Source organism: Staphylococcus caeli, assembly GCF_051413795.1.
Taxonomy (GTDB): Bacteria; Bacillota; Bacilli; order Staphylococcales; family Staphylococcaceae; genus Staphylococcus; species Staphylococcus caeli_A.
Genome location: NZ_JBOIRQ010000001.1, coordinates 115,343 through 230,685, shown reverse-complemented (window position 1 = coordinate 230,685; position 115,343 = coordinate 115,343). Strand labels below are relative to the sequence as shown.

At 33.2% G+C, this 115,343-nt stretch carries 118 protein-coding genes, 1 other RNA gene, 1 riboswitch and 3 other annotated features (2 of these 123 running past the window's edge); of the genes, 6 read left to right on the top strand and 113 right to left on the bottom strand.

The features are described 5' to 3' along the window. The 11 genes from ACSULM_RS01095 to ACSULM_RS01045 form a co-directional block, all read right to left on the bottom strand. On the bottom strand, positions 1 to 205 hold the 5' end (the start) of the coding sequence (locus ACSULM_RS01095; RefSeq protein WP_436853978.1) for a Fur family transcriptional regulator. The gene continues 209 nt to the left of window position 1, outside the view; 205 of the gene's 414 nt are visible here — the first part of the coding sequence; its start codon is at positions 203 to 205; the stop codon falls past the left edge of the window. Continuing rightward, positions 183 to 1,055 carry a metal ABC transporter permease gene (locus ACSULM_RS01090; RefSeq protein ID WP_436859890.1) on the bottom strand — a complete coding sequence of 291 codons (873 nt, stop codon included), beginning with the start codon at positions 1,053 to 1,055 and terminating at the stop codon, positions 183 to 185. Before ACSULM_RS01090 ends, ACSULM_RS01095 begins: the two co-directional genes overlap by 23 nt. Next, a complete protein-coding gene (locus ACSULM_RS01085; protein WP_436859888.1) occupies positions 1,052 to 1,825 on the bottom strand; it encodes a metal ABC transporter ATP-binding protein in 774 nt (257 codons plus the stop codon). The genes ACSULM_RS01090 and ACSULM_RS01085 overlap by 4 nt, the downstream gene beginning before the upstream one ends. Before the next feature lie 133 nt (positions 1,826 to 1,958). Next, entirely contained in the window at positions 1,959 to 2,849 is an 891-nt protein-coding gene (locus ACSULM_RS01080) for a deoxyribonuclease IV (protein WP_436854244.1), read from the bottom strand. A gap of 9 nt (positions 2,850 to 2,858) precedes the next feature. Beyond that, positions 2,859 to 4,199 carry a DEAD/DEAH box helicase gene (locus tag ACSULM_RS01075; protein ID WP_436859887.1) on the bottom strand — a complete coding sequence of 447 codons (1,341 nt, stop codon included), beginning with the start codon at positions 4,197 to 4,199 and terminating at the stop codon, positions 2,859 to 2,861. A gap of 134 nt (positions 4,200 to 4,333) precedes the next feature. Further along, positions 4,334 to 5,437, bottom strand: a complete 1,104-nt coding sequence (locus ACSULM_RS01070) for a Nif3-like dinuclear metal center hexameric protein (protein ID WP_436859886.1) — start codon at positions 5,435 to 5,437, stop codon at positions 4,334 to 4,336. Beyond that, positions 5,438 to 6,115 carry a tRNA (adenine(22)-N(1))-methyltransferase gene (locus ACSULM_RS01065; protein WP_436859885.1) on the bottom strand — a complete coding sequence of 226 codons (678 nt, stop codon included), beginning with the start codon at positions 6,113 to 6,115 and terminating at the stop codon, positions 5,438 to 5,440. It lies immediately after the preceding gene. Positions 6,116 to 6,262: 147 nt separating this feature from the next. Next, complete coding sequence (rpoD, locus tag ACSULM_RS01060) at positions 6,263 to 7,369, bottom strand: RNA polymerase sigma factor RpoD (protein ID WP_069995972.1); 1,107 nt, start codon at positions 7,367 to 7,369, stop codon at positions 6,263 to 6,265. 131 nt (positions 7,370 to 7,500) lie between these two features. Continuing rightward, a complete protein-coding gene (gene dnaG / locus ACSULM_RS01055) occupies positions 7,501 to 9,285 on the bottom strand; it encodes a DNA primase (RefSeq protein WP_436859884.1) in 1,785 nt (594 codons plus the stop codon). Positions 9,286 to 9,331: 46 nt separating this feature from the next. Then, positions 9,332 to 10,153, bottom strand: a complete 822-nt coding sequence (locus tag ACSULM_RS01050; RefSeq protein WP_436853986.1) for a pyruvate, water dikinase regulatory protein — start codon at positions 10,151 to 10,153, stop codon at positions 9,332 to 9,334. Positions 10,154 to 10,168: 15 nt separating this feature from the next. Next, positions 10,169 to 10,813, bottom strand: a complete 645-nt coding sequence (locus tag ACSULM_RS01045; protein WP_436853987.1) for a helix-turn-helix transcriptional regulator — start codon at positions 10,811 to 10,813, stop codon at positions 10,169 to 10,171. 324 nt (positions 10,814 to 11,137) lie between these two features. Here ACSULM_RS01045 and ACSULM_RS01040 point away from each other — a divergent pair, with 324 nt between their 5' ends. Further along, complete coding sequence (locus ACSULM_RS01040; protein ID WP_436853988.1) at positions 11,138 to 12,529, top strand: glycine--tRNA ligase; 1,392 nt, start codon at positions 11,138 to 11,140, stop codon at positions 12,527 to 12,529. Positions 12,530 to 12,696: 167 nt separating this feature from the next. Here ACSULM_RS01040 and recO read toward each other — a convergent pair whose 3' ends face one another. The 18 genes from recO to lepA all read right to left on the bottom strand — a co-directional run bounded on the left by recO (position 12,697) and on the right by lepA (position 29,725). Further along, positions 12,697 to 13,455, bottom strand: coding sequence for a DNA repair protein RecO (gene recO / locus ACSULM_RS01035; protein ID WP_436859883.1), 759 nt, complete (start codon positions 13,453 to 13,455; stop codon positions 12,697 to 12,699). A gap of 27 nt (positions 13,456 to 13,482) precedes the next feature. Next, positions 13,483 to 14,382, bottom strand: coding sequence for a GTPase Era (era, locus tag ACSULM_RS01030; protein ID WP_436853990.1), 900 nt, complete (start codon positions 14,380 to 14,382; stop codon positions 13,483 to 13,485). After that, positions 14,382 to 14,786: a cytidine deaminase gene (gene cdd / locus ACSULM_RS01025; RefSeq protein ID WP_436859882.1), complete on the bottom strand. Its 405-nt coding sequence runs from the start codon at positions 14,784 to 14,786 to the stop codon at positions 14,382 to 14,384. Before cdd ends, era begins: the two co-directional genes overlap by 1 nt. Positions 14,787 to 14,889: 103 nt before the next feature. Continuing rightward, complete coding sequence (locus tag ACSULM_RS01020; RefSeq protein WP_436859881.1) at positions 14,890 to 15,228, bottom strand: diacylglycerol kinase family protein; 339 nt, start codon at positions 15,226 to 15,228, stop codon at positions 14,890 to 14,892. Between the two features lie 8 nt (positions 15,229 to 15,236). Further along, positions 15,237 to 15,698, bottom strand: coding sequence for an rRNA maturation RNase YbeY (gene ybeY, locus ACSULM_RS01015; RefSeq protein ID WP_436859880.1), 462 nt, complete (start codon positions 15,696 to 15,698; stop codon positions 15,237 to 15,239). Then, a complete protein-coding gene (locus tag ACSULM_RS01010; RefSeq protein ID WP_436859879.1) occupies positions 15,699 to 16,646 on the bottom strand; it encodes a PhoH family protein in 948 nt (315 codons plus the stop codon). It lies immediately after the preceding gene. A 354-nt stretch (positions 16,647 to 17,000) separates the two neighbouring features. After that, positions 17,001 to 17,678, bottom strand: a complete 678-nt coding sequence (locus ACSULM_RS01005) for a hypothetical protein (RefSeq protein ID WP_436859878.1) — start codon at positions 17,676 to 17,678, stop codon at positions 17,001 to 17,003. A gap of 14 nt (positions 17,679 to 17,692) precedes the next feature. Next, positions 17,693 to 18,676, bottom strand: coding sequence for a flotillin-like protein FloA (gene floA / locus ACSULM_RS01000; protein ID WP_436853995.1), 984 nt, complete (start codon positions 18,674 to 18,676; stop codon positions 17,693 to 17,695). 12 nt (positions 18,677 to 18,688) lie between these two features. Further along, positions 18,689 to 19,399, bottom strand: a complete 711-nt coding sequence (locus ACSULM_RS00995; protein WP_436859877.1) for an NfeD family protein — start codon at positions 19,397 to 19,399, stop codon at positions 18,689 to 18,691. A gap of 288 nt (positions 19,400 to 19,687) precedes the next feature. After that, positions 19,688 to 19,864 (bottom strand): 30S ribosomal protein S21, encoded by a 177-nt coding sequence (gene rpsU / locus ACSULM_RS00990; protein ID WP_002483157.1) that lies wholly within the window; start codon positions 19,862 to 19,864, stop codon positions 19,688 to 19,690. Between the two features lie 147 nt (positions 19,865 to 20,011). Beyond that, positions 20,012 to 20,767 (bottom strand): 16S rRNA (uracil(1498)-N(3))-methyltransferase, encoded by a 756-nt coding sequence (locus ACSULM_RS00985; protein WP_436859876.1) that lies wholly within the window; start codon positions 20,765 to 20,767, stop codon positions 20,012 to 20,014. Between the two features lies 1 nt (position 20,768). Further along, positions 20,769 to 21,707 (bottom strand): 50S ribosomal protein L11 methyltransferase, encoded by a 939-nt coding sequence (prmA, locus tag ACSULM_RS00980; RefSeq protein WP_436859875.1) that lies wholly within the window; start codon positions 21,705 to 21,707, stop codon positions 20,769 to 20,771. A 3-nt stretch (positions 21,708 to 21,710) separates the two neighbouring features. Continuing rightward, on the bottom strand, positions 21,711 to 22,847 hold the full coding sequence (gene dnaJ / locus ACSULM_RS00975) for a molecular chaperone DnaJ (RefSeq protein ID WP_436853998.1): 1,137 nt from the start codon (positions 22,845 to 22,847) through the stop codon (positions 21,711 to 21,713). 145 nt (positions 22,848 to 22,992) lie between these two features. Next, entirely contained in the window at positions 22,993 to 24,831 is a 1,839-nt protein-coding gene (gene dnaK, locus ACSULM_RS00970) for a molecular chaperone DnaK (RefSeq protein ID WP_436859874.1), read from the bottom strand. Between the two features lie 54 nt (positions 24,832 to 24,885). Further along, entirely contained in the window at positions 24,886 to 25,506 is a 621-nt protein-coding gene (gene grpE, locus ACSULM_RS00965) for a nucleotide exchange factor GrpE (protein WP_436854000.1), read from the bottom strand. A gap of 26 nt (positions 25,507 to 25,532) precedes the next feature. Beyond that, positions 25,533 to 26,513 carry a heat-inducible transcriptional repressor HrcA gene (hrcA, locus tag ACSULM_RS00960; RefSeq protein ID WP_436854001.1) on the bottom strand — a complete coding sequence of 327 codons (981 nt, stop codon included), beginning with the start codon at positions 26,511 to 26,513 and terminating at the stop codon, positions 25,533 to 25,535. A 99-nt stretch (positions 26,514 to 26,612) separates the two neighbouring features. After that, positions 26,613 to 27,737 (bottom strand): radical SAM family heme chaperone HemW, encoded by a 1,125-nt coding sequence (gene hemW / locus ACSULM_RS00955; protein WP_436859873.1) that lies wholly within the window; start codon positions 27,735 to 27,737, stop codon positions 26,613 to 26,615. Positions 27,738 to 27,901: 164 nt separating this feature from the next. Then, on the bottom strand, positions 27,902 to 29,725 hold the full coding sequence (gene lepA, locus ACSULM_RS00950; RefSeq protein WP_436859872.1) for a translation elongation factor 4: 1,824 nt from the start codon (positions 29,723 to 29,725) through the stop codon (positions 27,902 to 27,904). Between the two features lie 319 nt (positions 29,726 to 30,044). Here lepA and rpsT point away from each other — a divergent pair, with 319 nt between their 5' ends. Then, entirely contained in the window at positions 30,045 to 30,296 is a 252-nt protein-coding gene (gene rpsT / locus ACSULM_RS00945) for a 30S ribosomal protein S20 (RefSeq protein WP_436859871.1), read from the top strand. Positions 30,297 to 30,529: 233 nt separating this feature from the next. Here rpsT and holA read toward each other — a convergent pair whose 3' ends face one another. The 33 genes from holA to sal all read right to left on the bottom strand — a co-directional run bounded on the left by holA (position 30,530) and on the right by sal (position 62,358). Continuing rightward, positions 30,530 to 31,504 carry a DNA polymerase III subunit delta gene (holA, locus tag ACSULM_RS00940; RefSeq protein ID WP_436859870.1) on the bottom strand — a complete coding sequence of 325 codons (975 nt, stop codon included), beginning with the start codon at positions 31,502 to 31,504 and terminating at the stop codon, positions 30,530 to 30,532. Positions 31,505 to 31,579: 75 nt separating this feature from the next. After that, positions 31,580 to 33,667 carry a DNA internalization-related competence protein ComEC/Rec2 gene (locus ACSULM_RS00935; protein WP_436859869.1) on the bottom strand — a complete coding sequence of 696 codons (2,088 nt, stop codon included), beginning with the start codon at positions 33,665 to 33,667 and terminating at the stop codon, positions 31,580 to 31,582. 118 nt (positions 33,668 to 33,785) lie between these two features. Continuing rightward, entirely contained in the window at positions 33,786 to 34,247 is a 462-nt protein-coding gene (locus ACSULM_RS00930; RefSeq protein ID WP_436854007.1) for a ComE operon protein 2, read from the bottom strand. 82 nt (positions 34,248 to 34,329) lie between these two features. After that, positions 34,330 to 35,028, bottom strand: coding sequence for a helix-hairpin-helix domain-containing protein (locus tag ACSULM_RS00925; RefSeq protein ID WP_436859868.1), 699 nt, complete (start codon positions 35,026 to 35,028; stop codon positions 34,330 to 34,332). A 49-nt stretch (positions 35,029 to 35,077) separates the two neighbouring features. Next, entirely contained in the window at positions 35,078 to 35,794 is a 717-nt protein-coding gene (locus ACSULM_RS00920; protein ID WP_436859867.1) for a class I SAM-dependent DNA methyltransferase, read from the bottom strand. Position 35,795: 1 nt separating this feature from the next. Further along, positions 35,796 to 36,149: a ribosome silencing factor gene (gene rsfS / locus ACSULM_RS00915; protein WP_436854010.1), complete on the bottom strand. Its 354-nt coding sequence runs from the start codon at positions 36,147 to 36,149 to the stop codon at positions 35,796 to 35,798. Continuing rightward, a complete protein-coding gene (yqeK, locus tag ACSULM_RS00910; protein WP_436859866.1) occupies positions 36,150 to 36,734 on the bottom strand; it encodes a bis(5'-nucleosyl)-tetraphosphatase (symmetrical) YqeK in 585 nt (194 codons plus the stop codon). After that, the gene (gene nadD, locus ACSULM_RS00905; protein WP_436859865.1) at positions 36,724 to 37,296 is read right to left on the bottom strand and encodes a nicotinate (nicotinamide) nucleotide adenylyltransferase; all 573 of its coding nucleotides are present in this window, start codon (positions 37,294 to 37,296) and stop codon (positions 36,724 to 36,726) included. Before nadD ends, yqeK begins: the two co-directional genes overlap by 11 nt. Further along, positions 37,296 to 37,586 carry a ribosome assembly RNA-binding protein YhbY gene (yhbY, locus tag ACSULM_RS00900; protein WP_436859864.1) on the bottom strand — a complete coding sequence of 97 codons (291 nt, stop codon included), beginning with the start codon at positions 37,584 to 37,586 and terminating at the stop codon, positions 37,296 to 37,298. Before yhbY ends, nadD begins: the two co-directional genes overlap by 1 nt. A gap of 12 nt (positions 37,587 to 37,598) precedes the next feature. Next, positions 37,599 to 38,396 carry a shikimate dehydrogenase gene (gene aroE / locus ACSULM_RS00895; protein ID WP_436859863.1) on the bottom strand — a complete coding sequence of 266 codons (798 nt, stop codon included), beginning with the start codon at positions 38,394 to 38,396 and terminating at the stop codon, positions 37,599 to 37,601. 12 nt (positions 38,397 to 38,408) lie between these two features. Next, on the bottom strand, positions 38,409 to 39,515 hold the full coding sequence (gene yqeH / locus ACSULM_RS00890) for a ribosome biogenesis GTPase YqeH (protein WP_436859862.1): 1,107 nt from the start codon (positions 39,513 to 39,515) through the stop codon (positions 38,409 to 38,411). After that, a complete protein-coding gene (locus ACSULM_RS00885) occupies positions 39,516 to 40,043 on the bottom strand; it encodes a YqeG family HAD IIIA-type phosphatase (protein WP_436859861.1) in 528 nt (175 codons plus the stop codon). It abuts the gene before it with no gap. Positions 40,044 to 40,058: 15 nt separating this feature from the next. Further along, a complete protein-coding gene (locus ACSULM_RS00880; protein ID WP_436859860.1) occupies positions 40,059 to 40,745 on the bottom strand; it encodes a 5'-methylthioadenosine/adenosylhomocysteine nucleosidase in 687 nt (228 codons plus the stop codon). Positions 40,746 to 40,940: 195 nt separating this feature from the next. Next, positions 40,941 to 42,173, bottom strand: a complete 1,233-nt coding sequence (locus tag ACSULM_RS00875; RefSeq protein ID WP_436854017.1) for an NRAMP family divalent metal transporter — start codon at positions 42,171 to 42,173, stop codon at positions 40,941 to 40,943. Positions 42,174 to 42,177: 4 nt separating this feature from the next. Continuing rightward, complete coding sequence (gene pxpA, locus ACSULM_RS00870) at positions 42,178 to 42,936, bottom strand: 5-oxoprolinase subunit PxpA (protein WP_436854018.1); 759 nt, start codon at positions 42,934 to 42,936, stop codon at positions 42,178 to 42,180. Further along, on the bottom strand, positions 42,937 to 44,295 hold the full coding sequence (locus tag ACSULM_RS00865; RefSeq protein ID WP_436859859.1) for an acetyl-CoA carboxylase biotin carboxylase subunit: 1,359 nt from the start codon (positions 44,293 to 44,295) through the stop codon (positions 42,937 to 42,939). Between the two features lie 21 nt (positions 44,296 to 44,316). Next, on the bottom strand, positions 44,317 to 44,763 hold the full coding sequence (locus tag ACSULM_RS00860; protein ID WP_436859858.1) for an acetyl-CoA carboxylase biotin carboxyl carrier protein: 447 nt from the start codon (positions 44,761 to 44,763) through the stop codon (positions 44,317 to 44,319). Beyond that, positions 44,763 to 45,764, bottom strand: a complete 1,002-nt coding sequence (locus ACSULM_RS00855; protein WP_436859857.1) for a biotin-dependent carboxyltransferase family protein — start codon at positions 45,762 to 45,764, stop codon at positions 44,763 to 44,765. Before ACSULM_RS00855 ends, ACSULM_RS00860 begins: the two co-directional genes overlap by 1 nt. Continuing rightward, positions 45,754 to 46,488, bottom strand: a complete 735-nt coding sequence (pxpB, locus tag ACSULM_RS00850) for a 5-oxoprolinase subunit PxpB (RefSeq protein WP_436859856.1) — start codon at positions 46,486 to 46,488, stop codon at positions 45,754 to 45,756. Before pxpB ends, ACSULM_RS00855 begins: the two co-directional genes overlap by 11 nt. Before the next feature lie 288 nt (positions 46,489 to 46,776). Then, a complete protein-coding gene (gene greA, locus ACSULM_RS00845; protein ID WP_436859855.1) occupies positions 46,777 to 47,253 on the bottom strand; it encodes a transcription elongation factor GreA in 477 nt (158 codons plus the stop codon). A 27-nt stretch (positions 47,254 to 47,280) separates the two neighbouring features. Continuing rightward, entirely contained in the window at positions 47,281 to 47,904 is a 624-nt protein-coding gene (gene udk / locus ACSULM_RS00840; protein ID WP_069996464.1) for a uridine kinase, read from the bottom strand. Beyond that, positions 47,904 to 49,172, bottom strand: coding sequence for a peptidase U32 family protein (locus ACSULM_RS00835; RefSeq protein WP_436859854.1), 1,269 nt, complete (start codon positions 49,170 to 49,172; stop codon positions 47,904 to 47,906). Before ACSULM_RS00835 ends, udk begins: the two co-directional genes overlap by 1 nt. 13 nt (positions 49,173 to 49,185) lie before the next feature. Continuing rightward, entirely contained in the window at positions 49,186 to 50,109 is a 924-nt protein-coding gene (locus tag ACSULM_RS00830) for a peptidase U32 family protein (RefSeq protein ID WP_436859853.1), read from the bottom strand. Further along, positions 50,109 to 50,747, bottom strand: a complete 639-nt coding sequence (locus ACSULM_RS00825; RefSeq protein WP_436859852.1) for an O-methyltransferase — start codon at positions 50,745 to 50,747, stop codon at positions 50,109 to 50,111. Before ACSULM_RS00825 ends, ACSULM_RS00830 begins: the two co-directional genes overlap by 1 nt. Positions 50,748 to 51,136: 389 nt before the next feature. Then, the gene (locus tag ACSULM_RS00820; protein WP_069996460.1) at positions 51,137 to 51,457 is read right to left on the bottom strand and encodes a DUF1292 domain-containing protein; all 321 of its coding nucleotides are present in this window, start codon (positions 51,455 to 51,457) and stop codon (positions 51,137 to 51,139) included. A 16-nt stretch (positions 51,458 to 51,473) separates the two neighbouring features. Continuing rightward, complete coding sequence (gene ruvX / locus ACSULM_RS00815) at positions 51,474 to 51,902, bottom strand: Holliday junction resolvase RuvX (protein ID WP_436854029.1); 429 nt, start codon at positions 51,900 to 51,902, stop codon at positions 51,474 to 51,476. Between the two features lie 3 nt (positions 51,903 to 51,905). Further along, complete coding sequence (locus tag ACSULM_RS00810; protein ID WP_436854030.1) at positions 51,906 to 52,166, bottom strand: IreB family regulatory phosphoprotein; 261 nt, start codon at positions 52,164 to 52,166, stop codon at positions 51,906 to 51,908. Positions 52,167 to 52,233: 67 nt separating this feature from the next. Beyond that, positions 52,234 to 54,864 carry an alanine--tRNA ligase gene (gene alaS, locus ACSULM_RS00805; protein WP_436859851.1) on the bottom strand — a complete coding sequence of 877 codons (2,631 nt, stop codon included), beginning with the start codon at positions 54,862 to 54,864 and terminating at the stop codon, positions 52,234 to 52,236. 349 nt (positions 54,865 to 55,213) lie between these two features. Continuing rightward, entirely contained in the window at positions 55,214 to 57,607 is a 2,394-nt protein-coding gene (gene recD2 / locus ACSULM_RS00800; RefSeq protein WP_436859850.1) for an SF1B family DNA helicase RecD2, read from the bottom strand. Between the two features lie 3 nt (positions 57,608 to 57,610). After that, entirely contained in the window at positions 57,611 to 58,276 is a 666-nt protein-coding gene (locus ACSULM_RS00795; RefSeq protein WP_436859849.1) for a tetratricopeptide repeat protein, read from the bottom strand. A gap of 135 nt (positions 58,277 to 58,411) precedes the next feature. Continuing rightward, entirely contained in the window at positions 58,412 to 59,524 is a 1,113-nt protein-coding gene (mnmA, locus tag ACSULM_RS00790) for a tRNA 2-thiouridine(34) synthase MnmA (protein ID WP_436859848.1), read from the bottom strand. Further along, entirely contained in the window at positions 59,524 to 60,666 is a 1,143-nt protein-coding gene (locus tag ACSULM_RS00785; protein ID WP_436859847.1) for a cysteine desulfurase family protein, read from the bottom strand. Before ACSULM_RS00785 ends, mnmA begins: the two co-directional genes overlap by 1 nt. A 60-nt stretch (positions 60,667 to 60,726) precedes the next feature. Beyond that, on the bottom strand, positions 60,727 to 62,358 hold the full coding sequence (gene sal, locus ACSULM_RS00780) for a Sal family ABC-F type ribosomal protection protein (RefSeq protein WP_436859846.1): 1,632 nt from the start codon (positions 62,356 to 62,358) through the stop codon (positions 60,727 to 60,729). A gap of 300 nt (positions 62,359 to 62,658) precedes the next feature. Here sal and ACSULM_RS00775 point away from each other — a divergent pair, with 300 nt between their 5' ends. After that, entirely contained in the window at positions 62,659 to 63,657 is a 999-nt protein-coding gene (locus ACSULM_RS00775; protein ID WP_436859845.1) for an LLM class flavin-dependent oxidoreductase, read from the top strand. Between the two features lie 138 nt (positions 63,658 to 63,795). Here ACSULM_RS00775 and ACSULM_RS00770 read toward each other — a convergent pair whose 3' ends face one another. The 3 genes from ACSULM_RS00770 to cymR all read right to left on the bottom strand — a co-directional run bounded on the left by ACSULM_RS00770 (position 63,796) and on the right by cymR (position 64,728). Beyond that, the gene (locus ACSULM_RS00770; RefSeq protein ID WP_436854039.1) at positions 63,796 to 63,960 is read right to left on the bottom strand and encodes a hypothetical protein; all 165 of its coding nucleotides are present in this window, start codon (positions 63,958 to 63,960) and stop codon (positions 63,796 to 63,798) included. 39 nt (positions 63,961 to 63,999) lie between these two features. Continuing rightward, a complete protein-coding gene (locus tag ACSULM_RS00765) occupies positions 64,000 to 64,182 on the bottom strand; it encodes a CsbD family protein (RefSeq protein WP_002483111.1) in 183 nt (60 codons plus the stop codon). Positions 64,183 to 64,308: 126 nt separating this feature from the next. Then, the gene (cymR, locus tag ACSULM_RS00760) at positions 64,309 to 64,728 is read right to left on the bottom strand and encodes a cysteine metabolism transcriptional regulator CymR (RefSeq protein WP_436854040.1); all 420 of its coding nucleotides are present in this window, start codon (positions 64,726 to 64,728) and stop codon (positions 64,309 to 64,311) included. An 86-nt stretch (positions 64,729 to 64,814) separates the two neighbouring features. Here cymR and ACSULM_RS00755 point away from each other — a divergent pair, with 86 nt between their 5' ends. Further along, entirely contained in the window at positions 64,815 to 66,092 is a 1,278-nt protein-coding gene (locus ACSULM_RS00755) for a replication-associated recombination protein A (protein ID WP_436859844.1), read from the top strand. A gap of 111 nt (positions 66,093 to 66,203) precedes the next feature. On the opposite strand, the gene ACSULM_RS00750 is transcribed toward ACSULM_RS00755, so the two are convergent. The 24 genes from ACSULM_RS00750 to ACSULM_RS00635 all read right to left on the bottom strand — a co-directional run bounded on the left by ACSULM_RS00750 (position 66,204) and on the right by ACSULM_RS00635 (position 89,622). Continuing rightward, the gene (locus tag ACSULM_RS00750; RefSeq protein WP_436859843.1) at positions 66,204 to 66,974 is read right to left on the bottom strand and encodes a tRNA threonylcarbamoyladenosine dehydratase; all 771 of its coding nucleotides are present in this window, start codon (positions 66,972 to 66,974) and stop codon (positions 66,204 to 66,206) included. Positions 66,975 to 67,113: 139 nt separating this feature from the next. Then, positions 67,114 to 67,304, bottom strand: a non-coding RNA gene (gene ssrS / locus ACSULM_RS00745) — 6S RNA. Between the two features lie 63 nt (positions 67,305 to 67,367). Further along, entirely contained in the window at positions 67,368 to 69,134 is a 1,767-nt protein-coding gene (gene aspS / locus ACSULM_RS00740) for an aspartate--tRNA ligase (protein ID WP_436859842.1), read from the bottom strand. A gap of 14 nt (positions 69,135 to 69,148) precedes the next feature. Beyond that, complete coding sequence (gene hisS, locus ACSULM_RS00735; protein WP_436859841.1) at positions 69,149 to 70,411, bottom strand: histidine--tRNA ligase; 1,263 nt, start codon at positions 70,409 to 70,411, stop codon at positions 69,149 to 69,151. Positions 70,412 to 70,736: 325 nt separating this feature from the next. Continuing rightward, the gene (locus ACSULM_RS00730; protein ID WP_436859840.1) at positions 70,737 to 71,612 is read right to left on the bottom strand and encodes an N-acetylmuramoyl-L-alanine amidase; all 876 of its coding nucleotides are present in this window, start codon (positions 71,610 to 71,612) and stop codon (positions 70,737 to 70,739) included. Beyond that, a complete protein-coding gene (dtd, locus tag ACSULM_RS00725) occupies positions 71,609 to 72,061 on the bottom strand; it encodes a D-aminoacyl-tRNA deacylase (RefSeq protein WP_436859839.1) in 453 nt (150 codons plus the stop codon). The genes ACSULM_RS00730 and dtd overlap by 4 nt, the downstream gene beginning before the upstream one ends. A gap of 12 nt (positions 72,062 to 72,073) precedes the next feature. Beyond that, positions 72,074 to 74,263, bottom strand: a complete 2,190-nt coding sequence (locus ACSULM_RS00720) for a RelA/SpoT family protein (RefSeq protein WP_436854047.1) — start codon at positions 74,261 to 74,263, stop codon at positions 72,074 to 72,076. Between the two features lie 297 nt (positions 74,264 to 74,560). Then, complete coding sequence (locus ACSULM_RS00715) at positions 74,561 to 75,079, bottom strand: adenine phosphoribosyltransferase (protein ID WP_436859838.1); 519 nt, start codon at positions 75,077 to 75,079, stop codon at positions 74,561 to 74,563. 12 nt (positions 75,080 to 75,091) lie between these two features. Continuing rightward, positions 75,092 to 77,371, bottom strand: a complete 2,280-nt coding sequence (recJ, locus tag ACSULM_RS00710) for a single-stranded-DNA-specific exonuclease RecJ (RefSeq protein ID WP_436859837.1) — start codon at positions 77,369 to 77,371, stop codon at positions 75,092 to 75,094. Between the two features lie 167 nt (positions 77,372 to 77,538). Continuing rightward, positions 77,539 to 79,815: a protein translocase subunit SecDF gene (secDF, locus tag ACSULM_RS00705; protein ID WP_436859836.1), complete on the bottom strand. Its 2,277-nt coding sequence runs from the start codon at positions 79,813 to 79,815 to the stop codon at positions 77,539 to 77,541. 313 nt (positions 79,816 to 80,128) lie between these two features. After that, on the bottom strand, positions 80,129 to 80,389 hold the full coding sequence (gene yajC, locus ACSULM_RS00700) for a preprotein translocase subunit YajC (protein WP_436859835.1): 261 nt from the start codon (positions 80,387 to 80,389) through the stop codon (positions 80,129 to 80,131). Positions 80,390 to 80,407: 18 nt separating this feature from the next. Then, a complete protein-coding gene (gene tgt, locus ACSULM_RS00695) occupies positions 80,408 to 81,547 on the bottom strand; it encodes a tRNA guanosine(34) transglycosylase Tgt (protein WP_436854050.1) in 1,140 nt (379 codons plus the stop codon). Positions 81,548 to 81,567: 20 nt separating this feature from the next. Continuing rightward, positions 81,568 to 82,593, bottom strand: coding sequence for a tRNA preQ1(34) S-adenosylmethionine ribosyltransferase-isomerase QueA (gene queA / locus ACSULM_RS00690; RefSeq protein ID WP_436859834.1), 1,026 nt, complete (start codon positions 82,591 to 82,593; stop codon positions 81,568 to 81,570). Positions 82,594 to 82,595: 2 nt separating this feature from the next. Then, positions 82,596 to 83,600 (bottom strand): Holliday junction branch migration DNA helicase RuvB, encoded by a 1,005-nt coding sequence (gene ruvB / locus ACSULM_RS00685; RefSeq protein WP_436854052.1) that lies wholly within the window; start codon positions 83,598 to 83,600, stop codon positions 82,596 to 82,598. 35 nt (positions 83,601 to 83,635) lie between these two features. Beyond that, a complete protein-coding gene (gene ruvA / locus ACSULM_RS00680) occupies positions 83,636 to 84,238 on the bottom strand; it encodes a Holliday junction branch migration protein RuvA (RefSeq protein WP_436854053.1) in 603 nt (200 codons plus the stop codon). Between the two features lie 12 nt (positions 84,239 to 84,250). Then, complete coding sequence (locus ACSULM_RS00675; protein WP_436854054.1) at positions 84,251 to 84,706, bottom strand: ACT domain-containing protein; 456 nt, start codon at positions 84,704 to 84,706, stop codon at positions 84,251 to 84,253. Positions 84,707 to 84,717: 11 nt separating this feature from the next. Then, a complete protein-coding gene (gene obgE / locus ACSULM_RS00670) occupies positions 84,718 to 86,013 on the bottom strand; it encodes a GTPase ObgE (RefSeq protein ID WP_436859833.1) in 1,296 nt (431 codons plus the stop codon). Between the two features lie 130 nt (positions 86,014 to 86,143). Next, positions 86,144 to 86,428 (bottom strand): 50S ribosomal protein L27, encoded by a 285-nt coding sequence (gene rpmA / locus ACSULM_RS00665; protein ID WP_069996290.1) that lies wholly within the window; start codon positions 86,426 to 86,428, stop codon positions 86,144 to 86,146. A gap of 12 nt (positions 86,429 to 86,440) precedes the next feature. Then, positions 86,441 to 86,761, bottom strand: a complete 321-nt coding sequence (locus ACSULM_RS00660; protein WP_436854057.1) for a ribosomal-processing cysteine protease Prp — start codon at positions 86,759 to 86,761, stop codon at positions 86,441 to 86,443. Positions 86,762 to 86,763: 2 nt separating this feature from the next. Next, a complete protein-coding gene (gene rplU, locus ACSULM_RS00655; protein ID WP_011302944.1) occupies positions 86,764 to 87,072 on the bottom strand; it encodes a 50S ribosomal protein L21 in 309 nt (102 codons plus the stop codon). Positions 87,073 to 87,084: 12 nt separating this feature from the next. After that, positions 87,085 to 87,158, bottom strand: a sequence feature (ribosomal protein L21 leader region). Between the two features lie 29 nt (positions 87,159 to 87,187). After that, entirely contained in the window at positions 87,188 to 87,712 is a 525-nt protein-coding gene (gene mreD, locus ACSULM_RS00650) for a rod shape-determining protein MreD (RefSeq protein WP_436859832.1), read from the bottom strand. Continuing rightward, complete coding sequence (mreC, locus tag ACSULM_RS00645; protein ID WP_436859831.1) at positions 87,709 to 88,551, bottom strand: rod shape-determining protein MreC; 843 nt, start codon at positions 88,549 to 88,551, stop codon at positions 87,709 to 87,711. Before mreC ends, mreD begins: the two co-directional genes overlap by 4 nt. Positions 88,552 to 88,937: 386 nt before the next feature. Continuing rightward, positions 88,938 to 89,093: a hypothetical protein gene (locus tag ACSULM_RS00640; protein WP_436859830.1), complete on the bottom strand. Its 156-nt coding sequence runs from the start codon at positions 89,091 to 89,093 to the stop codon at positions 88,938 to 88,940. Between the two features lie 70 nt (positions 89,094 to 89,163). Next, positions 89,164 to 89,622, bottom strand: coding sequence for a DUF4930 family protein (locus ACSULM_RS00635; protein WP_436859829.1), 459 nt, complete (start codon positions 89,620 to 89,622; stop codon positions 89,164 to 89,166). 146 nt (positions 89,623 to 89,768) lie between these two features. Between ACSULM_RS00635 and ACSULM_RS00630 the strand changes: the two genes are divergently transcribed. Continuing rightward, the gene (locus ACSULM_RS00630; protein WP_436854061.1) at positions 89,769 to 89,948 is read left to right on the top strand and encodes a hypothetical protein; all 180 of its coding nucleotides are present in this window, start codon (positions 89,769 to 89,771) and stop codon (positions 89,946 to 89,948) included. A 99-nt stretch (positions 89,949 to 90,047) separates the two neighbouring features. Here the strand turns inward: ACSULM_RS00630 and ACSULM_RS00625 are convergent, their stop codons facing one another. The 7 genes from ACSULM_RS00625 to ACSULM_RS00595 form a co-directional block, all read right to left on the bottom strand. Further along, positions 90,048 to 90,329, bottom strand: coding sequence for a hypothetical protein (locus ACSULM_RS00625; protein ID WP_436859828.1), 282 nt, complete (start codon positions 90,327 to 90,329; stop codon positions 90,048 to 90,050). Positions 90,330 to 90,403: 74 nt separating this feature from the next. Then, positions 90,404 to 91,102 (bottom strand): RadC family protein, encoded by a 699-nt coding sequence (gene radC, locus ACSULM_RS00620; protein ID WP_436859827.1) that lies wholly within the window; start codon positions 91,100 to 91,102, stop codon positions 90,404 to 90,406. Then, a complete protein-coding gene (locus ACSULM_RS00615; RefSeq protein ID WP_436860000.1) occupies positions 91,099 to 91,824 on the bottom strand; it encodes a prepilin peptidase in 726 nt (241 codons plus the stop codon). Before ACSULM_RS00615 ends, radC begins: the two co-directional genes overlap by 4 nt. A gap of 153 nt (positions 91,825 to 91,977) precedes the next feature. Further along, positions 91,978 to 92,214 carry a hypothetical protein gene (locus tag ACSULM_RS00610; protein WP_436859999.1) on the bottom strand — a complete coding sequence of 79 codons (237 nt, stop codon included), beginning with the start codon at positions 92,212 to 92,214 and terminating at the stop codon, positions 91,978 to 91,980. Between the two features lie 173 nt (positions 92,215 to 92,387). Next, entirely contained in the window at positions 92,388 to 93,206 is an 819-nt protein-coding gene (locus ACSULM_RS00605; RefSeq protein ID WP_436859826.1) for a squalene/phytoene synthase family protein, read from the bottom strand. Between the two features lie 168 nt (positions 93,207 to 93,374). After that, positions 93,375 to 94,640, bottom strand: a complete 1,266-nt coding sequence (locus ACSULM_RS00600) for a bifunctional folylpolyglutamate synthase/dihydrofolate synthase (protein WP_436859825.1) — start codon at positions 94,638 to 94,640, stop codon at positions 93,375 to 93,377. An 11-nt stretch (positions 94,641 to 94,651) separates the two neighbouring features. Next, a complete protein-coding gene (locus ACSULM_RS00595; RefSeq protein WP_436859824.1) occupies positions 94,652 to 97,282 on the bottom strand; it encodes a valine--tRNA ligase in 2,631 nt (876 codons plus the stop codon). Between the two features lie 42 nt (positions 97,283 to 97,324). Then, positions 97,325 to 97,565, bottom strand: a binding site (T-box leader). Positions 97,566 to 97,623: 58 nt separating this feature from the next. On the opposite strand from ACSULM_RS00595, the gene ACSULM_RS00590 reads away from it, so the two are divergent. Next, positions 97,624 to 98,187: a DNA-3-methyladenine glycosylase I gene (locus ACSULM_RS00590; protein ID WP_436859823.1), complete on the top strand. Its 564-nt coding sequence runs from the start codon at positions 97,624 to 97,626 to the stop codon at positions 98,185 to 98,187. Between the two features lie 84 nt (positions 98,188 to 98,271). Here ACSULM_RS00590 and ACSULM_RS00585 read toward each other — a convergent pair whose 3' ends face one another. The 17 genes from ACSULM_RS00585 to thrS form a co-directional block, all read right to left on the bottom strand. Further along, positions 98,272 to 99,351, bottom strand: coding sequence for an AbrB family transcriptional regulator (locus tag ACSULM_RS00585; protein ID WP_436859822.1), 1,080 nt, complete (start codon positions 99,349 to 99,351; stop codon positions 98,272 to 98,274). A 174-nt stretch (positions 99,352 to 99,525) separates the two neighbouring features. Further along, the gene (hemL, locus tag ACSULM_RS00580) at positions 99,526 to 100,809 is read right to left on the bottom strand and encodes a glutamate-1-semialdehyde 2,1-aminomutase (protein ID WP_436859821.1); all 1,284 of its coding nucleotides are present in this window, start codon (positions 100,807 to 100,809) and stop codon (positions 99,526 to 99,528) included. Between the two features lie 12 nt (positions 100,810 to 100,821). Continuing rightward, complete coding sequence (gene hemB, locus ACSULM_RS00575) at positions 100,822 to 101,799, bottom strand: porphobilinogen synthase (protein ID WP_436859820.1); 978 nt, start codon at positions 101,797 to 101,799, stop codon at positions 100,822 to 100,824. After that, entirely contained in the window at positions 101,789 to 102,475 is a 687-nt protein-coding gene (locus ACSULM_RS00570; RefSeq protein WP_436859819.1) for a uroporphyrinogen-III synthase, read from the bottom strand. Before ACSULM_RS00570 ends, hemB begins: the two co-directional genes overlap by 11 nt. A gap of 17 nt (positions 102,476 to 102,492) precedes the next feature. Further along, positions 102,493 to 103,422 (bottom strand): hydroxymethylbilane synthase, encoded by a 930-nt coding sequence (hemC, locus tag ACSULM_RS00565; protein ID WP_436859818.1) that lies wholly within the window; start codon positions 103,420 to 103,422, stop codon positions 102,493 to 102,495. Between the two features lie 50 nt (positions 103,423 to 103,472). Next, on the bottom strand, positions 103,473 to 104,309 hold the full coding sequence (gene ccsA, locus ACSULM_RS00560; protein WP_436859817.1) for a cytochrome c biogenesis protein CcsA: 837 nt from the start codon (positions 104,307 to 104,309) through the stop codon (positions 103,473 to 103,475). A gap of 21 nt (positions 104,310 to 104,330) precedes the next feature. Beyond that, entirely contained in the window at positions 104,331 to 105,662 is a 1,332-nt protein-coding gene (gene hemA, locus ACSULM_RS00555; protein WP_436859816.1) for a glutamyl-tRNA reductase, read from the bottom strand. A 173-nt stretch (positions 105,663 to 105,835) separates the two neighbouring features. Beyond that, a complete protein-coding gene (yihA, locus tag ACSULM_RS00550; protein ID WP_436854075.1) occupies positions 105,836 to 106,423 on the bottom strand; it encodes a ribosome biogenesis GTP-binding protein YihA/YsxC in 588 nt (195 codons plus the stop codon). Between the two features lie 225 nt (positions 106,424 to 106,648). Beyond that, a complete protein-coding gene (gene clpX, locus ACSULM_RS00545; protein WP_436859815.1) occupies positions 106,649 to 107,911 on the bottom strand; it encodes an ATP-dependent Clp protease ATP-binding subunit ClpX in 1,263 nt (420 codons plus the stop codon). A 186-nt stretch (positions 107,912 to 108,097) separates the two neighbouring features. After that, positions 108,098 to 109,408: a trigger factor gene (tig, locus tag ACSULM_RS00540; RefSeq protein WP_436854077.1), complete on the bottom strand. Its 1,311-nt coding sequence runs from the start codon at positions 109,406 to 109,408 to the stop codon at positions 108,098 to 108,100. Between the two features lie 166 nt (positions 109,409 to 109,574). After that, a complete protein-coding gene (locus ACSULM_RS00535; RefSeq protein ID WP_436859814.1) occupies positions 109,575 to 110,498 on the bottom strand; it encodes a hypothetical protein in 924 nt (307 codons plus the stop codon). A gap of 12 nt (positions 110,499 to 110,510) precedes the next feature. Next, positions 110,511 to 111,122 (bottom strand): NUDIX domain-containing protein, encoded by a 612-nt coding sequence (locus tag ACSULM_RS00530; protein ID WP_436854079.1) that lies wholly within the window; start codon positions 111,120 to 111,122, stop codon positions 110,511 to 110,513. A gap of 513 nt (positions 111,123 to 111,635) precedes the next feature. After that, complete coding sequence (gene rplT, locus ACSULM_RS00525) at positions 111,636 to 111,992, bottom strand: 50S ribosomal protein L20 (RefSeq protein WP_069995134.1); 357 nt, start codon at positions 111,990 to 111,992, stop codon at positions 111,636 to 111,638. Between the two features lie 61 nt (positions 111,993 to 112,053). Then, positions 112,054 to 112,254 carry a 50S ribosomal protein L35 gene (rpmI, locus tag ACSULM_RS00520; protein ID WP_069995133.1) on the bottom strand — a complete coding sequence of 67 codons (201 nt, stop codon included), beginning with the start codon at positions 112,252 to 112,254 and terminating at the stop codon, positions 112,054 to 112,056. Positions 112,255 to 112,281: 27 nt separating this feature from the next. Beyond that, positions 112,282 to 112,809, bottom strand: coding sequence for a translation initiation factor IF-3 (infC, locus tag ACSULM_RS00515; RefSeq protein WP_081333072.1), 528 nt, complete (start codon positions 112,807 to 112,809; stop codon positions 112,282 to 112,284). Positions 112,810 to 112,830: 21 nt separating this feature from the next. After that, positions 112,831 to 112,961, bottom strand: a sequence feature (ribosomal protein L20 leader region). A gap of 58 nt (positions 112,962 to 113,019) precedes the next feature. Next, entirely contained in the window at positions 113,020 to 114,507 is a 1,488-nt protein-coding gene (locus ACSULM_RS00510) for an amino acid permease (protein ID WP_436859813.1), read from the bottom strand. A gap of 216 nt (positions 114,508 to 114,723) precedes the next feature. Then, a riboswitch (Lysine riboswitch) is annotated at positions 114,724 to 114,896 on the bottom strand. 63 nt (positions 114,897 to 114,959) lie between these two features. Continuing rightward, positions 114,960 to 115,343: the 3' portion of a threonine--tRNA ligase gene (gene thrS, locus ACSULM_RS00505; RefSeq protein ID WP_436859812.1), read on the bottom strand. The gene runs 1,554 nt beyond the window's last position; the window shows 384 of its 1,938 coding nt (coding positions 1,555–1,938); its start codon lies off the right edge, out of view — the gene reads right to left on this strand; the stop codon is at positions 114,960 to 114,962.

Sequence of the window (115,343 nt, the reverse complement as noted above, 5' to 3'; positions counted from 1 at the left end):
CAATGCCTAGTTCTTTAAATAAATGTAAATTTCTATAAATTGTATCGAATGAAATGCCGGGGTAGTTTTCGTCCATCTTTTGCTGTATCATTTTTGCGTTAATATATTTATCTTCTGATACGAAAAAATCTATCATATCACGTCTTTTATTTGTGTATTTATGGCCATGTTCTTTAATAATATTAATTGCTTCTTCCGTTTTCATTTTTAGCCGCTCCTTTTATCGCACCCGTTTTGAGTTTTTGAAATAACATTGTCACTGCTAGTATGAGTACAAGTAATACCACAATTACCCCACCTGGAGAAATATTTATATAAAATGCTAATATTAGTCCTCCAATGACTGATAATTCTCCAATTAATACACTTAAAATGATTAATTGTTTGAAACCTTTTGTTAATCTCATAGAAATAGCTACTGGTAAAGTGATTAACGCACTTACTAATAAAATTCCTACGACACGCATAGATGCAGATATAACCATAGCCACGATGATTATAAAGAGAAATTGTATCCATTTTGGTATGCCAATAACTTTACTATATTCATCATCAAACGATAATATAAATAATTCTTTATAAAATGAAAGAATGAATGCAAGTACAATTACGACAATTGCAATAATTGTCATTAAGTCACTTAATGTTACTGCACTAATAGAACCAAATAACAGGCCAACGATTTCTTGGTTAAACCCATCTGCAAGAGAGATAAAAATCGCACTTAGTGCAATACCAGCACTCATTATAATCGGAATCGCAATTTCCTGATAGTTGCTATATGACGTTCTCAGATATTCAATGAGTAATGCCCCAATAATTGCAAATAGAATACCAAACCACATAGGATTAATAAAAGTAAGTGCTGGAATAATCGTTATGACGAACATACCAAATGATATACCGCCAAGTGTGACGTGACTTAATGCATCGGCAATTAAAGATAATCGTCTAACTACGATAAAAGCACCAATGAGTGGTGCAATAAATCCAATTAAGATGCCACTTAACATCGAATATCGCATAAAGTCAAAATTTAATAAGGCTTCAATCATGATGAACAGCACTCCCTACTATGTTGATGATCTACGAATTGTATTGGGTGTCCATAAATTTTAGAAATTTCTACTTCATCAAGTGATTTAAAATCTTCTGTTGTACCATGGAAGTGTAAATGCTTATTTAAACAAGCAACTTCTGTAGCTGTATCTGCTACAACACCGATATCATGTGTAACTAAAATAATAGTGACTCCGTCATTTTTAAGTGTTTCTAATGTTTCATAAAATTCACTGACATGCTTTGCGTCAATACCATTTGTTGGTTCATCTAATATGAGTACAGATGGATTACTAATTAATGCTCGAGCTATCAAAACACGTTGTTGTTGTCCACCTGATAATTCAGCAATATTTTTATTAATCAAATGTTCAATATTTAAACGTTTTAAAACAGAGACGACTTGTTGCTCATCGCTTTTATTAAACCATTGAAATAATCTTTTTCGTTTAGTCAGCCCACTAATTACAATTTCTTTAACACTAGCAGGAAAACCAGCTTTAAATGCTTGTGCTTTTTGTGAGACATAACTAATTTTTAACAAAGATTGTTTGCCATTGTAATCAATACCATCGACAAACATTTGACCTTTTTGAATGGGAAGTAAACCTAGGATAATTTTTAATAAGGTTGATTTCCCAGCGCCATTTGGTCCAACAATAGCTACAAATTCACCTCTATTAATTTTTATGTTTATATTTTCAAGGACTTGCTTGTTATCAAAATAATAATCTATATTTTTTAATTCGAATACTGGCGTAGACATGTTTTCACCTCGTTCTATACTATACAACGTGCAAAGCTCAATGTAAATAGTAATGTTTACGACTTATACAAAAAATCAGGCTAAGACATCGCATAATGTCTCAACCTGATTCGCAGTTTCAGTAATTTTAATATTATTGATTTAAGATTTTAGTTTTTAAATCTGCATCAAATTGTTGTGCTTTTAACATTTCAATTTCTAACTTATAAGGCGGTTTCTTATTCTTTTTGTCTTCTCCTACATATGGTGTTTCCAAAATTTTTGGAATATCTTTAAATGTATCATGATGCACAATGTAATTAAGTGCATCGAACCCGATATAGCCAAAGCCTATATTTTCATGTCTATCTTTGTGTGCGCCTATATCATTTTTACTATCGTTGACATGCACAACTTTTATTCGATCAACACCAATGATTTTATCAAATTCATTCAATACACCATCGAAATCTTCTTTAACATTATAACCAGCATCATGTGTATGGCAAGTATCAAAACATACAGACAAGCGTTCGTTATGATTTACACCATCAATGATACGAGCAATTTCTTCAAAATTTCTACCGATTTCTGAGCCTTTTCCAGCCATAGTTTCTAATGCGATTCTAACATTATTATCATTAGTCAGAACTTCATTTAAACCTTCGATTATTTTTTGTATACCCGCATCTGTACCTTCACCAACGTGTGAACCAGGATGTAATACAATATCTTTAGCTCCAAGCGCTTGCGTACGCTCAATTTCACTTTGTAAGAATTCTACACCTAATTCAAATACATGTGGTTTTACTGTATTTGCAATATTTATGATATAAGGTGCGTGTACTACGATATTAGACAATCCATTTGCTTTCATAACTTCATGTCCTTGCTCGATGTTTAATTCTTCGATAGGTTTTCTTCGCGTATTTTGAGGCGCACCCGTATAAATCATAAATGTTGATTCACCGAATTTTGCTGCTTCTTCTGCGGATCCTTCTAACATCTTTTTACCATTCATTGATACATGTGACCCAAGTAACATAATTTCCACCTATCCTTTTCTATTTTTTCTGTCTTGCCTACTCTTTTGCTTGCTGTATTGTTTACGTTCTTTACGTTTTAAGTCATCTAAATCACGTTTGAATTTCTTTTTATAACCAGGTTTAACTTTTTTCTTATTCGTTTTTACTTTATATTTTAATTGATTTGTTAAATGGTCATCTTTATTTTTACGTGATTGGCGCATATTATGAGCTTTTATCGGTTTCAATTCGTTACCTTTGATGTCAACATTTTCAAATTTATAACCACGTTGTTCAATCAAAGCGATATTATGCTCTTCGTCAGGACTATACAATGTAATTGCTACACCTTTATACTGACCACGACCTGTACGTCCAACACGATGTGTAAAGAAGTCAATATCATTTGGCACGTCAAAATTAATAACATGACTGACACCGTCAATATCAATACCACGAGATGCTAAATCACTGGCAATAACAAATTGAAATTCTAAGTTTCTAATACGTTTCATTTGTTGCTTACGTTCTCTAGGTGTTAAACCACCGTGGATCATACCCAGTTTTAGACCAGCAGCATTTAATTGTTTTGCCAATTCATCAGCACTATCTCTACTATTACAGAATATGATACACAGATATGGGTTTAATATATCTATTAATTTTAAAGTTTTTTCAATTTTTGCTTCACCTTTTGTAGGTATCAAATAAAACTCAATATTTTTCTTGTTTTTTTCAGTATTTTCAATTTCAACAAACTCTGGATTCTCTAAATATTTATTTAAAAATGGGTGTAAAGATTTAGGAATTGTCGCACTAAATACTGCAATATGAGCATCTTCTTCTAATCTTGTTGCTACATGATCCACTTCATCGATTAAACCTAAATCAATCATTAAATCAGCTTCATCAATTACCAAATAAGACGCTAAGTGTACATGTAAATCCCCATGTTTAGCCAAATCATTGATTCGTGTAGGTGTACCTATGATGAGTTGTGGTTGATTCTTAGCACGGTTACGGTCTTTTTCTATATCTGTACCACCGATAAACAGTTTCACAGAAACGCCTTCTTTAAAACGTGTTAAGTGTGTTGCAACATCGAATAGTTGTTGTGCAAGTTCGCGTGTAGGTGCCACAACTATTGCTTGTGGTTCTTTATAGTCAACATCAATTAAATTTAATAATGGTAATAAAAAGGCATGTGATTTACCAGTACCTGTTTGCGACTGACCTATTAAATTTACTTGTTTTATAATTTTAGGTATAACACGAGTTTGAATTTCAGTTGGTTGATTAAAATTCAAATCTTTTATAGCTTCAATTAGACTTGGTTCTAAATTAAATTTTTCAAATGGGTGATTTGCCATGTCTTGGCCTCCTTAAATCTTCATCTTATCTATTATAAAGCATTGTCTTATAATTTTGAACTAAATTATTTACATAAATGTTTTTATTTACGTGTAATAACTCGAATCTACAAATCGTAAATTCGAGTTAGCAATTATAAATATTCAAATGGGTCAGTATTAATTTGCGAGGCATAAATATTAAATTCAACTGCACTATCTTGTAACCATTCATTTAAAAGCGTTGCTAATCCTTCACGCATAACGTATTCACTATAGTGATTGATATCCAATAAATTAATACCAGCAACTTTAGCATCCAATGCATCGTGATGTTTAATATCGCCTGTTACAAATATATCTGCACCTTTTTGTTTAGCATTATATTCAAATCCAATACCTGAACCACCGATGATGGCAACAGTTTTGATGGTGTCAGACAAATCTCCACTAAATCGTACACTAGGCATCGCTAATTTAGTTTTAACATGTGCTATAAAATCTTCCACGCTTAGAGCTGTTTCTAGTTGACCAATCATACCTAATCCATAATCAGCCTGTTTTTCAAGTGAAATAATATCATAAACTGGTGTTTCATATGGATGATATTTTTCGATTAATTGTTGAGCTAGCTGTTTCTGATTTTTATCAATCATAAATTCAAGTTTATATTCTTCAACATTGGCGATGTGATTTAATTGTCCAATATGTGGATTAGCGCCTTCAACCGGTTTAAATTGACCTTGTCCGGCACTTTCAAAGAAACAATACTGATAATCGCCTTCTTGAGCTAAACCTGCTCCGCTCAATTGTTCTTTAAATTCAGTTATATTTTCTTTAGGAATAAATACTTGAACTTTATAATAACTTGTTGTTTCAGGATTTAATATAGACTGATTTTTTAATCCTAACTTATGCGCTAACATAGCATTTACACCTTTAGGATACACATCTAAGTTCGTATGCAATGCAATCAAATTAATGTCATTTTTAATCAATTTTCGTAATATTGCACCATACCCCTCTTGCTCAATGATTTGTTTTATACCTTTAAATATGAGTGGATGATGACAAATTATCGTATTACATTTTTTATTGAGTGCATCTTCAACAACTTCATTTGTACAATCTAGAGCAGTTAATATACCTGTAATTTCTGCAGCTTCATTGCCAATCAACAGGCCAACGTTATCCCATGACTCTGCAGTATTTAACGGTGCATGTATATCTATGATTTTAAGCAATTGTTCAATTTTCATTTAAATCACTCCATCTATTAAATGAATTTCATTATTAATTTCTGCTAAACGGTCTTGATGTGTTTCTGAATTAAGATTTTGTTTAATATTATTCAATGCTTCAAGTTCCCGACTCCATTTTTTATAAAATAGTTCTGTTTTATTTTGAAGTAACTTAGGACCAAATTTGATTTCTTGCTCAGTCATGGATGTGTTTTTATTATCAAAATCTGCAACTATAATTTCATAAATATGTCCTTTTTCTTCTAAAATTTCTTCAGCAATAATTGAATAATTTAATTTCGATAAAAGCCTTCTAATTGCACTTGATTGAATATTACTTTGTAGTATAAGCCTTGGTTTATTTTCTAATTTTGAAGCACCTGCTTCTAATATTTTAGCAATCAGTGGCCCACCCATCCCGCATATCGTTATAGTTGAAATATTATCATTCGATTGTATGACTGATAATCCATCACCCAATCTCACTTGTATTTTATCATTTAATTGATATGCTTTCACATTTCTTAATGATGCTTCATATGGTCCTTTAATAACTTCACCAGCAATCGCAGTTTGAGTTAATCCGTGTTCTATCGAATAAATAGGTAAGTATGCATGATCGGAACCAATGTCAGCTAAACAATTACCTTTTATATATGTGCTCACTCTTTTTAATCTTTGTTTTAATGGAATCATATAGGCGCTCCTTATTTAAATATGTAAAAAGGCTGGGACACAGTTACTTGTCTCAGCCTCAAACGTTATATTGGCAGAAGCAGTTTAAATTGAAAGTTTGCTTACTTGCACATTTTCATTTTGCATTTACTTTGCCTTCTCTAAAGATTAATCCATAAAGTCTTTTAATCGTTTACTTCTGCTTGGATGTCTTAATTTTCTTAAGGCCTTCGCTTCGATTTGACGAATACGTTCTCTTGTAACACCGAATACTTTACCTACTTCTTCTAATGTACGTGTACGACCATCATCTAATCCAAAACGCAAGCGTAATACATTCTCTTCACGATCAGTTAATGTGTCTAACACATCTTCTAACTGCTCTTTTAGTAACTCATAAGCAGCATGATCAGAAGGGCTTTGAGCTTCTTGGTCTTCAATAAAGTCACCTAAATGACTATCATCTTCTTCACCAATAGGTGTCTCTAATGATACTGGTTCTTGAGCAATTTTTAAAATTTCTCTCACTTTTTCAGGTGGTAAATCCATTTCTTCACCAATTTCTTCTGGAGCAGGATCACGGCCTAAATCTTGTAATAATTGTCTTTGAACACGTATTAATTTATTAATTGTTTCGACCATGTGTACTGGGATACGGATTGTACGTGCTTGGTCAGCGATTGCACGTGTGATCGCTTGACGAATCCACCACGTAGCATATGTGGAGAACTTAAACCCTTTATTAAAGTCGAATTTTTCAACAGCTTTAATTAAACCCATATTTCCCTCTTGAATAAGGTCAAGGAAAAGCATGCCGCGTCCTACATATCTCTTCGCAATACTTACAACGAGACGTAGATTGGCTTCTGCTAAACGAGATTTAGCAACTTCATCACCTTGTTCAATTCTTTTCGCCAACTCAATTTCTTCTTGCGCATTTAATAAGTTCACACGTCCAATTTCTTTTAAATACATACGGACTGGGTCATTTATTTTTACGCCTGGAGGAGCACTTAAATCATTTAGATTTAATTTCGAATCTTTATCTGAGCTATCTTTTTCATTAACTAGACTAATATCATTATCTGTTAATTGGTCAAATAGCTCATCCATTTGATCAGAATCCATTTCGAAATTTTGCAGTTTTTCTGCAATTTCTTCATGGCTAAGGTGTCCTTCTTTTTTACCTTTTTCAATTAATTGTTTTTTTACATCCTCTAAAGTTAGAGATGGATCAATAGTTTGTTTTTTAACTTTAACTTTATTTCCAGACATGAAAAGGCCTCCCGAATATAATATCAACTTGATATCAAAATATTTTATAGATAAAATTAGTGAAATCTACTCAAAATATTTACTTACTATACATTTAGCAATCCAATAACTATATAGCTAATTCATATACTTCAATTCATTCTATTTTTATTGTGATTTACAATTTTTTCTAAATAATATTTTTGCAGTTCTAAATCACCTAGTCTAGCTGCTTCACGCAACTTATGATTAAGTGATTCAATCGTTTCTTCATTTCTATTAGCAATAACTGTGTTAATATAGTCATCCATCTCATATTCATAAGGTTCTTCATTTATCATATAGTTATCTAATGATATAAATGCTTCTTTAATTTCATTGGAATCGATGTACTGCAACACATCACTAATTATGAATGTATCATTTTCAGAGTAAAACTCGTGTAAAATATTAAATATACGCTTAAAATATTGATTTGTAAAGTCTTCTGATTGAAGTAACTTATGATAATTTAAGAATACGTCTTTATCATTCATAAAATGTTTTAATAATGCGCGTTCCGCTTTCTCATGTTTACTTAAGTTATTAAACTGAGGCACAGATGGCATATGATAATCTTGTGTTTGATAAAAGTCTTGTTGATATCCTACTTCATTATTTAGACTATCCATGCTAACTTTAAACAATTCCGATACTTCTTGCAATATCTTTTTACGTAAAATTGATGATTTCATATAAGATATGTCATTTGTAATTTCATTCAAATAACGTTCATATGCTAAATCATTATTTTCTATCTCATCTTGATGCGTGTGTACTTTGTATATAACAAATGATTTTTTTTCATGTTCTACATAATAATTAAAGGCCTCAGCACCGTGTTTGCCTATATATTCATCTGGATCCATATCTTTTGGAAGTTGTACAACGAATACATTAAACCCTTGTTGTAAAAGTGCTTGGCCTGATTTCAATGTAGCCTCAGTCCCAGCAAAGTCGCCATCAAACATCAGTGTGACGTTTGATGTTAATTTTTTCATAAAAGCAATATGTTCATTTGATATTTGTGTCCCCATACTTGCTACGACTTGTTTCAAACCTGCATGATCGGCTTTGATAACATCCATAAAACCTTCCAGCAAGATAATCTCATCATTTTTTCTTATTGCTTTTCGGGCATGATTTACATTATATAGTAATCTACGTTTTTGGAAAATGGGCGTTTCAGGGCTATTTAAATATTTGGGTTCTTGATTTTTATATGTTCTTCCTGAATAACCGACCGTTCTCCCTTGGGCATTCATTAATGGAAACATCACGCGATCTCTAAAACGGTCATAATAACTAAAATTTTCTTCATTGCGCGACAATAGCCCCGCTTCATACGCTAATTGAATATCATATCCTTTTTTCTGTAAGAAATCATGACAAAAATGCGCATTATTGGGTGCATAACCTATCTTTCTTGAATCAATTAAATCATCAGTAAAACCACGCGCTTTTAAATAATTTAATGCTTCTTCACCTTCAACGGTCTTTTTCAAGGCATAGTGATAATATTCTTGCATTAATTCATGCATTTCTATCATTTGTAAATCTTCTGAAGCTACTTGTGGTCCATTTTCTTGGCTATTATCGCTGTACCCAGTATCAACTTGGATATTGACCCGTTCACCAAGTTCTTTCACCGCTTCAGTAAAAGAAATATCTTTAATTTCTTGCGTGAATTGAAACACATTGCCACCCTTTTTACAACCAAAACAATGGCAAATTTGCTTATCTTCTGAAACAGTAAAAGAAGGCGTTTTTTCATCATGAAAAGGACACAAACCAATATAATTGCGTCCTCTTTTTTCCAACTTCACATACTCACTTACCAAATCGAGTATGTCTGTTTTATCTTTTATTTCATTTATTGTAGCTTGTTCAATCCTCAAAATTATCACCTATTAAACATTAGTTATATTATTATAGTTGCTTTTATTAATTTTTAAAACTATTTTGCTCAATAAGGCTAATAATGTCGTTTGCAGTTTCTTCGATCGCTTTATCTGACACATCAATGACTGGACATTTTATTTTATCTACTAATTCATGGAAATAGTTCAATTCTTCAGCAATACGTTGTTCAGTTGCATATCTTGCACTATCACCTAAGCCTAATTGTTTCAATCTTTCCTTACGAATTTTATTTAACTTGTCTTCACTTATTTTTAAAGCAATACATTTTGATGGGTCAATATTAAATAAATCATCGGGTGGTGTTACTTCAGGTACAATTGGAATGTTCATTACCTTATAACTCTTATGAGCTAGATACTGGGATAATGGTGTTTTAGATGTTCTGGAAATTCCTAATAAAACGATATCTGCTTTAGATAGACCTTTAGGATCTTTACCATCATCATATTTTACGGCAAATTCTATTGCATCAATTTTTTTGAAATAAGCTTCATCCAATTGATGTACTAACCCAGGTTCAAAATAAGGCTGTTCATCAATTTTATCTAGTAATATATTCATTAATGGTCCCATTATATCAACAGATTTTATTTTGAATTCTGTTAACTTAGCTTCCATATACTTCCTGATTTCAGGTTTTACTAATGTATAAACAACAATGGCATCTGTATCTTTGGCAACTGAAATAACCTCATCTACATTTTCAAGTGCTTCTATATAAGGATATCTATTAATTTCACTATCACATTCATTTGGATTGAATTGTGAAATACATGCTCTTGCCACAAGCTCAGCTGTTTCGCCGACTGAGTCAGATGCGACGATTATTCTAATATTTTCCATATAATTAATCCCATCCTATTCATTTAATAATGATACAAAAATCTTTGTGATAGTAGTTTTGGATATACGGCCTTTAACTTCATATTTACCATTTTCTTTTTGGACAACAATTGGTAATGAGTCTATTTCTTTTTCTATCATGAGGTTGGCAGCAATCATTACTCTTTCACTTTCAAGAACAAAACTTAAATTCGGCATACGGGTCATGATAATGTTTACGGGCATTGTATGTATGTCATCGCCAATCATTGAGGCTCTTAACAAATCTTTTCGAGAACAGACACCTATGAAATCGCCATTTTCATTGATTACAAACAATGTACTCACATCTTCTAAAAATATTGTGCAAATTGCATCGTAAACAGACATCTCACTTTTAACTACGACAGGATGTGATGAGTAGTCCTTGACGACATATTGTTTCAGCTCATCCTCTATTATTTTATTCTTGGGCTTTCCAGAATAGTAGTAGCCAACTCTTGGACGAGCTTCCAAAATACCAGACATCGTTAATATTGCTAAATCCGGTCTTAAAGTTGCTCTAGTTAAACTAAGGTGATCAGCTATATGCTCACCCGTAATAGGTCCATTATTTTTTACAATTTCAACAATTTGTTGTTGCCTTTTACTTAGTTCGATAACACTCACCCCTCTTTTCATTCTTCTTAATTATACATTGAATTTTAAATTGCTACAAATACATATATTTACTTGCTTATCAACATTCAATCTATTAAAATTATATCTAAAGCGAGTTAAGGATAGTGAAAGCTTAACATGTATGAATGGCTAAAACTAAATGATTGTTAAAAGCGAGTGTACACACTAATTTGGGTGGAACCGCGGGTTATTTTCAATTCAGTAAACTAACACATATTTTAAATATGTGATTAAAAATGATTAACTCGTCCCAAGATATAGATTAAGTTTTTTGGCTTTTTCTATGTCTTGGGACGTTTTTATGTTAAAAGGAGTGTATTTTAGATGGCAAAAGATATGGAAACTATTGTTTCGCTAGCGAAGCATAGAGGATTTGTATTCCCTGGTAGTGATATTTATGGTGGTTTATCAAATACGTGGGATTATGGTCCATTAGGTGTTGAATTAAAAAATAATGTTAAAAAAGCTTGGTGGCAAAAATTTATTACTCAATCACCATATAATGTTGGTATTGATGCTGCAATTTTAATGAATCCTAAAACTTGGGAAGCATCAGGCCACTTGGGCAACTTTAACGATCCAATGATTGATAATAAGGATAGTAAAATTCGCTATCGTGCTGATAAAATCATCGAAGATTATATGTTAAATGAAAAAGGCGATGAAAATTTCGTCGCTGATGGTTTAAGCTTTGATGAAATGAAACGTATTATTGATGAAGAAGGTATCGTGTGTCCAGTAAGTGGTACAGCAAATTGGACAGATATTCGTCAGTTCAACTTAATGTTCAAAACATTCCAAGGTGTTACTGAAGACTCTACAAACGAAATCTTCTTACGTCCTGAAACAGCACAAGGTATTTTTGTGAACTATAAAAATGTACAACGTACAATGCGTAAGAAATTACCATTTGGTATTGGTCAGGTAGGTAAATCATTCCGTAACGAAATTACACCTGGTAACTTTATTTTCAGAACACGTGAATTTGAACAAATGGAATTAGAATTTTTCTGTAAACCTGGTGAAGAAATCGAATGGCAAAATTACTGGAAAACGTTTGCTAGCCAATGGCTTAAAGACTTAAATTTAAGTGAAGCTAATACGCGTTTACGTGATCATGATGATGATGAATTATCACACTACTCAAATGCGACTACAGATATCGAATATCGTTTCCCATTTGGTTGGGGAGAGCTTTGGGGTATTGCAAGCCGTACAGACTTCGACTTGAAAAAGCATAGTGAACATTCAGGCGAAGATTTCCAATACCATGATCAAGAATCAGGCGAAAAATACATTCCTTACTGTATTGAGCCTTCATTAGGTGCTGATCGTGTGACATTAGCTTTCTTATGTGATGCTTATGACGAAGAAGGTGTAGAAGGAAGTAAAGATTCACGAACAGTTCTACATTTCCACCCTGCTTTAGCACCATATAAAGCTGCTGTTTTACCATTAAGTAAAAAATTATCTGGCGATGCTATTAAAGTATTTGAAGAATTAAGCGCTGATTTCTCAATAGATTTTGATGAATCTCAATCTATTGGTAAACGTTACCGCCGTCAAGATGAAATTGGTACGCCGTACTGTATCACTTTTGATTTCGATTCTTTAGAAGATGAGAAAGTAACGGTACGTGATAGAGATACAATGGAACAAATCCGTATGCCAATTTCAGAATTAAAAGCATTCTTAGCCGAAAAAACTAAATTTTAATTATTGATTTGAACATCATCACTAATAACTTATATGCCTTTCATAGTTGTCATTTTTAAATGTCTTCTATGAAAGGCATTTTTAATTTGCTAGTTGTAGTGTGTTTTACATTTTCTCATAAAAAAACAGCCCTACCGATATTTTTCGATAGGCCTGATATATAGTAATTACGACAAATTATCTAAACGATGTAGTTGGTTAATTAATTTTTGGCTTTTAAAATACATACCTGCATATTCTTTATACAGCAATATTACGAGCTGTGACATTTCATCCACAATTTCTTCATGGATACTTAACGAACTCATTTGAGTAACAGGTAGTTTTTGAAGAATGTCGAGTAAATACAATGTTTTATTTGATAATATCATTGCATGTGGGTCTTGATAACTTACATTTTGCGAAATAGCACCGTCAAATTTAAAACTATAACCAACGAGTTTGGATTGGTCTGTGTCCTCAGTAATTACACATTTATCGAAAACAGCATTAAACCCAAACCGAGTCATACATTTCAACAAAACTACGACAGACATCAGTTGTGCAGAAATACCATTTTTAATTTTGTCTAACACAAAATGTAATAATTCATAACTATATTGCGAGACTTCATTCGCTTCTAATGAGCGATCAATCGTTTCTGCACACAGGCTTGCAAAGCTACTTTCATATATATCTAAACGCAAGTGGTAATGTTGATCTATTACATCAACTGAACTAAGTGTTCCCATACCCTTCCACTTAGAATAAATAAACAAGCCATACACAAATAATTGTGTATTAGCTTGCAACCCACTTTTACTCTTTTTAGCTTTTCGTACCATAAGAGGTACTTTAGCTCCAAATTCGTTAAGTATCGTAATGATTTTATCGGATTCGCCGTAATCAACAGTTTTAATAATAATGCCTTTTTGTTTGATTAACATCCGAACGCACCGACTTTCAAAATAATCTTAATCTCGATCTTCCAAATAACCCATTTGACGAATGAAGTTAACTTTATTACGCCAATCTTTTTGTACCTTCACCCAAAGTTCTAAGTATACTTTAGATCCAAGTAACATTTCGATATCTTGACGCGCACGTTTTCCAACTTCTTTAAGTTTCTTACCGCCTTTACCTATGACAATACCTTTTTGAGAATCCCTTTCTACATATATAGTAGCCTCTATTCTCACTCTATCTTCATCTTCTTTAATCATACGATCCACATTAACACCAATAGCATGCGGTATCTCTTCACTAGTTAAATGGAGTATTTTCTCTCGTATAAGTTCACCAACAACAAATTGTTCAGGATGATCAGAAATTTGGTCATCTGGATAGTATTTAGGTCCTTCAGGTAAATAAGACTTGATGACATTAATAAAATGATCTACATTAAGTCCCTCAAGTGCAGAAATCGGAACGATCTCAGTGAAATCCATATATTTTTTATACTTTTCTATTCTTGGCATTAATTCATCAGGATGTACTAAATCTATCTTGTTTAAAACTAAGAAGACTGGGGTTTTAATAGTTTTGAGCATATCCATAATATACTCATCCCCTCTACCAATGTCTTCATTTACATTAACCATAAACATGATGGCATCAATTTCGGATAGCGTATTCGTAGCTACACGCATCATATAGTCACCTAATTTATGTTTAGGTTTATGTATGCCGGGTGTATCTAAAAATATGATTTGAGCATCTTCTTGGGTCATAACACCCTGAATTTTATTTCTTGTAGTTTGAGCTTTATCTGACATGATAGCAATTTTATGTCCGATAACACGGTTTACAAATGTTGATTTACCTACATTTGGTCGACCGATAATTGATATAAAACCTGATTTGTGTTCATTCATTAATTTAAATCCTTTCCAGAAAATCCTAAAGGTAATAAGTCATTGACTGTTGAAGCAATCATTTCACCATCTTGATTTGTCATATAGACAGGCATGTCATCATCACATAATTCTTTCATTACTTGTCTACAAGCACCACATGGCGATGACGGTTTATCTGCGTCTACAGTTACTGTAATTGATTCAAAGTCACCTGGACGATATCCATCAGCAATTGCTGCAACTAAGCTAGATCTTTCAGCACAAATAGCCACCGGATATGCCGCATTTTCTACATTTCCACCATAATAGCTTTTCCCATCTTTTGTTCTTAAGTATGCACCTACTTTGAAATTACTATATGGTGCATAAGCATTAGCTTGTGCCTTTCTTACTTCTGTAAAATAATGCGGTTGATAAGCCATTGTTTAATCTCTCCTATTCAACATTAAATGTTGCTACTTTTAAATTTTTCATATAATTATATCTGTGTCTTCTAGTATAAACAATTTTCATAAAAATACACTACTATTTAAAAATATAGGGACAAAATATAATAATTCCAATGATACAAGCTACAATTGATACTATGACTACGCTAAATGCAGCAATATCTTTAGCGTTTTTAGCTAGAATATGATAATCCGACGTTACTAAGTCAACCACCGCTTCGACTGCTGTATTAATAGCTTCAAATGCAAGCACAAGTCCAATTGCAAAAGTGAGGAATAGCCATTCAGTAGTAGTAATATTAAATAAAAAGCCACAGATTATTACGATAGTTGCAAATAATAGGTGTAATAAGAATTTATGGTCTTTATGTAATAGTACTAACATGCCTTGAAATGCATATTTAAATCGATTCATATGGACCTCTAATCTCTAGATAGACCATAAGCATCGAGTATTTGGTCTTGTCTGCTAAACATTTGTTTCTCGTCTTGATCATTCATGTGGTCATAACCTAATAAATGTAAAAAACCGTGTAGCGCCAAAAATCCAAGTTCTCTTTCGAATGAATGACCATAACTATCAGCTTGTTCTTGAGCCACATCTGTACATATTATGATGTCCCCTAATACCCTAGGCATATCGAGACCACTTATTTCTGGTTCATCTTCCTCTAGTGCAAATGAAATAACATCTGTTACTTTATCTTTATCTCTATACATCTTATTAATTTCTTGAATTTCATTTTTATCAACAAATGTAACTGATAATTCAGCTTCTTCATTAATTTGTTCTTGCTCTTTGGCAAAAGTTAAAAGATTATCAATTTGAGTAAACCACTCTTCTTTAACTAATTCTGTATGATCACTAAAGTCTATCGTAAACATTTATTCTTCTCCTTCATATCGATCAATGATTTTACCTACTAATGGATGACGGACAACATCTGTTTGATCTAAATGGTGAATACTGATACCTTTAACATTTTCAAGTTTCTTAATAGCTTCTTTTAACCCACTTTTCACGCCTTTTGGTAAATCAATTTGTGTTTTATCGCCTGTAACAATCATTTTAGAACCAAAACCTAATCTAGTTAAGAACATTTTCATTTGAGCGTGTGTTGTATTCTGCGCTTCATCTAATATGACAAAGGCATCGTCTAACGTTCTCCCCCTCATATATGCGAGAGGTGCCACCTCAATAATACCTCGTTCAATAAAACGTTCTGTCTGTTCTCTACCTAACACTGTGTTTAAGCCATCATATAAAGGTCGTAAATATGGATCTACTTTTTCCTTCAGGTCTCCAGGTAAGAAACCAAGAGATTCTCCTGCCTCAACAGCTGGTCTTGTTAGTACAATTCGTTTAACAGCACCCTTGCGTAATTGTTTAGCAGCATATACAACTGCTAAAAATGTTTTACCAGTTCCCGCTGGTCCAACGCCAAAGACCAAATCATTATGATACATAGCATTTACATATAATCGCTGACCCATCGTTTTAGCGCGTATTGTTTTACCAAATGCATCTTTAGTAATTTCGTCTTCATATAAATCTAATAAGTATTGAATCGTACCATTTTGAGCCATTTTTACAGCCGCTTCAACATCTTTAATAGATATTGTTACGCCTTGTTGGATCACTTTTAATAAATTTATAAGTACAGATTCTGCTTTTTCTACATGCTCAATTTGCTCTCCCTTTACAGCAATTTCTTGACCTCGAGCATGTACAATGACATCAAATCCTTCCTCAATTGATTTAAGGTGTTCATCATTATTACCAATGAGTGCTTGTGCTTCATTGATGTCACTTATTTGAATAATTCCAGGCATATAGTTGCTCCTTTACAAATATATTCGTTTCTTTTATTTTATCCTATTAGATTTTAAGTTACAAAAATATTAATTACTAGCATATCATTTTTAATATTCAATTTCCCTTAAAATATGATGATAACTATTGCTATTACAACATTATTATATCATGAATAGGCAAGTAATTATTTTAAAGTGATTTGAAATGTACTTGATTTCATTAATTTTAACAAAAGATTAACAATCCATCTAACAGTAATTGAAATTGTTATGTTTTAGAGTAAAAGTACATTTGAAATTGCCGTGTAACGACAAAAGAAAAACGCCCTATGAAATCAAAATATAGATTTCATAAGGCGATAAATTATAAAATTATAATCTTTTTGGTCTTTCTAAAACTTCTGACCAAATAATACCATTAACAACTTCATCATCAGCAAACCTAAATCGTTCTCCAGAAGAAGTACTTTGAATCGCATGTGAATTCATAAGCTGTTTTAAGCGATAGCGTTTTGTTCTTTCAGATAAATATTTATCTGCGATAATAGCACGTGCTTTTCGTTCAGTTCTTTGAAGTTTTTTCTCATTTTCACGATCAATTTCACTGCGAACATCTTGCATTTGACCCATAAGATCAGCTTCAAGTTCTTTTTGAAGTTGATGGTCTTTTGCTTGTTGAGAACGTTTAGCTTTTTCAGCTTCAGTTTCATTATCCGTTCTCATTGTTCTCGAAGATTGATCTGAAGTAGGTGTTTCCATTTTTTCAGCACGTGTTTCTACTGGTTGGCTTTGTACTTCTTTAGGTGGCGGTGTTTGACGTGTCTCTTTTGGTTGAGACATTGGATCTTCATTTAATTGTTTCTCAATTTCTTTAAACGTTTTGCCCAATTCATCAAAAAAGCCACGCTTCTCAGGTTGTTCGTTTTTAGGTTTCGGTTGATTATTTGTTGGTGGTTTTTGATTCTGTCTACCTTTATGGCTATTATCATTAATAGCACCTATTATGGTTACAATCACAGATATTATGAAGATAATAATACCTATACTCATTTAATCACCCCTAATTATTTATCCGGTGATTCATCATCTTCTTGATTTGTTCGTTGGTTAATTGAATTTCTCATGCCTGTGTCTGCTTCTACGTTTTTTAAATTATAGTAGTCTTTTACTCCTAAATTTCCAGAACGTAATGCTTCAGCCATAGCTAATGGTACTTCAGCTTCAGCTTCCACAACTTTAGAACGCATTTCTTGTACTTTGGCTTTCATTTCTTGTTCTTGTGCAACAGCCATCGCACGACGTTCTTCAGCTTTTGCTTGGGCAATATTTTTATCAGCCAGTGCTTGCTCAGTTTGTAAATCCGCACCAATATTTTTACTGATGTCTACATCAGCAATATCAATTGATAAGATTTCAAATGCAGTACCAGAGTCTAAGCCTTTACTTAAAACTGTCTTAGAAATGTTATCTGGATTTTCTAAAACTTGTGTATGATGTTCACTTGAACCAATAGTTGATACAATACCTTCACCAACACGTGCGATGATTGTTTCTTCACCAGCACCACCGACTAAACGTGCGATATTGGCACGAACTGTAATACGTGCTTTCGCTTTCACTTCAATACCATTCATTGCGACACCAGCGATAAATGGTGTTTCAATTACTTTAGGGTTAACTGACATTTGAACAGCTTCTAAAACGTCACGACCCGCTAAATCAATTGCTGCACCACGTTCGAAAGGTAAGTTGATGTCAGCTCTTTGCGCTGCAATATTTGCATCAACAACACGGTCTACATTACCACCAGCTAAATAATGCGATTCAAGTTGGTTTGTAGTTAAATGCAAACCAGCTTTATGTGCTTTAATTAATGGTGAAATAACTTTACGTGGAGAAACTCTACGTAATCTCATACCTACTAAAGTTCCAATACCAACTTTTACGCCGGCAGCAATTGCAGAAATCCACAATCCGACTGGAACAAATGAAAATAGTAATAACAATGCTATTACTACAATTGCTACGATAATAATTAATCCGATCATACTTACTCTCCTTTATGATTCGTTTTCTCTAACAACAACTCTAGTACCTTCCACTTCTAAAATGGTTACTTGCTTATTCCTTAAAATAAACGAACCATCAGATACGGCATCGATACGTTCATTGTTGAATGTAATGATTCCTGCTGGTCTTAAATCTGTTGATGTAGTTGCAATTTGACCAACTAAATGAGAGCGATCTTCATGTGAAGTGTAGCCTGCCTCTGCATTTGTAGAATCTTTCAATACAACTTTATCTAAAAATGGAATCTTACGTTTAAAAATCTTCACAAGTATCACCCATTCAATAATTGATAATATTAGTGCTACGACAACATTAGCAATCATATATACTAAATTGTCTCCTAATGTAATAATACTGAAAACAATAAGTGCCATCCCAATAATTCCTATGATTGCACCTACGACAAATAATTCAATTATAACTAATATGACACCAACTCCAAATAGCACAATGGAGTAAAAATTGACATCTCCTTTTACAAAGAAGCCTAAAAAGAATATCAATAATGCCAATGTTGCAATTATTCCGACAGCGTTAATTCTATTTGAATATAATTGGAATAAAAACCCAAGAAAAATAATACATGTCAAAATCAAAGCACCTATCGGACTAACGATAATACTTGCAATATGATCAACCCAGTTTCCATTCTCAACAAAATTGAATGAAAAAATTGTATGTAAACTACTCGAAGGAATCACTCTATCACCTCGCTCTCACTTAGATTATACATGAAATTAATACGTGATTATAGCGTTTTCACTCTAAAATATCATCATTTTAAAAATATTGTATTGCAAGTAACCATAATTCAAATTTGTAAATAGCTATTTAAGTATAAATATAAATTTTATAATACCTACTCATCACTTCAATACATATTTATAGTTAATTTTTGACAAAAAATAATACTCCTAGTTGTCATCACAACTAAGACTATTATGGTTTATAATTAATGTTGGTGTTGAGGGAGTCAACGAAACAATTAATTATTTGAATTTACGTTTACGCGCAGCTTCTGATTTCTTTTTACGTTTAACGCTAGGTTTTTCGTAAAATTCACGCTTGCGTACTTCTTGAATTGTACCGCTTTTAGAAACTGTACGTTTGAAACGACGTAACGCATCTTCAAGTGATTCGTTCTTTTTGACTACTGTTTTAGACATGTGTATTTCCCTCCCTCCAAATATCAACGAAACTTTATTATCAATACATGATTTTAACCATGTATAACATAGTATAATATATCTGATTAATGTGGTCAATTACTAAAATCCAGATTTTTAATTTTACCAATCAACTAGACTACTAACTTACCTCGTTTGTAGGTCATGTGCGTAACTTATTGCACTAAGTGCATACAATGGGGCAGTTTCAGCTCTTAAAATACGTGGCCCTAGTCCTATTTGTTCACTGCATGGTTCAGTCAAAGTAATTTCATCTTCTGATAGTCCACCTTCTGGACCAAAAATAATTAAAATACGATCATTTTGCTTAAAGTTTTGGACTAAAGTTTTAAAATTACTGATTTCTCCATTTTTTGCGGCATCTTCATATGCTATCAAGATATAATCATATTGTTCTGTATCGTTAAGTACCTCTTTTATGGATGCTTGGTACGAAATACCAGGAATTGATAATCTATAGCTTTGTTCTGCAGCTTCTTTTATAATTTTTTGCCATCGTTCTACTTTTTTAGCCAATTTACTCTCATTCAACTTAACTATAGAACGCTCCATTCCGACAGCGATAAATGCGCTTGCACCTAATTCGGTCGACTTTTGTAACATCCATTCATATTTATCAGCTTTGATGAGTCCGCTACAAATTGTTATATGTTGTGGAAGTTCAGTGTCTATATTCATTGAATCACCTAAAGTTAGTACAACATCATCATGGCCGATACTATGAATTATACACTCGTATACCGATTTATCCGAGAACGTAATAATTATTTTATCGCCAACTTGATAACGCATCACATTAACAATGTGATGTACGTCTCCTTGATCTGTAATTGAAAATGGTTGATTAGCATCAGCTGTTTGATTAATAAAATACCTTTGCATATTAATCGCTCACTTTCTTACCGACAATGCAAACCCAACTATTTTCATGGTTAATCGAAATAATTTCAAAACCACTTTGCTTCATTTGATCGACGATTGCCTCATGTTTTTCCTCAATAATACCAGAAGTTATAAAATAACCATTTTTATTAAGTATGTTATATGCATCTGATATCATTTCTTCAATGATATGCGCTAAGATATTTGCAATTACAACATCAAATTTTTCTGTTTCATCTTGCAATAAATTTCCAGGAACTGCTTCAATAGCTTGTTCACAGTTATTTTTTTGGAAATTTTCTTTCGCGACTTTGACAGCCATTTCATCAACATCTAAAGCTTTGATTCGTTCTACACCTAATAAATGCGCAGCAATACTTAATATCCCTGAACCTGTACCTACATCAATTACCGCATGACTTGGTTGAACATAAGTCTCAATAGCTTTAAGACACATACTTGTAGTTGGATGATCCCCAGTACCAAATGCCATTCCTGGATCTAGTTCAATACACATTTCATCTGCGTCTGTTTGATGGTATGTTTCCCAACTAGGAACAATCGTGAATTTTTCAGAAGCACGAAAAGGATGAAAATAATTTTTCCATTCATTTTCCCAATCTTGTTCACGTATTATTTGTTCTTCAAAACTAAATAAGGATAAATCTAATGATTCTACATCTTTTATAGCATTAACTAAATCTTCTTTGAATGCTGAAGTATACTTGATTTCATTAAAGTAAGCTTTAATCCTTATACCTTGAGATGGATAATCAGCAGATTTCAATGCATAAATTTCTCCAAATTTATCTTCGAATGCATTTGTTAAATCGTGAGAATCCTCTAATACAACGCCATTCGAACCAAAATCTTCAAGTATATTAGAGATGATTGGTGAAGCTTCATGATTGGTAATAATTGATACTTCGGTCCAGTTCATATATTACTCTCCTTTAAAAAATCTTTTTGCTTTATCTCTAAAATTTGAAGGCTGCTCTGACAATTCCTGTCCATCTATTTCGGCAAATTCTCTAAGCAATTCTTTTTGACGTTCAGTAATTTTAGTTGGTGTAACAACATTGATATTTATAAATAAATCACCGTAACCATAACCATGAACATTTTTGATACCTTTTTCTTTTAGGCGGAATTGTTTATCCGTTTGTGTACCTGCTGGAATAGTTAGCATAACACTACCATTTAACGTAGGCACTTTAACTTCATCACCTAATGTAGCTTGAGCGATACTAATATCTAAGGAATAGTATATGTCGTCACCATCTCTTTCAAATTTTTCAGATGGTTTAACTCTAAACACGATATATAAATCACCTTGAGGTCCACCATTTTCACCGGGAGCACCTTCACCAGCTAATCTAATTTGTTGCTCATTATCTACACCCTCAGGTATCGTCACACTAATTTTAACATTTTTATTTTCTGTTCCTTTACCGTGACACGTTGGACAAGGTTCTTCAAACTCTTGACCAGAACCACTACAAACCGGACAAGCTTTTTCAGTTCTAACTCTTCCAAGTATTGTATTTTGTTCCACAGATACATGACCGGATCCGTTACAGTAATGACAAGTTTTCTTCTTCGTACCAGGTTTAGCACCTTCACCATCACAAGTATGACAACTTACATCTTTGCGAATTGAGATCTCTTTCTCAGTACCGAAAACAGCCTCATCAAATGTAACTGTCATTGTATATTGTAAATCGTCACCTTTTCTAGGCGCATTCGGATCACGTTGTTGTCTGCCACCTCCGAAGAATGAACTGAAAATGTCTTCGAAACCGCCACCACCGAATCCACTAAAGTCTTGACCACCAAATCCTTGGCCTCCAAAACCACCTTGTGGTCCGTCATGGCCGAATTGATCATAATTTGCACGTTTATTTTCATCGCTTAATACTTCATATGCTTCTGAGATTTCTTTAAACTTCTCATCTGCACCTTCTTCTTTATTTATATCTGGATGATATTTCTTTGATAATTTACGATATGCCTTTTTGATTTCATCTTTAGATGCACTTTTGCTAACACCTAAGACTTCATAATAATCTCTTTTGGCCACTGTTATCACTCCTTTTACAGATTTGTTGATACATTATTAAAAAGGAAAAAGTCAAAGCCAATGTTCAATTGACTTTGACTTAATTTGGCTAAGCAATTGTGTCATATATTTCTATTAATAACAATTATTTAGTCGTTGTTTGCACTTATTTTTGATTATCTTGGTTGTCATCATCATTAAATTCTTTGAAATCAGCATCTTCAACATTGCTATCTTGTGATGCATTTTCACCTTGAGCTTGTTGTTGCGCTTGTGCAGCTTGTTCATATACTTTAGCTGATAATTCTTGAACTACTTTTTCTAGTTCTTCTTTTTTAGCTTTAATGTCATCTAAATCTTCACCTTCAAGTGCAGATTTCAATGCATCTTTTTTATCTTCAGCATTTTTCTTATCTTCGTCGCTAACATTTTCACCTAAATCAGTGATTGTTTTTTCAACTTGGAATACTAAGCTATCTGCTTCGTTTCTTAAATCACTTTCTTCACGGCGTTTTTTATCTGCTTCAGCATTTTCTTCAGCATCTTTAACCATACGATCGATTTCATCATCTGAAAGTGCAGAACTTGATTGAATTGTAATATTTTGTTCTTTATTTGTACCTAAATCTTTTGCTGTTACATTTACGATACCATTTTTATCAATGTCGAATGTAACTTCGATTTGTGGTACACCACGAGGCGCAGCAGGAATATCAGTTAATTGGAATCTACCAAGTGTCTTGTTATCTGAAGCCATTGGACGTTCACCTTGTAATACATGGATGTCTACGGCAGGTTGATTGTCAGCTGCTGTTGAATATACTTGAGATTTAGACGTTGGAATAGTTGTATTTCTTTCAATAAGTGTATTCATACGTCCACCCATGATTTCAATACCTAATGATAATGGTGTTACGTCTAATAGTACGACATCTTTAACATCACCAGTGATAACGCCACCTTGAATTGCAGCACCCATTGCTACAACTTCGTCTGGGTTTACACCTTTATGAGGATCTTTTCCAACTTCTTTTTTAACTGCATCTTGTACTGCAGGAATTCTTGTAGAACCACCAACTAAGATAACTTCATCAATGTCAGAGCTTGATAAGCCAGCATCTTTCATAGCTTGGCGTGTAGGTTCCATAGTTCTTCTGATTAATGAATCAGCTAATTCTTCAAATTTAGAACGTGTTAATGTAAGTTCTAAATGTAATGGACCGCTCTCTCCAGCTGAGATGAATGGTAATGAAATTTGTGTTTGTGATACTCCAGATAAGTCTTTTTTAGCTTTTTCAGCAGCGTCTTTTAGACGTTGTAAAGCCATTTTATCTTGTGATAAATCAACACCATTTTCTTTTTTGAATTCTGATACTAAGTGGTCAATAATTACTTGGTCAAAGTCATCGCCACCAAGTTTATTGTCACCTGCTGTTGAAAGTACTTCGAATACACCGTCACCTAATTCAAGGATAGATACGTCAAAAGTACCGCCACCTAAGTCAAATACAAGGACTTTTTGATCTTGTTCAGTTTTATCTAAACCATATGCTAATGCTGCAGCAGTTGGTTCATTAATAATACGTTCAACTTCTAAACCAGCAATTTTACCAGCATCTTTTGTAGCTTGACGCTCACTATCATTGAAGTATGCAGGAACAGTAATAACTGCTTTATCTACACTTTCACCTAAATAGTCTTCAGCTGTATTTTTTAAGTTTTGTAACACCATTGCTGAAATTTCTTGTGGTGTATATGATTTACCTTCAACGTCTACTTTGTAATCAGTACCCATATGACGTTTGATTGATTGAATTGTGTTTGGATTAGTGATTGCTTGGCGTTTTGCTACTTCACCAACTTGTGTTTCACCATTTTTGAATGCAACAACAGATGGTGTCGTTCTAGCACCTTCAGCGTTTTGAATTACTTTTGGCTCATCGCCTTCTAAAATTGCAATACATGAATTTGTTGTTCCTAAGTCAATACCTATTACTTTACTCATAAATAAATTCCTCCTGATTTGATTTCATATTTGGTATTTTCATCAAAATTAATACTATTGATTTACTTTAACCATTGAAGGTCTTAATACACGTTCTTTTAATTTATATCCACTTTGTAATTCTTGAGTAATTTGTCCTGATTCGTAATCTGGATTATCATCTTGAACTACTGCTTGATGAACATTAGGGTCGAACTGTTGACCTTCAGTTTCAATTTTTTCCAAACCATTATTTTTCAATGCATTTAACAGGCTTTCATGAACCATTTCTACGCCCTTTTTAAGAGATTTAAATTGTTCATCTTCGCCATCTATTTGTAATGCACGTTCAATATTATCGATGGTTGGAAGTATATCATTCAATACATCTTGTGATTTATATGCTTTCATTGTTTGATTCTCTTTTTGAATTCTGCGTTTATAGTTCTCAAATTCAGCATACAATCTTAAATATTTTTCTTCGTTTTCTTGTACATCTTTTTTCAATTGTTGGATTTCTTCATCTTTAGGATCTGCATTTTCTTCGACATTTTGTGAATCGTCTTCTTGCAGATTGTCTTGCGATGTTTCTGTGGTTTCATCAGTATTTTCAACAGATGCATCTTGCGTTGATTGTGTGTTCACATCTTCATTTGATTCATCTTGATTGAATACTGATTCATCTTTTTCTGTCATTGTCTGCCCTCCAATACCATATTTGATTACCAAATTGTATTTAGTAATCGTATGACATTCTGATAATTCATTGCTGTTGGTCCGATAACTGCAATTTGACCTTTTAATCTATCATCGATGTGATATTCACTTGTGACAATAGATATATCACTTAAACTTGATTCAATTTCATTTCCAATTTTCACGTTAATAGCTGAATTGGACATCTCATCAAGTAAATCAGTGATTTTATTGGATTCTATATATTGTAGAATCGGTTGAATAGATGATACGTTAGATTCGTTTAACGCATCTATGAGTTTAACCTTTCCGCCCATATAAATGCCATTACTTTGATTATCAAAATGAACATCAATCGTATTCAACATATCTTTTATAAAGTCTTTTTCAATATTTGACTTTGCAAAAGTATTTAATTCATTTTCAAAATGATGGTTATTCCATTCATTATATTTAGTTGAAACAAAATTAGAAATTTTAGTAAGTTCATCATTAGACAATGGAACTTGAGTTGCTAAATGTAAATGCTCAACATGACCGGATGTAAAAACTACCACCATAATAACCAAATAAGCATTCGCTCTAATCAAATGAATATGATTAATAATATCTTTTTTATGATTTGGGCGCATTACCAACGTAGTGTATTGAGATGCGATTGAAAGTTCATTTGCAAAATCGCTCAACGTAGAGGAAATGTCATAGTGATTTTCAATCAACAAATCTTTTAAACGTTGGATTTTTGTTTGTTGTTGATGAGATGTTTCTTGCAATAATTGATTCACATAATATCTGATTCCAGATTCAGATGGAGAACGCCCTGACGATGTATGTGTCTTTTCTATTAATTTGAGATCTTCTAACTGCTTCATCTCATTTCTAATAGTGGCAGGGCTAACATTTAATTTGTGTCTTTCGATTAAAGTTTTAGAACCAATCGGCTGACCCAAATCAACATAGTCTTCAACAATTGCATTTAAAATGCTCAATTGTCTATCGCTTATCATGTTTTCACCTCATTAGCACTCTTTTGTTTCAAGTGCTAATTATAATTTATCAAATTGGTCAAAGTAAGTCAATGTTAAAGCATTGGATTTTTTAAAAATTTATACATTTAACAAAAAGGCCTCGAAAATATAGTTTCCAATGACTTTCCCACGTTCAGTCATCGTCAAAAATCCTTGATGCTCAATTATTAAATCACGCTGTTTTAAATCAGCAATTGTTTGACCATAAACATCTTCTATTGTTTGATCAAATTTTTCATAGAAACGTTGTTTGTTAACACCTTGATTCATTCTTAGCCCTAAAAACATTTCTTCTTCCATTTGTTCTGATTTTGTAGGAAAAGTAGATTCTAAAATAGGTCTTTCATTATTTTGTATTTTCTTTATATAATGATTCACAGGATTAACATTACTGTAGCGCTCACCATTCACATATCCACTTGCACCAGCACCAAAACCATAATAACCTTCATTTTTCCAATAAACTTTATTATGTTCCGATTCATGACCAACTTTACCAAAATTAGAAATCTCATACTGATGCAATTCAGATTGCTGCATTCTTCCTACTAGATACTCATACATTTCTTCTCCAATATCTTCATTGGGTATTTTCAACTTGCCTTTTTTATACATATTATAAAATTGTGTTTTAGGTTCTAAAATCAAACCATAACTCGATATGTGATCAATATCCATTGCTAGTGCTTTTTCAAGACTGTCTTGAAAATCTTCGAGCGTTTGCGTTGGTAAATGATACATTAAATCAAGACTGATTGATGGAATACCAACTTTTCGTGCATTCTCAACTGCATTATAAATATCAGAGGTGTTATGCGTTCGACCTAAAATTTCTAACAACTCAGGTTTGAATGTTTGAACGCCCATAGATAATCTATTCACTCCATAATCTTTAAGTAACTGTACTTTTTCAAGCGTTAATTCATCTGGGTTTGCTTCAAAACTAAATTCACCTGAAATATTAAATAAACGCGTAATAGCAATTAATAATTGTTCAAGTTGTTTATAAGAGAGTGCAGTTGGAGTACCTCCGCCAACAAAAACTGTTTCTAAATCTCTAACATTGCTCCCTTCCATTTCTTTAATCAAACAATCTAAATATGTATCAACTGGCTGATTATGTATAAAATATTTATTAAAATCGCAATAAGTACATATTCTTACGCAAAAAGGGATGTGTATATAAGCACTTTTTACTTCCATAATATTGTGTCACCTCTTTCTATTAAATAATTAATAAGAGACAAAAAACTGAGAGTGAGACAAAATGATTTTCCATACATTTATAATCTCCCTCTCTATTTTTACAATTAAAATCAAAATTCAAGCTGAGACAATCATTAATATCCCAGCTTTTTTAGTCTGTATCAATCTTCATCCATTTTAAGTACAGCAAGGAAAGCATCTTGTGGAATTTCTACATTTCCGACAGCTTTCATCTTCGCCTTACCAGCTTTTTGTTTTTCTAGCAATTTTCTCTTACGGCTAATGTCCCCACCGTAACATTTAGATAATACATTTTTACCCATAGATTTAATATTTGTTCTGGCAACTATTTTTTGTCCTACTGCTGCTTGTACTGGTACTTCGAATTGTTGTCTTGGAATTAACGTTTTTAATTTTTTAACTAATGTTTTACCACGATCATATGCAAATTCTTTATGCACGATAAAACTTAAGGCATCAACTTTTTCACCGTTAAGTAATATATCCATCTTCACAAGATCGCTTTCTTTATTATCAATAAATTCATAATCAAATGAAGCATAACCTTTAGTGTTAGATTTTAGTTGGTCAAAGAAATCAAAAACAACTTCAGATAATGGAATTTCATAAATAATATTAACGCGTATGTCATCCATATATTCCATATTAATAAATTGTCCACGTTTGCGTTGACATAATTCCATAACAGCACCTACATAATCATTTGGTACCATCATCGTTGCACGTACAAATGGTTCATAAATAGTATCTATTTTATCTCTTTCAGGCATATTCGCAGGATTATCAACTGACACTTCTTCTCCAGTTTTCATTATACATTCATAAATAACTGATGGTGCCGTTGCAATAAGTTCTATACCAAATTCACGCTCTATACGTTCTTGAATAATTTCCATATGCAACATACCTAAGAAACCAGTACGATAACCGAACCCTAATGCTTGAGATGATTCAGGTTCAAATTCTAATGATGCATCATTTAATTGTAATTTCTCTAATGCCTCTCTCAAATCGTTATAATCTTTATTATCAATTGGGAATAAACCACAGAATACCATTGGATTCATTTTTTTATAACCTTGAAGTGCTGATTCAGCTGGTCGGTCAGCATGTGTAATCGTATCACCAACACGTGAATCATCAACATTTTTGATACTGGCAACAATATAACCAACATCACCAACAGTTAATTCATCAACTGCTAATTGCTTCGGAGTATTGATACCAACTTCAGTCACTTCAAATTCTTTACCAGTGGCCATCATTTTTATTCTGTCGCCCGCTTGAACTACACCTTCCATAACTCTGATAGAAGAAATAACACCTCTATAAGCGTCATACTCCGAGTCGAAAATAAGTGCTTTTAAGGGTGCCTCTGGATCTCCTTCAGGTGGAGGTACAACGTCTACTAATTTTTCTAAAATGTCCTCTATACCTATATTTGATTTGGCACTTGCTAATACGACATCATCTTGATCTATACCGATGACATCTTCTAATTCTTGTTTCACACGTTCTGGCTCTGCTGCTGGTAAATCTATTTTATTAATCACTGGCAACAATTCTAATTCATTATCTAGAGCCAAATAAACATTTGCTAATGTTTGAGCTTCAATTCCTTGCGCCGCATCTACAACGAGAATCGCACCTTCACATGCTGCTAATGATCTAGATACTTCATATGTAAAATCGACGTGTCCCGGTGTATCAATTAAATGGAAAGTATATGTTTCTCCATCTTTTGCTTCATATTTTAACCTTACTGCATTTAATTTTATCGTGATGCCTCGTTCTCTTTCTAAATCCATGGAATCTAGCAGTTGTGACTGCATATCACGTGTTTCTACTGACTTTGTATTTTCTAAGATTCTGTCAGCTAACGTAGATTTACCATGGTCTATATGTGCAATAATAGAAAAATTCCTTATGTTTTTACGTCTATTAAAACGTTCTTGTTTATCCATGTATTATCCTTCTCACTTTCATAATTCTATCCCGTTTATATGTATGACATTCTTTGATATAATAACGTTTTTACTAGGTAATTGCAAACTTGCAAAAACTTTCAATGCTACTTAAATAAAAATCTGTCTGATTTACAGTTAAGTTGATGCGAAAATGTTTATTCAAATAGGCTCTCTAATAAATATTGTATCATTTATATCTAATTTACGCGCTATACGTAAATAAATGATTGCAGAAAGTCACTTGTTTTGATAAAATATTTCTTGTTGTAATCAAATTAACTTTGATAGCGAAGATCACTTTTAGGAGGTGACACATATGCCAAACATCAAATCTGCAATTAAACGTGTTAAAACAACTCATACTGCTGAAGAGCGTAACATTTCACAAAAAAATGAAATGCGTACAGCAGTTAAAAGAGCGCATTCAGCAATTGAATCAAATGCTGACAACAAAGCTGACTTAGTAAGCTTTGCTTTGAAAAAAGTTGATAAAGCTGCGCAAAGCAACTTAATTCACACAAACAAAGCTGCACGTATCAAGTCTTCATTAATGACTGCAGCTAAATAATTTTAAAGTTCAAGCAAATGCTTGAACTTTTTTTATGTCTTTATTTAATTAAGAAGGGAGTGGGACAGAAAGCTAATTTTCTAATTAAGATTTCGTAGTCCCACCCCGGCAAGGATGACTAGAGTTGAAAAAAGCTTGATATAAGCGCATTTTCAATTCAGTCATCTACTGCCTTATTGAAAAAGAGACCGGGACGTTTATTTATGTCCCGGTCTCTTAAAAAATCATAATCATCATAGCGACAATATGAACAATTCTAATATAAGATGTTTATCCATATAAGATGATTTCAATTTATAATCTGTTTCTGCACAAGTATCAATAATATTTAAGAAATTTTCTAGTTGATAATTTCTAGCTTGATTTAATGCTAATTTAACCCTATAAGGATGTACGTTTATAGTTTTGGCTATTTGTTGCCCACTATACCCTTTTTGATTTAATATTTTACATTGATAAAAAAGTCGATAATTGCTAGTGATTAATGCTAGTAATTTGATTGGTTCTTCCTTCATAGCAATTAAGTCTTTGACTAATTGAACCGCTTTTACCTTTTTGTTTTTTTGAATATATTCTGTTAGTAAAAATACATTTTGTTCTAGACTTCTATTTACGATTTGATGAATATCTTGTTTATTAATTGTCGAACGATCACCTAAATATAGCATTACTTTCTCTAGTTCTTGCTTTACAATATTAAAGTTGATACCAGTAAGCTCTAAAAATAAATCTAGTGCATCCTGTTTAATATCTTTATAATTCTCATGGAGTTGCTTCTTAATCCATTGCTTAATTTCTTCTTCAGACATTTGCTCTATTTTCTTAAGTTGCGTATTCTTTTTCAATGCTTTAACTAATTTTTTTCGTTCATCTAATTTCGAATGATATACCTCAAATATAATTAGTGTTTCTCCATCATATTTTTCTATAAATTCAATTAGTTGATCAATATTGTGATTTACATCTTTCGTTGGCTTCTCACCAGTAAACACATATGCATTTTGGACAAGTACCACTTTTTTATCTGAAAAAAAGGGCATAGTCAATGTCTCTTCAATAATTGGTGCTAAATCTGATTCGTATAAATTGTATTTCACAAAATTAAAATCATCTTTCGGTGCTTGCAAGTATTGACTTACGACTTCAGCGGTCTTTTTTTCGATTAGCTCAGGCACTTCGCCGTAAATTGTAATTATATTATCGCTCATAAGTAGCACCCTTTCATTACGTTTACACATTTAAATATTATATCACGGCTACTATTTTCTCTCTACTAGAAATCATTATTGTGGTTGTCCATTGATTAACAAATGCGTTTTTAATGAAATGGTAATTTCACCCGATTGGCTAGTCATATAAATTTTAGAATACGCATTTTGTAATCTTTTAACAACTTCAATACTTGGTAAATTATAACGGTTTTTCTTAGCCACTGAAATCAAACTTATACGCGGCTTTATGTTGTTAATGAATGCATAACTAGTACTCGTTTTACTACCATGATGACCTACTTTTAAAATATCAACTTTACCAATATTGTATTTTCTTAATAACTCACTTTCATTATGAATCGTGGCATCCCCCATCAAGAGAATTTTAATCCCATTATATTCTATTAATGTTACTATCGAATGTTCATTCAAATCTTCAGATGATGGAATGGTAGTATCTAGCAATTTGAATTTTGCCTCATCAATAAAAAATTGTGGAACCTTCTTAAAATCTAATAGTTTAATTTCATTTTCATTACATTGCTTAATTAATAGCTTTAGCAAATTAATTTCAAAACTATGTTGATTAATAATTAAGTTTTCAATTTTAATAGCGTTGATTAAGTAATTTAATTCACCCATATGATCTACATGAGGATGCGTTATTATCAAGTATTTTATTTTCTTTACTCCGTGCTTTTTTAATGTTGGCATTATTCTTTTTTTAGCTAGCATATGGTTAGGATGTTCACCAGGCTTTTGCAATGCGCCTCCAGTATCAATAAGTACAGACTCTCTTTGTGAGGTTTCAAATAATAAAGCATCCCCTTGTCCTACATTAAGCATTGTTAATTTATAGTCACTGGATTTAGGTAATATTGTGGTAATTATCAACACAATTATCATAACTACACTAAAAGAAAAGTATTGTTTGTGTACGAGTAATATAACAGTTATAACAAGAAGTAGAACAGTAATCGTAATAAATATAGATGATAATTCAGGAATAATCCATTTGATAGTAGCAAGTTTCATAAAAAGGTTTACAGTTACATCATGTATCCATGTAACAAAATTTAAAATTTTGGTAAGTGGTATTATTTCAAAAGGAAAATGAAGAGTTAAAAAGTAAAAAAGTGCTAGTGGCAGTAAACAGCAAGCATAAAATGGTACAAAGAATAAATTTGATAAAACGCCTATCCATTGAATCTGATTAAAGTAAATTGCACTTATAATAAAAGACCCTATTTGTGCAATAACAGTAACATAAAGTGTGCATTTAACAGTGCTTGCGTTTTCTAAAACAGGAAGTGAAAAAAGTATAAAAAAAGTAATTAAATAAGAGAATTGAAAACCGATATTATAAATATATGCTGGATTAATTAGTGTAGAAATCATAAAAACTAAGGCTAGTAAATGTATGGACTGTTTGTATATTTGTTTAGGGAGTAAAATAATTAAAAGTGCTATTGATACTGCTCGAATGGCACTAGGTGCTAAATCAGTATATAAAGTATAAACTGGAAGCAAAATAAAGAGTATTAGCTTTATAAGAGCAAGAGGAAACTGAAATCTATTTAATAAGTAATATATTAAGCCGATAATTGCCCCAATATGGGTACCGCTGATTGCTAATAAATGATAAATACCAATTTCTCTGACTTTTTCTAAGTCAGTTTCATCAATCTTAGATGTATCTCCCGTAATTAAAGCAATAATTTTACCAGATGTACGAACATGTCTTTCATTGAGTTGAGTTAACACAAATTGTTTATGTCTTTCTATAAAATTGGAAATTGTAGAATGAGATGCCCTGCAACTATTAATAGATTCTAAATTCACATATAAATGGCTATTGAGATGTTCATCAACAGTTTTAAAATTACCTTTGATGTTACAACTATATCCATATAGTTGATTATAGTAAGTACTTTGTGCGTCATTTTTTAAATAATAATAATATTTATAACTTTGATGGTTAATGCTTAACATACCACTTAATGTGTGGTTTTTAATATCAGGTTTATTTATAAAGTATGCCTGTGTATTAAATGAGTTTTTGAGGAGTTGTTTTTGATAAGTCATAGTATGATTTAAATATTGATGAAACAGAATAAAAGATATACACGGTACAATTAGTATAATAGCAAATTGTACCATGTTGACACGTTTTCTAATTAATATAAATAGTAAAATTGCAAACACAAGTATCGATAATGGTTTGATATGTAGCCATAAAATACCAGATAAATAAGCTAAAGCATAATAAATCAATGCATCATTTGTTCATCAAATATTGAGCTACATGTTTTTGATCAAACGTAATTTTTTTATACTCGATGCCTGATTGGTCTAACAATTTCAATGCATATTTATGATTATGATAATCTTCAGCATAATAAATCGTCGTAATTCCAGATTGAATGATAGATTTCGTGCAGTTCAAGCAAGGGAAATGCGTTACATATATCGTCGCACCATCAGTAGATACGCCTTGTTTGGCACATTGTAAAAGTGCATTCATTTCTGCATGAATAGTTCGAATACAATGTCCATCTTCTAATAGGCACCCTTCATCAATACAGTGCACTTCTCCAGAAACTGAACCATTATAACCACCGGCGATAATCCTATTATCTTTCACAACAGTTGCACCTACAGACAAACGTTGGCATGTAGATCTTAATGCAAGTAAATGACTTTGTGCCATGAAATATTCTTCCCATTTTATACGGTCCATGTTGAGCCTCCAATATGTAATATAAATTATATAAATCAATTAATTATAGATTAAATTTTATCACTTAAGAATGCAACAAAAATCATACAGTTAAATCTTCTCGTATTTTCTCCAAAGTTTTTTCACCAATACCATTTACTTCTTTAAGTTGATCTACATTTTCAAATTGTCCGTGTTGCTCTCGATATTCAATTATAGATTTTGCCTTAGATGGTCCAATACCGTTAACTTTTAATAATTGGGATTCATCTGCACTATTTAAATTCACTTTCTCCTGAATGGTATTTGTAATTGACTGTGATTGATGATGGCCATTTTCTGATTTACTTAAAGTATTGCTTTGATTATTTTCTACCTCTCCTTTTTTGGGTATATAAATTAATTTTTGATCTTGTAATTTTTCAGCTAAATTTATATGGCTCAGATCTGCGTCTGTCGATAGTTTAGCCTTGTCTAATAATTGTTTCACTCTATCTGTCGATTTCATTTTATAAATGTTGGGATTTTCTACTGCGCCTTTTATATCTACATAAATGATTTCTGACGATTTATTCTTCTCTTTAGTAGTATTAGTCGAAGATTTTTGTTGTTTGTTATTAGATTGATCGCCAATAAATGTCGTGGCATCATCTCTTGTTAAATTCGGATTATTATCAGTCTCATGTTTTGTTAAATAAATTGCAAAGTATAGACAGATAGACAGCAAAATTAATGCGCTACATATGCATATTCCTTTGTATTTAAACACTATTTCTTTCCATTTATCCCATTCTATAAACATAAAAAATCACTCCTTTATACATTACACGCATAAAGGAGTGATTTTACTTTTATTTTTTTACAATGAAAAACAGTCTATTACCTTCTTCATTGTGTTGTTGTGGATCAAAATCAACAAATGTCTCAATACTAGAAAAACCAGTTTGCTTTAACATTTTAAGATAATCTTCCTCAGTATAAGTTCGTTGATAATGGGACTCATCAAATCGGACATATTGATTGTCATCTTGTTTAATAAAAAATGACAAGTCATGCCAAACACTTAAAGGTTCTTCGCCTTTAACTGCTTCCCAACCAAGAAATACATTCTCTGATTCATCAATATAACTTTGATTGTTAAAAAGTGTGTTCATTTTATGTACTGTATGTACATCAAACATAAACACACCGCTATGATTTAAATGGTTATAAACACGCTCAAACGTTGAAATAACATCTTCTTGTCCAACTAAATAATTTAGTGAATCACAGAAAATAGTAATCACATCAAATTGTTGTTCTAGCTCAAAATCTGTCATATCACCTTCGAGCCAATTAACTTTATTTGATTTTTGAGATGCTATTGCCAACATATCAACACTTAAATCCATACCAGTAATTTCTTGAAAATCAGTCATCAGTGACGTTAAACTGCCTGTTCCACAACCAATATCTAAAATTGATGTTTTACTGACAGAAAAATGATTCACAATATCTAACCAAGATTCATAAGGTTGATCAAGTGTTAACTGATCATAAAATAAGCTCATTTCTTCATACTGAACCATTTTAGTAAACAACCTGTCCATATGATTCTAATGGCGCGTCTCTATATAATTTTTCAATATTATAATAATCTCTTTCATCTTTATGAAATACATGTACGACTACATTTGCCAAATCAATAAGAATCCATCTCGCTTCATTAAAGCCTTCCATTCGTTTAACTTCAATATCCGCTTCATTAGCTGCATCTTTTACTGCACGTGCAATAGACTGAACTTGTTTTTCATTATTACCGTGGCAAACCACAAAGTAATCTGTCATATCGCTAATTCCTTGCATTTTTAAAGAAATAATATCTTCTGCTTTTTTATTCTCAGTTGCTTCTACAGCTAAATTTAATAATTGATCTGATTTCATTTAATCATCCTTTACTCTTTCGTCACTATAATTGTAATAATTCAAGCATGCAATCGTCGCGTCATAAACATTAATATCTTTATTAATTAAATATAGTACAGTTCGCTTAGATATTTCGTAAATGGTTTTATCTAAGCTACCTTGATTGTATGCTAAATCTCTAATTTCTTCAACGCCTGGGGTCTGACGACCAGGTTCAATATAATCTGCGATAAGTACAAGTTTCTCAGTTTTTGTCATATGTGCGCGGCCAGTTGTGTGATTTTTAATAGCCAATAAAACTTCTTCATCATCGACACCATAATGTTCCTTCATAATGACTGCACATACGGGACCATGTAAAATTTCAGATCCATAACTTAATAAATTGCTATCTAATTCATGTTTTGTCACAATTTGGTACATTTTTCCTAAATCATCATACTTAGAATAATCATGTAAAATACCAGCGAGTTCAGCCTTCGATTTATCACCATCATAAATTTCAGCTAATTTAACCGCTGTCTCTGCAACACGCATAGAGTGATCAAATCTTTTTTTAGGTAACTTTTCTTTAACTAATTCAATCGCTTGATTAATGTTCATATAATCCTTCCTCTCGGATATATTGTTCAACGTTTGGTGAAACAAGAACTTGAATATTCTCACCGTTTTTCACTCTATTTCTAATTAAAGTTGAACTTATATCAATACGTGGAATTGTTATTGCTATCATATCTGATTCTACTTCTTGTATCGCTTTATCCCTATTCACAATAACAAATGTAATAAGTGATTTTAATTGCGTAATCTTATACCATCTATCGAGTTGGTCATATTGGTCTGTGCCGATAACAAAATATATTTTTGAATCGGGATATTGTTCCAATAGGCGCATGACCGTATCATAGGTGTAACTTTGACCTTGTCGTTCAATTTCATCTAAATAGATTGAACCAAATCCCAAGTCTTTAATCGCATATTCAATCATTTTAATTCTATATGAAGCTTCTAAATAATCATTATGCGCTTTTAAGGGCGACATGAAACTTGGTATAAAATAAAATATATCTGGCTTAATATAGTGATAAACTTCACTAGCGACTGCCATGTGGGCTGTATGAATCGGGTTGAACTGCCCACCATATAATACAATTGAATGCGACATTATGGTAATTGAATTTGCTTGTTGTCTTGTGATTCTTTATAGAGCACAATCATTGACCCGATTACTTGTACGATGTCACTATTTGTTGCTTCGCTAAGTGTTTGAGCTAAGTCATTCTTATCTTCAGAGTTATTTTGTAAAACATGAATTTTAATTAGCTCTCTATTTTCTAATATATCAACTAATTGCGCTACCATATTATCATTTATACCTGCTTTACCTATTTGAAATGTTGGGTCAACATTATGGGCTTTACTACGTAAAAAACGTTTTTGTTTACCTGTTAACATAATTAATCTCCTTTATAAATGTTTTAATACTGCATCTTTCATAATTTGAATGTCCGGCATTGTATCCGTCCATATTTTAAAGCTTTCTGCGCCTTGATAAACAAACATATCTAAACCATTATGAATTGAGTTGCCATTCGCTTCAGCCTTTTTTAAAATTGGTGTTTTAAAAGGAACATAAACAATATCGCTCACAAGTGTATGAACATCTAATTGTTCTAAGTTGATCACAATATCTCTATTTTGATTCATACCAGCTGGTGTAGTATTAATCACAATATCAAATGATGCCAGGTTTGCTTCTGCTTCATCTAGGCTAATCTTATGGACATCCATTGACCAGTGATCAAATCGTTGCATAGACCTATTTGCTATAGTTAACTTAGAATCAACAAATTTTGAAAGTTCATTTGCGATGCCTTTACTTGCACCGCCTGCACCTAAAATTAAAATCGAAGCATTTTTCAAATCAGGATATACTTGTTTTAGACCTGATACATAGCCAATACCATCTGTATTATAGCCAATCCATTTACCATTCTCTATTTTCACAGTATTAACCGCGCCTACCGTTTTTGATTGTTCATCTATTTCATCTAAAAACGGTATAATACTTTCTTTATGTGGTATTGTCACATTAAATCCAGAAAGTGATTTATCACTAATGATTTCCTTAATTAAATGTAAGTGATGTTCAGGAATATCTATTGCTTCATAACTTGAATCTTGTTTCAAAGCTGTGAAGTTAGCGTTATGCATAACTGGCGATAAAGAATGGTCAATCGGATGACCAATCACTGCATATTTCAAAATAACCCCGCCTTACATAATTGAATTTCTTAAAACTACATCTACATTTTTTGGAACACGGACAATCACTTTTGCCCCTTCATCAATCGTTATAAAACCGAGGCCAGATATCATTACATCTCGTTTTTCTTTGCCAGTTTCTAAACGTACTGCTTTTACGTTTTGCAAATCAAAATGTTCAGGATTATTAGGTGGAGATAAAACGTCTCCTAATTGATTACGCCATAAATCATTCGCATTTTCTGTTTTTGTACGATGAATATTAAGCTCATTTGAAAAATAACATACTAACGGACGTTTACCACCACTGACATAATCTATACGTGCTAAGCCACCAAAAAATAGAGTTTGACCTTCATTTAGTTGATATATACGTTGTTTCACTTCTTTTTTCGGCATTATAGTTTTTAGTTCTTTTTCAGTAACGTAATGTGTCATTTGATGTTCTTGGATGACACCTGGAGTATCAAACATAAATGACGTATCATCTAATGGAATATCAATCATATCTAATGTCGTACCTGGGAATCTAGAAGTTGTAACTACATCTTTCTCTCCAACACTACGTTCAATTAATTTATTAATCAATGTAGATTTCCCAACATTTGTTGTTCCTACAATATAAACGTCATCATTATTTCTTAATGACTCTATTGAATGTAATAAATCATCAATACCCTCATTTTTTTCTGCAGAAATTAAAACCACTTCTTCAGCTTCTAAACCATATTTACGTGCCGTTTTTTTCAGCCATTCTTTAACACGACGTTTATTAATTTGCTTGGGCAATAAATCAAGTTTATTTGCTACTAAAATAATTTGTTTATTCCCAACAATGCGTTTGATTGCATTAATAAAAGATCCTTCAAAATCAAAAACATCAACAACGTTCACAACAATGCCTTTTTTATCAGCAAGACCATTCAATAAGTTTAAAAAGTCTTCACTATCTAAGCCAACATCTTGTACTTCATTGTAATTTTTCAATCTGAAACAACGTTTACAAATAACATCTTCTCTATATAAATTACTTTCCGGAACATAGCCCGGCGCATTGGTATCTTCAGATTGTAATGGTGCACCACAACCGATACATTTTAAAATTTCAGTATCTGCCAATCAGTTTTCCTCCCATGTAATATAACCTTTTTTTCTAAAGTGTTGTAATAATCTACGTTCAATAAGTCGATTAAATTTCGTTATAAATCCGTCTGTTTTCTTAACTGGTACAACCATTATAGTAAATAAGCCACGTCTGTTACCACCAAATACATCTGTTAACATTTGGTCACCAATTACCACGATTTCTTCTGGCTTTAATCTCATTAAAACAGATGCTTGTTTAAAAGCACGGCCTCTTGGTTTTTTCGCCTTAAATATATAATCAACTTTTAAAGATTTTGAAAAACTACCGACACGTTGCTCATTGTTATTTGAAACAATAGTCACTTTGATGCCAGCTTCTTTTGCTTTTTCAAACCATGCTCTTACTGCTTCAGTTGGATCAGCAACATCCCAACCAACAAGTGTATTATCCAAATCTGTAATAATGCCTTTCACACCAGATGCAGCAAGTTTTTCAATATCTATTTGAAAAATCGATTGCACATATTCATTTGGCATAAAATATTTCTTAATCATACCCATTTTATTTTCACCTTTTTATATAGATTTAATTAAACGCTCAACAATTTCACTTGAAGAAATTGCTGCTTTTTCTAAAAATGCATCAAATGTAATATCAGCATCTCCATCTGCTAAATCTGAAATCGCTCTTGTAATGATAAACGGTAAGTTAAATTGATAACAAGTTTGTGCGATTGCAGTCGCTTCCATTTCTGCAGCCATTGCCTGCGGGAAATTTGTCTTTATAGTAGAACGCTGTTCAGCAGTACCAATAAAACTATCACCACTTACAATTAGCCCTGTTTTTGCTACTAACTTTTGTTTATTAATCGCTTCTTTGGCAAGTCCAATTAATTGTTTATCTGCCACGAATTGCGCAGGCATTTGCGGTATTTGACCTAATTGATAGCCAAATGCACGAGCATCTGCATCATGATAAGCAACCATATCACTTATAACGACATCACCTACATTTAAAGATGTATCAAGCGCACCAGCGGATCCTGTATTAATAATTAATGTTGGATTGAATCGTTGGATTAATAATGTAGTTGATATAGCAACATTCACTTTACCAATCCCACTTTGGGTTACAATGACCTCTTTGTCATGTAAAAAACCTTTATAAAATTTGACATGTGCAATATTAATTTCTTCTAATTCTACAATTTTATCTTTTAAGATTGCTACTTCTTCTTCCATAGCACCAATAATACCTATCACTATCATTCACCTCATCTTAAAATCCTAGCCTTTGTTATTCTACCACATTTAGTGGTATACCTCGATCATTGTTCGCCGATTTTATTTAAAATTGAAAATGACGAACTTTTTAAAATTCACTTATTTCATAAAATATAATAAAAACCTGAAAGCAACGTTATAATACGTTACCTTCAGGTTTTATTTAGTCATGTTTTAACTTCCAAATAATTCCGTTAATCCTTGAAGTGAGAAGATTCCTGTCACGATTGTTACTATGACAGCTACGATGCCGAATACGAGCATCCAAGTCGGGTGTTTATAATCACCCACAATTGATTTTCGTTTACTTGCAATCAATATTGTACCTAAAGTAATAGGCAAAATTAATCCATTTAGCGCACCTGCTACTATTAACAGTGTAACTGGTTTGCCTAAGAATAAGAAAACAATCGTCGAAATAACGATGAAACTTATAACAATAATATTTGTTTTATTATAAAAAGTCTTATGCAACGTCTTCATGAACGTAGCACTTGTGTATGCCGAACCAATTACAGATGACATCGCTGCTGCAAACAGTACGACACCAAATATATTACGTCCTACTGGACCAAGTACATGTTCAAATACTGACGCAGGTGGGTTTTCTGAATTTAATGTAACTCCTGTTACAACAACACCGAGTACTGCTAAAAATAGTAAAGTACGTAAAACACCTGTTGTTAAAATACCAGAAACAGCTGCTCTATTTACAAACGGTAAATATTCTTTACCTTTTATACCAGAATCCAATATTCTATGTGCACCTGCAAAAGTAATATAACCACCAACTGTACCACCAACCAATGTAATAATAGGTAATACGAGTGCTAGTGGTTGCTCAGGCATTACTAAATGCTGTGCAGCATCTGCATATGGTGGATTCGCTTTAAACATGACAAATGCAATTACAATAATCATCAATAAACCTAAGAACATAGTTACAACATCCATGATTTTTTGACCACTTTTACTAATAAAGATACCAATTGATAATACCGCTGTAATAGCAGCACCAATTCTAACATCTAAACCAAATATTGCATTTAAACCAAGTCCAGCTCCAGCAATATTACCAATATTGAATGCAAAGCCACCAATTGCTATTAATATTGAAATAACGGTCCCGAGACCAGGCAAGATTTCATTAGAAACCTCCTGACCGCGTTTACCAGTAACAACAAGTACACGCCAAATGTTAATTTGTGCACCTATATCTATTAATATAGATAGTAATATTGCAAATGCAAAGCTTGATGCAAACTGTGCCGTAAATACAGCAGTTTGTGTCAAGAATGCTGGTCCTATGGCTGATGTAGCCATTAAAAATACAGAACCTAATAATAACCTCTTATGATTTTTTGTAAACTTAAAATCATTCTCTTCTAACTTCGACTTCCCTTGCATTGAATTAGCCCCCTAGCCTTGAAATTGAAACGCCTTCTTTCATTAATCTTTCTTTAATTTTAGATACAAAATTTAGAGCGTGTTCACCATCTCCATGAACACAAATAGTATCTGCTTGAATTTCTATCGTGTTATTATTTTTTGTAATAACCTTTTGAAATTTAACCATATTCACAACTTGATCAATCGCTTCGTTAGTATCAGTGATTAGTGCATCACTTTCTTTTCTGCTAACTAACTGGCCGTCATCTTCATAACGTCTGTCTGCGAATACCTCTGATGCAGTAGTTAATCCAACGCTTTGAGCTTCAGTAATTAAAAAAGTATTAGATAGCCCTATGTATATAATTTCAGGGTCGAAATCATAAACTGCTTGTGCTATCGCATTTGCGATGTCTTTATCTCTAGCACCCATCTGATATAATGCACCATGTGGTTTAACATGGTTGATTTTGACATTATGAATTTGACAAAAACCATTAAGCGCACCAAGTTGATAAACCACAATATCATAAATTTCTGTTGTTGAAAAGTCCATATTTCTACGACCAAATCCTTGTAGATCTGGAAGTCCTGGATGTGCACCAATACCAACATTATTTTCTTTAGCAAGTTGTATTGTTTTATTCATGACAGATTGGTCTCCGGCATGAAATCCACATGCAATATTTGCTGAAGTAATAAGTGGTATAATTTTTTCATCTCCGCCAAATGAATAATTTCCAAATGCTTCACCTAAATCACAATTTAAATCTACTTTCACTTAAGCGTCCTCCTTAATTATTTGATGTCTGTCTAAAAATTTAATATCGACTTTGCTAGCATCACCATTTGCATACTCAGGATATGATAATACTGCATATAAAAAGTCGGCCGTAGTTGTAAAACCATCAATGACCATTTCGTCTAACGCAACTTTTAATTTTTTAATTGCAAGCGCTCTTGAAGATGATTTGACAATTACTTTGGCTACAAGTGAATCATAGTTTGGTGAAACTTGATACCCTGAATATAGAAGACTATCTACACGTATATTAAACCCTTGGGGTAAGTGTAAATGTTCCACCTTACCAGGTGATGGCTGAAAGTGCTTTTCAGGATTTTCAGCATTAATTCTAGCTTCTATCACGTGTCCATCAAAAATAATATCTTCTTGAGAAAATGGAAGTTCACCGTGTTCCATTAAATATAGTTGTGCTTGTAGTAAATCACGATTTGCTCTCATTTCTGTAACAGTATGTTCAACTTGAATACGTGCATTCATCTCAATAAAATAATATGCATCATCAGTAACAAGATACTCAATTGTTCCAGCACTACGATAATTAGAAGCACGTGCTACTTTGACGGCATCATTACACATCTGCTCACGCATACTTTCTGAAATAGCCGCACACGGTGATTCTTCAATGAGTTTTTGATTTTTTCTTTGAACTGAACAATCCCTCTCACCTAAATGAATATAATTATTCTGACCATCACCTAATACTTGTACTTCAACATGTTTTGCTACAGGTATAAATGCTTCGACATATATACGGTCATCATCAAAATATTTTTTCCCTTCGCTTTTGGCCTCTTTGTATGCTTTTTCAAGCATATCTTCTGTTTTGACAATGCGAATCCCTTTGCCGCCACCACCACTTGCTGCTTTTAATACAAGTGGATATTCAATTTCTTCGGCTATTGCTTTCACTTCTTCAATAGATTCAACAGCTTTCGTTGATCCTGGTATAATCGGTACACCTGCCTTATCAACGGTTTGACGCGCTGTGATTTTATCACCCATCATTTCCATTGTTCGATATGTAGGACCTATAAAATGAATACCATTTTCTTCAACATTTTGTGCAAAAGAAGCACTTTCTGATAAGAAGCCATAACCTGGATGAATGGCATTAACCTGTGTGATTTTGGCAGCACTAATAATACGTGCTTGATTTAAGTAGCTGTCAAGTGGATTAGCTTCACCAATACAAATAGCTTGGTCTGCTAAACTCACGTGCAAACTATCTTCATCTCCTAATGCATAAATCGCTACTGTTTCAATCTCCATCTCTCTACAAGCTCGTATAATTCTTACAGCTATTTCTCCTCTGTTTGCAATTAGACAACGATACAACGCAAACACCCCTTTCTCTAATTACTTTACATTGACAATGACTTGATTATATTCAACATTTGTTCCATGTTGTACTAATATTTCTTCAACCACTCCAGAAACATCACTTGTGACTTCATTCATGACTTTCATAGCCTCAATGTAACCTATGACATCCCCTTTATTAACTTCGTCTCCAACTTCGATTACAGGGTTTGTTAATTCCTTTTCATCTTGTAAGAAAAATGTACCAACCATTGGTGATTTGATTTCTTGATATTGACTTTGTGTATCTGCACTTTTTTGTTCCGCACTATTATTTGAATCATTATTATTTGATTGTTGCGTTGTGCCGTATATTGGTTGTTGACTTACAGCACCCTCAGTAAAATCTAATTCTATTTCGTTTTCAAAATCTTTGAATTTGAATTTTTTCACATCATTTTCTTTTACAAGTTTGATAAGTTTTTCTATTTTTTCATAATTCATTACAATTCTCCTTTTAGTAATTTATTTAAACGTGTAGACGTATTTCTCATTTGTGCTAGATCGTAAACAGGTGTTTTTAATAACTGTTCTTGCTTTTCTACAAACAACCGTTCTTTTTCTTTGAGTCTTTCAGTTGCTTGTTCTACGCTTATCCATTGAAAATTGATAGTTTCACTAGGTTTTTTCTGTGCAAGTATATCTAAATCAGCTAAACACACCGTCGCTATTTTTGTATAACCACCAACAGTTTGTTTATCATTTAATAATATAATCGGATTGCCATCATCTGGAACTTGTATACTACCTAATGCAACCGGTTCTGAAATGATATCGGCTGATTCCTCAGGGGCAATATCGGGACCTTGTAAACGGTATCCCATTCGGTCTGATTTTTCTGAAATTTTAAAAGTAGTTGAAGTCAATTTTTCTTTTGCTTCATCTGAAAAACAATCAATTTGAGGACCTTCTATAACGTGTACTGTATCTGACACTGAGACTTGTGAATTACTACTTATACCTATATGTTGTGCAAAGCTATCTGAAATCTTAGTTTGTATAATATCTCCAGATTTTAGGGCACGCCCTTGATAACCACCTATGTTGCTATGCGTGTGTGTAGAATAACTATTTGCCACTAAAGGTATATCTAGTGGCTTACCAAATGTAATATATGCTCTCGCTCCATCTGTAGCTGAATTTAATGCTAAGATATCTCCACGCTTTACTGCAATAACAGTTTGGTGTTTAACTGGCTTTTCATTTAATAACGCATCAAAATGTGCGCCTGTTACCACAAAAGTATTATCAGCTAAAAATTGAATTGTTGGTCCAAACATCGTACATTCGATAGCTGGCCCCTCATTATTTATAAGCGTTTGCGCAAGTCTAAATGCATATATATCAAGTGCTCCAGCTGTGGAGAATCCCTGAGCTTGATATCCTATTCTACCTTCATCTTGAATCGTACTAAATAATCCTGGATTTAAAATTTTAATACTCATTTTCTATTTTCACCCATTTCTCAATATCAAAATGTTGATCTTGTTGTTCATGCTCTATTTGCTTAAATGTTTGTTGGTCTATAGCATAAAACTTAATATAATCACCAGGTGAATATAAACTCATAGGTGCTCGTTGTGCATCGAATACATGGATTGGTGTTTGACCAATGATTTGCCAGCCACCTGGAGAAGCTTTTGGATACAGACCAGTTTGATTATTTGCTATACCAACTGATCCAGCAGGTATACGTGTTCTTGGCTCTTTTCTTCTCGGTGTATGCAATCGATCATCAAGTCCACCTAAAAATGGAAAACCAGGCATAAAACCTAACATATAAATTAAATATGACTTTTGACTATGTATATTCACAACTTCATCGATAGATAATTGATGATACGTAGCTACGGTTTCAATATCTTCACCATAGTCACCACCATAGCAGACAGGTAAGTGAATTGTCTTAGTAGTTTGATTGGTTTGAGCATCTGCATCAACATAAAAATCATCTAATTTTAATTCTAAAATGACTTGTTGTGGATTACCATGAGAAAGATCAATATTTAACATAAGCGCACGATAAGACGGTATCATTTCAATAATTGCTGGATGATGTTGTTCTAATATGTATTTTTCAATCTGTTGTACTTTATTAAACGTTATTGGATTTATTTGTGCATCAAAATAAATCATTATTGTTTGTTCATTTATTATCTTATATTCCAAAACGTTCCCCCCTTGTAAACAATTACAATTTATTATAATTTCAAACTAAATTGCGTGCTCAACATTTGTATTATATCATTCATATTAAAAGTCTGTTTAATAGCAAATAATTATCACTTTTAATAATAAAACCAAAATTTGTCAAAAAATAATAATTTATTATATTAGGATTACAAATAAAATTTCCCACTGCTTAAAGATAACATTATTCTATATGTAAATTTAAGCTTAAAATATTTTAAACCCCCAAAATAACTATATAAGTATTTTGGGGGTTTATTCTACTAATTATTTGATATTGACAATTTTGACGTTAATTTCTCCACCATTTGGTAGAGAGACACGTACTTCGTCATCTAATTTTTTACCAATTAAGCTCTTAGCCATTGGTGATTCATTAGAAATTTTACCTTTAAAAGCATCAGATTCTGCTGAACCAACGATTTGATATTCTTCTTCTTCGTCACCAGGTAATTCTACGATTGTTACAGTTTTACCTAATTGTACTTCATTATTGTCACCTGTATCTTCGATGATAAGGGCATTACGTAGCATATGTTCTACGCGTTGGATATCTTGTTCTATGAAGCCTTGCTCATCTTTTGCTGCATCGTACTCAGAGTTCTCTGATAAGTCACCGAATGAACGTGCAACTTTAATTTTTTCAACTACTTCTGGTCTTTTGACCGTTTTCAACTCTTCTAGTTCTTTTTCTAATTTATCGTAACCTTCTTGAGTCATTGGATATTGTTTTTGATTTTCCATTATGTCATCTTCCTTTACCTATACAGTCTATTGTTTACTTACTAAAGTTTGAATCTTTGTAGTCATGATGTCAATTGCAACTTTATTGCTACCACCTTCGGGTATAATAATGTCCGCATATCTTTTAGTAGGTTCAATGAATTGGTTATGCATTGGACGCACTACATTTAAATATTGATTTATTACTGATTCCATTGTACGACCGCGTTCTTCTGTATCTCTTAACAGTCGTCTTAAGATACGTAAATCAGCATCAGTATCAACATAAATTTTTACATCCATTAAATCACGTAACGTTTTATTTTCAAGAGCGAATATGCCTTCTACGATAATAACATCTTTTGGCTCAAATGCAATCGTTTCCTTACTTCGTGTATGATTTGTATAATCATACGTCGGCACTTCAACCTGTTTACCATTTCGTAAATCATTCAGATTTTCAATTAATAAATCATTATCAAATGCAAATGGATGGTCATAATTCGTTTCTAAACGTTCATCAAACGTTAAATGTGATTGGTCTTTATAATAATAGTCTTGAGCCAATAGTGCAACACTATGACCTTCTAAATTCTTCATTATTTCATTTGTAACTGATGTTTTACCAGAGCCTGATCCGCCTGCTATGCCTATAATAGTTGTGCTTTTCATTATCCAATTTCCTTTCGCATCATATTATTTTTATAAATTGGACGATCGACCTTTAATTGCACAATTTGTAATGGATGTCGTGCAGCATCAAGTTCATTACCTTCTTCGTCATAAATTGTATGAACTACTTGTCTGAAAGTATCTATTTCAGGACCAAAAAATTCAATTTCTTGACCTGGTTCAAATTTATTACGTTGTTGAATTGTAGCAATGTTTGTCTCTTCATCATAATCTAATACAAGTCCACAAAAATCATAATCTGAGTTTTTCTTATTTTGCTGGCCAAACATTTGCTCTTCATAACCTGGTGTTCCTTCGAAAAATGCTGAAGCAGTATCTCTGTTTGCACATTTATCTAATTCAATTAACCACTCAGGTTTAATTTTAAAATGTTCTGGATCTGCAGCATAATCATCAATAACTTTTCTATAAACAGATACAACGGTTGCAATGTAATGAATTGACTTCATTCGGCCTTCTATTTTCAATGAGTCTACACCGATATCCATCATGTTAGGAATGGATTCAATCAGTTTTAAATCTTTTGGACTCATTGCAAAAGGAGCCACCTCATTATCAGCATAAAATAAATCTAATTCGCCTTCATCGTCGACTTCTAACAAATCGTAATCCCAACGACAACTTTGACAACAACCACCTCTGTTAGAGTCACGTGCAGTCATGTGATTACTTAATGTACATCTTCCAGAATATGCAATGCACATCGCACCATGAATGAAAGCTTCAATCTCAATATCAACCTTTTCTTTCATTTCTTTCATTTCCATTGCACCTGTTTCTCGTGCTAATACTACTCTATCCAAACCTTCTTCTTTCCAATATTCAACGGCTTTATAATTAGAAAGTGATTGTTGCGTCGATAAATGTATCTCTAGTTGTGGAGCTACTTGCTTACAGGTTTCTATAATCAACGGATCTGCAACGATGATACCAGTTGCACCAGCAGTCGCTAAATCACGTAGATAATCTTCCAAACCATCCATATTTTCATCATGTGCAATAATATTCGTTGTAATATAAATTTTCGCACCATATCTGTTGGCAAATTCAACGCCTTCTTTGATTTCAGCCATAGTAAAGTTATCAGCATTTGATCTTAAGCCATAAGCCTGGCCTCCTAAGAAGACAGCGTCTGCACCATAATGTACAGCAATTTTTAGTTTTTCTAAATTCCCAGCAGGCGCTAGAAGTTCAGGTTTCTTTATTTTAGGTGTATGTTGTGTATTTATTACTTCTAAAATTTTCACTGTTTCTCCTCCATCAATATACTGTTTGTTTAAATAAAAAGCCTTCGTCAAACGGACGGTGCTCTGGTTGTATCTCTTCTATTGGATCTACTAGCATAAATTTTTCATCATCATACGCTTCAGGATCTTCATTATATAAATCAATCGCTTCACGGTACTGTTCTGTACATACATTGATATAATCCTCAGTTTGCAAGACACCATCGATTTTAAGTGCATCAATGCCTACCTCTAATAATGAATCCAATTCTTCAATTAAACAAATGTCATTAGGTGACATAATATGCGTACCATTATAGTCTTCATAGACTGGGTATTTATTGTCCCGCTCTTCATCGTATAATAATAATTCGTTAGCTTCTTTATTTCTTTCAATCTTCATTTGACGCTCTTGGAAGGTATAATAATTACCTAAGAGCATACGTTTTGATTGGAACATACATGTCATGCCGTGTACTTGTACTTCAATTTCAACATCAGCATGTTTCTTTATATTAATAATTTCTTCTAAGCTCAGCTCTCTAGCCAATTGTGCACGTTGAGCACCTTTTTTACCCCAGTAGTTACATTGAAAATAATTAGTAACTAACGCTTCAGCATCCCAATTTAATGGAATAGGATGCGTTTGACCTTTCACAAACATAACGACAGCTGGATCTCCGAAAATAATACGGTCAACTTCTATTTCATGTAAAAATTTTATATATGCTTCAAGAGCATTTAAATGATAATTATGAAAAATGCCATTCACAGCGGCGTATGCCTTTTTGCCATTGCGATGAATCAATTCAACAGCTTGTTGCATTGCTTGTTTATCAAATTCTCCGGCAAGTCTTAGTCCAAATCTTTGCTCACCTATAACAAATGCATCTGCACCTTTTTCAATTAATGTCTCTATATGAGCAACAGATTTCGGTGTTACTAATAATTCTGTCATTATGATTCTCCTTTAATTGAAATTGCTAAACCATCATCCATATTCAAAAAATTAGTTGTATACGCTTGATTGTTCATTAACCATTCATTATACTCAATAACTTTTTTAACCATCTGACGCACATTTCGTGTTCGAACAACGGATATATCAGAAACAAATCCGTGATATAACACATTATCAGTAATTACTAATCCACCAACTTTTAATAACGGTGTATACAGTTCAAAAAACTTTTTAGATTGTGCTTTGGCAGCATCAATAAATATCATATCATAGGTACGATCACTAACTTTTGAAAATTGTTCTAAAGCATCACCCTGTAACATTCTAATTTGTGAAGTATAACCATATTGTTTGAAATGTTCTAATGCTTTTTGTTGCATTTCTGAATCACGTTCAATTGTCGTGACATGTATATCACTTGCTACTGATGCAAATTGCATGGCACTATAGCCAATCGCAGTACCAATTTCTAGTATATTCAACGGTTTATGTAACCGAATCAATTGTTTAATCATATCTAATGTCAATCTGTCTACAATCGGTACTTGATGCTCTTCCGCATATGTTCTCAAACTTTCAATATCATTGTCTCTCTGTTTGTGTAAATTCAATAAATAGGACTCGTTGTTTTCCATTTTCAGAACTTCCTTTATTGTAAAATGATACCTTTAATTTAAACAATAAAATAAATCAGCCACTTATGACTGATTGTGTTTTATTTATCACTGTTCATGTTAGACACATGTGTTTTGTTTAAATCTATGTATATATAACTTATTTTCAAATAAGCGTACGTTTAAATTTAACTTTATATATTTTACCATAAACACATTGATAATATAAGTATAATTTATTGCTTTATCTATAGTCATATTGAAATGATCTACTGTACTTCACTTTGAATACAATTCATTATTAATACAAAAAGCCACAAGCATCATATTACATGCCTGTGGCTTTCGTATACTCATATTTGAGAATGTTGAAAAACAAATAACACCTTTGCTCAAATTCCATGTGCTAATTATTCGTGGTCGTGATCATCCATTTCAGTGTTTACCACTTCTTCAATCATGTCCCATTCTTCATCAGTTTCAACTGGTAAAAACTTACCACCCTCACCGTTTTCGTCAGGTTCATTAATCATTGGAACTAATTCAATTAAATCATCGTCATCTGATTCTGCGCCTTCTTCTGCAAGAATCACATACTCTTTTTTAAATTCAGGATGGAAAAATTCTAATACTTTACGATATAGGACTTCATTTCCTTCTTCATCGTATAAAGTTAATAATTCCTCTTCATTGTTAATTTCTAATTCAGAATTGTGATTGTGTTCTGTCATTATTAAACGCTCCTTTTTATTGTAAAGAATCTAAATAGCCTTGTAAGATAAACACGGCAGCCATTTTATCAATGACTTTTTTGCGTTTCTCTCGGGAAACATCCGCTTCAAGCAATGAACGCTCGGCAGCCATAGTACTTAAACGTTCATCCCACATGATTATTTCTAAAGATGGCAATGATTCTTGTAGTTGCTCCTTGTATTGTAACGAAGCTTCACCTCTAAAGCCAATAGAATTGTTCATATTTTTAGGTAAACCAATAACTACTGTCCCTACATTTTCTTTTTTTATGATTTTAACGAGTTGATCAATGCCTAAGTCATTGTTTTCTTCGTCTATACGGAGTGTGTCTAATCCTTGGGCTGTCCAACCCATAAGATCACTAATTGCAATGCCTACAGTTTTACTACCTACATCTAGTCCAATGATTTTATGCTTTAACATAAATTAATTAGATTTCTCTTGCAAATAACTAGAAACTAACTCTTCCATGATATCATCTCGATCAATGCGACGAATTTGATTTCTAGCTTCATTATTACGTGGAATATAAGCCGGATCACCAGATAATAAATAACCAACGATTTGATTGACTGGATTATAGCCTCTTTCCGCTAACGTATTATAGACATTTTGTAGTACTGTTTTGACATCTTCTTTTGGAATTTCATCATAATTAAATTTCATTGTTTTATCAAAATTTTCCATGTTTAACACTCCTTAGTATGCAAGTAAAAACGTTCTTGATTATATTCTACCTTAGTTTGATCAGAAGTTATAGAGATTTAATGTAATCTTTAATGAAACGTAATGATTCTGTTATGTTCTCAGGTTCAGTACCGCCACCTTGTGCCATATCAGGTCTACCGCCGCCTTTACCGCCAACGATTGGTGCCATATTTTTAATGATGTCACCAGCTTTCACTTTATCTGTCATTGCTTTTGGAACTGTAGCAACTAATGCCACTTTACCATCTACCTCACTAATGAGTACAATAATCGCATCTTGCAATTTGGACTTAAAGTCATCCATTGTTTCACGAATTGCTTTTGCATTGGGAACTTCTACTTCTGTAGCAAGTACTTTCAGACCGTTGATTTCCTCAACTTGGTCAGTAATGTCACCCATTTTCAATGCTGTAACTTCTTTATTTTTTTGTTCTAATTGTTTAGCAAGTTCTTTTTCATCTACTTGCATTTGTATAACTTTTTCTAATACTTGATCATCTGTTTTCACTTTAACTTGAGATTTTACTGCATTAAATTGTGATTGTATTGTTTCAAGATATAAGAATGCTGATTTACCTGTTAAGGCTTCGATACGACGTACACCTGCACCGGTACCTGATTCACTTACTATTTTAAATAGGCCAATCTCGGACGTATTATTTACATGGATTCCACCACATAACTCTATAGAGTATGGTGCCATGTTTACAACTCTGACAACATCGCCATATTTTTCGCCAAATAACGCCATTGCACCAAGTTGTTTCGCTTCTGCAATCGGCATTTCTTGAATATCTACTTCAATACTATTCCAAATTTCTTCATTTACTCTACGTTCTACCTGTTCAATTTCATCTTCCGTCATTGGTCCGAAATGTGAAAAGTCAAATCTTAAACGATCTGCTTCGACGAGTGAACCTGCTTGGTTAACATGGTCGCCTAATACTTCTTTTAATGCGGCATGTAATAAATGTGTCGCACTATGATTTTTCTTAATTGAACGACGCTCTTTATGGTTAACACTTGCTGAAACCTCTGCACCAGTTGTTACAGTACCAAATTGTACTTCACCTTTGTGAAGATTTTGACCATTTGGTGCTTTCGTTACTTCGGTTACAGCAATTTCAAAATTTTCATTACTAATTGTACCTTGGTCAGCTACTTGACCACCACTTACTGCATAAAAAGGTGTTTCTTTAAGTACAAAATAAATCGTATCTCCGGCTTCTGCACTTTCAACGATTTCACCATGCTGAATCATATCTGTAATCGTAGATACTTTATCCATTACATCATAACCAACAAATGTACTTTCCGTCGTGATATTTTTTAATACTTCACTTTGAATTTGCATAGATTGTGAATTTTGTCTAGCTTGTCTTGCTCTATCGCGTTGTTGTTGCATTTCTTGTTCAAATGTATTCATGTCTACTGATAAATTCTCTTGCATTGCAATTTCTTCTGTTAATTCAATTGGAAAACCATACGTGTCATATAATTTAAATGCATCTTTACCACTAATTTCTTGTGTTGTTGATTTCGCTTGAGCAACTAGATTATTTAAAATTGTTAAACCTTCTTCCAAAGTTTCATGGAAACGTTCTTCTTCTGATTTTATAACACGTTTAATAAAGTCAGCTTTATCTTTTACATTTGGGTAATAAGGTTCCATAATTTCTGCTACAATATCCACTAATTGATACATGAATGGTTCATTAATATCAAGAGATTGACTAAATCTTACTGCACGACGAAGTAAACGACGTAATACATATCCTCTACCTTCATTTGCAGGTAACGCACCATCAGCAATCGCGAATGCAATTGTACGAATATGGTCAGCAATTACTTTGAAAGCAACATCGTAGTTGTCATTTTCTAAATATGTTTTACCTGATACACGTTCTACTTCATGAATGATTGGCATAAACAAATCTGTTTCGTAATTTGTACGTACATTTTGAGCGATTGATGCCATTCTTTCCAATCCCATACCTGTATCAATATTTTTATTTGGTAATGGCGTGTAAGTATGATCCTTATTATGATTAAATTCACTAAACACAAGGTTCCATACTTCTAAATAACGTTCATTTTCTCCACCTGGATACATTTCTTCAGCGGGATCGTTTGCACCAAATGCGTCGCCTCTATCATAAAATATTTCTGTATTTGGTCCTGATGGTCCTTCACCTATATCCCAGAAATTACCTTCGATACGAATAATTCTGCTTTCTTCTAAGCCAATTTCTTCATTCCAAATACGATATGCTTCAACATCTTCTGGGTGAATTGTCACATATAATAATTTAGGGTCCATCGCCATCCATTTTTCACTTGTTAAAAATTCCCATGCAAATACAATAGCCTCTTTTTTAAAATAATCTCCTATTGAGAAATTACCCAACATTTCAAAAAATGTGTGATGACGCGCTGTAAAACCAACATTTTCAATATCATTTGTACGAATGGCTTTCTGAGAATTTACAATACGTGGCTTTTTCGGTGTTTCTCTACCATCAAAATATTTTTTTAGCGTTGCTACACCAGAATTAATCCATAATAATGAATCATCATCAATCGGCACAAGTGGTGCTGACGGTTCAACCATGTGTCCCTTTTCTACAAAATAATCAATAAAGTTTTGTCTAATTTCACTTGCTTTTAAGTTTTTCATACTTAAAATCCCTCCATCTCAGCTCAATTAAATTGGTGAGTTAATAAAAATTAAATAAAAAAACGCCCATCCTCATAAAAGGGACGAACGTTTCGCGGTACCACCCTAGTTATAAGTATTAGTAAACTGATACAAACTATGCTGCTAGCTTTGAATGCAAACAGTTAGGTTGCTTTAAATTTACTAATGTACACTTATCACTCAATTAGTTATTATGCATCCTGACATAAAGTAGCGTTCAACTATACTTACTGTACTTTGCACCAACCAGTACATCTCTTTATGGTTCATATAGTTTACTCATCTTTATGCGAAGTTAATTATATTGTATTTATTTTCGTTGATAATGTCAATCTTCAACAAAGTCATATGGCGTTATTTGTCCCATATTAATCATAGGATTTATGTGGTAAATGTTCGCTTCAGTTAATATCATATCGGAATCAAACATTTCATCAACACTTTCACTATCCGACAGTTGCGTATCTTCATTAGTAAAATAAGCTTTTAAGAAGGTGCATAGTTGCGTCATCCTTGCTTGCCCATGTGTCTTTAATCCTATGTCAAAAGCTTGTGGATCTCCTAAAAATACGAGAGATTGCTTGGCACGCGTTAATCCAGTATATAAGATAGGCTTCTGTAACATTCTAAAATACTGCTTAACCATTGGCATGATGACAATTGGGAATTCAGAACCTTGTGATTTATGAATAGAAGTACAATACGCATGCGTTAACTCAAGTAAATCTTGACGCATAAAAGTGATTTCATTACCTTCGAAATCAACGACCAATACATCTTTATTTAAGGCGTTTTCTTTAGCCCAAAAAATTCCTACGATAACACCAATATCACCATTAAAAATGTTGTCACTTGGTCTATTTACGAGCTGTAATACTTTATCACCTTTTCTAAAAACAACATCGCCAAACTCTATTTCTCTCGTGTCTTTTTCCTTAGGATTCAAAATATCTTGTAATACAGTATTTAACTTTTTGATACCAGCTGAACCTTTGTACATCGGTGCTAAGACTTGAATATCACTCATGTCATACCCCTTCTTAACAGCACTAGACACCACTTTTTCCACAACAGTTGGTATTTGATCCGTCGTGCAATTGATAAAATTACGGTCATGAAAACGTTGTGTGATATCTATAGGTTCGCCTAGTTTCATTCTATGTGCTAATTCAATAATACTAGATCCATCTTGCTGTCTATAGACTTCAGTCAAATTCACTCTTGGAATCACTTTAGAATCTATTAAATCTTTAAACACCTGTCCTGGGCCAACAGATGGTAATTGATCTTCATCACCAACTAAAATAATTTGCGCATCAATAGGAACAGCACTTAAAAACTGATGAAATAACCATGTATCTACCATAGACATTTCATCTATAATTATAAGCTTTGCCGAAATTTCATTTTCTAATATATCTTCTGGTTGTGTATCTTGGTTCCAGCCTATCAGACGGTGAATCGTCATAGCTTCTAGTCCTGTAGATTCAGCCAAGCGTTTTGACGCTCTTCCAGTAGGTGCACCTAATACGACTGGATAATCATCATTTTGATAATCATCATAATCTAGTGATAAACCGTGAATTTCTGCATATAGTTCAACTATGCCTTTAATTACAGTCGTTTTTCCAGTACCTGGTCCACCTGTGAGTAACATGATTTTAGAATTGATAGCAGTTTGTAGCGCATCTTTTTGAGAATTAGCGTATGTTACTTGATTACGATTTTCGATTTCTCCTATTTCCATCAACAAATCAGATTGCTCTATTTCTTTTAGTTTATTCGTATATGAATAATTACGATAAAGGTTTTGAACACTTTTTAATTCTGAATAATAAAGACTAGGTATGGCTACTTCATATTCTTGACGGATTAATTTCGTATCGCTCACGAGTTCATTGATTACACCTTCTAGTTGATGTTGCTCAATTACTTCATTGGGAGGTTGTGATAACATATCTTGTGTCATTTCTAACACTTGATTTGTTGGTAAATACGTATGCCCCTGCTTTATACATTCTTCCTCAAGTACATAGAGAATCCCTGCTTTTAATCTTTCCGGATCATTAAAATGAATACCGACATTGCGTGCTAAGGTGTCCGCTTTATTAAAGCCAATACCTTTAACATCATAGACAAGTTGATACGGCTTATGTTCAACAATATTTAACGTTTCTCCTAAATATGCTTGATAAATAGCCATCGCCAACTTTGGCCCAAACCCCAAGTCATGTAAACGTATGATGATTTGTTCTGTCTCTTGATTGCTAGCGATTTGTTCTGCTATTTGTTTTTGTTTCTTTTTAGGTAAGCTTGGCACTTTCTCTAACACGCTAGAATCGTTTAATATATCATTAATCGCATTTTCACCTAGTTTATTAACAATACTTTGTGCTGTTTTTTTACCAATGCCTTTGAATAAATCACTGGATAAATAACTTATGATTGCTTCTTTTGTTTGTGGCAGCTCTTTTTCAAATGTTTCAGCTTTTAATTGCTTGCCATACTTGGCGTGTGTAACCACTTGACCTTTGAATGTATATACATCACCTTCAGCAATCTCTGGGAAGAACCCTACAATTGTTGGCATTGAATCAAATGATTCGTTAGATTCAATCAAATCAACTTTTAAAACCGTATAAAAATTGTCTTTATTTTGAAATAAAATGGCATCAACGGTTCCTTTAATCATTGAATTATTAAATAATGTAGGGTCTTCCATAGGTTATTCCTCCTCTGCGATGGCTTTAAAAGTCTTAATTGCGTGATGACTCATCATATGTTCTGGATTTACTTTAACTGCTTCTTCAAAATATGCTAAAGCTTGCTCTGTATCTTCGGTTTGCATATAAGATGCTAGACCTAAATTATAAAGTGCATCTGCATGTTTTTTATCTATATCTAAAACATGTTGTAGTTGTTGTATCGCTTGTTCGAACATTTCTAAATGACATAATACTAAACCATATTGAAATTGAACCTCGACATCTTGGCGTTGATCTTGTTCTGCTGCAGTCATTAAAAATGGTAATGCTTCTTTAAAAGCTTCTAATTGATTGAATGACATACCAATCATATAATTTGTATCTACAGTATCAACATTAAACTTCAATGCTTGTTGATATAGTTTAATTGCCTCTTTAAATCGTCCTTCATTATAATAGACATTGGCTAAATTATAATAAATTGCACCATTTTCTGGCGCTAATGTTATGGCACGTTGAAAGAATTTTTCAGCTTTTTCAACTTCACCTGCTTCGGCTAATAGTATACCTGCATTTATGTAATTCTCTACTTCTTTTGGATTTGCTTCAATATTTTCGAAAAGCGCCTTCAATGCCGCTTCAAAATTACCTTGTTTAATTAAATTATATATTTGTTCTTGATTCAAAATTAACCCTCATTTCTGACTACTAATTATAACATTTCCAAGCCATTTTTAACCATTATTTTCAAAAAAAGAAACCGCTAGTTACTATAATGTATAGTTAACTAACGATTTCAAATTCATGCTCACTACATTAGCTTATAATACATAGCTCAATTGACCAGATTCTTTAAATACGTCATCAATCGTTGCACCGCCTAAACAAACTTCACCGTCGTATAACACTACGGATTGTCCTGGTGTAATTGCACGTACGGGTTCGTCAAATGTAACACGAATTGCATTATCGTGTTCTTTTTGTACAAAGACTTTTGTATCTTTTTGACGATATCTAAATTTAGCCGTACATTCAAAGCCATTTTCAAGATCTACATTATTAATAAATGACACATCAGACGCAATTAAATAATCACTGTATAACGCTTCATGATGGAAACCTTGTTCTACATATAGGACATTGTCATTTAAATTTTTGCCTACTACAAACCAAGGGTCACCATCTCCACCAATACCTAAACCATGACGTTGACCAATTGTATAGTACATCAAGCCTGCATGAGTACCTATTTTCTTACCATCAAGTGTACGCATATCTCCAGATTGTGCTGGTAAATACTGTGATAAGAACTCTTTGAAGTTTCGTTCACCAATGAAGCAGATACCAGTGGAATCTTTCTTCTTAGCCGTTGCTAAATCTTGTTCTTCTGCAATTTGACGCACTTCTTTTTTTTCTATGTTTCCGATTGGGAACATTACTTTAGACAGTTGTTCTTGAGATAATTGATTTAAAAAATAAGTTTGATCTTTGTTATTATCGACGCCACGTAACATTTCTACGTGTCCGTCTTCACTACGACGAACACGTGCATAATGACCTGTTGCGACATAGTCAGCACCTAATTTAAGTGCGTGTTCTAAGAATGCTTTGAATTTAATCTCCTTATTACACATCACATCAGGGTTAGGCGTGCGTCCTTTTTTATATTCATCTAAGAAATATGTGAATACTTTATCCCAATATTCTTTTTCAAAATTAACTGCATAATATGGAATACCTATTTGGTTACATACTGCAATCACATCATTATAATCTTCAGTGGCTGTACAAACACCATTTTCATCGGTGTCATCCCAGTTCTTCATGAAGATGCCTATGACATCATAGCCTTGCTCTTTCAAAATATGTGCCGTCACTGAACTATCTACGCCACCAGACATACCTACAACTACACGTGTATCTTTATTTGACACTATGCTTCCTCCTTAAATTTATGGTAAATCTTGTGAATTTCCATTGCTATATATTTAATTTCCTGTTCTGTCGTTTGTTCATTAAAACTAAATCGAATAGAATGTTTCGCTCTATCATCGTCACCATACATCGCTTGTAAAACATGTGAAGGTGTAGTCGTACCTGCAGTACACGCTGAGCCAGAAGAAACATAAATGTTTGATAAATCTAACAAAGTTAACATTGTTTCTACATCGACAAATGGTAAATATAAATTGACAATATGACCTGTTGTATCAATCATTGAACCATTGAGTTCAAAAGGAACTGAACGCTCCTGTAATGTTACTAAAAATAGATTTTTCAAGTTCATTAAATGAATATTATGTTCGTCCATATTCTGATTCGATAATTGTAACGCTTCTGCTAATCCAACAATTTGAGCTAAGTTCTCTGTTCCAGCTCTACGTTTAGCTTCTTGTTCTCCACCTAGTTGCTGATATTTTAATGGTGTTTGTTCTTTGAGCAATAATGCACCTACACCTTTAGGGCCGCCAAATTTGTGTGCTGTTATGCTCATTGCATCTATATGAAATTCATAAAAATCAATGTCAAGATGACCAACCGCTTGTACTGCATCTACATGGAAATACGCATTTGATTGAGCCATAAGTTCATCAATATCATACATAGGCTGGACTGTTCCAACTTCATTATTAACAAACATGATAGATACTAAAGTTGTCTCTTCGGTTATCGCTTGTCGTAGCTGATCTAAATCGACCATACCCGATTTATCAACATCTAGATAAGTTACGTCAAAACCTTCTCTTTCAAGTTGTTCAAATACATGGAGTACAGAATGATGTTCAATTTTAGATGTAATGATATGTTTACCTTTATCTATTTGATTGTAGGCGATACCTTTAATTGCCAGATTATTTGACTCTGTCGCACCACTAGTGAAAATCACCTCATTAGGTTTTGCATTAAAAGTTTGGGCAACCGTTCTGCGCGCCTCATCTAAATATCGTCTTGCATCCCTACCTTTATTATGAATCGAAGAAGGATTTCCAAAGTGTGTTGCATAGATTTCCATCATTTTATCAATAACTGCTTGTTTAACTGGGGTTGTAGCAGCATGATCTGCATATACTTCCATGTTTGACACTCCTTAAACTTTTATCAATGTTCCAATGATAGCACCAACGTACAAATTTTTCTAGTTGTCTGTTTCAAAATGTCCATTTTCATCTATGTCTTTAAAATCATCTAATAATTTCAAAGTCTCATCAGTATCTGTCAATCGTTGATTATTTAAACTTACATTCATCAATTGTCGATTGGATACTTTCCAATGTGTCGCATCAAAGTGCGATTGTAGATAGGTATCATGTGTGACAATTAATACTTGCCCATCGAAACTTTCAATCATTCCTAAGATCAAATCTTGAGTTGCAATATCGAAATAATTTGTAGGTTCATCTAATATAAGTAACTGTGGATTTGAGAAAAATAATAATACAAATTGAAGTCTGCTTCTTTCTCCCATGGATAATGTATCTATCTGCTGATCGACTTTATCTTGACCGAAACCAAATGAAGCTAATATGGTTTGTCCGTGACTTCTCGTCATACCGTCTAATTCCAACACCATTTCTAAAGGCGTTTGTTCATAGTTTAAACAGTCATTTTGTTGGTCGAAATATGCAATTTTTATGGAAGGTGTAATATGAACTCGTCCTTGATCAGGTACACAAATTCCTCTTATCAATGCAATGAGTAATGACTTCCCACTACCATTTGGTCCTGTTAATAAAATATTCTCTTTATTTTTTATTTCAAAATGTGCATCTTGATATATAACCTTATGATTTAGCACCATTGTTAAATCTTCAATTCTTAGTAGATAACGTTTTTGCAATGATACTTTGGAGTTGAAATGATAGTTCCTATTATCATGCATAGGTGCTTTAATTTGTTGCTTGTCTAGTTTTTGTTTTATTTGAGTTTCTTTGGTTTTAGCCTTTTTAGCTAATTTACTCAGTTTCTTTTGCTGGTTGGGGTCTCTAACGCTTGCCGATGCATGTGCTGATGTATACCATTCTTTGATACGTTGCATGGTTGCTTCTAAAGCCTTAATCTCTTTTTGTTGTTTCTCATATGCCTTGGCTTGAGTTTGAATTTCCATATTTCTTATTGATTGATATTGGTTATAATTTCCATGAAACTTTCGTGTACATTGTTTCGTGATTTCAAAAATATAGTTTGCCGTTTGATTAATAAATCCTCTATGGTGAGAAATAAACACGATGGTTTGTTGTGATTTGTTCATCTCTCTTATTAGATTTTCAATCATATATTGGTCAAGATGATTCGTAGGTTCATCTAATAGGATGAGTGCTTTTTCAGACATAAATGCTCGTAATAAAGCAATGCTCGTCTGTTGCCCCCTGCTTAACATGCCAATAGGTTGTTCCAAGCTTTGCTCAGATAGTTGAAAACGTTTGGCTTGTGTAATGATATTTTGTTCAATTTCATATCCATTGATAGCGATATAGTCACTAATTTTGTCAACATTTGTTTCCAATTGTTTTCTTAAACTTGAAACTTCCGGAAAATTTAATAATACAAAATCTAATCCCGACATCGTTTCATACGCCTGCATATCTTGTTCCATAAGATACGTTTCATCTTTATATTTTTCATGTAATGCTTTTAATAAGGTCGATTTACCAATGCCATTATCACCAACAATTGCAGCACGGGCACCAACTTCAATTTCTAAATTGACATAGTTAATCAATGTTTTGCCATATTTTTCAAATGGCTTTTGTATAAAATAAAAAGACATACTCTATCCCTCATTTCTAAGGATATAATACGTCTTTAACTCAACAGTTATTTAAATTTAAAAGCATATACGGCTACTTAAAGTTTAATACTATTTTAGACATAGTTATATCCCATAATTTGTTTATTTATCTGTTGTTGTTTGTAGTATTGCTTATGAGATTTATCCATAGTATTTTTCTTAAGCCACCTATCGTTATAATTTATTACATTATAGCAATGAGCAGTTTCTTACGCAAGTTCAAAATCTCCTGTTATACTTCAAAGTACTAATTATCATTAAAGGAGGACAATGATAGAAATGAAAGATTTAAAGTTATCTGCATTAAATTTAGTACCAATTCGTGAAGGTCAAGATGACAAAGCTGCACTTGATGATATGGTCACGCTCGCTCAAAACCTAGAGTCTTTAGACTATTCGCGTTATTGGATAGCCGAACATCACAACGCTCCAAATTTAGTGAGTTCCGCCACTGCGCTCTTAATACAACACACGCTTGAACATACATCAACTATACGTGTCGGTTCTGGTGGTATTATGCTCCCTAATCATGCTCCATTAATCGTCGCAGAACAATTCGGAACGATGGCAACACTATTTCCAAATCGTGTAGATCTAGGTTTAGGTCGAGCACCTGGAACAGATATGATGACCGCAAGTGCATTGCGCCGAGACCAACATAATGGTGTTTATGCATTTCCAGAAGAAGTAGAACAATTGGCAACTTATTTTGGACCTGCAAATCAACAAGCTTATGTACGTGCATATCCAGCAGTCGATAAAAATGTACCATTATATATCCTTGGTTCTTCAACGGATTCCGCTCATTTAGCTGCTCGTAAAGGATTACCATATGTATTCGCAGGACATTTTGCACCACAACAAATGAAAGATGCAATTCAAATTTATAAAGAACTATTTGAACCATCTGATGTATTAAGTGAGCCATATGTTATGGTTTGTTTAAATGCGATTGTTGCAGATACTGATGAACAAGCAGAATATTTATCTACTACTCAAGCACAGGTCATGGTGAGTATTACACGTGGAAGAATGCAACCCGTCCAACCACCTACAGACGATTTAAGAGGTTTATTAACGCCAACAGAATTTGAATTAGCTAAACAAAGAATGGCCCAATCTCTTATAGGCTCTGAAGCAACAGTAAAAGAGAAGCTTCAATCATTTATCCAAGAACATGATGATATTGATGAATTAATGGCAATTAGTTACATTTATGATCAAGACGCACAGCTAGAATCCTACAAAAAACTCAAAAATGTAATAGACCATTTATAAACAACTACAAGTTAAACAAAATATTTATGTCCCTTCTTAAAACTATTTGAAATAGTAGTTAAGAAGGGCTTTTTCAAACAAAAAAACTCAACGAACCACTATGTTCGCTGAGTTTATACAATCTTTGGGAATAAAAGATTATCTTTCGTCTTTATTGTCATCTCTTTTATCGTTATCACTGCCACCAGTGAATTTATCGATTTGTTCTGATGCTTGTTTTGCTTTTTCGTTATCTGTATCTTTTAATTTATCTGATACATTTTTTGCTGCTTCTTTAGCTTTATCTAAGAAATTTTCAGCCATTGGAATCACTCCTTAACTTTGTTTATAAATTACTTGAAATTATTTTTTAAATTTGTCGATTACTTCGTTCGCTTTGTCTTTTGCATTTTCTACAAATTCTTTAGCTTTACCAGAAGTCTTATCTTCTTTACCTTCATTTTCTAATTCTTTATTATCAGTAACATTACCTACTGTTTCTTTAACGTTACCTTTTGCTTGTTCAAATTTATTTTCATCTGCCATTATAAAAACCTCCTTACGATGTATATTTAGTAATTACCACTAATACATCGAATTAAACATTTTAAATAAATTTAATTAAAAGTTTTTCACTTAAAATGGAATAAAGTTAAACAAAATGATTATAACTTAAATATAAAACATATAACCATCTAAATTGTTTGTATCCTTGTAATCCGCTAAATATTTCAACGATGTATTGTCAAGGACATCTCTAACTGCATCTCTCATTCTTATCCAAAGTTGTTTTTGTGCTGGTGGCTCCGATTCAATACTTTCTACAAATGTAATTGGACCTTCTAATAAGCGAATAATATCACCTGCAGTAATTTCCTCTGCTGGTATTCTTAATTGGTAACCACCTTTTGCACCACGAACACTTCGAATTAATCCGGCATTTCTCAATGGGCCTACAAGTTGTTCTAGATATAGGTCACTCAAGTTATTTTCTTCTGCAATAGATTTTAATGATACACATCCTTGACCTTCTTTTTTAGCCAAAGATATCATTAGTGTTAATCCATATCTTCCTTTAGTTGAAATTTTCATTATATTACCTCACTTAATTCGAATACTATATATTAACATTCTATCATTTTTTAAGTTAATATAGTATTAGAAAGGTGTGAAAGATTGTGACAAACGAACCACTCGCGTCGAGAATGAGGCCAAACAACATAGATGAGATTATTTCGCAAACGCATCTAGTTGGCCCTAAAGGTATAATTAGAAGAATGGTTGATACGAAACGACTATCTTCTATGATTTTTTATGGTCCACCTGGCATTGGTAAAACAAGTATCGCAAAAGCCATTTCTGGAAGTACACAATTTAAATTTAGACAGCTAAATGCTGTTACAAATACGAAAAAAGATATGCAACTTATCGTTGAAGAAGCCAAAATGTCTGGCCAGGTCATTCTATTATTAGATGAAATACATCGTTTAGATAAAGCAAAACAAGATTTCCTGTTACCACATTTGGAAAATGGAAAAATTGTCCTTATTGGTGCAACAACCTCTAATCCATATCATGCGATAAATCCAGCGATACGCTCCAGAGCTCAAATATTCGAGTTGTTTCCACTCGATGAAAATGATATTAGAATTTCATTAGATCGCGCTATTCATGATACTGAACGTGGTTTAGGTAAGTATAATCCAAATGTTGATGAAGAAGCATTGACTTACTTTGCTACGCAAAGTCAAGGAGATGTGAGAAGTGCATTAAATGCACTAGAATTAGCAGTTTTAAGTGCTGAAACTGTAAATGAAGAAAGACATATAACATTACAAGATGCTAAGGACTGCCTGCAAAAAGGTGCATTTGTGAGTGATAAAGATGGTGATATGCATTACGATGTTATGAGTGCATTTCAAAAATCAATTAGAGGCAGCGATGTCAATGCTGCACTACACTATTTGGCCCGCCTAATAGAAGCTGGTGATTTACCAACAATCGCTAGAAGATTATTAGTTATTAGTTTTGAAGATATTGGCCTAGCCTCACCAAGTGCAGGTCAAAGAACTTTAGCTGCAATAGAATCTGCAGAACGTTTAGGTTTCCCTGAAGCACGTATACCATTAAGCCAAGCTGTAATTGAACTTTGCTTATCTCCAAAATCAAATTCTGGCATCTCAGCGATTGATGCAGCACTCTCAGATATTCGCAAGGGGCATGTTGGTCAAATACCTGATCACTTAAAAGATGGTCATTACGCTGGAGCTAAAGAACTTGGTAGAGCAATCGATTATCAATATCCTCACAGTTATGACAGTGGCTTCGTACCACAACAGTATTTACCAGACAAATTGAAACGAAAAATATATTATGAACCTAAGACAACTTCAAAAGCAGAACAACAATTTAAATCTATTTATGATCAGATTACACAATCTCAACATAAAAAATAAAGTACGAACGTGTCATAACATTAGTGGAATACACAAAGTTTATAAGAATATAAAAAGAGACTAGACCCATATACAATACGGTTCTAGTCTCAAATTTTAGAAAAACACTTACTACTTCTTATCTTTAATACGCATCACTGGAATATCTTTCAGAATATCGTTAATGACATAGCTCGCACAAATTAATCCTACAACACTTGGTACAAATGCATTGGATGACGGTGGCATCTGTCCTTTTCTCGTTGGTGCATTGGCATCTCCTACTGTTTCAATAACATCTTCGCGAATCATAATTGGGCTCTCATCTGAAAATACTACTGGAATTCCTTTATATATACCTAATTTTTTTAATTTTCTACGGATCATTTTTGCCATAGGATCCATGTAGGTCTTAGAAATATCAGCAATTTGAAATCTAGTTGGGTCTGTCTTATTAGCTGCACCCATACTTGAAATAACCGCAATACCTCTCTCTAAGCATTCTTTCATCAAATGCACTTTGTACATTAATGTATCACTAGCATCTATAAAATAATCAATATCATAATTATTAAAGAGCGCTTCATACGTTTCCTCAGTATAAAACATATGCAATGACGTAACTTTACAATCAGGATTGATTTGTTTAATACGCTCTTCCATCAACGTTACTTTACTCTGACCTATTGTAGTAGTTAAAGCATGGATTTGACGATTTACGTTAGTAATGTCGACATCATCTTTATCAATTAATATGATATGTCCTATATTGGTACGTGCAAGTGCCTCTGCTGCGAATGAACCAACACCACCCACACCAAGTACAACAACTGTTTGTTTTTTTAATAGCGCTAAACCTTCTTGACCATATGCTAATTCATTTCTGGAAAATTGATGCTTCATGTTATACTCCTTTATCGTATATGTGAGTTTTATTTAATTATTATTTGAAAGTTTATCAATATGATGAACTTTAACTTTATTGTATTGAAAATCTTATTTTATATCAAAAAAATACGCAAGACCGAAGTCTTGCGTACCGATAGAGTCCGTGCGTGCCGTAGTTATAAAATGCTTGATCATTCGGCCTGCTTATAACAGGTGGGTGCCCTGTTTCTTGTTTTGCAAGTCCTCCTATTGAGGCGTGTGCGCTGCAAGAAAACCCATTGGGCTCCCGGATCAAAGAGTGTTAGGCCCAAATATGAAGCAAACTTACGAACACCACAGATGACTATCTTATGGAATTATCATACCACATATAATAGATTTAGCAAGAATAAAAGCTTTACGTTTATTCTAATGACGAATACGTAATGATAATTCTTCTAGCTGATTATCAGATACTTCACTAGGTGCATCTGTAAGTAGACAAGTTGCTGACGCTGTTTTAGGGAATGCAATAGTATCACGTAAGTTTGTACGACCAGTTAATAACATCACTAAACGGTCTAAACCAAGTGCAATACCGCCATGTGGTGGTGCACCGTATTTGAATGCGTCTAATAGGAATCCAAATTGTTCTTGTGCTTGTTCTTCGGTAAATCCTAGTACTTCAAACATTTTAGACTGTAAGTCAGCATTATGAATTCTGATAGATCCTCCACCAAGTTCATAACCATTTAATACAACATCATAAGCATTAGCTTGTGCATTTTCAGGTTCATGATCTAATTTTTCAATATCTTCTTGTTTTGGCGCTGTGAATGGATGATGTGCCGCAGTATAACGTTTTAAATCTTCGTCATATTCAAGTAAAGGCCAATCCGTTACCCATAAGAAGTTTAGTTTTGATTCATCAATAAGTTTTAACTCTTTAGCAAGTTTAAGTCTTAATGCGCCAAGACTTTGTGCGACAACTTCTGGTTTATCTGCCACAAATAATACTAGGTCGCCTGCTTCTGCTGCAGTTAATGATTTTAATTTTTCAACATGATCCGCTTCAAAGAATCTAGCTATAGGACCGTTAAGACCTTCATCTACAACTTTAACCCAAGCTAAACCTTTTGCACCATAAATATTAACAAATTCAGTTAGCGCATCAATATCTTTACGTGTATATTGATCTGCTGCACCTTTTGCAACAATCGCTTTTACTTGACCATTTTGATTAACAGTATCTTTAAACACTTTAAAGTCCATAATTTCACCAAGTTCTGATACATTAATCAATTCCATGTCAAAACGTGTATCTGGTTTATCTGAACCGTAACGCTCCATTGCTTCCTCATATGTCATTCTAGGGAACGGACGTGGTACTTCCACCCCCTTCACTTCTTTGACAACATTTTGGAGCATTTCTTCACCCATATCCATGACATCTTCTTGATCTACGAAGCTCATTTCAATATCTACCTGCGTAAATTCCGGTTGGCGATCGGCACGTAAGTCTTCATCACGGAAACACTTAACGATTTGGTAGTATTTATCAAAGCCACTAATCATTAACAATTGCTTGAATATTTGAGGTGATTGCGGTAACGCATAAAATTCACCATCATGTACACGAGATGGCACAAGATAGTCTCGTGCGCCTTCAGGTGTTGATTTCGTTAAGACAGGTGTTTCAATATCAAAGAATCCTTCTTTATCTAAATATTGTCTAATCGCACGTGTTGTTTGATGTCTCATTTTAAATGTTTGCGCTAATTCTTGACGTCTCAAATCAAGATATCTATATTTCAACCGTATATTTTCATCTACATTTTGGTTTTCTTCATTAATTGCAAACGGAGGTGTCTCTGATTTATTTATAATTGTTATATCTGAAACTTGCACTTCTACTTGTCCTGTTGCAATTTTCGGATTAACTGTTTGCGGATCACGCTTTTTAACTAATCCTTTAACTTCAACCACATATTCTGATCTTACCGTTTCAGCAACTTTTAATGCTTCTTCAGAAAAATCTGGGTTAAATACAATTTGGACATAACCTTCACGGTCACGTAAATCTACAAATATCAATCCGCCTAAATCTCTACGGTTGTGTACCCAACCTTTTAATGTCACTTCTTGGTCTAGTAACGCTTCTGTCACTAAACCACAGTATGTTGTACGCTTGCTCATATGATATCTACTCCTTATTTTTTAAAATAATTAACTAATTGATCTAACTCAATTGCTTCGCTTTCACCCGATTGCATATTTTTAATATTGATTTGATTGTTTTCTAATTCTTGATCACCAATAACGATTGTATATTTTGCATTCAATCTATCAGCTTGTTTCATCTGACCTTTAACCTTACGTTGTAAATAGTCTTTATCAGCTTTTACGCCATGACGTCTTAAATCATTTAATAATTTAACCGCATATCGGTCTGCATCTTCACCCATCGTTACGATAAATAAATCAAATTCATGTTCCACATCAAGCTCTATTTTCTCTTCATCTAATGCTAACAATAATCTTTCAATACTTAAGGCGAAACCAATACCTGTTTGGCTCGGACCATCTAATAATTCTAATAAACCATTATATCGTCCACCACCACATAAAGTTGTTATCGCACCATCATAATTAGGGTTATCAATCATGAGTTCGAATGCGGTATGTGTATAATAATCTAATCCACGTACCAAATTAGGATCTTCTACATAAGGTACGCCTAAATCGTCTAAATGTCGTTTTACTTCTGCATAATATTGTTTTGATTCATCATTTAAAAACTCTGTAATCCTAGGTGCTGTTTTTACTGCTTCTTTATCTCTATCTATTTTACAATCCAAAATACGCATTGGATTCGTGTGTAAACGTGCTTGGCAATCACTACAGAAATCATCAATTACTGGTTCAAAGTGACGCACTAAGGCTTCATTATATTCATGACGAGAATCAGCATCGCCAATACTGTTGATAACAAGCTTCAAATGTTTTAAACCAAATGACTGATAAATATGCATCGCCATTGCTAATACTTCTGCATCAATTCCTGGATTTTCAGCACCAATTGCTTCAACGCCAAATTGTGTAAACTGACGGTAACGTCCCTTTTGCTTACGCTCATATCTGAACATTGGACCATTATAATAAAGTTTAACTGGTTGGTTAGGTATACCCTGCATTTTATGCTCAATATAAGATCGCACAACTGCAGCCGTTCCCTCTGGTCGCAAGGTAATGCTACGATCACCTTTATCTTTAAATGTATACATTTCTTTTTGAACTACATCCGTAGAATCTCCTACACCACGTGCGAATAAATCAGTACTTTCAAAAATAGGTGTACGAATTTCTTGGTAATTGTAAACTTCCATTAACTCATCTAATCTATTTTCAATAAAACGCCATCTTTTTGTTTCATCTGGTAAAATATCTTGCGTTCCTCTAGGAATATTTATCATAGAATCTCTCCTTTTATGCAATAAAAAAACCCTTGCATGACTAAATAGTCATACAAGGGACGAATTTCCGTGTTGCCACCCTAATTGGTTATAGACATATATCTGTAACCCACTTCATACGATTAACGCTCGTTACGCGACTCAATAGAGCACCTGTTCTTGTGTTAATCATTTCTAAGTTACTCTGCATAATTTTTCAGCCTTGAATTATGTCTCTACGCACTTTAAATGCTACCATTTCGATTAGAAAAATCAAGAATCATATCGGTTTTAATATAGAATTCATACTCAATAATAACGACTTTATGTTTATTATGCAACCTTTTTATTCTGAAAAATATGCACGTAGTCCATCTACCACTGCTTTTTCTAAAATTTGTCGGTGCAATTGATCTGTAATCATATCTTCATCAGTAGGATTGCTAATATAACCTAATTCAAGCAATACTGCCGGTACATTCGTTTGTCTCAATACTTGGAAGTTTTCTTGCCTTGCTCCCTTATTCGTTAACAATGCTTTCTTTTGCAAACTTGCACTTAAAGTTTCTGCAAGTGCCTTTTGATTATCTTTAAACCAATATACCGTACTGCCATTGGCTTTTGAAGATTTAAGGGAATCATTATGTATACTAATATAAGCATCACCTTTGATATTGCGATCATCAAGTGTCACATATTCATCTACTTCGCGCGTCATTTTCACGTTAGCGCCCTCTTTTTCAAGCAGTGACTTTAACTCTTTCGCAGTTTTCAATGTGTATACTTTTTCTGTACTTTTCTTTGAAGTATTACTTGATGCCCCCTGGTCACTACCACCGTGACCAGGATCAAGTACAATTGTTTTGCCTTTTAAAGGTTTTTCATTGGGATTAGTGTCAGCTTGAATGTCCAAATTTGTATGCCAACCTGCGACCCATCCTTTTTCTTTATTATTACTTGATACTACTTCTATCCATTTACCATTTTTTCCAATTTTATGAAAATGTTGCCCTTGATCAATGGCTTTAATTTCAGGATAAGCAGCGCTTGGTCCAGTTCTTAATTCTGCATCTTCAGTCACGTAAATCGTACTACTATCTTCATCATTTTGATTCAGAAATCCAATGATCATTATGATGAAAATAACAAAGGCTACTGCAACAATCAGCATAGGAAAATTTCTCAAATTATGTTTTTCTAACCAAGTATTGATTTTAATCATAGGATTTTGCCATCCTGACTTTCGTAGATAATTGTGACTGGTCCATCGTTAGCAATATCCACTAACATATCTGTGCCAAATTCACCTGTTTGTACTTCTATATCATAAGAGCGTAGTGTATCATTGAATAATTCATAGAGTTCATTCGCACGATCAGGTGCCATGGATTGCGAGAATCCGGGACGGTTCCCTTTTCTAACGTCTGCATATAAAGTAAATTGTGATATTGATAAAATTTGACCCTCAGCCTGCTGTATATTTAAATTGAGCTTACCTTCATCATCCTCAAATAAACGAGCATTAACAATTTTTTTAGCTAATGCTACTACATCTGCTTCGGTTGATGTCTTTCCTACACCAACGAGCAAACAGTAGCCTTTATTTATATGATGTGCTATAGCTTCATTTGTAACGGAAGCATGTTTAACTCTTTGGACTACTATTCTCATTTGGTTGCACCTCTAATTCCAAACTCTCGTGACTGTATACACATCACCGAGTTGTTTAATTTTTTCTACAACTTGGTAAACTTCACTGACATTTTTGACCATGACACTGATATTGATAATTGCATTTTTATCTATATCAGAACGTCCAGAAACTTTAACTAGGTTACTTTGTGTCGAATTGACAGCTTGAAGTACCTCGTTTAATAGACCATTTCGGTCATAAGCAGATACTTCTAAATCAACTTGGTAACGTTGTGTCGAATCTTTAGAACGTACCCATTCAACATGTATGAGTCTTTCTTGTTCATTTTTTATATTAGGGCAATCTGTGCGATGCACTTTGATACCGTGCCCTTTCGTGATATATCCTACAATATCATCTCCAGGGATTGGATTACAACATTTTGATAATCGGATTAATACATTTTCTATACCTTCAACATAAACACCACTGTCAGTAGTTATATCGTCTTTAATAGGTACTGACTTCGTTATGGCTTGTGCTTCATTCAATGCTTTTTGTTTATCTAATATGCGTTGCTTTTCAGTCAGCTTATTGACAATTTGTAGTGCCGTCACACCACCAAAACCTACAGCAGCAAACAAGTCTTCTTCATTGGCAAAATTATATTTATCATTAACCACGGCAATATTTTCATCAGTAAGTACTGTATCTACTCTAAACCCTTGTTCTTTAATTTCTGCTTCAATCATGAACTTCCCTTTTTCAATATTAGAAGAACGATCTTGCTTTTTAAAGAAGCTACGAATTTTACTTTTAGCACTTGAAGACTTAACTATTTTCAACCAATCTCTACTAGGTCCATAAGAATGCTTGCTAGTTCTAATTTCAACAATATCACCTGTTTGTAACACATAGTCGATGGGCTCTATTTTACCATTAACTTTTGACCCAATCATTTTGTTTCCAACTTCACTGTGCACTGCATAAGCAAAATCAATCGGCACAGCACCATATGGTAACTCTATAACATCACTTTCTGGTGTGAATGCATACACTTTATCACTTTGTAAATCAAACTTAAGTGTTTCCATAAATTCTTCAGCATCAGAAGTGGTATTGTCAGTTTCCGCTAATTCTTTAATCCAGTTTAATTTGTTATTGAAATTTTGTGTCTTTTCAGTAACTTTTTTACCTTCTTTATATGCCCAATGTGCAGCAACACCATGTTCTGCAATTTCGTGCATTTCAAACGTTCTTATTTGAATTTCAAGTGGATCACCGTTCGGGCCAACGACTGTCGTATGTAATGATTGGTACATATTCTGCTTAGGCATTGCGATGTAATCCTTAAAGCGTCCAGGCATTGGTTTCCATAATGTATGCACTAATCCCAATACCGCATAACAATCATTAATCGAGTTTACAATAATTCTAATTGCTAATAAATCAAAGATTTGGTCAAATTGTTTTTTCTGTTTCACCATTTTACGATAGATACTATAAATATGTTTTGGACGTCCGTTTATGTCGCCCACAATATTCATCTTAGCTAAATCTGTTTGAATTTGATCTATTGCATTGTGAATATATGCTTCACGCTCACTACGTTTTTTCTTCATGAGATTAACAATTCTGAAATATTGTACGGAATCTGTATATCTAAGTGCAGTATCTTCTAACTCCCACTTGATTGTGTTGATCCCTAATCTATGAGCTAATGGTGCATAGATTTCAAGCGTTTCTTTTGATATCCTAACTTGTTTCTCACGAGGCATAGCTTTTAATGTTCTCATATTATGTAAACGGTCAGCTAATTTCACTAAAATAACACGCACGTCTTTAGCGATTGCGATAAAGAGCTTTCTGTGATTTTCAGCTTGCTGTTCTTCTTTAGAACGATACTTTACTTTTTTAAGTTTTGTTACACCTTCAACGATCACTGCAATTTCTTCATTGAACATTCCTTTAACATCATCAAATGTATATGGTGTATCTTCAATGACATCATGTAAAAAACCTGCAACTATGGTAGGCCCATCTAAATGCATCTCAGTCAATATACCCGCAACTTGAATCGGATGCATAATGTAAGGTAGTCCGTTTTTTCGAAATTGGCCTTCATGCGCTTCATATGCTATATGATAACTTTTTAATACGAAATCATATTCTTCTTTTGATAAATATGATTTTGCTTTGGATAGTACTTCATCTGCACTATATGGATATTCATTGTTCACTTAAGACACCCCTATACTAAATATTAATCACTATTAGTACCCAGTATTATTTTTCGTTAGCTCTGTTAATATTTATGATGCAACGAATTTTTACGTTATTAGGCCAAAATATGTATAATAGTTATATAATACTACATGTTAATCAATAAATAAATGCGTAGATAACACTATTACTAAAATATGAACTAATTTTAATCAAGGGTAAACTTATTTGAGAACAATCTATTTCATGAAAACATAATAAAGCCAGATGACAAATATTCTAAGTTTTGTCATCTGGCTTAACTTTATTATTTATTATTCGTCATAAGAGATTAAACTCATAACATCATAATCTTTAATTTTTTCAATTCCATTTAAATATTTAAGTTCAATAATAAATGCAATACCTACAACAATACCGCCTAATTTTTCAACTAGCTTAATTGCCGCTTCAATAGTGCCTCCAGTAGCCAATAAATCATCTGTAATCAACACACGTTGACCCGGTCTAATCGCGTCATTATGCATTGTTAAAACGTTCGTACCATACTCTAAATCATACTCATAACGTATCACTTCACGAGGTAGTTTGCCTTCTTTACGTACTGGTGCAAAACCAATCCCCATCGAATATGCTACTGGGCAACCAATAATAAAACCACGCGCTTCAGGCCCAACAATTACATCTATATCTCTATTTTTAGCATATGCCACGATTTGATCGGTTGCATAACCGTAAGCTTCTCCATTATCCATAATTGTCGTAATATCTTTGAAACTTACTCCAGGTTTTGGCCAATCTTCAACTTCAGACACATATTGTTTTAAATCCATTCAAACTTCCTCCTAATTATCTACCAGTTCAGTTTTAAACCATTGTTTTAAATGATTAAAGTCATCATAAAGTAATACTTTTTCAACTTCTATTCTATCAAGTCTACCTTGATAATATTTACTGGATTCAATTTCTCTTTTGGTTGAAACACTATTCATTTTGATTATACCATTTTCATCTTTTATAAACTCTAAATCCAAGAAAACTTTTAAGATAAATTTAAGCATACTTGGTTGTATATTTAAATACTGACTTAACTGCATACCTTCTTTTGCTAAATTCGTCTCTTTTTTATTGGCTAAAGCCTTAAAACACTGTTTAAATGTATCCATCTTAGGCATACCTTCAAAATAAATTGAGTGTTCATGATTTAACACTAAATAGATTTGTGACGGTCGCATTGTTTTTAATGTTGCTTTAATGGCATCCATTGACGGCGGTAAATCTCTAAATACATATTTATCGTATGATTGTTCTATAACATCGCCATAATAGTAATAATTGTCCCCAAGTTTTTCGCTACGACTATGAATCAGATATGCAACTTGACTAGTGTCCTGATCTATTTCATTAATCTTACGCTTACTTCTGTAATCCAATATTTGTAAACTATTACTTGCAATGTCTTGAATCATAAATTGAGGTGATTGGAATCCATTCCATTCATTTATTTGCAATGTACCGATTACATTAATTGGTTGTTGTGCACCTAACTCATTGGCTAGATGACCATTTTGCCAAAATAGCGCTTGTAATTGCTGCTCACCCATAACTAATTTTAAATGGTTTTTGTCTTGACCAATAGCTTTCGCCTGATTGACAACAATATCTTCTAGTTTAAAGCATGGGCTAGAAAAATCCGTTCCAAATGGTCGTAATTTTTGGACATCTTGAATATTTTTAATGGTAATGTCATTTTCTGAAATAGTAACATCGACTTTTTTAACGGGTTCTAAAGACGTTGTTGCAGCAAGCTGCGACATCCAATCATTTAGACCTTGTTGCAATTGTTCAATATTTTCTATCGGCATCGTTACGCCTGCTGCCATATGATGTCCACCAAATTTTGAAATTAAGTCAGAATGTGCATTTAATATTTCAAACATGGAAACTTGCTCAATACTACGGGCAGAACCTTTCGCATGATCTTGACCTTCATCTATATTTAAAATTAAAGTAGGTAGACTATAAGTTTCTACAACCTTCGAAGCAACAATACCTAGTACACCTTCATGCCAGTCTGGTTGTGCTAACAATAGAAATTGTGCGCCTTTTTTCACTTGGCTATCGGCAATCGCTAAAGCTTCTTCTGTAATTTGAGCGACAATATCCTTACGTTCTTGATTGAAAAATTCTACTTGCTCCGCTAAAAATTCTGCCTCTTCTTCAGTTTCAGTCATCAATAATTCAGCAGCCAATGCAGCATCCTCTAATCTACCTACTGCATTTAGTCTTGGACCAATAATGAACCCGATTGTTTCTTCTGTAATTTCATCATTATTTCCAGCTTGTTTTAAAATCGCTTTAATCGATGCTGGGCAATGATGATTAAGTACCTCTAAACCTTGTTTAACTAGAGTTCTATTTTCATCAGTTAGCGAAACTAAATCTGCCACTGTACCTATTGCAACCAGTGCTAAAAAATGTGCTGGAGGTTCATCTAATAATTTTTGCGCTAATTTATACGCTACACCTGCACCACATAAATATTTAAATGGATAATCATATTCTGGATGCATTGGATGTACAATGGCGAATGCATTAGGCATTGTGCGGCCAATTTCATGATGGTCTGTTACAATTACATCCACACCTAAATCTTGCACCATTTGAATTTCTTCATGTCCTTGTATCCCATTATCAACAGTAATGATTAATGAAATACCTTCTTCATGGGCATTTTTAAATGCCATTTCATTGGGGCCATATCCTTCTGAAAATCTATTTGGAATATACCATCCTACATGGGCACCTAGCTCTTTTAATGTTTCAACTAAAATCGTAGTCGATGTCACACCATCGGCATCATAATCTCCATAAACTAATATTTTCTGATTTTGATCAATAGCTAAATTAATACGTTCTATTGCTTTATCCATATCACTCATTAAATTTGGGTCGTGTGTAACTTGGACACCCTTTAACAAATCGTTGATATCTGCTTTTTCTGTAATACCCTTACTTTCTAGTATTTTTTTTACAATAGGAGTTAGTTTTAAATCTGATGAAACATCCTCTGTAATTTCATTTTCTGGTGTTTTAACGTCCCAAGTATACTTTGATTTAATCATACTATTCTCCCTCATTTCCACAAGTCATTATACAAAAGATATCTCAAAATAAAAAGTAGTTCCATTTATTAGAAGCACTTTTATTTTAATTACGTCTAAATTATTAAAATAAAATATAAAAACAGCCTCCTACTTAAATAGTAGAAGGCTGAACATTTGAAAAATATTTATACTAAAATCTTTTCATCGTTTGATTTTTTCTCTTTATGAACAATTATTTTATGATGATCTGATTTCTTAAGTTGACGTTTTTTCATAATGCCCCAGAGCGGTACTGCAATAAATACAGATGAGAATACACCTGAAATTAAACCAATGAGTAACGCTAATGAGAAGTTGAATATACTTGGTGCACCAAATAGTAATAATGCAACAACAACAATCACAACTGTTAATACAGTGTTGATTGAACGTGTCATTGTTTGACGAATAGATCTGTTGACAATGTCATCAATTTGAGACTTGTCGGTAATCACTTTAACTTTGTGTAAGTTCTCTCGAACCCTGTCAAACGTTACTATCGTATCATTGATTGAATAACCAATAATAGTCAATACTGCTGCAATAAATGTAATATCAACTTCTAGTCTAAATAAACTGAATACCGCAACAATCATAAATGCATCATGAAGCAATGATAGAACTGATGAAAGTCCCATGCGCCATTCAAATCTAAATGTGATATAGATGATAATACCAATAGACGCATATATCAGCGCAAGCATTGCATTCTTCGCTAACTCTTGTCCAATGACTGGTGACACTGTATTGACTGTCGGTTTATGTCCGAATTGTTTATCTACTGTATTTTGCATTTTAGACACTTCATCTTTGGATAAATCGTGTTTAAATTGAACAGTAGCAGTTTTTCCATTTTCACCAAGTGAAACTTGATCCGGTTTAAATCCTTTATCTTCTAAAGTTTGTGTCACTTTATTTTCAGTCACTTTATTATCAGATTCGAAATCAACACGTGTACCACTTGTAAAGTCGATACCTAAATTCAATTTGAAAATAAATAGGATGACAGCACCAACTACAATAATAAGTACACTTAAACCTAGTAATGGTTTTGCTAATTTCATAAAGTCAATGCGTTCGTATGGTGTTTTCAAATCATGAATTTCTTTTTCTTCATTGATGCTATGGATATTTTTCTTACTTACACCAAATAACCAGTTTGATTTTTTGAAGAAATTAGATGAAACAAGTAATGACAATAACCATCTAGATAAGAACACCGCTGTTACGAATATCATTAAAATACCTAATAGTAACATAGTAGCGAAACCTTTTACTGAACTCTCACCGAAGAAGAATAACACAGCTGCTGCAATTACAGTTGTTAGCTGAGCATCCACAATCGTTAAGAATGAGCTCTTGTTCGCTTTTTTATAAGCTTGTTTAAGCGTTCGTCCAATTTTCAATTCATCTTTAATCCGTTCATACATGATAATGTTTGCATCTACTGCCATACCAACACCAAGTACTAAAGCGGCTAAACCAGGTAACGTTAACACACCTGAAATAAAATTAAACGCTACTAATGTAAGGTAAATATAAGTTGTGAGCGCAATGACAGCTACCAAACCAGGTAAACGATAGAAACCTAACATAAATAGATAAATAACTGCAATACCAATTGCTGCCGCAAATACAGTCTTATCTAACGCATCTTGTCCAAATTGTGCACCTACTGAATTTGAGTAAATTTCTTTAAGATCAACAGGTAATGAACCAGAATTTAATAAATCTGCAATTTGTTTGGCTTTTTGTACGCCTTCTTCACCATTAAATCCACCAGAAATTTCAACGCTGTCAGAATTAATTGGCTTATCTACAGAAGCAGCTGATACATATTTAGGATCTTTTTTATCCATTTCTTTATGATATGTATCACCTTTTTCATGATCTAACCATACAACCATAACATTTTCTTTTTTCTTAGAAATTTCTTCAGTTACTTTTTTGAATTTAGCGCTGTCTTTTAATTTAAAAGTAACCGCTGGCTGATTTGTATTTTGTTTGAATTCTTGTTTCGCTGAACCTTGTTGAATATCTTTACCAGTTAACTTAATATTATCATCCGCGTCACGAATGGTTAAGTTTGCTTGAGATGACAAAATATCTCGTGCTTGCGATTGATTTTTTACACCAGCAAGTTGTACACGAATTCTATTTTTATCTTCTACTTGGATTTTCGGTTCTGATACACCTAAAACGTTGACACGATTTTCTAGCGTTTTAGCAGTTGCTTTTACTGCTTTATCATCTATTTTATCGCCTTTTTGTAAGGGATCAACTTGATATAAAACTTCAAATCCACCTTGTAAGTCCAAACCAAGGTTAACGTCTTTGACTACGTTCTTATATGTAAGTCCCATACCTGCAAACAACAGAACTACAAGTAAGACAAACGCAACAATTCTACTACTCTTTTTCACTTGAACACCTCATTGTTAGCTTATGTTTTAAATTGACTCGTTTTAAAATGAGTACGAGTAAAATTAACTAATATTTTTTGAACAACCTTATACATCTTAACACATTACACCAAGTGTAAAAACTAACTCAACTAATTTCCAAAGTTATTTTTAAATGTAAGCGCTAAAAAGCATAATTAGTATGTCGCGGTTGCTTTTGTACTACGCTTTTAGAGTATAACATTAAATTTAAATTTCGTTTTAATGGCACTTATATTCATAACTATGATTAAAAAAAGAACCCAAGACGTTTGTCCTGAGTTCCAATTCTAATTTATGAAGGATCAACTTGTTTAATAGCTGGCTTTTCTAAAGTAAGCTCAGTACCGCTACTATTTAAAGTTAATACAACTGTTGTTTCATCAACGCTACGTACAGTACCTTTGATACCGCCGATTGTAGTTACACGTTGGCCAGATGTTACTTGGCTAATCATTTCACGATGCTCTTTAGCCTTTTTCTGTTGTGGTCTAATTAAGAAGAACCACATTAATACTAATAATAAAATTGGTAATATCAATGAAGTAAATTGCATTATTTTATTTCTCCCTTTTTAAAAGTTTTTTGGGTTATCTACATTAAGCCCATACTGTTCGAAGAATTCTTCTTTAAAATCTAAAAGACGATCTTCTCGAATAGCTTGACGGATGTTTTCCATTAATTTCAGCAAGAAATGTAAATTATGATAAGTAGTAAGACGAATTCCAAAAGTTTCTTCAGCTTTTATTAAATGTCTTATATAGGCTCTACTATAATTTTTACATGTATAACAATCACATTGTGCATCAAGTGGTCCTAAGTCATCCGCATATTTTGCGTTCTTTATTATTAAACGACCATTCGAAGTCATACATGTACCATTACGTGCAATACGTGTTGGCAGTACACAGTCAAACATATCCATACCTCTAATGCTACACTCAATCAATGCATCTGGTGAGCCAACCCCCATTAAATAGCGAGGTTTGTCTTTCGGCATAAATTGTTCAGTGTGATGTACCATATCGTACATAATTGGCTTAGGTTCGCCCACAGACAATCCACCAATCGCATATCCAGGAAAATCTAAAGCAACTAATTCTTCAGCGCTTTGCTGTCTAAGATCTTTATATTCTCCACCTTGAATAATACCGAACAAGGCTTGATCTTCTGGTCTCTCATGTGCTTTAAGGCAACGTTCAGCCCATCTTGTCGTTCTTTCAATAGAATCTTTCACATATTTATATTCAGCAGGCATTGGCGGACATTCATCAAAAGCCATCATAATATCTGAACCTAAATCATTTTGTATTTGCATTGATTTCTCAGGACTCAAAAATAGTTTAGAACCATTTGTATGATGACGGAATTCTACGCCTTCCTCAGTAATTTTTCTTAAATTACTTAAACTAAATACTTGGAAACCACCAGAATCTGTCAGTATAGGACCATTCCAGTTCATAAACTGATGTAATCCCCCACTCTTTCTGATGATATCATTTCCAGGTTGTAACCACAAATGATATGTGTTGCCTAGAATGATTTTAGCCTCCATTTGATGTAATTCTTCTGGGCTCATTGTCTTTACCGTTGCTTTAGTACCTACAGGCATAAACATTGGTGTTTCAAAGGAACCGTGTGGCGTATGCACAATACCTAATCTGGCACCAGATTGTTTACATGTTTTTATGTGCTCATATGTTACAGCTGGCATAAAAATACTCCTTTCATTCCCTAAATAATTAGCATTGCATCTCCAAAGCTAAAGAATCTATATTTTGATGATACAGCTTGATTATATGCATTTAAAATAAAATCTCTAGAACTAAATGCAGAAACAAGCATCACAAGTGTTGACTTGGGTAAATGGAAGTTTGTAATTAATCCATCAATCGCCTTAAATGTAAAGCCTGGGAAGATAAAGATATCTGTCCAGCCACTCTGAGCTACAAACTGCTCGTTTGTTTGCATGATTGTTTCTAAAGTTCTAGTTGAAGTTGTTCCAACAGAAATAATACGATGACCTTGTGCTTTTGTCTGATTTAACAGCTCAGCCGTTGCTTCATTCATTTGATAATATTCACTGTGCATTTCATGATCATCAATATTTTCTACACTTACCGGTCGGAATGTACCGAGACCCACATGCAATGTTATAAACGCAATATTAACACCTTTAGCTTTTATTTCTTCTAGCAATGCATCAGTAAAATGTAAGCCAGCTGTCGGCGCGGCAGCAGAACCAGTTGCTTTAGCATAAACTGTTTGATAACGGTCTGGATCATCTAAACGCTCTTTGATGTATGGTGGCAAAGGCATTTCACCCAATTCATCTAAACGTTCTTGTAAGATACCATCATAATGCAAACGCATAATACGTCCACCTTGATCCATTTCTTCTATACATTCAGCTACTATTTTACCTTCACCAAAAGTTAATTTATTACCTACTTTAATTCTTTTAGCTGGTTTCAATAACACTTCCCAATCATTTCCATCAATATGAGTAAGCATTAACATTTCAACTTTCGCACCAGTTTCTGCTTTCAAGCCAAACAAACGGGCAGGCATTACTCTCGTATCATTTAATACCAAGGTACCGCCTGCTTCAAAATAATCAATAATATCTTTAAAATGTTTATGTTCAATTTCACCTGATTGTCTGCCTAGAACTAATAATTTACTTTCATCTCTGTTTTTCAACGGTGTTTGTGCAATTAATGATTCTGGCAAATGGTAATCAAACGCTTCGATATCCAAACTTATTCCCTCTTTCCATTCTTCTTGCTAAAATGTTCAAATGCATATGGCGTTGCCTTTCTACCCCTAGGCGTACGTTCGATAAAACCTTTTTGAATTAAGAAAGGTTCATAGACATCTTCAATCGTAACGCGTTCTTCACCAATGGATACTGCGATGGTATCTAAACCTACAGGACCACCTTTGTATTGTTCTAGAATACAATTCATCATCTTATGATCAATGTAATCCAGTCCTTCTTCATCAACCTGTAGTAATTGTAATGAAGCCTTGGTTGTCGCAATACTTATAATTTCATCATCATTCACTTGTTGGAAATCACGTACACGTTTTAACAATCTATTAGCAACCCTTGGTGTTCCACGACTACGTTTTGCTAATTCTATTGCGCTATCGTCATCAATTGATGTACCTAACACCTCAGCAGTACGTACTATAATTTCCTTTAATTCAGTCTCTTTATAATATTCTAATCTCAAATGTACACCAAAACGGTCTCTAAGCGGTGCTGTTAAACTTCCTGCACGCGTAGTTGCACCGATTAAAGTAAATGGCGGCAAATCTATACGAATACTTCTCGCTTCTTCACCTTTACCAATTACAATATCTAAAAAGAAATCTTCCATAGCAGGATACAACACTTCTTCTACAACACTACTCAATCTATGGATTTCATCGATGAATAATACATCACCAGGTTGTAGACTTGAGAGTATGGCAGCTAAATCACCAGGACGTTCAATAGATGGACCCGAAATAGTGCGAATATTAACATCCATTTCATTTGCGATAATATTAGATAATGTCGTTTTACCTAAACCTGGGGGACCAAATAATAAGACGTGATCCAAAGGTTCTTGTCTTATTTTGGCTGCTTTAATAAAAACTTCTAAATTCGACTTTATCGTTGATTGTCCAATATATTGACGCAATTTTGTTGGCCTCAAAGATAATTCAAAGGTCGATTCATCATCGTGCAATGCTTGATCAACCATTCTATCATCCATTGTGTTATCCCCCTTTCATACAATATGATTCACGTTTAAGATATTAATAGTTGCAAGCCTTTTTTAACTGCTTCATCTACAGACTCAAACGTTGATTTAGATAACGTTTTTTCAACTTTTGTTAATTCGCGTTTCGAATAACCTAAAGCTTCTAATGCAAGTAATGCTTCTTTGATGATTGGCATGCTATCTGCTGAGTCATCTGCTATATTTAATAGTTGGCTACTATCTTCTTCGTTAATTTGGACCTTCCCTTTAAGATCTAATACGATTTGACGAGCTGTTTTTTTACCGATGCCTGGAAATTTTGTTAGATATGCATCATTCTCATTTTCTATAGCTATTTTAACTTCATTCGGCGAACTGCTTGCCAATATAGCTAATGCTGATTTCGGACCTATACCGGTTACTTTGATAAGACTTAAAAACATATCTTTCTCTTCCTGATTTATAAAACCATAAAGTAATTGTGCGTCTTCTCTTACAATAAGTGAAGTATGAATGACTACTTCTTGATCCATAAATTTTTGAAAACGATATGAATTCGGTGTTTGAATTTCAAAACCAACACCAGAAGCTTCAACTACAACATGAGTTGGATTTAATACGGTTAACGTGCCTTTAATATATGCGTACACAATTCCACTTCCTTATATCGTCATACTAATCAATTCTACTTTAGATACGTGATCGATGACTCTTAATGCCTCTGTAACATCATCAATCTCTAACTCTGTACTCGTTGCATCCAATGACAGCGTTATTGTTGCTCGACCTTCCATTGGTACACTTTGGTGGATTGTTAGCACAGACAAACTTAATTTAGATAAAGTATTAAGCACTTCTGCTAACATACCTACAATATCATTTACGTAAAGAATCAATGTAAACTCTCTTGTAGATTCAATTTTCTCGTCTATTGGAAAAATAGTATCTCTATATTTATAAAAAGCACTTCTCGATAAATCGAATTGCTTCACTGCTTCAAATATGGACAATGACGGATCATTTTTCAAGACTTCTTTAATCTTTAAAGTTTTCACAACTGATTCTGGTAATACATCTTCACGAATTAAGTAAAACTTTTTATAATCTTTTTTGTCCACTTCAAGCACTCCTATTCAACAAACTCAAATTCTCCACCAAGTATTCTTACGATATCACCATTTTCACAGCCACGTGCTCTTAGTGCGTCATCTATACCCATTGAACGCATTTGACGAGCAAAACGACGAACTGCTGGATCACTATTGAAATCAGTCATCTTGAACATTCTTTCAATGGCTTTACCGCTAACCACATAAGCTGCATCATCATCTCTAGTAATTGTAAATTTATCTTGACTCGGCGTATGTTTATAGATAACTCTATTAACACCTAAATCTTCTTCATCTTCTTTACTAAAGTCCACATCTTTTACTTCTTCTAATTTATCTGCAATAGAATATAATAATTCATCAATATGATCATGCATAAAAGTAGAAAGTGGGATAACTTGAACAGACGTATCATTTAAAGCTTCTTTAAAAGCTTGCAAATTCTCTTCAGCATTAGGCATATCCATCTTATTGGCAACTACTATTTGTGGTCGCTCTTCTAAACGATGTTCATAAGCGCTTAATTCTTCATTAATAACTTTATAATCTTCAAAAGGATCTCTACCTTCAGAACCAGACATATCAATCATATGTACAATAACTTTCGTACGCTCAACATGTTTTAAAAATTGGTGGCCCAAACCTACACCTTCAGAAGCACCTTCAATAAGTCCTGGTAAATCAGCCATGACAAAACTTCTTTGATCTTTAGTTGATACAACACCTAAATTAGGCTTAATTGTTGTAAAATGATAGGCTCCAATTTTAGGTTTCGCTTTAGAAACAATTGATAAAAGCGTTGATTTTCCAACACTTGGAAACCCAACTAGCCCTACATCAGCAAGTAGCTTTAATTCAAGTGTAACATCGATTTCCTCACCTGGTTCACCATTTTCACTAAAATCAGGAGCTGGATTTCTTGGAGAAGCAAAACGAGAGTTACCACGTCCGCCACGGCCACCTTTTGCTACAACAGCACGTTGACCATTTTCTACTAAATCTGCTAATACTTCTTCAGTTTCTACACTTTTAATTATCGTGCCTGGTGGTACTTTCAAAATCAAATGTTCAGCATTTTTACCATGCATATTACTACTTTGACCACCGTCACCTCTTTTAGCTTTGAAATGAGTTTGGTATCTAAAGTCTAATAATGTTCTTAAACCTTCATCTACTTCAAATATAATAGACGCACCATCGCCACCATCGCCACCAGCTGGTCCACCGAATGGGACATATTTTTCTCTGCGATATGCAGTTATACCATTTCCACCATCACCTGCTTTAAGTGATATTTTAACTTGATCGACAAACATGATTTCACCTCTTTTTCTTAAATTTTAATATTTATATCTTATTTATTATAGCATTATCTAGTTAGTTAGAAAATAAAGACAAAAAATAAACACCAGAAGTTATAACTTCTGGTGTTAACGTTAACAAAAATTACTCAGCTGCTGCATATACAGAAACTTGTTTTTTGTCGCGACCTTTGCGTTCGAATTTTACAACGCCGTCGATTTTAGCGAATAATGTATCGTCGCCACCACGACCTACATTTTCACCAGGATAAATTTTAGTACCGCGTTGACGGAATAAAATAGAACCACCTGTTACGAATTGACCATCAGCACGTTTAGCTCCTAAACGTTTTGATTCAGAGTCACGTCCGTTTTTTGTAGAACCAAGTCCTTTTTTAGATGAGAAGAATTGTAAGTTTAATTTTAACATTATGATTGCACCTCACTTATAATTTAGTCTGATATTGTCTTTATATTCTTCTTCAATTGTTTGCAATGAAACTAACATTGCTTGAAGAATTAATTGCGCTTTTTCATTTGTAGTGTCTACACTTCTAACGTGGAAATGTCCACCGTCTTCATTGTAATCAATGTCGGGCTTCTCACTTGTTAATCCCATTATAGCATTAACACTTCCGAAAAGAACTGCGGATGCACCTGCACAAACTATATCATGTCCATATTCGCCATGTTCTGCATGGCCATCCATGATAACATCAGTTACTTGACCGGCATCGTTCAATGTAACATCAACATTAATCATAATTATGCGTTGATTTTGTCGATAGTTAATTTAGTATAAGGTTGACGATGACCTTTTTTACGTTTAGAGTCTTTACGACGTTTGTATGTGAATACAGTGATTTTTTTACCGCGACCTTGTTTTTGTACAGTAGCAGTAACTGAAGCACCTTCAACTGTTGGCGCACCAACTTTAACTGCGTCTCCACCTACGAATAATACTTTGTCAAAAGTGAATGAGTCACCTTCGTTAACATCTAATTTCTCAACAAAGATTTCTTGACCTTCTTCAACTTTAACTTGTTTTCCACCTGTTTCAATAATAGCAAACATACTTTGCACCTCCTATAATTTAAGTCACGCCAAATCCAGGTGACATACATGTACTTTAACCTGAATCCGTGCGGTTGTATGTAGCTAAAAACTACTCAACTACTGCATTTTAGCATTACGCCTTCTTACTGTCAATCTTGAATTGAACTTTTCTAAAAAATTTACTGATAATTGGATACAATATAGTTAATAAAATCAAATTTAAAATAAATGTAGGTAATAATCGGAATATTACAAAGTCAATAAAATTAAACTCTATGAGTCCAAGAATACTATAGATAATTGCTACATAAATTTCTAAAAATACGGTACTTAAGAGTACGATAATAAACAACATTGCATGATCTCTATAAAATGTTTTGAAGAAAAAGTCCATTATAACTACAAATAATATATAGCCGAATAAATATAACCCATAAAAACTACCAAAATATAAATCAGTAACTAAACCTAATACAATCGCTAAAATTAGTGCAACACCAAAGCTTCGATACACACATATCAACAAGAGATACATAAATGTAAGATGTGGCACAAAAATGATTGTCTTCTCTCCAATGTGCATGGGAATTACTAGGCCTATTGCAGTATCAATATAGAACAACACAACGCTAATTAAGAAATAGTAAAGTGCCCTCATTCACTCGCCCCACCTTCATTATCAGGGATTGTTTTCGGGTCTCTTTTAGCCACATATACATGTTGTAAATCAGCTAGGTTTGCCGCCGTTTTTACTCTAACTTCTTTAGATAAACCATATTCGTCGTTTTCTACTTTAGAAACTTCTCCTATGTATATACTACTTGGAAGTTGATCTGCTAAACCACTAGTGACAACTTTGTCGCCTTTCTTAATGCTGTCTTTATTATTGATATCAGTAATAACAAGTTCTTCATTTTTGGCATCGTAATGATCTATTAAACCAAACACATTTTTCCCATCGTGCTGAATATTGACAGATAATCTATTTGACCGTGTATTAGTTGATATCAAATCTACTTGTGCTGAAAATTGATTTACTTTAGAAATTCGACCGACTAATCCTTCAGATGTCATTACCGCCATATTGTTTTTTATACCATCTTTAGAACCTTGGTTTATTACCAACGTATTCATCCATTGATCAGGATTTCTTGATAGTACAGTACTAGAAATAGGTTCAAATTTAGATATGTCCTGGATATCCAATTCTTTTTTATACTTTTTATTTTCTGCTTCAAGTCTTTCATTTTCTGCTTCTAACTGTTTAACTTTAGATGATTCTTTAGCATCATCACTAGAAAAAAGATTGTTTATTGATCCTGTTACAAATTGGACTGGATAACTAATCGCTTTTTGGCCAAATGCGACTGAATCTCCAACGTATTGTTCCACAGGTGACTGTGACTGTGAACGTAAAGATACACCAATTAAGGCAATAAACACAATGATTGCGCATAAAATAACAATCAATTTGTTGTTTTTAAAAAACTTTGACAACCTAAACACCTCTATTACCCGACTATTTTCTGTTCTTTTATTATTCTATATTACAAGTAGTATGAAATAAAGTATCAACATCAAACTACTTACATAAAATACTCAATCAATGTACTAAAACGTAAATTAATTTATATAAAAAATCTCGATACATCATATTATATCAATTTTCACCTAGAATAGTGTATTAATATGTTTTATTTTCAACTAAACTAAATAGTGTTAAATTTTACGTTTTTAGTAGTGTATAATTATTGGCTATTTCCGCCAGTACATAAGCGTAGCAGTTAAAAATTACTACTATGAGCTCTCTAAAGTGACGACACCAAATTAAAAAGCCCAGACATCTTAGATGCCCAGGACTTAAATCATATTACTTATAAATATTATTTTTCTTCATTATCAGATGGCTTAGCATTAGCTGCTTTATCCGCTTCTTTTTCGTCTTCTTTATATAATGTTTCTTCTTTACGCCAACGTGCAAATAGATTTTGTGCTTTCGCTTGTTCATCTACTTTTTTATCATTAGACTGTTCACTCAAATTAGACACCAACCTTTAACGTTTTTACTACTTTCAAGGCTAACGTATTTCATTAAATAATTCAAACACCTTACTCGTAACTTGATGGTGGCTGTAGTTTTATATGCTCACCTAACTGATTAAGGTCTTGTTCCATCTCAATCTCAGTTTTATAAACGCGAATTGAATCTGAGCCAAATTTATAAATTATAAACTCATCTCCACGCTGGCCAGCTAAATAATCATCACTATATCCCATTCGTCCAATACCAGATACTGACATAAATTCTTTTTTATCTATCCAGTCAAAAACGTTTTTAGTTTGACTTAATGGTACATTATTCAAAATATCATTATCTTCTACAGAATAGCGCTGTCCACCTGTCAATTGTTTAGCGGAATGTGAATGATCTGCGGAAGGTTCATTATTGTGTACAGGGTTCCACTCTTGATCCTTTAAAAAGGGCGCATATTTCAATGCGAAAAATACTATGATTACTATCGCAATAATAGCGATAATATTTTTTATAATACTAAAAATAAAACGCATGAACCAACCTCCTATTAAGTCATTCTAAATTATATCGATTGTCCTATTGAAAAACATCAGTCTATAGAAGTATCTGAAACTTAACCATAGACTGATGCGTTTGCATTATATTAATAGTACAATATGAGTAAAGGGAGTGACTAAAAATGAGTATTATATCCATAATTTTGCTTGCCCTCTTAGTTATTTTATTATTTAGAGTCGGCTTATCAATTTTAAGGTTTTTAATATATGTAGGTATAATTGTACTTTGTATTTATCTAGGGTATCAAGGTATCCTTTGGTTAATGGAAAACTACAGTTATTATTTAAACTTTATACATTAAAGTGCAGAGTCTGGGACATGAATAGATGTTCCAGATTTTTTGATTAGGTAATCATATTATACATTAGTCTTCAAAACGCTCTAATAATATCTATGCCCATTATTTTTTAGCATTTCCTGATAATACCTGATATACATAATAACAAGCACTAAGTAATAACCCCCATATAATAGCAACTACAAATCCACTAAATATGTATGCCCAAATACCACTTTTTGATTGGTCTAATATAATCATCACTATTGTTGTAATTACTACACCAATAATGGACAACAATATGGTAAAACCTGTGTGTTTTATACTGATTTCTTGTTTTCTTTTTATAAGTTGCATCAAATATACAACTGGAATTAATAATCCAATTAACAATATTGTTCCCAAAGTAAAAATCCTCCTTATCTAACATCATGATTATACACGATTGACGATATATCGGAAATGAAAATAAGGTTAATTTATAGATTAATGGGCACGGAATTATCAAAATAACCTTCTTCAACCATACTTAAATATGTGTGATCACCAATAATAATATGGTCTAAAAGTTCGATTCCTAATACATTGCCACAAATCCTTAATCGCTCCGTGGTTTTTATATCCTCTTTTGAAGGCGTCGTATCACCTGACGGATGGTTATGCAATACAATTACAGCATTACTTGCACACTTTATGGCTTCGCTAAATACTTCACGAGGATGGACGATTGAACTATTAAGTGTTCCAACGAATATTGTTTTTTGTTTGGTAATTATATTTTTTGAATTTAGAAAAAGTGCTACAAATTTTTCTTGAGTTAAATGCTCCATTTTCCCCATCATAAAATCTGCGACATCTTTGGGACTCGTTATTTGGATTTTATCATCAATACTACCTGAGTGCATACGCTCTCCTAATTCGAAAGCCGCTTTTAAAATCAACGACTTGTATATCCCCACGCCTTTTATTTTATTTAAATCATTGAGTGACAAATGTTTTAATTCTTTTAAACTTGTAACTGACTTTAATAATTCATTGGCAATATCTAAACTAGAGAATCCTTTGCTACCGGTATTTATAAGTATCGCTAATAACTCAGCATGTGAAAGGTGTGAAGCCCCCTGACTTAATAATCGCTCTCTTGGCTTTTGGTTGTGTGCTAAGTCATTTAATTTCAAATAAAATAACCTCCAGTAAAATGATATATACAAAAAGCAATATTATATGCTATAAAAACAAATGGAATAAATGGTAATTTACATTTTAAATTTCGCGTTATTAAAAGTAAAAATAATGCAAAACATCCACCAATGATAAACGATAATAAAAATATTAATCTGAACAAATCAAACGGTATTATTAAGGAAAGTATAGATAGTAACAATATATCTCCATAGCCTATTGCATTTCGATTAATAAAAAAGAATAAGTGAAGAATGGTTGTTACTATTAAAAATGGGAATAATTTTATTTGTGTTATATAAAAACTCGTCAATAAAAGAATGATAAGCATATGTAGAGGAAGCGTATACGTGGTAATATCAAAAAGCGAAAATACGAGTAGAAATAAAAATATCAATAAAAATGTAGGGTTTTCAAAATACTTATTTGAAGGTATAAAGTGAAAATAAAAAGCTGGTAACAGGGCTAGGACTTCGCCTAGTAAATAGCAATAATTAAGTTTTTTATTACAGCATCGTGATTTGCCTCTTAAAAGTATAAAACTAAAAATTGGAATCATGTCATATAACTTAATGCTTCGATGACAATAATCACATGTTGAACGTAAAGTGAAATACTTAAGGTTAATTTTATTAACAAAACACAGTTGATATAAAAAGCTAAATAATACAGGAAAAATCAAAAGTTGTTGAATCAAAGCTGCACCTCCTACGCTCATTATATCACGCAGCTGTTTATAGATTAACAAAATTGTCACTTCTTGCATTTCCGTATACATTTCAACCTTTTATTGTATTTCCGGCGCTTATAAACTATAATTTCCTACAAATTCGTGAAAAATATTAAATTAAAAGGTTGACTGTTCACTATGTTATCTCTGCTCTTGCTTATCTTTTTGTGCTTTATCCCATTCAGCTAATAAGAATAATAAACCAATGATTCCAAAGATAAGTGTCCCCCATAAATTTAATCCCAATTTACCCGTTAAATACAGAAAAATTAAAATGCAAACAAATATAATCGGTACAATTGCTCCTAGCAACTTATTGCCAGATCTAGATAAAAAATACTGTACTGCAAATAACAAAGCATAGATCAATGCTGGCATAAATACTATTAAATGATTCAACTTTAGCCCTCCATTTTCATTAAATTATTAAAACAAAGAGGCTACGACATAAACAATGTCTCAGCCTCTATAATTTTAATCATCTTTGCCGTAGTAGGACAACGAAGCATTTTTTGAAAAATTAGGTTTCTGTCCTACTCCATTTAGTTATTTTAATCTCGTTGAATTTCTTCTACTGTTTCTTCTACTTCAGCACGAGAAATTTTCTCACGGCCATTTTTCATAGCTTTGAGTGATTTATGTGCCAGTGCTAAAGGCAAACGACAGAACAATAAAATTGTTTTCTTATTTATGTCTTTCATATACATATCAGCTTTAGCTAAATTCTCTTCTGCATATAAGAACAAGTCATCACGTGACCAACCATCTGGCACAAAGCTTACACCACGTTCATCTAAGTCTTCCTGCTCATTACGTAATATGTTTACTGCTTGCAATCCTCTACCATATCCTATAGCTAATTCTCTATCTGTTTTCACATCAGCACAAAAGTCCCATAGTTGTGACAACATCACACCTACAAGTCCAGCAACGTAATATGTATAATCATCAAGATCCTCTTTAGTGTGGATATCCCAATTTGCTTTGGCCCATTTTGCCATTCCAAATGCCATTTCACTAGAAGCATCCATTACGATTTTTCTTGTTCTCTCAGGACAAGCTTCAACCCATTCATTGAGTCGAATAGTCACCTCTGGCATTTTATCTTTAATTGGTGTGAGTATCTGTATATATTTATCATTATCAAATGGTACTTTAAATAATTCACTGATTTCCAAAAGCATTTGATATTTACTATCATTACTTACCTCTTCATGATCTTCAATTTCATCTATCGCACGTAGGATTAGGTAAGCAGACGCTACCGAATGTTTCAAATCTTTTTCCAAAAAAGTTATTGGAATATAAAATGTGCGGCTCGTTTCTTTTAAAACACGCATCGCATCTTTCGGGAATTTTTTCTCTGTCATGATATTCGTATACCTCCCCTTTTTCTAAATATTATCATATAATTCTAAAATTAAATAGCAAATGACTATCCTTGTACGTCATTCGCTTTTAAATTTCCACTTATTAATTAGACACTATTTTATAAAATAAGCGAATGACTCAACTTTGAATCACTCGCCTATTTTAAATTAATTGAAATTTACTTTCGACTTCACTTCACTAATAAAGTATAAACTTCCTGTAATAACTAGACCTTCGCCATTATAAGATTCAATGAATGACACATAGTCATCTACAAGTGCTTTTTCATCAAATTTAACTTCATCTGAAATTACTTCTTTTGATAATGCCTTGGGAAAATCAAAGTCTGTAATATAAAAAGTTGAGGCTAACGTTTTAAGTTGATCAACCATAGCATTGATTGGTTTCCCTTTAATAGCTGAGAATAATACATCCATTTCTTCAACATGATAGTATCGTTTCAAAGTATCTATTAATGCTTCAATACTTTCAACATTGTGTGCACCATCAATAATCATTAATGGTGAATCCTTAACTTGTTCAATTCTACCAGTCCAACTTACTGATTCTATACCATCGATCATTTTATTAAAATCTAAATCAATAATACCAGACTCATTCAGTTCTATTAACGCAGTTATTGCTAATGCAGCATTTTCTTTTTGATGCTCTCCAGCCATATTCAATAACAATGTTTCTAGTTCGTAATCTTTATAACGATAAGTAAATTCATCATCTTCTGATATCACACTAATATCACGATCTAATTCTATGCCTTCAGCATGTTGTTGCTCAACAAAATCACGAATTATTTTAAGTGCTTCTTCATTTTTTACTGCATAAATAATAGGTGTTTCTGGCTTAATAATCGCACCTTTATCTTTTGCAATATCAACATAAGTATCACCCAAGATATCGGTATGATCTAAACCAATACTTGTTAATATCGACAAGATAGGTTTAAATACATTCGTTGAGTCATTTTTAATGCCCAAGCCAGCTTCTATTACCACAAAATCAACTGGATGTATTTCTCCAAAGTATAAAAACATCATAGTCGTAATAATTTCAAATTCAGTAGCTGTACCAAGTTCTGTTTCTGTTTCCATAGCTTCACTTACTGGTCTAACTCTTTGTACCAATTCTACGATTTCATCATCACTTATTGGAATACCATTTAGACTAATGCGTTCATTAAAGGTTTCAATAAATGGTGAAGTGAAAGTACCCACTTCATATCCGTTGTCAACAAGTGCTGATCTTAAATATGAAACAGTAGATCCTTTACCATTTGTGCCACCTACATGAATACCATTTATATTAAATTGAGGATTATTTAAACGCTCTAACATCCATTCCATGCGCTTTACACCTGGTTTAATGCCGAATTTAGTTCGTTCATGTATCCAATATAAGCTATCTAGGTAATTCATCTTTAGGACTCCTATGCTTTTAATTGATTAATTCTTAGTTTAACACCATCATATTTTTCTTGATACGTTTGCTGTTTCTCACGTTCTTCGTTTATAACTTTTTCCGGTGCTTTACTTACAAAATTTTCATTCGCTAATTTTTTATTAACTCTATCTAATTCTTTTTCCCATTTTGATAGTTCTTTTTCTAGACGTTCAATTTCTTTATCCATATCTATTAATCCTTCTAAAGGCAATACAACCTCACCAGCTGTAGTCACAGAAGTCATTGCTTTCTCAGGAATTTCAACCGTCGTATCAATAGTCAATTCGCTCGGATGACAGAATCTATCAATATAATTAGAGTTATTTAATAATGTCTCTTTAATATTTTCATCTTTCGCCTGTATGAAAATTGGTATCGCTTTAGAAAGTGGTGTATTAACTTCTAAACGGGATTGTCTCACAGACTTAATAATTTCCACAAGTTGTTGCATGGTTTCTTTACTCTCATCGAATGTAAGTGCATCATTAACTTCTGGCCACGCTGCATTCACGATTGTTTCACCTTCGTGTGGTAAATTCTGCCAAATTTGTTCTGTTACGAAAGGCATAAATGGGTGCAACATTCTCATAGTATTGTCAAGCACATATGTTAATACGGAACGTGTCACTTGTTTCTGTGCTTCATCTTCACCATTCATTGGTATCTTACTCATCTCGATATACCAATCACAGAATTCATCCCATATGAAATTGTATAAAGTTCTACCAACTTCGCCAAATTCATATTTATCACTTAATTGAGTAACATTTGCGATAGTCTCATTTAAACGTGTCAAAATCCATTTATCGGCTAATGATAAATTACCACTTAAATCTACCTGTTCAACAGTAAAGTCTTCACCAATGTTCATAATGCTAAATCTTGCAGCATTCCAAATTTTGTTAATAAAGTTCCAAACAGATTCAACTTTTTCAGTAGAATAACGTAAGTCATGCCCTGGAGATGAACCAGTCGCTAAGAAATATCTTAAACTATCTGCTCCATACTCTTCGATAACATCCATTGGGTCTACACCATTGCCTAATGATTTACTCATTTTACGGCCGTCTTCAGCACGTACCAATCCATGTAATAATACATCATTAAATGGTCGTTTTCCAGTAAATTCTAACCCTTGGAAAATCATACGAGCAACCCAGAAGAAGATGATATCGTAACCAGTCACTAATGCATTCGTTGGGAAATATCGTTGGAAGTCTTCTGCTTCCTCATCTGGCCAACCTAAAGTTGAAAATGGCCATAACGCACTTGAGAACCAAGTATCTAAGACATCTTCGTCTTGAACCCAATTGTCGATATCTTCTGGCGCATGCTTACCGACGTACATTTCACCAGTTTCTTTATGGTACCAAGCTGGAATTTGATGTCCCCACCAAAGCTGTCTAGAAATTGTCCAATCTCTGATTTCTTCCATCCAACGATTGAACGTTTTTTCAAAGCGTGCCGGTACGAAATCAATTCTATCATCTGTGTTTTGATTATTTAAAGCTTGCTCTGCAAGTGGTTTCATTTTGACAAACCATTGCGTTGATAAGTATGGCTCAACAACTGCACCTGAACGCTCCGAATGACCCACAGAATGTTCATGTTCTTCTATTTTAATTACAAGATCTTCCGCTTCTAAATCTTTCACCAACTGTTCACGACATTCAAAGCGGTCCATACCTTGATATTTATCTGCTTTGTCATTCATTTTCCCGGATTCATCCATTACAATAATGCGTTCTAAATCATGACGGTTACCAATTTCGAAATCATTCGGGTCATGTGCTGGTGTTACTTTCATCGCACCACTACCAAATTCAATATCGACGTATTCATCGGCTAATATTGGCAATTCTCTACCAACAATAGGCAGAATAACAGTTTTACCTATAACATCTTTATAGCGCTCGTCATTTGGATTTACAACAATTGCTGTATCACCTAGCATCGTCTCAGGACGAGTCGTTGCAATTTCAATATAACCATTTCCGTCAGCATACGGATATCTGAAATGATAGAATTTACCTTGGACATCTTCATGAATAACTTCAATATCAGATAATGCAGTACGTGCAATTGGATCCCAGTTAATAATAAATTCTCCGCGATAGATAAGTCCTTTATTATACATATCTACGAATACTTTTTTAACTGCTTTACTCAAGCCTTCATCTAGCGTAAATCTTTCTCTACTATAATCGAGACCTAAACCTAACTTCGCCCATTGTTCACGTATGAAAGTGGCATATTCTTCTTTCCAATCCCATGCTTGTTCTAAGAATTTTTCTCTTCCTAAATCGTGACGTGACAATCCTTGCTCATTGAGTTTCGCTTCTACCTTAGCTTGAGTCGCAATTCCGGCATGATCCATTCCCGGTAAGTACAAAGTATCATAACCTTGCATACGCTTCATACGTGTAAGAATATCTTGTAATGTCGTATCCCATGCATGCCCTAGATGCAACTTACCAGTCACATTTGGAGGTGGAATAACGATTGTATATGTTTCTTTCGATTGATCTTCTTTTGCTTTAAAATAACCATTGTTTACCCATTGGTCATAACGTCCCGATTCTACTTCATTCGGGTTATATTTTGGTTTCATTTCCATACATTAAAGCCTCCTTAAATAATAAAAATATCCGTCCTAAATCAATAGGACGGATATTCCGTGGTACCACCTAAATTCAAGAAATTAAAAATAATTTCAAGCACTTAATAATATGATTAACGCTCAAGCACGCTTTAGCTTATTATAAAATATCTACGCAACATTTTAATTCGGCTAAAGTTCAATGTGGGCTACCTTCAACAAGTCAAATTGTACATTTTCAGCTAACATGCACTCTCTGGTAAATTCAAACCTATTTACTCTTCCCAGTAGACAATATTCTATTACTTTAATATAGTATAATGGATACGAAAATAAGTCAATGAAATGGAGTGAATTTCATGAATGAATGCGCTTTTGGTACAAAAGATCCTACTTATTTGGAATACCATGATAAAGTATGGGGCCAACCTTTATATGATAGCCTAGAATTATTTAAACTTATGGCATTGGAATCACAACACGCTGGTCTATCTTGGTTAACAATATTAAAGAAAAAAGAATCCTATGAACAAGCCTTTTATGATTTTGATCCTGAGCGCATATCAAAAATGACCTCAGAAGATATTGATAATTTAATGGAGTTTCCTAATATTGTGCATAACCGAAAAAAATTAGAAGCTATTGTCAGTCAAGCTAAAGGATATTTTGAAATTGAAAAAGACTACGGTAGTTTTAGTGACTTTTTATGGTCAACTGTTGATTACAAACCTATAGATTTTGAATATGAACAACCCAGTGAGCGCATAACAGTAGATAAACGTGCAACAGATCTTTCAAAAACGCTCAAAAAATATGGTTTTAAATTTTTAGGCCCTGTAACTGTATTTTCATTTTTAGAAGCAGCTGGTCTTTATAATGCGCATTTACAATCATGTCCCAACAATCCAAAAAACAAGAAATAGTTAGTCAATTACGATATTGAAGTACAAATGACCCCTTGCTAGAACATACTAGTAAGGGGTCACCTACATTATATATTGAACTAATCATTTGGACTTATTCGATGTATTTTCTCTATATTTAAGAAAGCTACCCAACAATGGTGCAATTAAAAACAGAATGAAGAATATTCTAAAGATATGATAACTCGAGATTAATGCCACATCTGCACCTGTTTCAATTGCAACTAATACAATTTGACTCATACCTCCTGGCGCTGCTCCAAGAAACAACTCATTTACCGAGTGATTTGATAATGCCGCAATCACTAATACCATAACAAATGTCAGCATGATTAACATGATATTTTGAAATGCTATAGCAACTGCTATGCGACCTTTCATCTGATCTAATAATTTGGCAATTTGCAAACCAATTCTAATCATATATATTACTTGCGCTGTAGCAATAATATAGTTGTCTAATGTAAAGGTAATACCAGTCATTAAATTCCAACAAATTAATACTAAAATTGGTGCAAGTAATTGCTTCGTTGGAAAATTGATTTTACTCATTATCAAGTAAACAGCAACTATCGCTACTGTCAAAAATAAAATATTTGGAATCGTCAATGCGTCTGTCAATACATGGGTTGCAGTACCATTATTTGTTCCATGATTACTACTATCTCTGAAAAAATATGAAATTAAAGGTACAAGTATGACAACAAATATAATTCTAGATGTTTGTGTTAAACTGACAACCATGATATTTGCTTTTTTATTTTCTTCAGCCATTATGAGCATTTGACTTAATGCACCAGGTATGACACTGAGTATTGCTGTTTCAGTATTGACATTAGCTATTTTTTTGAAAAAATGAGCAATAATGAGTGCGAGTATGAGTAACATCACCGTTATCATAATAATTGTAAACCAGTCATCTTTTATATCAAAAATCACGTTTTTCGTAAATGTCGATCCAATTTGCACGCCCAATAATACTAAGCCAATTTGACTAAGCCAAAATGGCCATTCAACCTTAAGTTTCAAAAATCTCACACAAATTATACTGGCTATGATTGGACCAAACATGAATGGTAATAATACATGCATTGCTTTAAGTATTAAACTTAATACTATAGCTAATATTAGAACTATAATATTATTTCTTAATTGTTTACTCATACTCTCACAGCTTTCTAAAGTTATCGTCATACTCTATGAACTACAATCAAATAATACCAGGTTGGGACTTATACGTCTCAGCCTGGTATCATTTTAAAGCAATAGTTGTATAAAGTTTGAATGTGATTACCAATCTTGTATAGCAACTATTTTCTAATAATCCTATTAGTCACTTTATACAATTCGACTTAATGCACGATCAAACGCTTCAATTGTTAATTTAATGTCTTCTTCTGTATGTGCAGTTGAGAGGAATGTACCTTCAAATTGTGATGGCGGTAAGAATATGCCTTCTTTCGCCATTTCTCTATACATTTGACTAAACAATTCTAAATCACTATTGTTTGCTTGTTCAAAGTTTGTAACAGGCCCCGCGTTTAAGAAATATCCTATCATAGAACCTGCGCGATTGATAGTAATTGGCACATTATGCTTTGCGAACACAGTTTGCAAACCATCTTCAAGTAGGTCACCTAATTTATTGAAATAGTCATAAGTCTCTGGCGTAAGTTGACTCAATGTTTCATAGCCACTTGTCATGGCAAGTGGATTACCTGACAACGTACCAGCCTGATAAATATCACCAGTCGGAGCAATATGATCCATAATTTCCTTTTTACCTCCGAAAGCACCAACAGGCAAACCGCCACCAATAACTTTTCCTAAACATGTCAAATCAGGTATAACATTAAAATAACCCTGTGCACAGTTGTATCCAACACGGAATCCAGTCATAACTTCATCAAATATTAATAGTGCACCATACTCTGATGTTATATCTCTTAGTCCTTGTAAGAACCCTTCTATTGGCGGCACAACGCCCATATTACCTGCTACAGGTTCTACTATTACACCGGCAATATCATCACCAAATGATTCAAATGCAACTTTTATCGCGTCTAAATCATTATAAGGCACAGTAATCGTATTTTTAGCGATACCTTCCGGAACACCCGGTGAATCAGGTAGTCCTAGTGTCGCAACACCTGATCCTGCTTTAATTAATAATGAATCACTGTGTCCATGGTAACAACCAATAAATTTAATAATCTTGTTTCTACCAGTATAACCACGTGCAAGTCTTAGCGTATCTAAGGTAGCTTCAGTCCCTGAGGATACCATACGTACCTTTTCAATAGAAGGTACACGGTCAATTACCAATTCCGCTAACTTATTTTCTTGTAAAGTTGAAGCTCCAAAGCTCGTTCCCTTGTCTACTGCTTCATGTATTTTTTCAATTACTTGCTTATTTTTATGGCCTAATATTAGAGGTCCCCAACTTAATACATAATCAATATAAGCGTTACCGTCAATATCATAAATTCTAGACCCTTCACCATGATCCATAAATATCGCTGGTGTATCGACAGATTTAAATGCTCTAACAGGACTATTCACGCCACCTGGCATTAAGTGTTCAGCCTTTTTCATAGCTTGTTCTGAGTTATTATATCTCATTAAAATTACCTCCTATTGTTCGTCTAAATAGCGACAAATATCTTTTGAAAAGTAAGTTATAATCATATCTGCGCCTGCACGTTTCATAGAAATCATTTGTTCCATGACAACGGCTTTTTCATCAATCCAACCATTTAATGCTGCAGCTTTGGTCATACTATACTCACCACTCACATTATACGCTACTACAGGAACATTCGTAGTATTTCTAACATCTCTAATGATGTCTAGGAAACTGAGCGCAGGTTTAACAATCATCATATCTGCACCCTCTTGTAAATCACTATCCAATTCTCTCAAAGCTTCTCTACGATTCGCAGGATCCATTTGATATGTTTTGCGATCACCAAATTGTGGAGCTGACTCTGCTGCATCACGGAAAGGCCCAAAGAAACTAGAAGCATATTTAATGCCATAGCTCATAATTGGAATATTTTGATACCCTGCTTGATCTAGACCAGCTCTAATTTCAGCAACAAAACCATCCATCATATTACTTGGTGCAATAATATCAGCACCTGCTTCAACTTGTGAAATTGCCGTTTTAACTAATAAAGGTAATGATTTATCATTATCTACATCTTTAGTTACTTCATTTATTACACCACAGTGCCCATGGTCAGTGTATTCACATAAACAAGTATCTGCTACTACTAATAAATCACTATATAACGCTTTAGCTTTTCTAGTCGCCGCTTGTACAATACCATTATGATCATAAGCGCCAGTACCAATAGCATCTTTTTCATTTGGTACGCCAAAGAACATAATGCCTCTAATACCTAATTCATATGCTTCTTTCAATTCTGCGTCCAATAAATTGAGACTTAACTGGTAAACTCCTGGCATAGATTTGATTTCTTCTTTTACATTGTCACGCTCAACAACAAAAATAGGATAAATTAAATCTTCTTTTCTCACATGCGTTTCACGAACCATATTTCTCATGGATTGACTACTACGTAATCGTCTGTGTCTATCAAATTGCATCTTCATTCCAACTTTCTAATATTTTATTAACTAACGCTTCTAAAGTTTGTACATCTGCTATTTTACCTTGTGCATGATACTGATTTAAAGTATTTAACGTTTGTTCTCCTATTACAAAATAGTGTTCTAATGTAATATCTTCATTATTTTCAAAAAAATAGCGTACAGCTGACGAGCTTGCGAAGGTTAGAGCATCTAACTGCCCTTGTTTAATAAGTGTTTTAACATCTTCTATATTCCTTTTATGGGGAACAGGTTTATATAAATCGATTTTCTCAACGTAATCATTGTAGTTACGCAAGGATTGTTCCAGTAAAGGTCTTGCTTCAGCACTAGACGGTAATAGAATTCTTCCTTGATTACATTTTGAGAATGCTTCAAGAAATCCTTCTTGCGAAAAATCATCTGGATAAAAATCTACCTCTAAACCAATCGAAGCACAATAATCAGCTGTCTTTTTTCCAATAACAGCAAGCTGACGATATCGTACTTTTTTTAAAAATGGACGAAATACTTTTACTGCATTTTTAGACGAAAAAATAAGCCAATCATAGTTAACATTCAGCAAATTCAAATCAAATGATAAAGGCATTATACTTATAAAAGGCTTATGTATAATGCAAACATCATTTCGTTCAAATTCACTAGTTTGTGTCATAACTATAACTGGTCTCATCTTCTCACCTCGAAGGATTATTGTTCTTCGTTTAGTGCTTTGATTATTTCATAAGCGCCTTGCGCATTCAATACTTTAGTCACTTCTTCTCCTAGTTGAACTGGATCAACACCTCTTACCGTATGTTGATAACGTTCTTTACCATCCGGAGACATGATTAAGCCCGTAAATTCAATTGTACCATCGCTATCTTTCGTTGCATAGCCACCGATTGGAAACTGACAACTGCCATTCATGCGTGCTAAAAAAGTTCTTTCGGCAGTTACGCAGTCAGCTACACCTTGATTATGCACCTTTTGTAACAAGGTTAATAAAGCTTTGTCATCTGCACGACATTCAATGCCTAAAGCGCCTTGACCTATAGCTGGTATCAATGTTTCTTTATCTAAATAAGTTGTAACAATATTGTCAGACCATCCCATGCGTTTCAAGCCTGCTGCTGCAAGAATAATTGCATCATAGTCTTCAGTTTCAAGTTTACTTAAACGTGTATCTATATTGCCGCGAATCCATTTAATTTGTAAATTAGGATATTTTGCAAGTATTTGTGCACCTCGACGTAACGAACTTGTCCCAACTATACTATTATCTGGCAGCTTTGATAATGGAGTGTGATTTTTGGCAATATATGCATCGAACGGATTTTCTCTGTCTGGAATGCAACCTAAAGTTAAACCTTCAGGAATCACACTTGGCACATCTTTTAAAGAATGGATTGCCATATCAATATTATGTTCAAATAATTCATTTTGAATTTCTTTAACAAATAATCCTTTTCCACCAACTTTAGATAATTGTTTATCTACTATGCGGTCGCCTTTTGTCACAATTTCCTTAATTTCTATTTCTAGTTCTGCATCAACAGATTTTAGCTTATCTATAAACTGCTGACTTTGTGTTAACGCTAATTTACTTCTTCTGGAACCAACAACTAACTTACGCTTCATGCGCAACCTCCTAGCAATACAACGATTTATGGTTTCAATATAAATTCACTTCAAATCCCTGTCCATTGATGAAAATCAGAAATATGTGAAGCAAATAATAAATTTATCATACTTAAACTAAACAAAATAACATTAAAATATATCAATGTATGTTTAGAAAGCGTATGGCTCACTCTCAAAATTATATAAATACCATACAAAACTGTAATAATTAAAGACATTATCACCTTGGGATCAACTATGATGCGTGTACCAATTGTATTGAATCCCCATTGTGCACCTAAGATAATGCTAAGCATGATAAATATAAACCCAATTAAACTACTATAAAATACGATCTGCTCAAGTGTTGCTACACTACCTATTCTAAAATACTTTTGATCAAATCGCTTTTGCTTTAAATTTTTATACTGTATTAAATACAATATGCAATTTACAAACGCAAAAGCAAATAACGCATAACTTATAATTGCAAATGTAACATGTACAATGAGCAATTCATTTATGACATTAAGTTTATCTCCTGCTTGCTGATAGTGCATCGGTTGAAATGTACTAATTGCAATAAAAACAAAACCAAGTAAATTAAATAGAAAAACAGAAAAATTCAACTGTTTAATAACATTAATCACAATGGATATTGAAATGATTAACCATGCTAATGCAAAAAACACATCAAAGACATTACCTAGTGGCACCTGTTTCGTTACATTAACATAAAAAGATAAAGAGATTGTTTGCAACACCCAAACAATCCCTAATGTAACAAAACCAATACTTCTAGCCTTATAATACTTTTTAATAAAATCAAAAAAATAACAAGCAATACTAAACAAATATATTAATAATATCAGTTCATTTAATCTTATAAACAGAAGTTCTTGCATATCATCACCATTTGCATATGCTTATTCAAAACTCAGTATTTGACCTACCTTTGAATGTTTCAAGCGCTTTTTAGGTTCATATGCGTTTTCAGCTTCAATGTCAAAAATGTTTTGAAAAAGCTCTAATTTTTCGTTACTTCGTCTATCACTACTCAATTCCTTAGCCTGTTTTATAGGATCTTTCAACATTTGGTTAATGATACTTTTCGTATGTTTAGAAATGACTTTACGTTCTCTCTCAGTTAACTCAGGTAACTTTCTGTCGATACTGTCCATAGTATCTTCTTGTATTGCCATTGCTTTTTCTCTAAGTGCGCGAATGACAGGTACAACACCTAACATATTGACCCATTCATTGTGTGCTTCAATTTCTGCAGGTATATTTTGTAAAATTTGTTCTGCAGCCAGTTGACGTTCTCTTAAATTAGCATCAACTAATCCTTTTAGATCATCAACATCATAACTAAACACATCTTGAATAGCATCTATATTAGGTTCAATATCTCTTGGAACAGCTATATCAATCATTACTAATGAATCATTTTTACGTTCAGAAGCCTGTGTTCGTAACATGTCATTTGTAATAATATAATGTTCTGAGCTTGTTGAACTTATTACTATATCCACTTCTGCTAATAGTCTTGGTAGTGATTCCATAGATTCGAATTTCACTTGATGTTTCATTGCTAAATTTTGAGCTTTACTCAAAGTTCTATTAACAATTGTTATATCAGTGACACCAGAACCAATTAAATTTAAGAGTGACAATTCACTCATATCCCCTGCACCTATAATTAAAGCCTGCTTATTTGATATTTTGCCAAATATTTTTTTACTCAGTTCAACCGCTGCATAAGAAACACTGACAGCATTATCTGCAATGTCTGTTTCATTATGTGCTTTCTTCGCAAAAGTAATTGCTTGTTTGAACAAGTGATTAAAGATAGCACCTGTAGTTTCAACTTCTTGTGCAATAAAGAACGCATTACGTATCTGCCCAAGAATTTGAGTTTCTCCTAGAACTACAGAATCAAGACCTGAAGTGACTTGCAGTAAATGTTGTACTGCTTCGTCCCCCACGTTAACTTCAGTCATTTCTTTAATTTCTTCTACATCTAATTCAAATGATCTCGCTAAAAATCTTTGTATATAATAGCGACCCGTGTGAATTTGATCTACAACCGCATATACTTCTGTACGATTACATGTTGATAAAATAACATTTTCTAAAATAGATTTAGTTTCGTATAAACCAACATTGGCTGAACGTATAGCATCATCTTTAAAAGCAACTTTTTCTCTAAGTGCCACATCTGCAGTACGATGATTTATGCTAACCGCAATTAAATGCATTTATAACGCCCTCCATACATATTACAATAAGTAAATTATAACACAATTTTGACATACATTAAGTAACTCAACTGAGTAAATTAGAAATATTACAATCTACATTCATAAACTTGTCAAAATTATGGCTTAAACCTATATAACTTACCTACGTGTTACATTTATCAACGATTCTTTTACAAATATTTTTCTATTACGTTCCAAATTTGTTGTTGTTTATCATTTTTAACTGATGAATAGCTAATAATTTCATCCTCAGGTTCCATCTCAAGCTTTTGTTGTATATTGGCAAGATGTTTTTGAACCTTGCCTTTAGCAATTTTGTCTTCTTTTGTTGCAACTACAAATGTTGGGATGTCAAAATACTTCAAGTAATTATACATGAGAATATCGTCTTCTGTTGGATTATGTCTCAAATCAACGAGTTGTATAACAAGCTTTAACGTTTCTCGTTGTGATATATATTTTTCAATCATTTTTCCAAATGCTTCACGTTGTTTCTTACTCACTTTTGCATAGCCATATCCTGGTACGTCCACAAATACTAATTGATTATCTATATTATAAAAGTTAAGCGTTTGTGTCTTTCCTGGTTGTTGAGAAGTACGCGCCATATTTTTTCTACCTATCATACTATTAATAAATGTCGATTTACCCACATTAGATCTGCCACTTAAGCCAACCTCACTTAGTCCTGTTTCTGGATATTGTTCAGGTTTCACAGCACTAATTAATAATTCGATTTCGTTTGGATTAATTTTCATTATCGAACCTCTTTTCATTTAAACTCAATGTTCATTATATTACACAATTACTTCTATGAATATGTATTATATTTTATTTCTTAAAAATAAAAGGAGCGGACAAGAGATCGAAAGTATTATGATCCCAAGTCTCGCTCCTATTACTTTGACTACCCTTAATCAACTTTAAAATCGGATAAATCAAAGATCTTTCATTACAAACCTCATACGGAATTAATATTATCCTTAAGCTGAAGTTTGTGTTTTGTTAATTAAATTGCCTTCTTTATCATAAAGTTCAGGCTCTTTTTCTTCTACAATTGTATCCTCAGTAATAACTACTTTAACTACACCATCAGTAGAAGGCACATCATACATGATATCGATTAATGCTTCTTCAATAATTGAACGCAAACCACGTGCACCAGTTTTACGCTCAATAGCTTTGTTACTAATCGCTGATAATGCTTCATCTGTAAATTCTAACTCAACATCATCAAGGTCCAACATTTTAGTGTACTGTTTCACTAATGCATTTTTCGGTTGTGTTAAAATATTTTTCAATGCATCGACATCTAATGTTTCTAAGTTAGCAACAATTGGTACACGACCAATGAATTCTGGGATTAAACCATATGATTGTAAATCTTCTGGTCTAATTTGTTCAAGAATTGCATCTTCATCATATTTAGATGCTTCACTGCTTGAAAAACCAATTACTTTTTCACCGAGTCTGCGTTTAATAACTTCATCAATACCATCAAACGCACCACCAAGAATAAATAAAATGTTTGTTGTATCAATTTGTATTAATTCTTGGTTAGGATGTTTACGTCCACCTTGAGGAGGTACACTAGCTGTCGTACCTTCTAAGATTTTAAGCAATGCTTGTTGTACACCTTCACCAGATACATCACGTGTAATAGATGTGTTTTCTGATTTTCTGGCAATTTTATCGATTTCATCGACATAAATAATACCTTTTTCAGCTTTATCTATGTCAAAATCTGCTGCTTGAATTAAGCGTAATAAGATATTTTCTACATCATCACCAACATAGCCAGCTTCAGTTAAACTTGTAGCATCTGCAATTGCAAATGGTACGTTTAATGTCTTAGCTAATGTTTGTGCTAATAATGTTTTACCACTACCAGTTGGACCAATTAAAGCAACATTACTTTTTTGTAATTCTACTTCTTCTTCATTTGGTCCTAATTGTTGAACACGCTTATAATGATTGTAAACTGCGACAGCTAATGATTTCTTAGCCTTTTCTTGTCCAATTACATAATCATTTAATTTATTCATAATTTCTTTAGGTGTTGGTAATTCAGTTAAACCTTCAGGTTCTGATTGAGCTAACTCTTCTTCAACTATTTCTGAACATAACTCAATACACTCATTACAAATATATACGCCACTTCCTGCTACAAGTTTTTTAACTTGATCTTGATCTTTACCACAGAAAGAGCATTTTAAATTTTCTTCATCTTCATTGAATTTGAACATTCTATTTACACCCCTATTCCCTAAAGACTATACTAGATAGTATTTTAATATGCAACTTGTAGCTTTCACAAGTTATTTGCACAAAATAGTGTAGCAGACACATTATTTGAATGCATCTGCTACTAGTTTACTATATTAAACGACTAACATATAATTCACAAAATAATTTGCTTTAGTTATATTTAGTTACGCCTCTGAGTCATCTTTAGTTGGTTCTACTAATTTAGCTTCTTTTACTAATAAATCGATAACTTTTTGAATACGTACATCATTTTTTACGATGTCAGTACTGCCAAGTGTCTTTTTAATATCTTCAACTGAGATATTGAATTGTTCACTCATTTTTTCTAATTCTTTATCGATATCAGCTTCTGATACTTCCATATCTTCCGCATCAGCGATTGCAGTTAATGTTAAGTTAGTTTTAACACGTTCTTGCGCATCGTCTTTCATTTGTTCTCTTAATTGTGACTCATCTTGGCCTGAAATTTGGAAATACGTTTCTAAATTAAGACCTTGTTGTTGCATGCGTTGTCCAAATTCTTGAACCATGCGGTCTAATTCGCTGTTAATCATTGCTTCTGGGATATCAATTGTAGCATTATCTGTAGCTTTACTAATTGCTTCCTCTTTTTGATTATTTTCAGCATCTGTTTCTTTTTGTTCTGTTAAACGTTTACGTAAGTTTTCTTTATATTCATCAACAGTATTAGCTTCTGAATCTAATTCATTAGCAATTTCATCTGTTAATTCAGGTACATCTTTAGATTTAACTTCGTTTACTTTAACTTTGAATGTAGCTTCTTTTCCAGCTAATTCTTCAGCGTGGTATTCTTCTGGGAAAGTAACTTTTACGTCTTTCTCTTCACCAGTCTTAACACCTACTAATTGCTCTTCGAAACCTGGAATAAATGATCCAGAACCAACTTCAAGGTCATAACCTTCTGCTTGGCCACCTTCAAATTGTTCACCATCTACGTAACCATCGAAGTCAATATTTACTGTGTCGCCATTTTCAATAGCGCCGTCTTCTTTAACAACCATTTCAGCTAAATGACCTAATTGGTGATCAATAGACTCTTGTAATTCTTCATCAGTTAGTTCAGCATTTTGTTTTTCAACTTCTAAACCTTTGTAGTCACCTAATTGAACTTCTGGTTCAACAACAACATTTGCTTCAAATGTCATCTCTTTACCTTTTTCAATTGAAGTTACATTGATTTCTGGTTGATCTACTGGTTTGATACCAGTTTCATCAATTGCTTCACCATAAGCTTCTGGTAACAAGATATCTACTGCATCTTGATATAAAGCTTCTACACCAAAGCGTTGTTCAAAAATTTGGCGAGGAACTTTCCCTTTACGGAAGCCTGGCACATTAATTTGTTTAACTACTTTTTTAAATGCTTGATCAATTGCTTTGTCTACTTTTTCTGCTGGAACTGTAACGGATAATACGCCTTCGTTACCTTCCTTTTTTTCCCAAGTTGCTGTCATGTATAAAAACCTCCATGATTATCCTATTTTATTTTTTCAACTCCACTATTATAGCATAGGTCCTAGCACTACACAAATACTGTGTTTATAATCCCACGAATAATTATAAAGTTGAAAATTATTAATTTTGACATGCCTTTGTATTACCCGAAAATTTAACAAATAATTATTGTTTAGTATCTATTTCGGCAATAAATTTAACCACATCATTTGTTTCATCTAATGTTTCTAAGCCTAGCATTGATTTAAAATAATTTGTATAGGCTTCTATCCATACATCTTTACTTGCAATATTTTCAATATTCAAAGGATATATGAGTATCGCATGGTTATTCATTAAATGAATAGCTTCTTCAACCATTTGCGCTGCACAATCTTCTATTTGATCAATAACTTTAGGTATAATATCCGTCTTAAATAAGGTATGTTCTAATCCATCAAGCGCATTCGGTGTGACATCAAAACGATAACCATATTTTTGAACGCGAATAGTGCGATTGTATCCTGCAAAGCGTAAATATTCAAGCATGATACTCACTACATTATTAGCAAGTGTAATGCTTCCCAATAAATGTGCAACTGTTTCTTGATATCGGAATTGACTATAATCGATTAAGGTCAATATAGTATTTACTTGTTCCCTAAGAGATATCTCATCAAATTTTTGCAACATACGCGTTGCTGCCTCATTATGTTTATCTATTTGGCTTAGTGCATGTTCCTTAATTGGAAACAATTCCATTCGTGTCTTATGGTCATTTACTTCATCTATAATTTGATTAATGACCTCAACAACTTCAAAATATTGGCCTAACCCATTAAGACTTTTCACGTAGTAAATCATTAAATCATCATATTTTGTAGTACCTTGCTTAAGTAAAATAATAGCTTCTTCACGTAATTCTAAAAAATGTTCCATTTTATATAGCATGGCACACTTTAATAAAGACATCTGTTCATCTAACTCAAACTGAGCTTCAAATGTTTCAAATTTGTCGTACATGGTTTCAAAATCATGATTATTAAAAGCCTGCTTAATTTCTTTTATTAATTTTTCTTTTGACCGTGGAAAAGGAATGATATCTGACATCTTAAAACACCCCTATTGTATCGATTGTAATATTAAAGCACTCCATGTTTCAAATGCATCATAATTATCAATCTTGCTTTGGTCAACCCATTTAATACGTAGTGTATCAGTTTCTTTAGCTTCAACATCTTTTGAATTTACATTAATCTTGAATACAACGCCTAAGTGTACTTCGCCGACTTCATTTGTATCATCATTAATGAAACCGATATATGCTAAATTTTGAGATTTACTTTCGGGTAACCCGACTTCTTCTTCTAATTCTCTTTGTGCATTGACTCTAAGCACTTCATTAATTGACTCTGCACCTTTTACGTCATTCATATGACCACCTACACCAATAGATGATTGACCATGCAATCGTGATTCTCCACCACCTGATAAGCGCTCATATACGAGTATTTCATCATGTTCGTTTTCTAAAATACAGTAGGAAATCAATTGTTTATACGTTGGATCTTCCTCCATATCTCCACGTCGTTTTACCTCGTATTTAGAAAGTGTTTCAAAAATGTCTTGCCCTTTAGTTGTATTTTTATCCAAGAAACCGTTAAATTGATTTTTTTCATCATTAAATAGCGTAGTTCTTGGTACTACTGTTATCATTTCATCAAATTTAGACATTCGTTTCTCCTTCATATCTGACTTCTTAGTTATTTTATCAAAACTTATGTATATCTCACAATGATTATTAATTCGTAAAATATAGTTTCAATAATAACTACAATTGATATCATTATTTGATAAGGAATTGCTACAGAAATAAAAGTATCTAAATAGAGATTTCATAGACCACCCTTGCAAGGATGACTAATTGAATATAAATCTGAGACTGCAATTTTTCAGTCTCTAAATAAGTAAATCAATTTTCATCATTTATCTGTACATCTATAAACTCATCAAATAAAACATTAGGGAGTGGGACAGAAAGCTAATTTTCTAATAAAGATTTCGTAGTCCCACCCCGGCAAAGATGACTAGAGTTGAAAGGTATACCTGAGCTGTAGCTCATGTATAAGTCTCACTAACTTAATGAATTAAGCAGTGAGACTTTACATTTTCAATTCAGTCATCTACTGCCTAATTGAAAAAGAGTCCAGGACGTTTATTTATGTCCCGGACTCTATAATCATACTATTATTTTAAAGCGTCTTTAGCTTTTGTAACTAACTCGCCGAAAGCTTTTTCGTCTGAAATTGCAATTTCAGAAAGCATTTTACGGTTAATATCGATTTCAGCCTTTTTCAAGCCGTTCATTAATCTTGAGTAGCTCATGTCATGTTGACGAGCTGCTGCGTTGATACGTGTAATCCATAATTTACGGAAATCACGTTTTCTTTGACGACGGTCACGGAATGCGTATTGACCTGATTTCATAACTTGTTGTTTTGCTACTTTATATAATGTACGTTTTGAACCAAAGTAACCTTTAGCTAATTTAATCGTCTTTTTACGACGCGCTCTTGTTACTGTTCCACCTTTAACTCGTGGCATAATAAATTCCTCCTCTGAATATGTTCTTCTTTAATAGGTCTTGCCGTTTATATAACGTTAATTATTTTTTGTAAGCTAATAATTGTTTTACACGTTTCATATCTGATTTGCTTACTAATGATGCTTTACGTAATTTACGTTTTTGTTTAGTATTTTTGTTTGCAAATAAGTGAGATGTGAAAGCTCTAGAACGTTTTAATTTACCTGAACCAGTTCTTTTAACACGTTTAGCTGCTCCACGGTGTGTTTTCATTTTAGGCATGATTCATTTCCTCCTGTAATATCTATATTATTTTTCGTTAATTGGACTTAACATGATGAACATTTGACGTCCATCCATTTTAGGTCTTTGCTCAACTGTAGCGATATCTTTACATTCTTCTGCAAATTTCTCTAATACACGTTGACCAATTTCTTTATGCGTAATCGCACGACCTCTGAAACGAATAGAAACTTTACATTTATCGCCTTTTTCTAAGAATTTGCGTCCGTTCTTCAATTTTGTTTGGAAGTCGTGTTCCTCAATTGTTGGACTAAGACGAATTTCTTTAAGGTTAATTGTTTTTTGTTTCTTCTTCATTTCTTTTTCTTTTTTCTGTTGTTCGAATTTGTATTTACCATAATCCATAATTCTCGCAACAGGTGGTTTAGCATTTGGAGCCATGATGACTACATCTAAACCTACACGTTCAGCCATTTCTAGAGCTTCATTTTTAGTTTTTACACCAATTTGTTCTCCGTCTTGGCCAATTAAACGTAGTTCTTTTGCACGAATCTTTTCGTTAACTTGAGTTTGATCTTTTGCTATGATTGACACCTCCAAGAATTTTACGAAATTATCCAAGAAAAAGAGCGAGTATATAATATACCCGCTCTTCTTTACACACAACAACTGTCATGTGTATATAAGACCTGCCAACTGCCTATAGCGTCGCAACAGGTGAGAAGCGGGAGCTTCTACTTGGTTCGTTTCGTATTCAACATTACCTATCTTAACAACTATATTTATACAAGTCAACAGTTATTTTTATTTAATTTGTTCCATGTCAACATCTTGTCGCAAATCCACATTTTCTAATGGTACCATTTTTGTTTTATAACGTACTTTATGATAAATGAAGAATGCTAAAAATACTGGGATACCCATATACGTAATCACAAAGCGATTCAAGTTAAAGTCACCTGTTTTGATGAAATCAACGTCTTGACCAATAATTACGAGGACACATAGTACGCCCGCAAAGATAGGACCAAACGGGAACAACTTCGCTTTATATTTCAGTTTTGATTTATCATAATTTTGCTTATCAAACGCTTTTCTAAATCGATAGTGACTGACTGCTATACCAACCCATGCGATAAATCCTGTCATACCACTTGCTGCAACGATATATTCATATGCATCACCACTTAAGTGTTGTAGAACAAATATACCTATTACAATTATAGCCGTCACTAGTAGCGAAACATAAGGTACACCACTTTTATTTGTTTTACCAAAAACTGGATAAGCCAACTTGTCCTTACTCATTGAGTATAACATTCTCGTTGATGCGTACATTCCTGAATTTCCTGCCGACAATACCGAAGTTAAAATGACTGCATTCATAAAGGATGCTGCAAATGCTAGACCCGCATTTTGGAATACTAATGTAAATGGTGACGTTGAAATGTCATCGCCTCCACCCATAAGTGCAGAACTATCATAAGGAATGAGCATACCGATAACAAATATAGCTAGAATATAGAAAATTAAAATTCTCCAAAATACTTGTTTGATCGCTTTAGGCACTGCGCGTTCTGGGTTTTCTGATTCTCCTGCTGTAATTCCAATTAATTCTGTACCTTGGAAAGAGAAACCAGCAACTAAGAATACACCTAAAATAGTTAATAAACTACCACCAAGACCATCGCCTAATATTGGTCCACCGTCTTTAGTGAAAGTATCAAAACCAACAAACTCTCCACCCATAATACCTAGAATGGTTAATAAGCCGACTCCAATAAAAATTATTACAGTAACTACTTTTATAAGCGCAAACCAATACTCACTTTCACCATAAACGCGTACTGATAACGCATTAAGTCCGAAAATAATAATTAAAAATAAACAACTCCAACACCAAGCTGGAATACCTGATAATGGTGTCCAATACTGTATGACCTGCGCAGCAATGGTAACATCAGCTGCAACTGTAATTACCCAGTTAAACCAGTAGTTCCAACCTAACGCAAAACCTAGTGAAGGATCTACAAAGCGCGTTGCGTAAGTACTAAATGAACCGGATACCGGTAAGTAAGTTGCCATTTCTCCTAATGAAGTCATTAGGAAGAACACCATTGCACCAATAATTGCATATGCTAAAAGTGCACCAAGTGCACCAGCATCGTGAATTGCACCACCCGAAGTCATAAATAAACCTGTTCCTATACATCCACCAATAGCAATCATGGATATATGGCGATCTTTTAATCCTCTTTTAACTCCATTATCTTGCATTTCTTGTTTTGCCATAGAAGCTTCCTTTCTTTAAACTTAGAGGCTAACTTTCTATATGATTAGATATACATATATCGATTGATAACACATTACTATAAAATAAACTGTTCTAACCTATGTTTTACAGTATTATATTATGCAAACTTAATCCATGTATTTATAATAATCATTCAACCAAAACAAAATGGTTGCATACCTATTTAGATATGCAACCATTTTACTAATAGCATTTATATAGGTAGCACATCACATATGTGACAGTCCAGTTTCTTTCGAAAACTGTCCCAACCTGCGTTGCAAATGGACAATGCAAGTTTCGGCATTTTTACCTTTCATTCTTTCAACATATGCTCCATATAGCTTCTGAAGAATTACTCTTTAAAAACGCAACCTCTAACTCAAATTTAATTTTTATTTTATTTACTCACTAACCAGTAATATACATGAATTTAACAAGAGTTTCAAGACTATCTTTGTTTTTTCAATCTAATTTCATCAACTAAATTCCAAATAAATTCATCTTTTTCAACAGTTTCTTGATCTTGAGAACCATATTTTCTTACATTAACTTCTTGATTCTCAACTTCTTTGTCACCGACGACTAATTGATATGGAATTTTTTGCATTTGTGCTTCTCTAATCTTATAACCCATTTTTTCATTACGATCATCAATTTCAACTCTAACACCTTGAGATTTCAGTTCATCTTGAATGCTTCTTGCATAATCGTAATGCAAGTCTACATTTACAGGGATAATCTCAACTTGTTTTGGCGCTAACCAAGTTGGAAATGCGCCTTTTGTTTCCTCTGTTAAAAAGGCAACGAAACGTTCCATTGTAGAAACGACACC

What these genes read in the sequence shown, in the direction of transcription:
- recD2 (WP_436859850.1), bottom strand. Translation starts at nt 57,607, where the DNA reads ATGGAAGACCCTACATTATTTAATAATTCAATGATTAAAGGAACCGTT.
- prmA (WP_436859875.1), bottom strand. Translation starts at nt 21,707, where the DNA reads ATGAACTGGACCGAAGTATCAATTATTACCAATCATGAAGCTTCACCA.
- ACSULM_RS00660 (WP_436854057.1), bottom strand. Translation starts at nt 86,761, where the DNA reads ATGATTAATGTTGATGTTACATTGAACGATGCCGGTCAAGTAACTGAT.
- recJ (WP_436859837.1), bottom strand. Translation starts at nt 77,371, where the DNA reads ATGATTAAATCAAAGTATACTTGGGACGTTAAAACACCAGAAAATGAA.
- hisS (WP_436859841.1), bottom strand. Translation starts at nt 70,411, where the DNA reads ATGATAAATATTCCTAGAGGAACGCAAGATATTTTACCAGATGAAACA.
- ruvX (WP_436854029.1), bottom strand. Translation starts at nt 51,902, where the DNA reads ATGTTAAAGCATAAAATCATTGGACTAGATGTAGGTAGTAAAACTGTA.
- cymR (WP_436854040.1), bottom strand. Translation starts at nt 64,728, where the DNA reads ATGAAAATTTCAACTAAAGGAAGATATGGATTAACACTAATGATATCT.
- ACSULM_RS00595 (WP_436859824.1), bottom strand. Translation starts at nt 97,282, where the DNA reads ATGGAAATGAAACCAAAATATAACCCGAATGAAGTAGAATCGGGACGT.
- ACSULM_RS00860 (WP_436859858.1), bottom strand. Translation starts at nt 44,763, where the DNA reads ATGAATTATGAAAAAATAGAAAAACTTATCAAACTTGTAAAAGAAAAT.
- ACSULM_RS01080 (WP_436854244.1), bottom strand. Translation starts at nt 2,849, where the DNA reads ATGTTACTTGGGTCACATGTATCAATGAATGGTAAAAAGATGTTAGAA.
- ACSULM_RS00920 (WP_436859867.1), bottom strand. Translation starts at nt 35,794, where the DNA reads ATGGTTCAGTATGAAGAAATGAGCTTATTTTATGATCAGTTAACACTT.
- rsfS (WP_436854010.1), bottom strand. Translation starts at nt 36,149, where the DNA reads ATGAAATCAGATCAATTATTAAATTTAGCTGTAGAAGCAACTGAGAAT.
- ACSULM_RS00630 (WP_436854061.1), top strand. Translation starts at nt 89,769, where the DNA reads ATGAGTATTATATCCATAATTTTGCTTGCCCTCTTAGTTATTTTATTA.
- ACSULM_RS01010 (WP_436859879.1), bottom strand. Translation starts at nt 16,646, where the DNA reads ATGCCTGGAATTATTCAAATAAGTGACATCAATGAAGCACAAGCACTC.
- tig (WP_436854077.1), bottom strand. Translation starts at nt 109,408, where the DNA reads ATGACAGCAACTTGGGAAAAAAAGGAAGGTAACGAAGGCGTATTATCC.
- rplT (WP_069995134.1), bottom strand. Translation starts at nt 111,992, where the DNA reads ATGCCACGAGTTAAAGGTGGAACAGTAACAAGAGCGCGTCGTAAAAAG.
- ACSULM_RS00775 (WP_436859845.1), top strand. Translation starts at nt 62,659, where the DNA reads ATGAAAGATTTAAAGTTATCTGCATTAAATTTAGTACCAATTCGTGAA.
- recO (WP_436859883.1), bottom strand. Translation starts at nt 13,455, where the DNA reads ATGTTAATCAAACAAAAAGGCATTATTATTAAAACTGTTGATTACGGC.
- hrcA (WP_436854001.1), bottom strand. Translation starts at nt 26,513, where the DNA reads ATGATAAGCGATAGACAATTGAGCATTTTAAATGCAATTGTTGAAGAC.
- hemB (WP_436859820.1), bottom strand. Translation starts at nt 101,799, where the DNA reads ATGCAATTTGATAGACACAGACGATTACGTAGTAGTCAATCCATGAGA.
- ACSULM_RS01040 (WP_436853988.1), top strand. Translation starts at nt 11,138, where the DNA reads ATGGCAAAAGATATGGAAACTATTGTTTCGCTAGCGAAGCATAGAGGA.
- yhbY (WP_436859864.1), bottom strand. Translation starts at nt 37,586, where the DNA reads ATGTTAACAGGTAAACAAAAACGTTTTTTACGTAGTAAAGCCCATAAT.
- ACSULM_RS00615 (WP_436860000.1), bottom strand. Translation starts at nt 91,824, where the DNA reads ATGAGCGTAGGAGGTGCAGCTTTGATTCAACAACTTTTGATTTTTCCT.
- alaS (WP_436859851.1), bottom strand. Translation starts at nt 54,864, where the DNA reads ATGAAAAACTTAAAAGCAAGTGAAATTAGACAAAACTTTATTGATTAT.
- greA (WP_436859855.1), bottom strand. Translation starts at nt 47,253, where the DNA reads ATGGAAAATCAAAAACAATATCCAATGACTCAAGAAGGTTACGATAAA.
- ruvB (WP_436854052.1), bottom strand. Translation starts at nt 83,600, where the DNA reads ATGGATGATAGAATGGTTGATCAAGCATTGCACGATGATGAATCGACC.
- era (WP_436853990.1), bottom strand. Translation starts at nt 14,382, where the DNA reads ATGAATGAACACAAATCAGGTTTTATATCAATTATCGGTCGACCAAAT.
- ACSULM_RS00635 (WP_436859829.1), bottom strand. Translation starts at nt 89,622, where the DNA reads ATGCGTTTTATTTTTAGTATTATAAAAAATATTATCGCTATTATTGCG.
- ACSULM_RS00875 (WP_436854017.1), bottom strand. Translation starts at nt 42,173, where the DNA reads ATGCAAGGGAAGTCGAAGTTAGAAGAGAATGATTTTAAGTTTACAAAA.
- ACSULM_RS00530 (WP_436854079.1), bottom strand. Translation starts at nt 111,122, where the DNA reads ATGTCTAAATTTGATGAAATGATAACAGTAGTACCAAGAACTACGCTA.
- ACSULM_RS00820 (WP_069996460.1), bottom strand. Translation starts at nt 51,457, where the DNA reads ATGACAGAACACAATCACAATTCTGAATTAGAAATTAACAATGAAGAG.
- ccsA (WP_436859817.1), bottom strand. Translation starts at nt 104,309, where the DNA reads ATGCAAGAACTTCTGTTTATAAGATTAAATGAACTGATATTATTAATA.
- ACSULM_RS01050 (WP_436853986.1), bottom strand. Translation starts at nt 10,153, where the DNA reads ATGGAAAATATTAGAATAATCGTCGCATCTGACTCAGTCGGCGAAACA.
- rpmA (WP_069996290.1), bottom strand. Translation starts at nt 86,428, where the DNA reads ATGTTAAAATTAAACTTACAATTCTTCTCATCTAAAAAAGGACTTGGT.
- sal (WP_436859846.1), bottom strand. Translation starts at nt 62,358, where the DNA reads ATGTCTTTTTATTTTATACAAAAGCCATTTGAAAAATATGGCAAAACA.
- tgt (WP_436854050.1), bottom strand. Translation starts at nt 81,547, where the DNA reads ATGCCAGCTGTAACATATGAGCACATAAAAACATGTAAACAATCTGGT.
- yqeK (WP_436859866.1), bottom strand. Translation starts at nt 36,734, where the DNA reads ATGAACATTAATCAAGCGATTGAATTAGTTAAAGAAAAGTTACCTAAA.
- ACSULM_RS00585 (WP_436859822.1), bottom strand. Translation starts at nt 99,351, where the DNA reads ATGAGTAAACAATTAAGAAATAATATTATAGTTCTAATATTAGCTATA.
- ACSULM_RS01045 (WP_436853987.1), bottom strand. Translation starts at nt 10,813, where the DNA reads ATGAAAAGAGGGGTGAGTGTTATCGAACTAAGTAAAAGGCAACAACAA.
- ACSULM_RS00855 (WP_436859857.1), bottom strand. Translation starts at nt 45,764, where the DNA reads ATGAGTATTAAAATTTTAAATCCAGGATTATTTAGTACGATTCAAGAT.
- obgE (WP_436859833.1), bottom strand. Translation starts at nt 86,013, where the DNA reads ATGTTTGTCGATCAAGTTAAAATATCACTTAAAGCAGGTGATGGTGGA.
- ACSULM_RS00605 (WP_436859826.1), bottom strand. Translation starts at nt 93,206, where the DNA reads ATGACAGAGAAAAAATTCCCGAAAGATGCGATGCGTGTTTTAAAAGAA.
- aspS (WP_436859842.1), bottom strand. Translation starts at nt 69,134, where the DNA reads ATGAGCAAGCGTACAACATACTGTGGTTTAGTGACAGAAGCGTTACTA.
- nadD (WP_436859865.1), bottom strand. Translation starts at nt 37,296, where the DNA reads ATGTCGCATTCAATTGTATTATATGGTGGGCAGTTCAACCCGATTCAT.
- dtd (WP_436859839.1), bottom strand. Translation starts at nt 72,061, where the DNA reads ATGAGAATAGTAGTCCAAAGAGTTAAACATGCTTCCGTTACAAATGAA.
- grpE (WP_436854000.1), bottom strand. Translation starts at nt 25,506, where the DNA reads ATGACAGAAAAAGATGAATCAGTATTCAATCAAGATGAATCAAATGAA.
- ACSULM_RS00885 (WP_436859861.1), bottom strand. Translation starts at nt 40,043, where the DNA reads ATGGGTATGATTAAGAAATATTTTATGCCAAATGAATATGTGCAATCG.
- ACSULM_RS00750 (WP_436859843.1), bottom strand. Translation starts at nt 66,974, where the DNA reads ATGAAGCATCAATTTTCCAGAAATGAATTAGCATATGGTCAAGAAGGT.
- ACSULM_RS00985 (WP_436859876.1), bottom strand. Translation starts at nt 20,767, where the DNA reads ATGCAAAGGTATTTTATTAATCAAACAGCTGATGCTAATCAACCATTT.
- ACSULM_RS00610 (WP_436859999.1), bottom strand. Translation starts at nt 92,214, where the DNA reads ATGCCAGCATTGATCTATGCTTTGTTATTTGCAGTACAGTATTTTTTA.
- hemW (WP_436859873.1), bottom strand. Translation starts at nt 27,737, where the DNA reads ATGGAAGTAAAAAGTGCTTATATACACATCCCTTTTTGCGTAAGAATA.
- ACSULM_RS01085 (WP_436859888.1), bottom strand. Translation starts at nt 1,825, where the DNA reads ATGTCTACGCCAGTATTCGAATTAAAAAATATAGATTATTATTTTGAT.
- ybeY (WP_436859880.1), bottom strand. Translation starts at nt 15,698, where the DNA reads ATGTTTACGATAGACTTTAGTGATCATACAGAATTAGTTAAAGAAGAG.
- ACSULM_RS00825 (WP_436859852.1), bottom strand. Translation starts at nt 50,747, where the DNA reads ATGGAAAACAACGAGTCCTATTTATTGAATTTACACAAACAGAGAGAC.
- clpX (WP_436859815.1), bottom strand. Translation starts at nt 107,911, where the DNA reads ATGTTCAAATTCAATGAAGATGAAGAAAATTTAAAATGCTCTTTCTGT.
- ACSULM_RS01020 (WP_436859881.1), bottom strand. Translation starts at nt 15,228, where the DNA reads ATGAATCGATTTAAATATGCATTTCAAGGCATGTTAGTACTATTACAT.
- rpoD (WP_069995972.1), bottom strand. Translation starts at nt 7,369, where the DNA reads ATGTCTGGAAATAAAGTTAAAGTTAAAAAACAAACTATTGATCCATCT.
- ACSULM_RS00830 (WP_436859853.1), bottom strand. Translation starts at nt 50,109, where the DNA reads ATGACAGAATTATTAGTAACACCGAAATCTGTTGCTCATATAGAGACA.
- ACSULM_RS01075 (WP_436859887.1), bottom strand. Translation starts at nt 4,199, where the DNA reads ATGGCAAATCACCCATTTGAAAAATTTAATTTAGAACCAAGTCTAATT.
- holA (WP_436859870.1), bottom strand. Translation starts at nt 31,504, where the DNA reads ATGAGCGATAATATAATTACAATTTACGGCGAAGTGCCTGAGCTAATC.
- ACSULM_RS01005 (WP_436859878.1), bottom strand. Translation starts at nt 17,678, where the DNA reads ATGAGTATAGGTATTATTATCTTCATAATATCTGTGATTGTAACCATA.
- ACSULM_RS00785 (WP_436859847.1), bottom strand. Translation starts at nt 60,666, where the DNA reads ATGGAAGTATATGCAGATCATGCTGCTACAACCCCAGTTAAACAAGCA.
- ACSULM_RS00810 (WP_436854030.1), bottom strand. Translation starts at nt 52,166, where the DNA reads ATGGAAAATTTTGATAAAACAATGAAATTTAATTATGATGAAATTCCA.
- ACSULM_RS01090 (WP_436859890.1), bottom strand. Translation starts at nt 1,055, where the DNA reads ATGATTGAAGCCTTATTAAATTTTGACTTTATGCGATATTCGATGTTA.
- ACSULM_RS00930 (WP_436854007.1), bottom strand. Translation starts at nt 34,247, where the DNA reads ATGGACCGTATAAAATGGGAAGAATATTTCATGGCACAAAGTCATTTA.
- hemC (WP_436859818.1), bottom strand. Translation starts at nt 103,422, where the DNA reads ATGAAGCGTAAGTTAGTTGTTGGTTCCAGAAGAAGTAAATTAGCGTTA.
- rpsU (WP_002483157.1), bottom strand. Translation starts at nt 19,864, where the DNA reads ATGTCTAAAACAGTAGTCAAAAAGAACGAATCACTTGAAGATGCGTTA.
- rpsT (WP_436859871.1), top strand. Translation starts at nt 30,045, where the DNA reads ATGCCAAACATCAAATCTGCAATTAAACGTGTTAAAACAACTCATACT.
- dnaK (WP_436859874.1), bottom strand. Translation starts at nt 24,831, where the DNA reads ATGAGTAAAGTAATAGGTATTGACTTAGGAACAACAAATTCATGTATT.
- rpmI (WP_069995133.1), bottom strand. Translation starts at nt 112,254, where the DNA reads ATGCCTAAAATGAAAACACACCGTGGAGCAGCTAAACGTGTTAAAAGA.
- ACSULM_RS00590 (WP_436859823.1), top strand. Translation starts at nt 97,624, where the DNA reads ATGAATGAATGCGCTTTTGGTACAAAAGATCCTACTTATTTGGAATAC.
- ACSULM_RS01070 (WP_436859886.1), bottom strand. Translation starts at nt 5,437, where the DNA reads ATGAAAATTGAACAATTGCTTAAAATCATAGATATACATGCACCGTTA.
- ACSULM_RS00925 (WP_436859868.1), bottom strand. Translation starts at nt 35,028, where the DNA reads ATGTTTATAGAATGGGATAAATGGAAAGAAATAGTGTTTAAATACAAA.
- ACSULM_RS00600 (WP_436859825.1), bottom strand. Translation starts at nt 94,640, where the DNA reads ATGAATTACCTAGATAGCTTATATTGGATACATGAACGAACTAAATTC.
- ACSULM_RS00535 (WP_436859814.1), bottom strand. Translation starts at nt 110,498, where the DNA reads ATGTCAGATATCATTCCTTTTCCACGGTCAAAAGAAAAATTAATAAAA.
- udk (WP_069996464.1), bottom strand. Translation starts at nt 47,904, where the DNA reads ATGAAAAGCACAACTATTATAGGCATAGCAGGCGGATCAGGCTCTGGT.
- lepA (WP_436859872.1), bottom strand. Translation starts at nt 29,725, where the DNA reads ATGGATAAACAAGAACGTTTTAATAGACGTAAAAACATAAGGAATTTT.
- yihA (WP_436854075.1), bottom strand. Translation starts at nt 106,423, where the DNA reads ATGAAAATTAATCCAAACGAAATCGAATTATTAATTAGTGCTGTGAAA.
- mreD (WP_436859832.1), bottom strand. Translation starts at nt 87,712, where the DNA reads ATGAGGGCACTTTACTATTTCTTAATTAGCGTTGTGTTGTTCTATATT.
- cdd (WP_436859882.1), bottom strand. Translation starts at nt 14,786, where the DNA reads ATGGCTTATCAACCGCATTATTTTACAGAAGTAAGAAAGGCACAAGCT.
- ACSULM_RS00510 (WP_436859813.1), bottom strand. Translation starts at nt 114,507, where the DNA reads ATGGCAAAACAAGAAATGCAAGATAATGGAGTTAAAAGAGGATTAAAA.
- ACSULM_RS00770 (WP_436854039.1), bottom strand. Translation starts at nt 63,960, where the DNA reads ATGGCTGAAAATTTCTTAGATAAAGCTAAAGAAGCAGCAAAAAATGTA.
- rplU (WP_011302944.1), bottom strand. Translation starts at nt 87,072, where the DNA reads ATGTTTGCTATTATTGAAACAGGTGGAAAACAAGTTAAAGTTGAAGAA.
- ACSULM_RS00765 (WP_002483111.1), bottom strand. Translation starts at nt 64,182, where the DNA reads ATGGCAGATGAAAATAAATTTGAACAAGCAAAAGGTAACGTTAAAGAA.
- ACSULM_RS00715 (WP_436859838.1), bottom strand. Translation starts at nt 75,079, where the DNA reads ATGGATTTAAAACAATATGTGTCTGAAGTTGAAGATTGGCCAAAACCT.
- ACSULM_RS00570 (WP_436859819.1), bottom strand. Translation starts at nt 102,475, where the DNA reads ATGAGACCAGTTATAGTTATGACACAAACTAGTGAATTTGAACGAAAT.
- ACSULM_RS01065 (WP_436859885.1), bottom strand. Translation starts at nt 6,115, where the DNA reads ATGATTCCATTAAAACAAAGATTAAAAAGAGTGAGCACATATATAAAA.
- ACSULM_RS00730 (WP_436859840.1), bottom strand. Translation starts at nt 71,612, where the DNA reads ATGATTAAAATCAATACTTGGTTAGAAAAACATAATTTGAGAAATTTT.
- ACSULM_RS00935 (WP_436859869.1), bottom strand. Translation starts at nt 33,667, where the DNA reads ATGGTACAATTTGCTATTATACTAATTGTACCGTGTATATCTTTTATT.
- floA (WP_436853995.1), bottom strand. Translation starts at nt 18,676, where the DNA reads ATGATCGGATTAATTATTATCGTAGCAATTGTAGTAATAGCATTGTTA.
- yajC (WP_436859835.1), bottom strand. Translation starts at nt 80,389, where the DNA reads ATGCAATTTACTTCATTGATATTACCAATTTTATTATTAGTATTAATG.
- hemL (WP_436859821.1), bottom strand. Translation starts at nt 100,809, where the DNA reads ATGAGATATAATAACTCAGAACAAGCTATGAAAAAGGCTGAACACTTA.
- hemA (WP_436859816.1), bottom strand. Translation starts at nt 105,662, where the DNA reads ATGCATTTAATTGCGGTTAGCATAAATCATCGTACTGCAGATGTGGCA.